Source organism: Paenibacillus sp. J23TS9 (assembly GCF_018403225.1).
In the GTDB taxonomy this organism is placed as follows: Bacteria; Bacillota; Bacilli; order Paenibacillales; family Paenibacillaceae; genus Paenibacillus_AQ.
The window spans coordinates 2,014,098-2,129,440 of record NZ_BOSG01000001.1 but is presented as its reverse complement, the minus strand read 5'-3'; the positions used below and the strand labels follow the sequence as shown (position 1 = coordinate 2,129,440).

General features: G+C 45.6%; 105 protein-coding genes (2 of these 105 cut by a window edge). 88 read left to right on the top strand and 17 right to left on the bottom strand.

Annotated elements, in window-relative coordinates; genetic code table 11:
• The 16 genes from KJS65_RS10020 to KJS65_RS09945 form a co-directional block, all read left to right on the top strand.
• Positions 1–898: the 3' portion of a Gfo/Idh/MocA family protein gene (locus KJS65_RS10020; protein ID WP_213649692.1), read on the top strand. The gene continues 104 nt to the left of window position 1, outside the view; only the last 898 of its 1,002 coding nucleotides appear in the window; its start codon lies off the left edge, out of view; its stop codon occupies positions 896–898.
• A 43-nt stretch (positions 899–941) separates the two neighbouring features.
• On the top strand, positions 942–1,889 hold the full coding sequence (locus tag KJS65_RS10015; RefSeq protein ID WP_213649691.1) for an AraC family transcriptional regulator: 948 nt from the start codon (positions 942–944) through the stop codon (positions 1,887–1,889).
• Between the two features lie 15 nt (positions 1,890–1,904).
• The gene (locus tag KJS65_RS10010) at positions 1,905–2,993 is read left to right on the top strand and encodes a Gfo/Idh/MocA family protein (RefSeq protein ID WP_213649690.1); all 1,089 of its coding nucleotides are present in this window, start codon (positions 1,905–1,907) and stop codon (positions 2,991–2,993) included.
• A 441-nt stretch (positions 2,994–3,434) separates the two neighbouring features.
• Complete coding sequence (locus KJS65_RS10005; RefSeq protein ID WP_136605108.1) at positions 3,435–4,700, top strand: MDR family MFS transporter; 1,266 nt, start codon at positions 3,435–3,437, stop codon at positions 4,698–4,700.
• Positions 4,701–4,808: 108 nt separating this feature from the next.
• Positions 4,809–5,348 carry a superoxide dismutase family protein gene (locus KJS65_RS10000; protein ID WP_136605109.1) on the top strand — a complete coding sequence of 180 codons (540 nt, stop codon included), beginning with the start codon at positions 4,809–4,811 and terminating at the stop codon, positions 5,346–5,348.
• Positions 5,349–5,721: 373 nt separating this feature from the next.
• Positions 5,722–7,545: an assimilatory sulfite reductase (NADPH) flavoprotein subunit gene (locus KJS65_RS09995; RefSeq protein WP_213649689.1), complete on the top strand. Its 1,824-nt coding sequence runs from the start codon at positions 5,722–5,724 to the stop codon at positions 7,543–7,545.
• 39 nt (positions 7,546–7,584) lie between these two features.
• Positions 7,585–9,309 (top strand): assimilatory sulfite reductase (NADPH) hemoprotein subunit, encoded by a 1,725-nt coding sequence (gene cysI / locus KJS65_RS09990; protein ID WP_213649688.1) that lies wholly within the window; start codon positions 7,585–7,587, stop codon positions 9,307–9,309.
• Between the two features lie 141 nt (positions 9,310–9,450).
• The gene (locus tag KJS65_RS09985) at positions 9,451–9,804 is read left to right on the top strand and encodes a hypothetical protein (protein ID WP_213649687.1); all 354 of its coding nucleotides are present in this window, start codon (positions 9,451–9,453) and stop codon (positions 9,802–9,804) included.
• A 168-nt stretch (positions 9,805–9,972) separates the two neighbouring features.
• On the top strand, positions 9,973–10,467 hold the full coding sequence (locus KJS65_RS09980) for a cation:proton antiporter regulatory subunit (RefSeq protein WP_213649686.1): 495 nt from the start codon (positions 9,973–9,975) through the stop codon (positions 10,465–10,467).
• Positions 10,468–10,471: 4 nt separating this feature from the next.
• A complete protein-coding gene (locus KJS65_RS09975; RefSeq protein WP_213649685.1) occupies positions 10,472–11,692 on the top strand; it encodes a cation:proton antiporter in 1,221 nt (406 codons plus the stop codon).
• A gap of 75 nt (positions 11,693–11,767) precedes the next feature.
• Positions 11,768–12,670 (top strand): YitT family protein, encoded by a 903-nt coding sequence (locus KJS65_RS09970; RefSeq protein ID WP_213649684.1) that lies wholly within the window; start codon positions 11,768–11,770, stop codon positions 12,668–12,670.
• Between the two features lie 289 nt (positions 12,671–12,959).
• The gene (gene fdhF, locus KJS65_RS09965; RefSeq protein WP_213649683.1) at positions 12,960–15,911 is read left to right on the top strand and encodes a formate dehydrogenase subunit alpha; all 2,952 of its coding nucleotides are present in this window, start codon (positions 12,960–12,962) and stop codon (positions 15,909–15,911) included.
• Positions 15,912–15,914: 3 nt separating this feature from the next.
• Positions 15,915–16,454, top strand: a complete 540-nt coding sequence (locus tag KJS65_RS09960) for a helical membrane plugin domain-containing protein (RefSeq protein ID WP_213649682.1) — start codon at positions 15,915–15,917, stop codon at positions 16,452–16,454.
• Between the two features lie 217 nt (positions 16,455–16,671).
• Positions 16,672–17,745, top strand: a complete 1,074-nt coding sequence (locus tag KJS65_RS09955; RefSeq protein ID WP_213650735.1) for a Gfo/Idh/MocA family protein — start codon at positions 16,672–16,674, stop codon at positions 17,743–17,745.
• Complete coding sequence (locus KJS65_RS09950) at positions 17,742–18,587, top strand: sugar phosphate isomerase/epimerase family protein (RefSeq protein ID WP_244864463.1); 846 nt, start codon at positions 17,742–17,744, stop codon at positions 18,585–18,587. The genes KJS65_RS09955 and KJS65_RS09950 overlap by 4 nt, the downstream gene beginning before the upstream one ends.
• A 107-nt stretch (positions 18,588–18,694) precedes the next feature.
• Positions 18,695–19,012 carry a metal-sensitive transcriptional regulator gene (locus tag KJS65_RS09945; protein WP_213650733.1) on the top strand — a complete coding sequence of 106 codons (318 nt, stop codon included), beginning with the start codon at positions 18,695–18,697 and terminating at the stop codon, positions 19,010–19,012.
• A 50-nt stretch (positions 19,013–19,062) separates the two neighbouring features.
• Here KJS65_RS09945 and KJS65_RS09940 read toward each other — a convergent pair whose 3' ends face one another.
• The gene (locus tag KJS65_RS09940) at positions 19,063–19,908 is read right to left on the bottom strand and encodes a class I SAM-dependent methyltransferase (RefSeq protein WP_213649681.1); all 846 of its coding nucleotides are present in this window, start codon (positions 19,906–19,908) and stop codon (positions 19,063–19,065) included.
• A gap of 281 nt (positions 19,909–20,189) precedes the next feature.
• Here KJS65_RS09940 and KJS65_RS09935 point away from each other — a divergent pair, with 281 nt between their 5' ends.
• The 16 genes from KJS65_RS09935 to KJS65_RS09860 all read left to right on the top strand — a co-directional run bounded on the left by KJS65_RS09935 (position 20,190) and on the right by KJS65_RS09860 (position 36,598).
• On the top strand, positions 20,190–22,625 hold the full coding sequence (locus tag KJS65_RS09935; RefSeq protein ID WP_280531311.1) for a heavy metal translocating P-type ATPase: 2,436 nt from the start codon (positions 20,190–20,192) through the stop codon (positions 22,623–22,625).
• A 58-nt stretch (positions 22,626–22,683) separates the two neighbouring features.
• Positions 22,684–23,328: a nitrite reductase gene (locus KJS65_RS09930; RefSeq protein WP_244864462.1), complete on the top strand. Its 645-nt coding sequence runs from the start codon at positions 22,684–22,686 to the stop codon at positions 23,326–23,328.
• A gap of 94 nt (positions 23,329–23,422) precedes the next feature.
• Complete coding sequence (locus KJS65_RS09925) at positions 23,423–24,469, top strand: acyl-CoA dehydrogenase family protein (protein ID WP_213649680.1); 1,047 nt, start codon at positions 23,423–23,425, stop codon at positions 24,467–24,469.
• Between the two features lie 161 nt (positions 24,470–24,630).
• Positions 24,631–25,470, top strand: coding sequence for a metallophosphoesterase family protein (locus KJS65_RS09920; protein WP_213649679.1), 840 nt, complete (start codon positions 24,631–24,633; stop codon positions 25,468–25,470).
• Positions 25,471–25,500: 30 nt separating this feature from the next.
• The gene (locus KJS65_RS09915; RefSeq protein ID WP_213649678.1) at positions 25,501–26,106 is read left to right on the top strand and encodes a glycerol-3-phosphate responsive antiterminator; all 606 of its coding nucleotides are present in this window, start codon (positions 25,501–25,503) and stop codon (positions 26,104–26,106) included.
• A gap of 191 nt (positions 26,107–26,297) precedes the next feature.
• The gene (locus tag KJS65_RS09910; protein WP_244864461.1) at positions 26,298–27,614 is read left to right on the top strand and encodes an ABC transporter substrate-binding protein; all 1,317 of its coding nucleotides are present in this window, start codon (positions 26,298–26,300) and stop codon (positions 27,612–27,614) included.
• A 14-nt stretch (positions 27,615–27,628) separates the two neighbouring features.
• Positions 27,629–28,525, top strand: coding sequence for an HAD family hydrolase (locus KJS65_RS09905; RefSeq protein WP_213649676.1), 897 nt, complete (start codon positions 27,629–27,631; stop codon positions 28,523–28,525).
• Entirely contained in the window at positions 28,485–29,558 is a 1,074-nt protein-coding gene (locus tag KJS65_RS09900; RefSeq protein ID WP_213649675.1) for an ABC transporter ATP-binding protein, read from the top strand. Before KJS65_RS09905 ends, KJS65_RS09900 begins: the two co-directional genes overlap by 41 nt.
• The gene (locus KJS65_RS09895; RefSeq protein WP_213649674.1) at positions 29,555–30,427 is read left to right on the top strand and encodes a carbohydrate ABC transporter permease; all 873 of its coding nucleotides are present in this window, start codon (positions 29,555–29,557) and stop codon (positions 30,425–30,427) included. Before KJS65_RS09900 ends, KJS65_RS09895 begins: the two co-directional genes overlap by 4 nt.
• Before the next feature lie 16 nt (positions 30,428–30,443).
• A complete protein-coding gene (locus KJS65_RS09890; RefSeq protein ID WP_244864460.1) occupies positions 30,444–31,364 on the top strand; it encodes a carbohydrate ABC transporter permease in 921 nt (306 codons plus the stop codon).
• A gap of 105 nt (positions 31,365–31,469) precedes the next feature.
• On the top strand, positions 31,470–32,360 hold the full coding sequence (locus KJS65_RS09885) for a DMT family transporter (protein WP_213649673.1): 891 nt from the start codon (positions 31,470–31,472) through the stop codon (positions 32,358–32,360).
• Positions 32,361–32,611: 251 nt separating this feature from the next.
• Entirely contained in the window at positions 32,612–33,286 is a 675-nt protein-coding gene (locus tag KJS65_RS09880; RefSeq protein WP_280531325.1) for a response regulator transcription factor, read from the top strand.
• Positions 33,283–34,695 (top strand): HAMP domain-containing sensor histidine kinase, encoded by a 1,413-nt coding sequence (locus KJS65_RS09875; RefSeq protein WP_213649671.1) that lies wholly within the window; start codon positions 33,283–33,285, stop codon positions 34,693–34,695. Before KJS65_RS09880 ends, KJS65_RS09875 begins: the two co-directional genes overlap by 4 nt.
• Positions 34,696–34,800: 105 nt before the next feature.
• The gene (locus KJS65_RS09870) at positions 34,801–35,427 is read left to right on the top strand and encodes an undecaprenyl-diphosphatase (RefSeq protein ID WP_213649670.1); all 627 of its coding nucleotides are present in this window, start codon (positions 34,801–34,803) and stop codon (positions 35,425–35,427) included.
• Positions 35,428–35,431: 4 nt separating this feature from the next.
• Positions 35,432–36,373: an alkaline phosphatase family protein gene (locus KJS65_RS09865; protein WP_244864459.1), complete on the top strand. Its 942-nt coding sequence runs from the start codon at positions 35,432–35,434 to the stop codon at positions 36,371–36,373.
• 48 nt (positions 36,374–36,421) lie between these two features.
• Positions 36,422–36,598: a hypothetical protein gene (locus tag KJS65_RS09860; protein ID WP_213649669.1), complete on the top strand. Its 177-nt coding sequence runs from the start codon at positions 36,422–36,424 to the stop codon at positions 36,596–36,598.
• Positions 36,599–36,649: 51 nt separating this feature from the next.
• Here KJS65_RS09860 and KJS65_RS09855 read toward each other — a convergent pair whose 3' ends face one another.
• From KJS65_RS09855 to KJS65_RS09845, 3 genes are read right to left on the bottom strand one after another with little or no spacing between them, the layout of a single operon-like run.
• The gene (locus KJS65_RS09855) at positions 36,650–37,774 is read right to left on the bottom strand and encodes a Ger(x)C family spore germination protein (protein ID WP_213649668.1); all 1,125 of its coding nucleotides are present in this window, start codon (positions 37,772–37,774) and stop codon (positions 36,650–36,652) included.
• Positions 37,764–38,861 carry a GerAB/ArcD/ProY family transporter gene (locus tag KJS65_RS09850; RefSeq protein ID WP_213649667.1) on the bottom strand — a complete coding sequence of 366 codons (1,098 nt, stop codon included), beginning with the start codon at positions 38,859–38,861 and terminating at the stop codon, positions 37,764–37,766. Before KJS65_RS09850 ends, KJS65_RS09855 begins: the two co-directional genes overlap by 11 nt.
• 11 nt (positions 38,862–38,872) lie before the next feature.
• Complete coding sequence (locus KJS65_RS09845) at positions 38,873–40,363, bottom strand: spore germination protein (RefSeq protein ID WP_213649666.1); 1,491 nt, start codon at positions 40,361–40,363, stop codon at positions 38,873–38,875.
• Between the two features lie 181 nt (positions 40,364–40,544).
• Here KJS65_RS09845 and KJS65_RS09840 point away from each other — a divergent pair, with 181 nt between their 5' ends.
• The 9 genes from KJS65_RS09840 (at position 40,545) to KJS65_RS09800 (ending at position 46,760) form a co-directional block, all read left to right on the top strand.
• Positions 40,545–41,087, top strand: coding sequence for a cysteine hydrolase family protein (locus tag KJS65_RS09840; protein WP_213649665.1), 543 nt, complete (start codon positions 40,545–40,547; stop codon positions 41,085–41,087).
• 75 nt (positions 41,088–41,162) lie between these two features.
• Positions 41,163–41,678, top strand: coding sequence for a DinB family protein (locus tag KJS65_RS09835; RefSeq protein ID WP_213649664.1), 516 nt, complete (start codon positions 41,163–41,165; stop codon positions 41,676–41,678).
• Between the two features lie 192 nt (positions 41,679–41,870).
• Entirely contained in the window at positions 41,871–42,437 is a 567-nt protein-coding gene (locus tag KJS65_RS09830) for a bifunctional transcriptional activator/DNA repair enzyme AdaA (protein WP_213649663.1), read from the top strand.
• Between the two features lie 34 nt (positions 42,438–42,471).
• On the top strand, positions 42,472–43,020 hold the full coding sequence (locus KJS65_RS09825; protein WP_213649662.1) for a methylated-DNA--[protein]-cysteine S-methyltransferase: 549 nt from the start codon (positions 42,472–42,474) through the stop codon (positions 43,018–43,020).
• The gene (locus tag KJS65_RS09820; protein ID WP_213649661.1) at positions 43,013–43,726 is read left to right on the top strand and encodes a 2OG-Fe(II) oxygenase; all 714 of its coding nucleotides are present in this window, start codon (positions 43,013–43,015) and stop codon (positions 43,724–43,726) included. The genes KJS65_RS09825 and KJS65_RS09820 overlap by 8 nt, the downstream gene beginning before the upstream one ends.
• Positions 43,727–43,758: 32 nt before the next feature.
• Entirely contained in the window at positions 43,759–44,577 is an 819-nt protein-coding gene (locus tag KJS65_RS09815; protein ID WP_213649660.1) for an SPL family radical SAM protein, read from the top strand.
• 40 nt (positions 44,578–44,617) lie between these two features.
• Positions 44,618–45,232 carry a DNA-3-methyladenine glycosylase family protein gene (locus KJS65_RS09810; protein WP_213649659.1) on the top strand — a complete coding sequence of 205 codons (615 nt, stop codon included), beginning with the start codon at positions 44,618–44,620 and terminating at the stop codon, positions 45,230–45,232.
• Positions 45,233–45,273: 41 nt separating this feature from the next.
• Complete coding sequence (locus KJS65_RS09805) at positions 45,274–45,957, top strand: DNA alkylation repair protein (protein WP_213649658.1); 684 nt, start codon at positions 45,274–45,276, stop codon at positions 45,955–45,957.
• Between the two features lie 128 nt (positions 45,958–46,085).
• Positions 46,086–46,760, top strand: a complete 675-nt coding sequence (locus KJS65_RS09800) for an S-layer homology domain-containing protein (protein WP_213649657.1) — start codon at positions 46,086–46,088, stop codon at positions 46,758–46,760.
• A gap of 579 nt (positions 46,761–47,339) precedes the next feature.
• Here KJS65_RS09800 and KJS65_RS09795 read toward each other — a convergent pair.
• Positions 47,340–49,103 (bottom strand): methyl-accepting chemotaxis protein, encoded by a 1,764-nt coding sequence (locus tag KJS65_RS09795; protein ID WP_213649656.1) that lies wholly within the window; start codon positions 49,101–49,103, stop codon positions 47,340–47,342.
• A gap of 199 nt (positions 49,104–49,302) precedes the next feature.
• On the opposite strand from KJS65_RS09795, the gene KJS65_RS09790 reads away from it, so the two are divergent.
• The gene (locus KJS65_RS09790; RefSeq protein WP_213649655.1) at positions 49,303–51,111 is read left to right on the top strand and encodes an LTA synthase family protein; all 1,809 of its coding nucleotides are present in this window, start codon (positions 49,303–49,305) and stop codon (positions 51,109–51,111) included.
• A gap of 120 nt (positions 51,112–51,231) precedes the next feature.
• On the opposite strand, the gene KJS65_RS09785 is transcribed toward KJS65_RS09790, so the two are convergent.
• On the bottom strand, positions 51,232–51,723 hold the full coding sequence (locus KJS65_RS09785; protein ID WP_244864458.1) for a DedA family protein: 492 nt from the start codon (positions 51,721–51,723) through the stop codon (positions 51,232–51,234).
• Positions 51,724–52,052: 329 nt separating this feature from the next.
• Here KJS65_RS09785 and KJS65_RS09780 point away from each other — a divergent pair, with 329 nt between their 5' ends.
• The 3 genes from KJS65_RS09780 (at position 52,053) to KJS65_RS09770 (ending at position 55,180) form a co-directional block, all read left to right on the top strand.
• On the top strand, positions 52,053–53,216 hold the full coding sequence (locus KJS65_RS09780) for an MGDG synthase family glycosyltransferase (protein WP_213649654.1): 1,164 nt from the start codon (positions 52,053–52,055) through the stop codon (positions 53,214–53,216).
• A gap of 104 nt (positions 53,217–53,320) precedes the next feature.
• Positions 53,321–53,869 carry a TVP38/TMEM64 family protein gene (locus KJS65_RS09775; RefSeq protein WP_213649653.1) on the top strand — a complete coding sequence of 183 codons (549 nt, stop codon included), beginning with the start codon at positions 53,321–53,323 and terminating at the stop codon, positions 53,867–53,869.
• Positions 53,870–54,208: 339 nt separating this feature from the next.
• Positions 54,209–55,180, top strand: a complete 972-nt coding sequence (locus KJS65_RS09770) for a ring-cleaving dioxygenase (protein WP_213649652.1) — start codon at positions 54,209–54,211, stop codon at positions 55,178–55,180.
• 129 nt (positions 55,181–55,309) lie between these two features.
• Here KJS65_RS09770 and KJS65_RS09765 read toward each other — a convergent pair whose 3' ends face one another.
• Positions 55,310–55,711, bottom strand: a complete 402-nt coding sequence (locus KJS65_RS09765; protein ID WP_213649651.1) for a DUF2500 domain-containing protein — start codon at positions 55,709–55,711, stop codon at positions 55,310–55,312.
• Positions 55,712–55,909: 198 nt separating this feature from the next.
• Here KJS65_RS09765 and KJS65_RS29820 point away from each other — a divergent pair, with 198 nt between their 5' ends.
• Positions 55,910–57,232: an alpha/beta fold hydrolase gene (locus tag KJS65_RS29820; protein WP_244864457.1), complete on the top strand. Its 1,323-nt coding sequence runs from the start codon at positions 55,910–55,912 to the stop codon at positions 57,230–57,232.
• Here KJS65_RS29820 and KJS65_RS09750 read toward each other — a convergent pair.
• Positions 57,193–57,900: a MerR family transcriptional regulator gene (locus tag KJS65_RS09750; protein WP_213649650.1), complete on the bottom strand. Its 708-nt coding sequence runs from the start codon at positions 57,898–57,900 to the stop codon at positions 57,193–57,195. The genes KJS65_RS29820 and KJS65_RS09750 overlap by 40 nt on opposite strands.
• Positions 57,901–58,108: 208 nt before the next feature.
• On the opposite strand from KJS65_RS09750, the gene KJS65_RS09745 reads away from it, so the two are divergent.
• Entirely contained in the window at positions 58,109–58,510 is a 402-nt protein-coding gene (locus KJS65_RS09745) for a GNAT family N-acetyltransferase (protein ID WP_213649649.1), read from the top strand.
• Positions 58,511–58,681: 171 nt separating this feature from the next.
• Positions 58,682–59,929 carry a stalk domain-containing protein gene (locus KJS65_RS09740; protein WP_213649648.1) on the top strand — a complete coding sequence of 416 codons (1,248 nt, stop codon included), beginning with the start codon at positions 58,682–58,684 and terminating at the stop codon, positions 59,927–59,929.
• 44 nt (positions 59,930–59,973) lie between these two features.
• On the opposite strand, the gene cls is transcribed toward KJS65_RS09740, so the two are convergent.
• Together cls and KJS65_RS09730 are read right to left on the bottom strand one after the other, a co-directional pair.
• Positions 59,974–61,422 (bottom strand): cardiolipin synthase, encoded by a 1,449-nt coding sequence (cls, locus tag KJS65_RS09735; RefSeq protein ID WP_213649647.1) that lies wholly within the window; start codon positions 61,420–61,422, stop codon positions 59,974–59,976.
• A 44-nt stretch (positions 61,423–61,466) separates the two neighbouring features.
• Positions 61,467–62,381, bottom strand: coding sequence for a LysR family transcriptional regulator (locus KJS65_RS09730; protein WP_213649646.1), 915 nt, complete (start codon positions 62,379–62,381; stop codon positions 61,467–61,469).
• A 203-nt stretch (positions 62,382–62,584) separates the two neighbouring features.
• On the opposite strand from KJS65_RS09730, the gene KJS65_RS09725 reads away from it, so the two are divergent.
• The 15 genes from KJS65_RS09725 (at position 62,585) to KJS65_RS09655 (ending at position 79,499) form a co-directional block, all read left to right on the top strand.
• Entirely contained in the window at positions 62,585–63,340 is a 756-nt protein-coding gene (locus KJS65_RS09725) for an SDR family NAD(P)-dependent oxidoreductase (protein ID WP_213649645.1), read from the top strand.
• Between the two features lie 62 nt (positions 63,341–63,402).
• A complete protein-coding gene (locus tag KJS65_RS09720; RefSeq protein WP_213649644.1) occupies positions 63,403–64,146 on the top strand; it encodes an SDR family NAD(P)-dependent oxidoreductase in 744 nt (247 codons plus the stop codon).
• A 764-nt stretch (positions 64,147–64,910) separates the two neighbouring features.
• Positions 64,911–65,378, top strand: coding sequence for a M57 family metalloprotease (locus KJS65_RS09715; protein WP_213649643.1), 468 nt, complete (start codon positions 64,911–64,913; stop codon positions 65,376–65,378).
• Between the two features lie 15 nt (positions 65,379–65,393).
• Positions 65,394–66,074 (top strand): hypothetical protein, encoded by a 681-nt coding sequence (locus KJS65_RS09710; protein ID WP_213649642.1) that lies wholly within the window; start codon positions 65,394–65,396, stop codon positions 66,072–66,074.
• 126 nt (positions 66,075–66,200) lie between these two features.
• Complete coding sequence (locus KJS65_RS09705) at positions 66,201–66,986, top strand: arylamine N-acetyltransferase family protein (RefSeq protein WP_213649641.1); 786 nt, start codon at positions 66,201–66,203, stop codon at positions 66,984–66,986.
• A gap of 40 nt (positions 66,987–67,026) precedes the next feature.
• Complete coding sequence (locus KJS65_RS09700; RefSeq protein ID WP_213649640.1) at positions 67,027–67,854, top strand: sugar phosphate isomerase/epimerase family protein; 828 nt, start codon at positions 67,027–67,029, stop codon at positions 67,852–67,854.
• A gap of 99 nt (positions 67,855–67,953) precedes the next feature.
• Entirely contained in the window at positions 67,954–68,997 is a 1,044-nt protein-coding gene (locus KJS65_RS09695; RefSeq protein WP_213649639.1) for a DUF3298 domain-containing protein, read from the top strand.
• Positions 68,998–69,235: 238 nt separating this feature from the next.
• Positions 69,236–71,119 carry an acyltransferase family protein gene (locus tag KJS65_RS09690; protein ID WP_306432970.1) on the top strand — a complete coding sequence of 628 codons (1,884 nt, stop codon included), beginning with the start codon at positions 69,236–69,238 and terminating at the stop codon, positions 71,117–71,119.
• Positions 71,120–71,211: 92 nt separating this feature from the next.
• Positions 71,212–71,718, top strand: a complete 507-nt coding sequence (locus KJS65_RS09685) for an RNA polymerase sigma factor SigV (protein WP_213649638.1) — start codon at positions 71,212–71,214, stop codon at positions 71,716–71,718.
• Between the two features lies 1 nt (position 71,719).
• Positions 71,720–72,607: an anti-sigma-V factor RsiV gene (gene rsiV / locus KJS65_RS09680; protein WP_213649637.1), complete on the top strand. Its 888-nt coding sequence runs from the start codon at positions 71,720–71,722 to the stop codon at positions 72,605–72,607.
• Between the two features lie 153 nt (positions 72,608–72,760).
• Positions 72,761–73,243, top strand: a complete 483-nt coding sequence (locus tag KJS65_RS09675) for an RrF2 family transcriptional regulator (protein WP_213649636.1) — start codon at positions 72,761–72,763, stop codon at positions 73,241–73,243.
• A 49-nt stretch (positions 73,244–73,292) separates the two neighbouring features.
• On the top strand, positions 73,293–73,529 hold the full coding sequence (locus KJS65_RS09670) for a DUF896 domain-containing protein (protein WP_136605163.1): 237 nt from the start codon (positions 73,293–73,295) through the stop codon (positions 73,527–73,529).
• A 17-nt stretch (positions 73,530–73,546) separates the two neighbouring features.
• Entirely contained in the window at positions 73,547–74,572 is a 1,026-nt protein-coding gene (locus KJS65_RS09665) for an LLM class flavin-dependent oxidoreductase (RefSeq protein WP_213649635.1), read from the top strand.
• Positions 74,573–74,764: 192 nt separating this feature from the next.
• Complete coding sequence (locus KJS65_RS09660) at positions 74,765–76,741, top strand: beta propeller repeat protein (protein ID WP_213649634.1); 1,977 nt, start codon at positions 74,765–74,767, stop codon at positions 76,739–76,741.
• A 172-nt stretch (positions 76,742–76,913) separates the two neighbouring features.
• Entirely contained in the window at positions 76,914–79,499 is a 2,586-nt protein-coding gene (locus tag KJS65_RS09655) for a glycoside hydrolase family 84 protein (protein ID WP_213649633.1), read from the top strand.
• A 245-nt stretch (positions 79,500–79,744) separates the two neighbouring features.
• On the opposite strand, the gene KJS65_RS09650 is transcribed toward KJS65_RS09655, so the two are convergent.
• The 3 genes from KJS65_RS09650 to KJS65_RS09640 all read right to left on the bottom strand — a co-directional run bounded on the left by KJS65_RS09650 (position 79,745) and on the right by KJS65_RS09640 (position 82,392).
• Positions 79,745–80,095 (bottom strand): VOC family protein, encoded by a 351-nt coding sequence (locus KJS65_RS09650; protein WP_213649632.1) that lies wholly within the window; start codon positions 80,093–80,095, stop codon positions 79,745–79,747.
• A 186-nt stretch (positions 80,096–80,281) separates the two neighbouring features.
• Positions 80,282–81,346: a right-handed parallel beta-helix repeat-containing protein gene (locus tag KJS65_RS09645; protein ID WP_213649631.1), complete on the bottom strand. Its 1,065-nt coding sequence runs from the start codon at positions 81,344–81,346 to the stop codon at positions 80,282–80,284.
• 173 nt (positions 81,347–81,519) lie between these two features.
• Positions 81,520–82,392 (bottom strand): helix-turn-helix domain-containing protein, encoded by an 873-nt coding sequence (locus KJS65_RS09640; RefSeq protein ID WP_213649630.1) that lies wholly within the window; start codon positions 82,390–82,392, stop codon positions 81,520–81,522.
• A 392-nt stretch (positions 82,393–82,784) separates the two neighbouring features.
• Here KJS65_RS09640 and KJS65_RS09635 point away from each other — a divergent pair, with 392 nt between their 5' ends.
• Positions 82,785–84,176, top strand: coding sequence for an MATE family efflux transporter (locus tag KJS65_RS09635; protein WP_213649629.1), 1,392 nt, complete (start codon positions 82,785–82,787; stop codon positions 84,174–84,176).
• A gap of 381 nt (positions 84,177–84,557) precedes the next feature.
• The gene (locus KJS65_RS09630) at positions 84,558–85,022 is read left to right on the top strand and encodes a GNAT family N-acetyltransferase (RefSeq protein ID WP_213649628.1); all 465 of its coding nucleotides are present in this window, start codon (positions 84,558–84,560) and stop codon (positions 85,020–85,022) included.
• Between the two features lie 19 nt (positions 85,023–85,041).
• Here KJS65_RS09630 and KJS65_RS09625 read toward each other — a convergent pair whose 3' ends face one another.
• Both KJS65_RS09625 and KJS65_RS09620 read right to left on the bottom strand, forming a co-directional pair.
• Positions 85,042–85,992 (bottom strand): metallophosphoesterase family protein, encoded by a 951-nt coding sequence (locus tag KJS65_RS09625; RefSeq protein ID WP_213649627.1) that lies wholly within the window; start codon positions 85,990–85,992, stop codon positions 85,042–85,044.
• Positions 85,993–85,999: 7 nt separating this feature from the next.
• A complete protein-coding gene (locus KJS65_RS09620; protein WP_244864456.1) occupies positions 86,000–86,842 on the bottom strand; it encodes an alkaline phosphatase family protein in 843 nt (280 codons plus the stop codon).
• A 256-nt stretch (positions 86,843–87,098) separates the two neighbouring features.
• Between KJS65_RS09620 and KJS65_RS09615 the strand changes: the two genes are divergently transcribed.
• The 5 genes from KJS65_RS09615 to KJS65_RS09595 all read left to right on the top strand — a co-directional run bounded on the left by KJS65_RS09615 (position 87,099) and on the right by KJS65_RS09595 (position 94,089).
• Positions 87,099–88,025, top strand: a complete 927-nt coding sequence (locus KJS65_RS09615; RefSeq protein ID WP_213649626.1) for an ABC transporter permease — start codon at positions 87,099–87,101, stop codon at positions 88,023–88,025.
• A gap of 17 nt (positions 88,026–88,042) precedes the next feature.
• Positions 88,043–88,945 carry a carbohydrate ABC transporter permease gene (locus tag KJS65_RS09610; protein ID WP_374706175.1) on the top strand — a complete coding sequence of 301 codons (903 nt, stop codon included), beginning with the start codon at positions 88,043–88,045 and terminating at the stop codon, positions 88,943–88,945.
• A gap of 98 nt (positions 88,946–89,043) precedes the next feature.
• Positions 89,044–90,561 (top strand): ABC transporter substrate-binding protein, encoded by a 1,518-nt coding sequence (locus KJS65_RS09605; RefSeq protein WP_213649624.1) that lies wholly within the window; start codon positions 89,044–89,046, stop codon positions 90,559–90,561.
• A 169-nt stretch (positions 90,562–90,730) separates the two neighbouring features.
• Positions 90,731–92,476: a sensor histidine kinase gene (locus KJS65_RS09600; protein ID WP_213649623.1), complete on the top strand. Its 1,746-nt coding sequence runs from the start codon at positions 90,731–90,733 to the stop codon at positions 92,474–92,476.
• Between the two features lie 23 nt (positions 92,477–92,499).
• Positions 92,500–94,089 carry a response regulator transcription factor gene (locus KJS65_RS09595; protein WP_213649622.1) on the top strand — a complete coding sequence of 530 codons (1,590 nt, stop codon included), beginning with the start codon at positions 92,500–92,502 and terminating at the stop codon, positions 94,087–94,089.
• A gap of 93 nt (positions 94,090–94,182) precedes the next feature.
• On the opposite strand, the gene KJS65_RS09590 is transcribed toward KJS65_RS09595, so the two are convergent.
• Entirely contained in the window at positions 94,183–94,890 is a 708-nt protein-coding gene (locus KJS65_RS09590) for a G1 family glutamic endopeptidase (protein ID WP_213649621.1), read from the bottom strand.
• A 381-nt stretch (positions 94,891–95,271) separates the two neighbouring features.
• Here KJS65_RS09590 and KJS65_RS09585 point away from each other — a divergent pair, with 381 nt between their 5' ends.
• The 9 genes from KJS65_RS09585 to KJS65_RS09545 all read left to right on the top strand — a co-directional run bounded on the left by KJS65_RS09585 (position 95,272) and on the right by KJS65_RS09545 (position 105,920).
• Positions 95,272–96,579 (top strand): amidase, encoded by a 1,308-nt coding sequence (locus tag KJS65_RS09585; protein ID WP_213649620.1) that lies wholly within the window; start codon positions 95,272–95,274, stop codon positions 96,577–96,579.
• A gap of 346 nt (positions 96,580–96,925) precedes the next feature.
• A complete protein-coding gene (locus KJS65_RS09580) occupies positions 96,926–98,791 on the top strand; it encodes a DUF2264 domain-containing protein (protein ID WP_213649619.1) in 1,866 nt (621 codons plus the stop codon).
• 235 nt (positions 98,792–99,026) lie between these two features.
• A complete protein-coding gene (locus tag KJS65_RS09575; protein ID WP_213649618.1) occupies positions 99,027–100,148 on the top strand; it encodes a glycoside hydrolase family 88 protein in 1,122 nt (373 codons plus the stop codon).
• Between the two features lie 174 nt (positions 100,149–100,322).
• Positions 100,323–100,736 (top strand): YciI family protein, encoded by a 414-nt coding sequence (locus tag KJS65_RS09570; RefSeq protein WP_213649617.1) that lies wholly within the window; start codon positions 100,323–100,325, stop codon positions 100,734–100,736.
• Positions 100,737–100,738: 2 nt separating this feature from the next.
• Positions 100,739–101,989: an RNA polymerase sigma factor gene (locus tag KJS65_RS09565; RefSeq protein ID WP_213650725.1), complete on the top strand. Its 1,251-nt coding sequence runs from the start codon at positions 100,739–100,741 to the stop codon at positions 101,987–101,989.
• Between the two features lie 130 nt (positions 101,990–102,119).
• Positions 102,120–102,515: a VOC family protein gene (locus KJS65_RS09560; RefSeq protein ID WP_213649616.1), complete on the top strand. Its 396-nt coding sequence runs from the start codon at positions 102,120–102,122 to the stop codon at positions 102,513–102,515.
• 47 nt (positions 102,516–102,562) lie between these two features.
• Positions 102,563–102,904, top strand: a complete 342-nt coding sequence (locus tag KJS65_RS09555; RefSeq protein WP_213649615.1) for a DUF1801 domain-containing protein — start codon at positions 102,563–102,565, stop codon at positions 102,902–102,904.
• A 486-nt stretch (positions 102,905–103,390) separates the two neighbouring features.
• Positions 103,391–105,304 (top strand): threonine--tRNA ligase, encoded by a 1,914-nt coding sequence (gene thrS / locus KJS65_RS09550; RefSeq protein ID WP_213649614.1) that lies wholly within the window; start codon positions 103,391–103,393, stop codon positions 105,302–105,304.
• Positions 105,305–105,455: 151 nt separating this feature from the next.
• Positions 105,456–105,920: a DUF1259 domain-containing protein gene (locus tag KJS65_RS09545; protein ID WP_213649613.1), complete on the top strand. Its 465-nt coding sequence runs from the start codon at positions 105,456–105,458 to the stop codon at positions 105,918–105,920.
• Positions 105,921–106,012: 92 nt separating this feature from the next.
• Here KJS65_RS09545 and KJS65_RS09540 read toward each other — a convergent pair whose 3' ends face one another.
• Positions 106,013–106,432 (bottom strand): SgcJ/EcaC family oxidoreductase, encoded by a 420-nt coding sequence (locus tag KJS65_RS09540; RefSeq protein WP_244864455.1) that lies wholly within the window; start codon positions 106,430–106,432, stop codon positions 106,013–106,015.
• A gap of 129 nt (positions 106,433–106,561) precedes the next feature.
• On the opposite strand from KJS65_RS09540, the gene KJS65_RS09535 reads away from it, so the two are divergent.
• The 9 genes from KJS65_RS09535 to KJS65_RS09495 form a co-directional block, all read left to right on the top strand.
• Positions 106,562–107,314 carry a LysR family transcriptional regulator gene (locus KJS65_RS09535; RefSeq protein WP_306432969.1) on the top strand — a complete coding sequence of 251 codons (753 nt, stop codon included), beginning with the start codon at positions 106,562–106,564 and terminating at the stop codon, positions 107,312–107,314.
• A gap of 330 nt (positions 107,315–107,644) precedes the next feature.
• Entirely contained in the window at positions 107,645–108,070 is a 426-nt protein-coding gene (locus tag KJS65_RS09530; protein ID WP_213649612.1) for a DMT family transporter, read from the top strand.
• Positions 108,071–108,121: 51 nt separating this feature from the next.
• Positions 108,122–108,820: a Crp/Fnr family transcriptional regulator gene (locus KJS65_RS09525; protein WP_213649611.1), complete on the top strand. Its 699-nt coding sequence runs from the start codon at positions 108,122–108,124 to the stop codon at positions 108,818–108,820.
• Between the two features lie 25 nt (positions 108,821–108,845).
• The gene (locus tag KJS65_RS09520; protein ID WP_213649610.1) at positions 108,846–109,319 is read left to right on the top strand and encodes a DMT family transporter; all 474 of its coding nucleotides are present in this window, start codon (positions 108,846–108,848) and stop codon (positions 109,317–109,319) included.
• A gap of 203 nt (positions 109,320–109,522) precedes the next feature.
• Complete coding sequence (locus KJS65_RS09515; RefSeq protein WP_213649609.1) at positions 109,523–111,226, top strand: alpha-keto acid decarboxylase family protein; 1,704 nt, start codon at positions 109,523–109,525, stop codon at positions 111,224–111,226.
• 198 nt (positions 111,227–111,424) lie between these two features.
• Positions 111,425–112,537 (top strand): DNA alkylation repair protein, encoded by a 1,113-nt coding sequence (locus KJS65_RS09510; protein WP_213649608.1) that lies wholly within the window; start codon positions 111,425–111,427, stop codon positions 112,535–112,537.
• Positions 112,538–112,721: 184 nt separating this feature from the next.
• Positions 112,722–113,804: a LacI family DNA-binding transcriptional regulator gene (locus KJS65_RS09505; RefSeq protein WP_374706146.1), complete on the top strand. Its 1,083-nt coding sequence runs from the start codon at positions 112,722–112,724 to the stop codon at positions 113,802–113,804.
• Positions 113,805–113,843: 39 nt separating this feature from the next.
• Entirely contained in the window at positions 113,844–115,004 is a 1,161-nt protein-coding gene (locus KJS65_RS09500) for a Gfo/Idh/MocA family protein (RefSeq protein ID WP_213649607.1), read from the top strand.
• 39 nt (positions 115,005–115,043) lie between these two features.
• On the top strand, positions 115,044–115,343 hold the start of the coding sequence (locus KJS65_RS09495; RefSeq protein ID WP_213649606.1) for a ThuA domain-containing protein. The gene runs 420 nt beyond the window's last position; 300 of the gene's 720 nt are visible here — the first part of the coding sequence; it begins with the start codon at positions 115,044–115,046; its stop codon lies off the right edge, out of view.

The following is a 115,343-nucleotide window of genomic DNA, read 5'->3' as shown; positions in this document are numbered from 1 at the left end:
AAATCCGGAACGGGGAAAAGAAGCAGCCGATAAACAAGGCGTAACGTTCTATGCATCACTGGATGAGATGCTGGCGCAGGATGATATTGATGCGGTTATTGTGGATGCGCCAACCCGGATGCACCGTGAAGTGATCCTGAAGGCAGCAGCGGCAGGCAAGCATATTTTTACAGAGAAGGTACTTGCGCCAACGCTGCAGGAAGTGAACGAAATTCTGCATGCGGTAAACGAAAATAAGGTAAAGCTGACCGTATCACTGCCAAGACTGAATGACGGCTATACTCTTGCGATCCGGGATATTCTGGATCAGGAGCTTCTTGGAAAGGTGACCCTGGTTCGTGTCCGTTTGTCTCATAACGGGGCAACTGCGGGCTGGCTGCCGGAGCATTTCTACAGTCTTGAGGATTGCCTGGGCGGAGCCCTTATTGACCTTGGCTGTCATCCAATGTATCTGACTAGGCTGTTCCTGCAGCAGGAGCCTGTAGAGGTGAACGCGGAATTCGGATATGTTACCGGCAAAGAGGTTGAGGATAATGCAGTAGCCACGCTCTCAACGCCATCCGGAGCCGTCGGAATCGTAGAAGCAGGCTTTGTTAACAACTTCTCCCCATTCTGCATTGAAGTTCATGGAACAGACGGCACCATTTTATACGGTACACCGAATGAGAAACTGCTGATCCGGACCACTCGCAAAGAAGAATTTAAGAACGATTGGGTTGAGCTTCCGGTTGCAGAAGCGCGGGAAAGCGCATTTCAGCAGTGGATTGGCCATATCCAAGAGGATACGAATGCCGACGAGAATTTGGCCTTTGCTGTAGAACTGACGAAACTGATGGAAGCAGCCAATCAATCGGCGCGTGAACATCGCGGAGTACGCCTATCTGATCTGCAGGCTTAAAGCCTGACATATACTTAAAATATGGAATCAAGGAATGTGCTGCATGATGAACAACTTTCCGTATGAAGTGATGATGGAGCGTCAAGACGCTTTGGAACGACTCGATTTGAAGGTATATTGGGGGAATTATGAGATTCGGGTGTTAAGGTTTCATTTGATAACGTTTCCTCCCGGAAAAATGGTTTCTTTTCATAAGCATGCCGAGTATGAATTTCATTTTATTCCACGAGGCAAAGGGATGGTCATTCTGGAAGACGATCCATTCTCTCTAAGAGAAGGCATGCTCTATTTGACCGGACCGGATGTGATGCATTATCAGGAAGCCGATGCACAGGAATCAATGGATGAGCTATGCCTGCATGTCGATATCGTTAATCTGGCAGACAAAGAGAATAAAGGCAGATCCCCCCGTCAGGGAGCAGATCCTTGGGAGCTGGCCGAAGCGCATGACTGTATGGAGAAGCTGACACGGCTTCCCCTAAAGCCGGTGATGGATATGCATCGGGCGATGCCTTTTTTTCTCGAAGCTTATCAAGCTTCGCAAATGAAATACGCGGGGCTGTACACAACGATCAAGCACAGTGTGATCCAGATATTGCTTCGCGCTGTCAGAGCCTACGAATCGGAGCCGATGGAGGCGCTACTGCCTTCCCGGGATATGAAAGCCTACCGTTATCAGCTCGCTTTGGAGTACATACAGGCAAACTCTGCTGGAGAAGTGATCCTCGATGATGTAGCGGATAAGCTGCATATCAGTACAAGACAGCTGCAGCGTATTATCAAAGAACTTGGCGACGGACGGTCTTTCAGTGAGATTCTAGAGGATATCCGATTGAAGGCGGTACGTCGCAGGCTGTTAGAAAGCAAAGAGTCGATTGATACGATTGCTAGTTTGGAAGGGTTCTCCAGCGGCAGTTACCTGCATACCGTGTTCCGGAAAAGAATAGGTATGACACCCACCGAATACCGGAGTATGAATGCAAACGTATAGGAGGATGGCAATCACGTGAGAAAGACATTGCGAATAGGAATTATTGGAAGTGGCGGAATTGCGGGCGAGCATGCCCGGGCTTATAAGAATATAGAGGATGTTGAAATTGTCGGTGTTGCCGATATTTTTCCGGGCCGGGCAGACCAATTTATTGAGCGGTGGGATTTGCAGCAGGCCAAAGGTTTTGACGACCACAACAAGCTGCTGGAAATGGAGCTGGATGGCGTAAGCATCTGTACGCCAAACGTAGCGCATCATCATACTACGATCGATTCTTTGCTTGCGGGTAAAAACGTAATGGTGGAAAAGCCGATGTCTGTTACACTGGAGCAGGCTGTTGATATGGTGCAAATTTCGAAGCAGACGGGTAAAATTCTCAATATTGGTTTTCAGCCGCGATATGACCCGAATATGGGCCTCATCAAGGATCTGGTTCAGAAAGGCCAGCTTGGAAAAGTGTATTACGTGGAAACAGGCGGAGGACGCCGCCGTGGCATGCCTGGAGGAACCTTTATCCGCCAGGATATCGCGGGTGCAGGTGCGATGGCCGACATTGGGTGCTACTCACTGGATTTGGCCTTGAATACGCTGGGCTATCCAAAGCCGCTGACCGTTTCGGCCTATACTTCTAATCACTTTGGTACCAATCCGAAATATCATCCGCAAGCGGATCAATTTGATGTGGAGGACTTCGGTGTTGCGATGATCCGTTTTGAAGGCGACCTGGTGCTTAACTTCAAAACCTCTTGGGCAATGCACATGGATACGCTTGGATCAACCATGTTCCTCGGAACGGATGCAGGCATGAAGGTTGTTCCGGCAGGGAAAGGCCCATGGAGCGGCGTATGGGACGGCAACGTCGGCTCCGTATCCATTTTTCATGACATTCAAGGACATCACACGGAAAGTATTATTCCTTTGATCGATCATAAGCTCAGCGTGTTTGAAGAGAAAATCAAGGATTTTGCCCGCGCGCTTCGCGAGGGAGGTCCTGCGCCGATTCCAGGTGAGCAGATACTCCGCAACCAGGCTATTCTGGACGGCATATTGCGTTCAGCCCAAACCAAGAAAGAAGTCGAAATTCACATTCCGGAAATCGGGTAATCCGTATGTGCAAAATACAGTCTGCAGCCTGATAATCGGGTTTTGCAGGCTGTTTTTTATGGATAAATGATCAGATGATGTGCGCCATGAAAAATCCGGGTGGAAGGTTATTTCGAATCAGCGCTGAATCAGCGCTGAAATGATCATAGATGAAATTACGTTTATCCGCTGTGATAAATGTTCCGGTTTGCGAAATCGGTGGGTTGCCTGGAGAAATTCTAAGCAAAACGCTGTAAGTCATTTTTGGGAAAATGCATGCCGAAGATATCGCAGCAGACCGGGCTCCATCCAAAGAGCCGGGTCTTTTTATTTGGGTAAACTTTCGCTAAATATTTCTTGTGAATTTGAAAATATATGGTATATTAGAAATCCTTCCTTTTTTCCCAACATCTCGCGCGTTGCAAAGATGGTTTGCAAATTTAATCAGGAGGACTATTTTTCATGTACTGGTTGAAATGGGATCTCAATCTCAAAATTAGGCTGATCGGGGATTCACTGTTCAACATGCTGTTCTGGATGTACTTTCCCTTTATGACACTGTATTTCAGCGGGGTATTCGGGAAATCCGTGGCCAGCATGCTCATGGCCGTTCCGCCTCTTGTCGGCATTTTCGCCAATCTGCTTGGAGGCTTTCTGTCCGACCGTTACGGCAGGCGCCCACCCATGCTCGCGGGCTACCTGATTCAATCCCTGATGTTCGGACTGTTCGCTATGTCTTCGAATCATTGGCTCGATTACTTCGCGTATATCGGAATCGGACTCGGCGGCTCTATCTTTTCTCCAGCAAGCTCGGCCATGGTAGCGGATGTGACGGCAGAGAAGGATCGCAGACTCGTATTCGCGACGTTTGTGACTGGCCGAAATATCGGCGCTGTTTTCGGACCGGCTCTGGGCTCCATTTTTTTCATTCACCACCGACCAGAGCTGCTGTGGACCTGCACGGTCGTCACGCTGCTGTATTTTCTGATCATTCTGTGGAAGATCCGGGAAACGCTTCCGCATCGTCCACAAGAGCTGAGCAAGCCGGGGACAATATCCCAACTTGTTAAAGAGCAATTTACCAACTATGGCGTCATTTTCAAGGACAAGGCTTTTGCCATATATATTGCTGCGGGGATTTTGGTTACGATTGCCTTTATGCAGCTGGACATGTATCTTGCCACCTATGTGAAGGAATACGTACCGGCACAATCCCTGCTGGCATTCGCGCACTGGACCTATTCGCTCAGCAGCACGGATATCTTTGGATGGATGCTTGGCATTAACGGTCTTTTGTTCGTCGTCGGCGTACTTCCGGTTACGAAGCTGTTCGAGCATACGAGCGACCGCAACGTGTTCATAATTTCCTCGGTATTGTTCGGTCTTGGGATGTTTTTGATCGGCTTGACGACCCATGTATGGCTGCTGTTCCTGTTCATCATCATCATGACGATCGGCGAGATTTCACGTTCTCCGGTCACGGAAAGCTTTGTCAGCAAATACGCTCCGGTGCATGCCAGAGGTCAGTACATGGGGGCATCCAACCTACAATATTCCTTGGGACGTTTTCTGGCTCCGATGACCGTGCTATTATCTTCCTGGCTTGCGCCGACTTTCGTATTCGGAATTATATTTTTATGCACGCTGCTCAGTGCGGCTTTGTACATATTGCTGTTTCGCATCCTTCCGCAGGAGCAAGTGAACAAGCAAGAGAACGCAAAGGCGTGAATCTGGTATAACAACATTTTTGCTGATGCTTAATGTTATCTTTTTCCGCAAATAGGGCAACCCTGTGTAGAGGAACCGAAAACATCTACAGGAGGAAGAATCAGCATAATGAAAAAACAAGCGATCTGCCTGAGCGTGCTCAGCACTTTGGTATTCGGGGCTGCACCAATGAGTCCATCCGTATGGGCGAAGTCAGAGGAACAGCAAGTAAAAACAACCATTATCGACTCTAAAGGAGTTGAGGTGGGCACTGCAGTATTGACGCAAAAGACCGACGCCGTCCAAATTCATATCGAAGCAAAGAACCTGCCTCCGGGTGAGCATGGCATTCACTTCCATGAAACCGGCAAATGTGATCCACCGGATTTCACGTCCGCAGGAGCTCATTTTAACCCGCAAGGCAAACAGCATGGATTCAAGAATCCGAAGGGTTATCATGCAGGTGATCTGCTCAACATTCATGTGAAAGCAGATGGAACGGTAATCGCAGATTTGGAGAGCAAATCAGTTACGCTTCAAAAGGATGCAGCCAATTCATTGCTGAAATCTGGCGGTACCTCGCTTATGATTCATGAAAAAGCCGACGACTACGTTACAGATCCATCCGGTAATTCAGGCGCCCGGATTGCCTGCTCGGTGATCCGATAAACGGATATTAATGAATATGGGATAGAAGCAGTCAAAACATGGGTTTTGGCTGCTTTTTTTGTTATGTTTATTTTTAATGAAGAAAAGCTTCAAAATGGTTGATGTCTCAGGATCCGGATAGCCGCCTGCGGTAAGTTTTTTAAAATGGAATCTAACGCATCACAGGAATAGCACTTTAATGTAATAAAACAACCGGTAACCCGCGCAGTAGCGCGGTTTTTTGTTATTCCATAGACCTGAATTTCTGGTAAAATGCTGAAAATTCTTCGTTGACCTCATACGCATGCTGTGATAGATTCAAGAAAGTATAATATTAAGTGGATAGTTTTAGTCGGAATTATAAAAAAAGCATGTCAACGTGAGGTGGATGGGGTTGGAGCTTCAAGTAACAAACAGTCCTTTTAATCAAGAGCAGGCAGAAGTGTTGAATCGTCTGCTGCCGACACTTACCGGAGTGCAAGCAAGCTGGCTCAGCGGATACTTGGCTGCTCTGCACAGTTCTGCAGGAACGGCAATACCGGTACAGGCAAACGCAGGGAATGCTGCTGTATCAGAAGCCACTGGATCCAGGGAAGTAACCATTCTTTTTGGTTCGCAGACAGGTAACTGCAGCGGGCTCGCCAAGAAGATATCCAAAAAACTGATGGATCAGGGAGCACAGGTTACGGTTTCCTCAATGAGTGATTTTAAGCCTAACAGCCTGAAAAAGGTTCAAAATCTTCTGATTCTTGTGAGTACGCATGGTGAAGGTGAACCACCTGATAATGCCATTTCCTTCTTTGAATTCCTGCATGGCAAACGCGCTCCCCAGCTGGAGGGGATGTCTTTCTCCGTATTGGCACTGGGTGACACATCTTATGAATTCTTCTGCCAAACAGGCAAAGATTTTGATAAGCGTCTGGAAGAGCTGGGTGGCAAAAGGCTCGTTCCGCGTATGGATTGCGATGTGGATTTTGATGAACCGGCTGCCGAGTGGATGAACAGCGTGCTGCAAGCACTTAATGAAGGGAATTCCGCGGGCAATTCCGGTTCCCAGGCTGCAGTCATTTCTCCAAGTGAAGGAGAATCCGATTATTCAAGAACCAATCCTTTTCAAGCGGAAATTTTGGAGAATTTGAATTTGAACGGACGCGGCTCCGATCGTGAAACCCGTCATGTTGAAATATCATTGGAAGGCTCAGGATTGCAATATGAACCGGGTGACAGCCTGGGGATCTATCCTGAGAACCACCCGAATTTGGTGGATGATCTGATCAGTGCGATGGATTGGAATCCGGATGAGTCCATTACGGTTAATAAGCATGGAGATATGTTGCTGCTCAGGGAAGCGCTTCTGAAGCATTATGAAATTTCCGTTCTGACCAAGCCGCTTCTCTTGAAGGCTGCCGAAATATCTTCTAACCCGCAGCTCAATGAGCTTCTCGAAGCCGGACATGAGCAGGAGCTCAGAGGATATATCGAAGAAAGAGATCTGCTCGATCTTGTGCAGGACTATTCGCTGAAAGGCATACCAGCACAAAGTTTTGCCGATATTCTGCGTAAGCTTCCAGCCCGGCTGTACTCCATCGCCAGCAGCTCGAAGGCTTTTCCGGATGAAGTCCATGTCACTGTTCGTTCAGTACGTTACGATGCCTATGGAAGAGACCGTTATGGCGTTTGCTCCGTACAGCTGGCAGAGAGACTGCAATCGGGTGACTCCCTGCCGGTGTACATACAGCATAATCCAAACTTCAAGCTTCCGGTTAACCCGGACACACCGATTATCATGATCGGACCAGGCACAGGTGTTGCACCGTTCAGAGCTTTTTTGGGTGATAGAGAAGAGAGCGGAGCCGAAGGGAAAACATGGCTTTTCTATGGTGACCAGCATTTCTCTACGGATTTCCTGTATCAGACCGAGTGGCAGCGCTGGCTTAAAGATGGGGTACTCTCCCGCATGGATGTCGCATTCTCCAGAGATACGGACAAAAAAGTATATGTGCAGCACCGGATGCTTGAACAGAGCCGTGAGCTCTATGAATGGCTTCAGGAAGGTGCTTGTGTCTACGTATGCGGCGATGAGAAGAAAATGGCCCATGACGTTCATGCCACACTTGCAGCCATTCTTGAGCAGGAGGGCGGCTTGAGTCCGGAAGCAGCGACGGAGTATTTACTTCAAATGCAGCAGGAGAAGCGTTATCAGCGGGATGTTTATTGAGCCTGCGGAATCCTTAGGTAGCGAGAGGAGAAGTACGAAATGTCTGAGAATAATCTGTTGTCGAAAAACAGTGCCCCGCATAGCGATGTTGAGGAGATAAAGATCCGAAGCAATTATTTGCGCGGAAGCCTGACGGATACATTAAAAGATCCAATAACCGGCTCGATTCCGGAAGATGATAACCGCCTGATGAAGCATCATGGCAGCTATATGCAGGATGACCGTGATCTGCGCAATGAGCGTCAAAAACAAAAGCTGGAGCCTGCTTACCAGTTTATGCTCAGAGTCCGTGCATCCGGAGGTGTGGTTACGCCGGAGCAATGGCTGATGATGGACCGTATAGCCCATCATTATGCCAATGGTACAATCCGATTGACGACACGGCAATCTTTCCAACTGCATGGTGTACTCAAATGGAATCTCAAAAATACGATCCGTGAAGTAAATGAAGCTTTGTTAACTACGCTCGCCGCCTGCGGAGACGTGAACCGTAATGTCATGTGTAATCCCAACCCGCATCAATCGGAAATTCATACCGAGGTGTATGATTGGGCTTGCCGTGTGAGTGAACATCTCGACCCCAAGACTACGGCTTATCATGAGATTTGGCTGGATGGGGAAAAGGTAGCATCAAGTGAAAATGACGGGGAAGAGCAGGAACCGATCTACGGTCGCGTCTACCTGCCCCGCAAATTTAAAATCGGTATTGCCGTTCCCCCCTCCAATGATGTTGATGTGTATTCCCAAGATCTCGGCTTCATCGCGATCGTGGAAAATGGACGTCTGGCAGGATTCAATGTTTCCGTCGGAGGCGGAATGGGGATGACACACGGAGATCCGAAAACCTATCCTCAGGTTTCAAAAGTAATCGGTTTTTGTACACCGGAGCAGATGATTGATGTTGCCGAGAAAACCGTTACGATTCAGCGTGATTACGGGGACCGTGCTGTCCGCAAGCATGCCCGCTTTAAATACACGATCGATGACCGTGGAATCGGCTGGTTCACCGATGAGCTTACCCTGCGTCTCGGGTGGAAACTTGAAGAACCCAGACCTTTCCAATTCCATGATAATGGTGACCGTTACGGCTGGGTGAAGGGCAGCAATGGAAAGTGGCATTTTACTTTGTTTATCCAAAGCGGCCGTGTGAAGGACGAAGAGGGATATGAGCTGATGACTGGGCTTCGTGAAATTGCGAAAGAACATACGGGTGACTTCCGCTTGACGCCTAACCAGAACCTGATCATCGCCAATATCAGCCCGCAGAAAAAGAAAAAGATCGAATCCCTGATTGAACAATATCATTTGACCGATGGAGCACATTATTCTTCCTTAAGACGTAATTCGATGGCGTGTGTGTCCCTTCCAACCTGCGGACTTGCCATGGCTGAGTCGGAACGTTATTTGCCTTCTCTGCTGGATAAAATCGAGCCGATGCTCGAAAAAGCAGGGCTGCAAGAGAAGGACATCGTCATCCGTATGACAGGCTGTCCGAACGGCTGCGCCCGTCCTATGCTGGCTGAGCTTGCGTTTATCGGTAAAGCGCCGGGCAAGTATAACATGTATTTGGGCGGGGGATTTGCAGGCAACCGGCTGAATAGACTGTTCAAAGAAAATATTGGTGAAGCCGAGATATTGGATTCTCTTGGGCCCATCATTGCACGATATGGTACTGAACGGGAGACGGGCGAGCATTTTGGTGATTTCGTCATCCGGGCAGGCTACGTGCAGGAGGTTCGGGACGGACAGGAATTCCACGCTTAAATTGAAGTGAAATCTCATAAATAAAAATAACCCTGAGATCAGGGTTGTTTTTATTTTCATATGCACTAAACAGTTTGAAACCGTTATGCTATTTATGTTAAAATCAATATATATGAAATTTTCACAAGAGGGAGGGATGGGATGACGACACTGACAAAAAGATTGCGTATGCTGCTTATTGTTGTGCTCGGATGTATCCAGATGTTATCCTTTCCCATTTCCTTTGAAGAGGAAGTAGCCTCTCCCTACAGCAGTGAAACCGAGACGGTGCACAGCCGGATGGACCCGCAAAGTAAACCGCTCGCTCGTAAAACCCCGTCTTTTCTGCAAAGACTGATCATGCTGGCTTCGGCGCTGCCGCTTCTCTTCGTGATGCCGCTACTGCTGTTGCTGCGCCTGCCTAAACCCCGGTTACCGTTTATTCCTATCATACTCATCCGTAAAAAATATCTGCTTCTTTTGCCGATCAAATTCACCTCGAGTTATTTAGTTTAATCCGCCCTTCAGAAAACGATTCCCATTGTAGGAATGGTTTATTTCTCATACCCAAAAATGCTTATTTAAATCCAAAAAAATAATCTCAACAGCATGATTACAACAACCCATCCATATGTGATTAAATTCACTAATATAAAAATTGAAACATTCAGGAGGCTATTTTTCATGAACATTCGTGAATCTATTTTACCTGGGATCGGTATGAAATATCAGATTGATGCAGCCAGTGGCGACCGGATTGTTATTGTCATACATGATGACGGTAGACGGGAGTTCTATCATTTTTCCCATGAAGATGATGAGCAAAGCATATCCATGGTGACATTGGAGGATCAGGAAGCAAGGCAGCTTGCAGCGCTTGTCGGGGGGATGGTCTATAAGCCGAAGCAGCTGGAAAGTGTGGAGATGGCTTTTGACGAACTTACGATTGAATGGTATAGGATTGATCCGCACTTCGCATGCATAGGAAAGTCCATCGGCGAGCTCAATATCCGCCAAAATTCAGGAGCATCGGTTATTGCGCTTATGGATAAAAAGAATGGAAAACAAGTAAACCCCGGCTCTGACTGCATTTTGAACGCGGAAGCGACGGTTGTGGCAGTGGGCGAGAGGGATCAGCAAAAACGTTTCAAACAAATTTTAATGAACGGAAGCGGGTGAAAGGATGGAGCATCTGGTATTTGAAATTGGATTGGCGCTTGGACTCATTGCACTGGGAGGACTGATCTCGGCGAAGCTTCGGTTCTCGGTGATACCATTTTATATATTAATCGGGATGGCTGTAGGGCCGCATGCGATGGAGCTATGGCATTTTGATTTCCGGTTTATCGACAGTGCCCCATTCATCGACTTTATGGGCAGAATTGGCGTCTTGTTCCTGCTGTTCTATCTGGGGCTGGAATTCTCAGTAGGAAGGCTGATCAAGTCAGGACGAAATATTGCAGTAGGCGGGTCGATCTATATAGGGATTAATTTTACGCTCGGTCTGCTGCTCGGATTTCTCAACGGCTTTCCGGTTGCGGAAGCATTGATCATTGCGGGCATTACAACCATTTCCTCAAGCGCAATTGTGGCAAAGGTTCTGGTGGATTTGAAACGGACGGCGAACCCAGAGACCGAAATGATACTCGGAATTATCATGTTCGAGGATGTCTTCCTCGCCGTTTATATATCCATTCTGTCCGGCTTTGTGCTGAGCGATTCTAGTTCGATCGGCGGTGTGCTGTTATCGGCGCTCGTGTCACTCGGATTCATGCTGGCAGTCATTATTATCGGACGGAAAGCTGTTCCTTTGCTGAACAAATGGCTGCGCATCAGATCCAATGAGCTGTTTGCACTAGTTATTTTCGGTTCATTATTTCTGATTGCCGGATTCTCTGAGACGATCCATGTCGCTGAAGCGATTGGCGCGCTGCTAGTCGGACTGGTGCTGGCGGAGACAGAGCATGCCAAACGGATCGAACATTTGATCATGCCGTTTCGTGATTTCTTTGGAGCCGTCTTTTTCTTCAGTTTCGGTTTATCCATTGATCCCATGTCACTTGGCGGCAGTGCAATTTGGCTGGCGTTGGCAGCGGTTATCGTAACCTTGATCGGAAATTTTAGCGCAGGTATGCTTGCCGGACGGACGGCATCTTTGTCTCCGAAAGCTTCTGCGAATATAGGACTTACGATTGTGTCGAGAGGGGAGTTTTCCATTATTATGGCCAATTTGGGGAAGGATGGTGGTTTGCTGGATATTCTCCAACCTTTCTCGGCGGTCTACGTGCTGATTTTGGCCATTCTCGGGCCGCTTCTGACAAAGCAATCCAAGTCGATATACACGCTGTTGAATAGGGTATTCAAATTTAAAGACGGGCGCGTACACAAAGAAGAGATGCTTTGATTATTTTACTCATGATACTTCCATTCAGAAATCAGAAGGAGGGAAGGTTATGAATCATATGAAAATATATACCGTATGCCAATGAAATGGCGTAATCCGAATCACAGCGTTAGAAAAATGACGGCTCTTCCGTCCATTATGGGAAGAATCGCGGCTTCCATTGGGTTGGAATTGTTTTTGCATCCACATGAGCTCATAGCAGGAGGCATAACGGGAATCTCGGCGATGGTGTCCTTTCATACTGAAAAGCATTTTGGGGTTCTCCTGTTTGTATTCAATCTTCCGCTACTGCTGCTCTATGCATTCCTTGGGCACAGACCTGTAGTTATGAAAGTGCTGCCTGGGCTGCTATCCTTCTCGGGATCAGCATTTCTGCTTGCCCCGCTGCCTGGAGTAAGTGGGGAACCTGTCATTGCGGCTTTGGGTGGCGGCCTATGCTTGGGAGTCGGAGCCGGATTGGCCGTTAAGTCAGGCGGACTTCTGGATTCACTTGGGTTGGAAAAGTATGATCATGTACGGCCGCCGGCCATCATGCTTTCCAGTCAGGCTGTTCCGATGGAATATCTGCTGCTGATATGTCATGGGGCGGTTCTGGTTTCTGCGGGTATCTTGATGGGATGGGAGAGAACCATGTACTCAGCGTTGGCTTGTTTGGCAGCATACGAAACATCGGCTTTGATGTTGTATGGATTGCGCAGAACGGTATGGATAACCGCTTCTAATCCCGAAGGAATCCGGTATGAAATAAAACGGAGAATATGTCTGGACGCCGGTAATACAACTGAGAGCAATGCGGATATGAATAGGTTGCAAAATGATTTGCAGTATAAGATTCATATCCTGGATATCCCGCGCTTTAAAGCAATCATCAAGCAGATTGATCCACAGGCGGAGGTCATATTTATCTATCGACCAATATCTGATCTGAGCAATCACAGGAACGGCGAAAATAAATACCTGAAGGACAAAGAACCCTGATTACTCAGGGTTCTTTCTTTGTTCGCGTGGATTAGGGCCACACGGGGTTCCACTGTGGATTTCAAGCTGCCTAAGCGTCTGTTTCCAAACTTCAGTATGCTAGGACTTGTCCGACTGGATCAAGTGGGTTCAAACGTAACGTTCAATCAAGAAAGCATTAGACAAGAGTCAACGATGTCGTTAAATTCCATTGATTCAAGCTAAATATTCACGTGTAACTATACTTAAGCTGACATATCTGATTCGGCTTCTATTCATTTCAGACTATTAAACAGAGGTGATTCCTTACATGAACGCAGAATCGTTTGTTTTCCGAATCAATGACAAAAACTACGAAGCCAAACCGGGTCAAACCATCCTGCAGGCATCCGGGGATACCTATATTCCAAACGTCTGCTATCACGAACAATTGGGACCTATTCAGACATGTGATACATGCCTGGTTGAGGTGAACGGGAAGCTTATCCGCGCTTGTGCCACGGAGGTGGAGCCGGGCATGCACGTCCGTACCGAATCCAAGCTGGTAAAGGAAGCCCAACAGGAAGCGATGTCCCGGATCCTCGAAAATCATGAGCTGTACTGCACCGTCTGTGACAATAACAACGGTAACTGCAAGGTACATAACACGACGGAGTTCCTGGAGCTGGATCATCAAAAATATGAATTTAAAGAGAAACCATATGAGAAGGACATGTCACATCCTATGTACCGCTATGATCCCGATCAATGCATCTTATGCGGACGCTGCGTGGAAGCCTGTCAGGATCTGCAGGTCAATGAAACGCTCAGTATCGATTGGAGCCGCGAGCATCCAAGAGTGATTTGGGATCAGGATGTTCCCATTGATGAATCCTCTTGCGTATCCTGCGGACACTGTGTGTCGGTATGTCCTTGCAACGCCCTGATGGAGAAATCGATGATCGGTGAAGCCGGATATCTGACAGGAACCTTTGCGGATGTGCTTGAACCGATGATTGACCTGACGAAGGAAGTAGAACCCGGTTACCGGGATATTTTCAAAATCTCTGAGATCGAAGCGTCGATGCGTGACTCGCGCATTAAACGCACCAAAACCGTATGCACATACTGTGGTGTAGGCTGCAGTTTCGAGGTTTGGACGAAAGGACGGCATATTCTCAAGGTAGAGCCTAATGAGGAGGCGCCGGTCAATGGCGTTTCAACCTGCGTCAAAGGGAAATGGGGCTGGGATTTTGTCAACAGCGAGGAACGGCTGACTAAGCCGCTGATCCGTCAAGGGGATGAATTCGTGGAAGCCAGCTGGGAAGAGGCGATGGATTATATTGCCCAAAAACTCGGCGGCGTTAAGGATCAATTTGGGCCGGATGCCATCGGATATATCGCATCCTCCAAATGCAGCAATGAAGAAAACTTCATTTTCCAGAAATTCGCCCGTGCCATTATGGGTACGAATAACGTCGATAACTGTGCCCGTTACTGTCAGACCCCTGCTTCCAAAGCGCTGCTTCGTACCGTTGGTTACGGCGGTGATTCCGGCACCATCCAAGATATTCAAAGTGCAGGGCTTGTGATCATTATCGGGGCCAATACAGCGGAATCGCATCCGGTTCTGGCGACAAGAATTAAACGGGCACATAAGCTCCATGGTCAAAAGCTGATTGTTTCGGATCTGCGGAAAAATGAGATGGCGGAACGTGCGGATATCCATCTTCATCCGAAGCATAGTACGGATCTGATCTGGCTGAATGCGGTTGCCAAATACATCATCGATCAAGGCTGGGAAGCACGTGAATTCATTAATCAACGAGTGAACGGTTACGGGGATTTCGTACAGTCGCTTCAGAAGTACACGCTTGACTATGCAGAAGAGTTAACCGGAATCAGCAAGGAAACCTTGATACAGGTTGCCACAATGATTCATGAATCGGACTCGACCTGCATCCTGTGGGCTATGGGTGTAACCCAGCATAAAGGCGGTACGGATACGAGTACGGCGATTTGCAACCTGCAGCTGGTTACCGGAAATTTTGGTAAACCGGGCACTGGTGCTTACCCGCTGCGCGGGCACAACAACGTGCAGGGCGCTTGCGATTTTGGGACCCAGCCGAATGTATTTCCAGGATATGAGTCTGTCGAGGACGATAAGGTTCGCGGTCGTTATGAACATGCTTGGGGCGTAGAACTGCCAAAGAATATAGGCTATAACAACCACGAAATGGTGGATGCCATTCAGGATGGCAAGATCAAGGCCATGTATTTGTTTGGTGAGGATATGGCTCTTGTTGATGCGAATGCAAACCTGGTTGATGAAGCCTTCAGTAAGCTGCAATTTTTCATCGTTCAGGATGTCTTCTTCTCACGGACAGCCAGATATGCGGATGTAATATTACCGGCAGCGCCAAGCTTGGAGAAGGAGGGGACCTTTACCAATACCGAAAGACGCATTCAGCGCTTTTATCCGGTCTTTGAACCGATGGGAGAATCCAAGCCGGACTGGGAGATTATCCAGATGGTAGCGAACGCCATGGGAGCAAACTGGAATTACACACATCCCTCTCAAATTATGGATGAAGCTTCAGTATTGGCTCCGCTGTTCGCGGGAGTCAGCTATGAACGCTTGGAAGGCTGGAAGAGTCTGGTTTGGCCGGTTCAGTTGGATGGAACGGATACACCGCTGCTTTATCAGGATGAGTTCCATTTCCCGGATGGTAAAGCGAAGCTGTTCCCCGTTGACTGGACACCGCCGCAAGTCTACGAGGAGAAATACGACCTTCATATCAATAACGGCCGTCTTCTGGAGCATTTTCATGAAGGAAATATGACTTATAAGTCTAAGAGCCTCACACATAAAGCGCCAAGTGCCTGGCTTGAAGTATCTCCTGAACTCGCGGCAGAACGGGGAATTAAAGATGGCGCGATGGTTCGTTTGACATCTCCGGAAGGAGCGGTCAAGCTTCGAGTTCTGGTGACTGACCGTGTCAAAGGAAATGAGCTGTATCTTCCGATGAACACGTCCAGCAGCAGCCAGGCTGTTAACTTTCTGACCAGCAGCGAACATGATGCAGTGACAGATACACCGAATTATAAAGAGACGGCAGTAGCGATGGAAATTCTATCCTATGACGGTGAGCCACCGCTCCCGAAATCTAACCACCGTGTGGACACACGCCGGAATCCACAAATGGGTGTCCGTGTTCAAGATAAATGGAATCGCCCGGATTTTGTACCGGTTGCAGAAGTCATCCGAAAGGAGGAGGTATAATCCATGGCAAATCCGATTACCCGAATCAACCGCCAGATTCCTACAGATGAGGAGATCAGGGAACAAGAAGTAGAACGCCTGGTTTCAGGTGCTGCGAAAAGCAACCCGGGTCTGCTCATGTTTATGGATATCATTCAGGAAATGTATGAGGCAGGATATCTGGAGGTTGTCCATGGTATGGTGAAAAACCGGGAGAAGGTGCTTCCACATGTTTTTGATTTTATCAAAATATCCGGAATGCCTGTCGTGATGAAAAATGCGGTAACCGGTATGCAATTTCTCAGTACCTTGGAGCCCCATAAAGTGCAGCGTACGATGAACGCGGTCGGCCATGGTCTGAATAAAGCACTGGATACGGACACAGATGAAGATCAGAAGGGATTCTTTGATCTGCTTAAAATGATGAAGGATCCTGATGTGAACCGTTCCATTACAATGATGCTTAATTTCCTCAAAAGCATGGGCGAGCAGCTCGGGAATACACCTCATGAAGTCAACCGTGAAATGAACAAGGATAAGCAAGAGACTACGAATGAAGTCTAGCGATATCTATATTCACCTCTCATAAATGTAAATTATGATAACATAAAAATAGAACATATGAACATGCAAAGGGGACCTTGTATAAGGTTCCCTTTTGCATACCCTGATACATAAGAAACTGCAGGGGTGTGAAACGCAGTGATTGACACTTCTTCATGTATCATGATAATTTATGGGCAAATGTTGTAGCCATCCATGAAAAAGGGGGGCAGATGTGATGAATAACGAGGGCAATCGACTGAGAGTAGGCGTGCTAGGCTGCGGTCCGATTTCGCAGTTTGCTCATTTTGAAGCTTGTAGAAGAGCAAAAAATGCCGATCTATACGCTTTTTGTGATGTAGCCGAAGATCTGCTTGAACGAATGTCTGCTATTCACCAGCCGACCAAGTCCTATAGCGACTATGATCTGATGCTGGGAGATCCGGATGTTGATGCGGTCATTATTGGAATTGCCGATCAGTTTCATGTGCAGGCTGCTATGAAGGCAATTGCAGCAGGTAAGCATGTGCTGGTCGAGAAGCCGCTTGGTATCACGGTTGAGGAATGTGAAGAACTTCGTGCGGTGGCGAGTCGAACGGGCTTAACGGTCCAGATCGGAAACATGAAAAGATTTGATCCGGGCATCGCCTATGCGAAGCGCTTCGTGACGGATGAGATGGGTGAAATGCTGGCACTGAAAGCATGGTATTGCGATTCGACTTACAGGTATACCGTCACTGATAATGTACAGCCGCTTGCGATTCTAAGTCCGAATGCCATGAGACCTGAAGGAAACCCGAAGCTCGATAAACAGCGATATTATATGCTGACTCACGGCAGTCATTTGGTGGATACGGCAAGATTTCTTGGCGGAGAAATAGTCAGTGTGAAGACATGGAATACTCAAAAGTTCGGTGCGTACTGCTGGTTTGTAACAGCGGAATTTGCCAGCGGTGCAATCGGGCATCTGGATCTGACCGTAGCGGTGCGGATGGACTGGCATGAGGGCTTTCAGATCTATGGGGAACATGGAAGCGTTGTTGCCAAAACCTTTAATCCATGGCTGTTTAAAGCCACGGATGTAGAAGTGTTTTCAACGCGGGATGGCTGTTATCACCGTCCATTGGGGGAGGATGCCCATTTTTATAAGCTGCAGGTAGAAGGCTTTGCGGATACGATTTTACATAAAGCACCCATGCAAGGGGCCGGGTTGGATGACGGAATTGCCGCAATGCGAACGATGGTGGCCATTGCCAGATCCGCAGAAAGCGGTGAAGCTGTAAGGATAGATGATGCGAGCGGAGGATTATGATTACACCGGGCATCTTTTGCAAAACCTTTGGTCGTCCTTCTCTTGAACAAACGCTGGATGCCGTGAAATCTTATGGACTGGATATTATCCAATTAAATCTTGTATGCGCGGGGCTTATCTCCATGCCGGAACAGATCGATTTGGAAGCGGCTTACCGAATCCGGTTGGCTTCACAGGAGCGGGGAATCAGCATCGCCGCCGTCTCTGGAACCTTTAATATGATTCATCCCGATGTTCGCGTCCGGCAGGAAGGTTTGAAGCGTCTGGGTTATCTTGCGGCCATGAGCCATGAGATGGGGGTATCTACGATCACGCTGTGTAGCGGCACCAGGAATCCGGAAGACATGTGGAAAGCCCATCCGGATAATGATTCTGATGAGGCATGGCAGGATTTGATCCGAGGTATGAAGGAAGCGCTAATCATAGCGGAAGCTTATGACATTGTGCTGGCTTTCGAACCGGAAAAATCCAATGTGATTGATTGTGCAGCAAAAGGAATGCGGCTTATCGATACCTTGGAGTCTTCTCGGCTGAAAGTTGTGATGGATGGAGCCAATTTATTCGGATCCGGAGAGTCGGACAGGATGAAGGAAATACTCGAGGAGGCCTTCGATCTGCTTGGGAAGCATATCGTGATTGCACATGCGAAGGATTTTGCGGAAGGGGAAGAAGTCGAATTTCTGGCAGCAGGAACGGGGAGTCTGAATTATGATATGTACCTTTCGTTACTGCGCAAGCATTCCTTTGATGGACCATTGATTCTTCACGGACTTCATGAAACCCAGGTGGCCCCAAGTTTGCAATTTATCCGAGAAAAAATAAAATGTGATGGATCTTATTGAAGTTCTTTAGGGAATGGTTTGTATACCCCCGGATGCCGAGTATAATAGTTATATAGGAAAAGGAGGCGAGTCGTATGAATACGGTACCGGATACGATGGATCAGAATATGGAACAGAACGCAGACACATGCGCTGGTGACCACTCGGAACGGAAGAGCCATCATTCAGATAAGGTTAAAAACAGCCTGATCAGCCGATTGAACCGCATTGAAGGACAAGTGCGCGGCATTAAGGGACTGATCGAGAAGGATACGTATTGTGATGATGTGCTAAACCAGATTGCCTCCGTACAATCCGCATTGAACGGTGTCGGAAAATTGCTGCTGGAGCATCATATGAAAAGCTGTGTGGTGCAACGGATCCAGGAAGGGGATCAGGAAGTGCTGACGGAACTCATGACCACGATGAACAAATTGATCAAGTAAAACAGAAAAGCCGCCATGGGCGGCTTTTTTCTTTGGGAACGGCATTTTCCTCAAATGGCGGTGAAGGCATAAACAGAAAGCGGCATAATTGGATGCATTTCAATGGATTGCTTCAGCATCATGATCTGAGATCGAATGAGATCTTTGCTTTTGATTGGCATATGCTGTAGTGCATTCAATTCCACTTCGGCATCAAGCAGAACCTTTTTCACTTCCCATTCGCCATCCTGAAGTTCTGCTGCCATCAGAGACTGCTCTTTGAGGGTTGTCCAGCCCGCTTGACTGACACCGTGCTGAATATCAGCTGATGTGAACAGCGTACGTACATTCGATTCACTGACTTTTTTAAAAGCTTCATACTGTGCCTGGATAAGTATCGACAATAAATGAGGATACTGTTCAATTCTCTCAATCCGCGTATCCCATTCTGCGAAGCATAATTGTCTGCCCCAGCTTTTCACTCTCTTAAGAATATCCATAAGCTCTTCGGATGAGCGAAGGTACCAGGAGCAGTGGGAGAAGACCACAAAATCAAAGGCATGCTCGGGAAAATCGATATCCGGCGATAATACATCCATCTCGAACTCCATTTGAATTCGTTTTCCTAATGGTGATTTCATTAAGTGCTTAGCGGAATCGCCGAGTGTGATCGGAGCACCGTAATCGGGAGGACCGATATCTATACCATGAACAAAGCCGGATTCACCCGCAAAATAGGCCAAGACAGCTGTTGTATCACCTTGACCACATCCGATTTCAAGTACTTTGGCACCTTCATGAATCCCCCAGAATTCCGCAAGCATGATCCGGTGAGCCGTTTGAATCTTTTGAATATCGGACATTTCCTTACCTGCAGCCATACAATCCACGATGGAATGAATGATCTCGTTCGTCATCGAATCCCTCCTAAGAGCGGTAACTTATTGATATGAATCTTATTATACATGGATTTGAAAAGTGTTTTATTGCAATTCATGGATTAGACGCCCAGATGGATACGAAGATAATTTGAGTGCTTTTCAGTTCATGGATATAGATTACCGGGGTATTATAAAATTATGTTGACTTAATATAGGGTAGGAGGGTATACTACAAACATGGAAAGCAAAGGAATAGATTGTAAAGCAGTGCTAATAAACGATTCCAAAAATTGAGGGATTCAAGGAGTGTATGAGCTGTGGAAACAACCATTGCCAAAGATAAAAAGCAAACGATATTGCAAATCACCGGTATGACCTGCGCAGCTTGCGCGAACCGGATTGAAAAGGGTTTGAATAAAATGGAAGGCGTGCATTCCGCCAACGTGAATTTCGCCTTGGAAAGAGCCAGTGTATCCTATGATACGAATAAGGTGAAGGATAGTGACCTCGAAGCCACAATTAAGAAGCTCGGCTATGATACCGCCAAGGAAGTAATGCACTTCAAGCTTGAAGGCATGACCTGCGCAGCCTGCGCTAACCGGATTGAAAAAGGCCTGAGCAAGCTGCAGGGCGTATCCAATGCTTCTGTCAATTTTGCAATGGAAACCGCGACAGTAGAATTTGCTCCAGGTGAGGTCTCGGTAGCGGATATGCAAAATAAAGTGAAGCAGCTTGGTTATAAAGCAGTCACCGCAGAGGAGAAAGAGGACCTGAAGGACAGCCGGGATCAGGGAATAAGAAGGCAGAAACGAAAGCTGCTCATTTCGGCCATTCTCTCCTTCCCATTATTGTGGGCTATGGTAGCACATTTCTCCTTTACTTCCTGGATTTATCTGCCTGATCTTTTTATGAATCCATGGTTTCAACTGATTCTGGCAACTCCGGTACAGTTCTATATCGGAAAGCCATTCTATGTGGGAGCTTATAAGGCACTTCGGAACGGCAGCGCGAATATGGATGTGCTGGTATCACTTGGAACTTCGGCCGCATACTTGTACAGCTTGTACCTCACAGTGGATTGGTTTGCTAAGGGAGGCGAAATGCATCACGGACCTTCCATGTACTATGAGACCAGCGCCATTCTGATTACACTAGTGATCATGGGGAAGCTGTTTGAGTCGCTCGCCAAAGGCCGGACATCGGAGGCCATTAAATCACTAATGGGACTTCAAGCGAAAACAGCACGTGTCATTCGTGATGGTCAGGAGCTGACATTACCCGTTGAAGAGGTAATCACCGGAGATATTGTGATGATCCGTCCCGGTGAAAAGGTACCCGTGGATGGCGATGTACTGGAGGGCGTATCGGCAATCGATGAATCTATGCTGACCGGTGAAAGCCTACCGGTGGAGAAGAAAGCCGGGGATACAGTCATCGGAGCTACCCTGAATAAAAACGGTGTCTTGCGAATTAAGGCAACCAAGGTTGGCAAAGAGACAGCACTTGCTCAGATTATAAAAATCGTAGAGGAAGCACAAGGCTCCAAAGCACCAATTCAGCGGGTAGCTGATGTAATCTCCGGTATCTTCGTTCCCATTGTTGTCGGTATTGCAGTAGCTGCTTTCCTTGTATGGTATTTCTTTGTCACACCAGGGGACTTTGCTGACGCATTGGAGAAGTCCATAGCTATCCTGGTCATCGCATGTCCTTGTGCGCTGGGTCTGGCTACACCTACATCAATCATGGCCGGATCCGGACGTGCAGCGGAGCTTGGCATCCTCTTCAAGGGCGGCGAGCATTTGGAGCAAACGCATAAAATTGATGCGATCATCCTTGATAAAACAGGCACAGTTACAAAAGGCAAACCGGAATTGACAGATATCATCACAGACGGCGATATACAAGAATTTCTCAAACTGGTTGGAGCCGCAGAGAAAAACTCGGAGCATCCACTTGCCGAGGCTATTGTGGAGGGGATTCTGGATCGCAATATCTCTCTGCCGGAAACCGAATTGTTCACAGCCATCCCGGGGTACGGCATAAAAGCGGTCGTAGAAGGCAAGGAACTGCTGGTTGGTACACGCAGATTAATGGAAAAACACGGCGTAAACGCTGCCCATGCATACGAAGTAATGACTAGCCTGGAGGAAGCTGGGAAGACTGCCATGTTGGCCGCAATCAACAATGAGTATGCCGGCATGGTAGCAGTTGCGGACACGATAAAAGAAACATCCAAGGAAGCGGTTGACCGGTTGAAAAACATGGGGATTCAGGTCATTATGATCACCGGTGATAATGAACGCACGGCAAAAGCTATTGCCGCACAAGTGGGTATTGATCATGTCCTTGCCGAGGTTCTTCCGGAAGGAAAGGCCGAGGAAGTGAAGAAACTTCAGGCATTAGGCAAAAAGGTGGCGATGGTCGGTGACGGCATCAATGATGCGCCTGCTCTTGCTACTGCCGATATCGGAATGGCCATCGGTACAGGTACGGATGTCGCGATGGAAGCCGCAGATGTTACGCTGATGCGCGGGGACCTTTCGAGCATTCCGGATGCGATTTATATGAGCCGTAAAACGATGGGGAATATCAAGCAGAATTTGTTCTGGGCTCTTGGATACAACACACTGGGTATTCCGATTGCGGCACTCGGGCTGCTCGCTCCATGGATCGCAGGTGCCGCGATGGCACTTAGCTCGGTTTCAGTTGTACTGAATGCCCTGCGGCTGCAGCGGGTTAAGATACGCCAATAACGGATGAAGAGTACCTTGGGTTGAAAGCAAAAAATTCGAGATTAAACAAGGGAGAATCATGATGACAGGAACAATCAAGTTTGCCGTATCATCACCCGTTCAAGTGGGCGGAAACATTCTTGCTTCTGAACAGCTTGCAATCATTGCCGCGGCTGCAGGCCCGGAAGGGAGCGTTGAAGTCACGCCGTTTCGACAGATTTATATAGAAGTGCCACTTGCTGAGCAAAAACATGTTGAGGAGCAATTGGTTAAAGGCGGATTGGAGGTCTATCCGGCAGGCGCGGTCATTAAAGGCTTGATCGCCTGCCAGTTTTGCAACGGGGCTGAGGCAGCCGGATTAGATACAGCGAGAGCCCTGAACCTTGCTGTCGCGGGCATAGAAACGCCGGCTCCTGTTAAAATCGGCTATGCCGGATGCGCCCTTGGGACAAGTGAACCGCTGCTTAAAGACATTAGTGTTGTGAAAATGAAAGATAAGTTCAGCATTTATGCCGGAGGAGAGCCGAAAGGAATCAAGACTGCTATTGCCGAGCTCCTGATTGCCGATCTGGAAGAAAGGCAAATCATCCCCATTATTTTACGAATCATTGATTTCTATAAATCGAACGCCAAAGGAAAAGAAAAGTTCAGCAAATTTATGCGCCGGATGACCGTTGACAGAATGCGTGATATTGCCGGTTCAACAGCATTGGGAAAATACTGAACTGTTTGTTTATGATTTGTAACTTTTGAAACCGCCTGCGATCCCGTTCATGTTAAAATAAAGAAAACATACTATTGAGGAAAGCGGTGGAAGCATGGGATTTACGCAGCAGGAGATCATCAGTATTCGTGAGCAGTCGGGACAGATGGAGCGTGAAGGTGTGATCACACCGGAAGCGCTCCAGTACATATATGATAAGAAGCTGTTTCATTTGTTTGTGGCGGATGATCTGGATGGGAATATGACACCGCTGCCTGAAGCAATCCGCATCTTTCAGGAATGTTCCCGTATTGACGGCAGCTTCGGCTGGCTCGTAACGATTGGTGCAGGAGGCGGATACTTTGCTCCTTTTATGACTATGGAGATCGGGCGTAAGGTTTTTTCGAGTTCGGATGCGGTTATCGCGGGCAGCGGAGCACCAACGGGGACGGCACGTAAAGTTGATGGGGGATATATGGTCAGCGGGCGCTGGAAGTACTGCAGCGGCTCGACCCACGCCACAACATTTACAGCGAACGCGGTGCTCGATCAGGAAGAAACCCGGCTGGATTCCGGAGAGACACCAGAGCTTGTGACTTTAATCATGCAGCCCGATCAGGTTCGCATCCAAAAGGATTGGAACACCTTCGGTCTTAAAGCTACAGCAAGTCACAGTATGGTGGTGACCGATGCTTTTATACCGGATGAAATGACCTTTTCATTCACTGAATTCCGTTCCCATGAAGATGAGCTGCTGTATAGATATCCGTTTTTACCGTTTGCACAGACCTCATTTGCCGGTGTAGCTATGGGGCTCGCGGATCATTTTCTCGAAGCGGCTGAAGAACAGCTTCGATCGCGGGGGAATGAGCGCGTGCTTGCCAAGCTGGATGAGCAGAAGAAGGAGTTCGCCCATCAACAGGATGCATTCTATATGGTATTGGACAAGTCTTGGGAAGAGCTGGGACACAAGGGAAGGCTATCACCAGAAATGGAGCAGCGTATCTCAAGTGAATGTGTCACAGCAGCTAAAGCTTCGCTTGATTGTGGTTTGCGGCTGTTTCCCATGCTGGGATTGTCAGCATGTATGGAAGACACGGATGTGAACCGGATTTGGAGAGATTTGCAAACTGCATGTCAGCACGCGCTTTTGCGTGGATAAAAGGGAAACGGCATGATGCCGTTTTCTTTTTTTTTAGGGCATGGGAGATTTGCTTATTCTTTTACAAAACACAACCGTGTAATTAACGGATAAATAATACTCGGTCTATATGATGAATGAAGGCAGGAAAATATTTCATATCAACGGGAGGAGAGAGATTGATGAAATTAGCATTATTAGGAGATTTGCATTATCACGAGATTGATACGACGATTCCAGGGCTGCCTGAGGCTAAGGCAGCATTCTATCAAAATGTGCTGGAGCAGTTTCTGAATCTGGATGCGGATATGTATATTTCACTCGGAGATCTCACCAACTATGGTCTAACATCAGAGCTTGAGGAAATTTATGAGCTGCTGCAGCGTCATGACAAGCAGTTCATCCACGTACTGGGCAACCATGATCTCTATGGACAGACAAGGCGCGAAGTTCTGGAGTTAACGGGACAACAGCGGTACCATGTGCTGGATACCGAGGAAGCAGTCTTGGTTTTTCTTGATACGGCCAAGGAAATGGATTTCAAGGATTGGGGAGGCTGGCTGGATTTTGAACAGCTGGAGTGGCTGGAACATAAGGTCATTGCATCCAAAGAGAAACCGCTGCTCGTTTTTGGACATCATCCGGTCTACCGCACAACAGCTGGTTCCGAGAGAGACAAAGGCTCCATTCATCCGAGTATTGATATGTGGAATATTTTGAACCAGAACAAGGGAATTGGCATCTATTTCAATGGTCATACGCACATGGACTCCATTGTTCAGCAGCAAGAGTGGTCGTTCGTACAGCTGTCTGCATGTCTTGATCAGCCAGGCTTCCGTTTGGTGGACATCGGGGAAGAATCCATCCGAATTTCGGCTGTAGATATCACAGATCCGATCGTTCTTGAGAGCGCACCGATTCTGCACAAACATATGAAGCATTTTTCACCTACGCTGAATGCCCGGGGAAAAGATGAAGACCGCGAACTGGTAGTGCAGTTGTTAAAAGCTCCGATATTTTAATATGGACTCAAGGAAACGGAGGGGAGGCAGATGAATGACATGATGACGACCGATGTGTTTTTCGCGGGTCTGGCCAGACATAAGCGAATTGCCTCCGTTAAGGATCCAAGGCATATCGAGCTGGCACTAAAGCACCGGGATCAGTTGAGCGGAGTCTTTTTGCTAATGGGTCATATTGGTGTGGTAAAAGAATATGTCAACGTGTTCAAGGAACATAATCTGCCCGTGTTTATGCATTTGGAGAAAATTGGGGGCTTGAGTACAGACCATTACGGTCTTGACTACTTGGCGAAAAGCATCAAGCCGTTTGGCGTGATATCAACCAAAACCAATGTGGTGAAGAACGCGAAGAAGATGGGGCTGCTTACGGTACAGCGTTTCTTCCTTGTCGACAGCGAGGGATTGGATAATATCGCCAAGAGCCTGTCACAAACAGAGCCGGACATCATTGAGCTTATGCCTGCCCGTATTCCGGATATGATTCGCAAGGTAAAGTCATTCACATCGGTTCCAATAATAACAGGAGGCTTATTGTACGAGCATTGCCATGCAGAGGAGTGTCTGAGTCATGGCGCATCCGCAATTTCTTCCTCAAGACCTGAATTATGGGGGAAAGCAGAACAAAAATTGATATAGTTTTAATATTGTACAGGATCAGAATTAACATTTGTCTATTATCATTTTAAATGACAAGTAAATAAATCGGTTGGAGCCTTGGAGAAACCTTATCTGCTGCGAACGCTTTTAGTTCCCGGTAGTTTAAGGTTTCTTTTTGCATGCTTCCTGCCGGGATGGGTTTACACAAAAGAGAGAGTGGAGGAATGGGTATGTTAAAGAAAAAGTTAACGGCTCTTACGCTTACAGCTATGATGGTGGGTGCTTTGGCAGGCTGTGGTTCAGGTGGGGGTACAGACAGCGCCAATAGCGAAGCGAAAGCTGAAGCGGCTGCGTCATCAAAAAAAATCGTTATTAAGTATTGGTACGCCTATGGAGACAAGATTGAGGAAGCCAAGCAGCATATGGTCAAGACATTCAACGAATCCCAGGACAAATATGAAGTCGTGGCCGAGCATCAGGGCAGTTATGATGATCTTCATGCCAAAGTCCAGGCTGCTTTTGCCGCTGGCAACGCTCCTGCAGTAACCGATCTGGAGATTGCCTCGACGGGGGTGTTCGCCCATTCCGGCATGCTGGAAGAACTGACGGCCTATGCAGAGAAAGACAAAGCGCAGCTGAAGCTGGATGATTTCATCCCTGGTCTGATGGGAAATGCTTATGTGGATAGCAAGCTGTACGGACTGCCCTTTATGCGCAGTACACCGATTATGTATAAAAATGTGACCATGCTTAAAAATGCCGGTCTTGATCCTGCCGGTCCAAAGACATGGGAGGAGCTGGAACAATATTCCCGCGTACTGAAGGATAAAGGCAAGGTTGGAATGACTGTTCCGGTAGACATCTGGTATTACGAAGCGTTGGTGGCTCAAAGCGGTGGCCAGATGCTGAGCGATGACGGCAAAAAGGCAGCTTTTAACGACGCGGCAGGTATGGCTCCGGTTGAGTTTTGGAAGAAGCTCTCCAGCGAAGGGCTGATTAAAATGCCTGTTGGCGATGAAGCAGGTGCTTCCGCGAACAAGGATTGGGCGAATCAAATATCCGCCTTCAAGTTCGGATCGACTGCGGGCGTATCAGAAAGCCTGGAAATTGCCAATGGCAACGGGTTTGAACTGCAAACCGCATTTATGCCTGCAAACAAGGATTACGGGGTTCCCACAGGCGGCTGTCAGCTCGTGATGACATCGAAAAGCACGGCTGAAGAGAAGGAAGCAGCTTGGGAGTTTATCAAATGGATGACCTCCAAAGAAAATACGATTTATCAGCATAAACATGTCGGCTACTTGCCAACGCGTACCTCAGCCGTTGAGAGCGAAGAGCTGCAGGAGCATTTTAAGCAATATCCGCAATATAAAGTCGCTGTGGATCAATTGGAATATGCAAGACCACGTCCCATGGAGAATGCTTATCCGGAGATTGCCAAAATTCTTTCCGATGCGATACAAAAGGCAATCATTGATCCGAAGACCACTCCGCAGGATGCTCTGAATCAAGCGGCGGAGAAAGCGAACAAGCTGCTGGGCAAATAGAAAGGATACGAGATATGAAAAACAACAACTGGCTCGCGGAGATTAAAATCATTATTTTCGATATGGACGGGACGTTGTACCAGGACGATACGTTCATGGAGCGGTATATCCGTTATTTGCTGGAAGGAACAGAGCATGAAGCAAATACGGCGTCAACAGTGAAGACGGGAAACGCCATTTTAACTGGAGAACATCCCTTTGGCTTCGGTCATTTCTATCATTCCAGGGATCACGTGATACTGAATCGGCTAGAGGACGGCTCTATTAAGGGCTATACATGGGAAGGGGATGCCATTCAAGATCCGGCGAAGAGATATGACTCCATCCCCGCTCCGGATTTGGTCCATATTGGTGACCCGTGGGGCATTGCAGCTGTAATCTCTCAGCACTATAAACTGCCGGATGATAAGCTGCAGCACGCTTTCAACAGGGTGCGCAATGAAATGCTAATTGCCCCGCATCAGCTCGCCACTCACAGAGGATTGTTTCAAGCCATAGAAGAGCTGGATCTGAGCAAAAAAGTGCTAATGACGAATACGCATCTGGAGTCAGGGATCGAATTTTTGAATTATTTGCAGATTCATCATATTTTTGAGGAAGTGATTTGCGGGGCGGAAAAGCCGGCGGGGATGGAGAATTATCTGTCCTCCCTGCTGGAGGAAGGGTATGGTGCCCATGAGATTCTGTCGATTGGAGACAATCCGTGGAATGATCTGTATCCGGTCAAGAGAATGGGCGGCCGAACCTGCTTCATATCCCCTTATGTGAGCCATGATACGGAATCCTGGGACATACGGCTGACAACTCTCGATGAATTAGAGCAGCTCATTCGGGCAGTCAATGATAGCAAACTAAGGAGGAGAACAACGGATGGCACAAATCCAACTGAAGCAGATCAGCAAGAAGTTTAAGGATGACATGATCATTGAAAACTTGAATCTGGATATCAAGGACGGTTCGTTCACTGTTCTGGTCGGGCCATCGGGCTGCGGAAAGTCAACCACATTGCGTATGGTGGCTGGTCTGGAGAAGCAAACAAGCGGTGAAATCTGGATTGATGATCGATGCGTCAATGACACACCTCCGGGGCTGCGAGACGTTGCCATGGTTTTTCAAAATTATGCCTTATATCCTACCATGACGGTACGTGGAAATATTGAATTTGGTCTTAAGAACAAGCGAGTTTCAAGAAATGAGCGTGAGAAGCTGGTAAAGGATATTTCGGAGATTGTTGGACTTGCTCCATACCTGGATAAGAAGCCGCAGAGCCTCTCTGGAGGGCAGCGCCAGCGTGTAGCGCTCGCAAGGGCGATGGTCAAGAAACCGAAGGTGTTTATTCTCGATGAACCGTTGTCCAATCTGGATGCCAAGCTGCGTAATCAGATGAGAACGGAGCTGATTCAGCTTCACAAAAGGCTGGGAACCACCTTTGTCTACGTTACACATGACCAGGTGGAAGCCATGTCGATGGGGGATGAAATCGTCGTGATGAACAAAGGGGTCATTCAGCAAGCAGATTCTCCCATGAGGCTATATCAAAATCCTCAGAATCTATTCACCGCCCAATTTATTGGAACTCCGGCCATGAATACGATGATGCTGCAGGATATGAAGGGACTGGATGTCCGCTCGGAAAGTCCCGTCGAATACATAGGCTTTCGCCCGGAGCAAGGACTCTTAAATCCTGACGATCAGGCAGAGGGCCTTGTTCTGCAAGGTGAGATTCTTATCCGCGAAAGCTTGGGAGCAGAGAATATTTATCAGATCCGGTCGCAGGCGGGCTTGTTTTTCGTCAAAACGTTCCTTAAGCCTCTGGAAGGAGCGAATCATGTGAAAGTTGTGGTTCCCTATGACCAGCTTTTCTATTTCAGTTCGGATGGCGACAGGGTATTTGATGCCGTGATACCCGGTAGGGAATTGGTCGCTGGAGGCGTTCTGGTATGACCGTGTGGCATAAGCTTCGTCCTTACAGTATGGTTGCCCCGGCCATCATTATCTTTTCAATGTTTTTCATTTACCCGATATTCTACATGATTTACTTGAGTATGTTCGATTGGAACTTTGTCAGCCCCACGAAAGCATTCGTAGGCATTCAAAACTTTGTGGAACTTTTAACCGAGCCGGAATTTCGGCAGGTGCTTACGAATACGACCTTATATACCATTTTGACAGTCACGTTAACAACGGGATTATCCCTGCTGCTGGCACTGTGGCTTAACAGAGGGAATTTCTTTTATGGAGTCGTACAGGGTGCGATATTTAGTCCGCATATTATTTCGCTCGTATCCATTTCGCTGCTCTGGAGCTGGCTGATGGATCCTGAATATGGCCTGCTGAACTGGGTCATCGGTCTGTTCGGTTTCGGTAAGCTGCAGTGGCTGTCTCATCCGAGCACGTCGCTGATCTCGCTGGTTATGGTTGCCGTATGGAAAGGCCTAGGGTATAACACGCTGGTTTTCATTGCCGGTTTGCAGAGCATTCCTGCAGATATCTATGAGGCAGCTTCCCTCGACCGCTCCAGACCCTGGACAACGTTTACCAAGCTGATTATGCCCATGCTGTCGCCAACGATCTTTTTTCTGGTCATTATTAACATGATCGGATCCTTTCAGGTATTTGAAACGATCGCGATCATGACCCAAGGCGGTCCGGTTAATTCGACCAATACACTGGTGTACTACATTTACGAGTACGGCTTCCGGTTTTTCAAAATTGGGTATGCATCCGCAGCGGGGGTTATCCTGCTATGCATTGTTGGGATTCTGACTATTATCTATTTTAAACTGCTATCGAACCGGGTTCATTACCGTTAGGAAGAGGTGAGGCGAATTGAAAGCAGCAAACCGTACAATGGAGGGTCACCCCATCGGATCTGCCGCAGGCAATCCTTTGATCGGGATCAGATCCAAACAAGCTTTTTTGCGAAAACTGGTGACTTTTATACTAAGGCTGCTTAATTCTGCAGGGCTTTTGCTTTTGATATTAATTTTTGCAATGCCCTTTGTCTGGATGCTCTCCACATCGCTGAAGACGCTGCCGGAGACGATGATTTTTCCACCGGTCTGGATACCGCAGCATCCCGTCTGGAGCAACTACATTGAAGCCTGGAATACGGGGCCGTTCCTGCATTATTTAACGAATAGCGTTATGATTTCCGTAAGTATATTGATCCTGCAGATGCTGACGATCATCCCGGCTTCTTATGCATTTGCAAGGTATAAGTTTAACGGTTCAGGTTTTTTATTCGGCGTTGTTATGGTCACACTCATGATACCCAATCAGCTTATCTTCCTGCCGGTCTATTTGGAGCTCAGTGCCTTCAAGCTGCTGAATACGCATCTGGGACTCATTTTGCCTTTTGCATCGAGCGCCTTCGGGATCTTTCTGCTGAGGCAGGCGTTCCGCCAGATTTCGGATGAACTGCTGGAAGCGGCCAGACTGGATCAGGCGGCAGAGTGGAAAATCATTGTCCGGATCATGGTTCCTATGGTGAAGCCCGTACTCGTTACTTTCGCATTGTTCAGTTTTATTGCGCATTGGAATGATTACTTCTGGCCGCTTGTCATGACTACCAATGAAGCTGCAAGGACATTGCCTATCGGTATTGCCAAGATACGCGAGGTAGAGGGCGTGGGAACCTGGAATATTTTAATGGCGGGTAACCTTATCCTTGTGGCACCGATTCTGGTCGCGTTTTTCCTGTCGCAGCGCCATATTATCAAGGCCTTTGTGTACAATGGAGTGAAGTAAAATGACTGTATGTAAATAACGCTTTCAGAAAAAACACATGACGCATCTGACATATGAGCGTATAATTTTCTCCATGTCTATGATCGTTACAGGGAGTGAAGTCAGATGCGTCAGCAAAATAAAACTATATTTCTTCTTGTGTTTCTTATTTTGGTATGGGGAATTAACTGGCCCTTGTCCAAGTTCGCGTTACAATATACACCGCCCGTGCTATTTGCTGGACTCCGCGCTTTAATCGGCGGTCTACTGCTTGTAATCGTAGCTCTTCCGAGATATAAAAAGCTGCAGTTCCGCCGGAACTGGCCAGTATATGTCTTGTCTGCATTACTTAGCATCGTGCTGTACTATGGCGTTCAAACCATCGGTCTTCAATATACGCCAGCCGGATTATTCTCGGCCATCGTCTTTTTGCAGCCGGTGCTGCTGGGGCTCTTCTCCTGGCTATGGCTGGGGGAGAGCATGACACGGCAGAAAATGCTTGGTCTGATGATTGGTTTTGTGGGGGTGGCTACGATGAGTGCAGGCGGTCTTACGGGCAAAATATCCCCGGTCGGCATTGTTCTAGCGATCATTACCGCAGTTACATGGGCACTTGGAACCGTTTATGTTAAGAAGATTGGACATAAAGTGGATTCGCTCTGGCTCACTGCGATGCAAATTACAATTGGCGGCATTATCCTGCTGGTTGCGGGTTCAGGGATGGAAGACTGGTCAGCCATAGTCTGGAATTCTTCTTTTATTGCGGACACGGTGTTTATCGCTATATTCGTCATTGCACTCGGGTGGTTCGTTTATTTCAAATTGATCCACGAAGGAGAAGCGAGCAAGGTTGGATCCTATACGTTTCTGATTCCACTGGTCTCCATTTTTACAAGTGTGTTGTTCCTGAATGAACATGTATCGCTGAACCTGCTGATTGGACTCACGCTGATTCTCGCCAGCATTCTTCTCGTGAATGTACGTTTCCGCAGATTGAAGGATACGGAGGCTGTCTAAACAGTGAGCCTGCTGATCCCAATGAAGACACACAGATATTAATATCCATTTTCCAAAGGCAATTCTCTTTTCTAAGGAGGGTTGCTTTTTTGTTTAGACAAAACTTGTTTGCCAAGACTAATATACAATGTGAGCGTCGTTTTGGGTTTTGAGCTATTGTGATCTCAAACGCAGCTCGAAAGATTTCTCATCGAGTTTTCATATTTTTCTTTTATAATGGGATCGTAGTACTGCTGCAAAGGAGAATTATGATGAAACGGATATTAATTATAGAAGATGAAAAGAGTCTGGCCCGCTTTATTCAATTAGAGCTGGAACATGAACATTTTTATGTAAAAGAAGCTTATGACGGTAACAGCGGACTGCAGCTGGCCTTGTCTGAAGAGTGGGATCTGATATTACTGGATATTATGCTTCCCGGGCTGAACGGGATTGAGGTGTGCCGCAGAATTCGCACCATGAAGAGAACACCGGTGATCATGCTCACGGCCAGAGACCGGCTGGAGGATCGGGTATCAGGTCTGGACAGTGGGGCAGATGATTATATAGCTAAACCCTTCGATATCGAGGAACTTCTGGCCCGTATGCGCGCGCTGTTCCGCCGTATCGAAATGGCGGACCGCCAAAGCCATTCGATACTCACGTTCCGGGAGGTTACGATCGATATGGATGCAAGAATAGTGACACGCAGCGGTGTACCCGTTGAGCTTACCAAACGTGAGTTTGATCTTCTGGCAGTATTCATTAAGCATCCGAACCTGGTGCAGACCAGAGATATGCTGCTGGATCTGGTTTGGGGTTACGACTCGATGGTGGAGACCAATGTGGTCGATGTCTACGTGAGATATTTGAGAAATAAGCTTGATGCGCCGGGAGAAGAGAGCATTATCCAGACGGTACGCGGCATGGGATATGTGATGCGATGATGAAAAAAATAATTCGAATGCTGAAGAGACTGCCTGTGATTTGGAAGCTGATGATAGGAGCGGCGCTGCTTATTTTTCTTGTGTTTGCAACGTATAATTTTGCTCAGTATCTGGTGCTGAAGCATTGGATGTTGAAACAGGAGCAGGATGCCGTTCATACCATGATGTCTCAGGTCCAGGAATATGTACAGGATAAAACAAACTCAGCGGAATCCTTTCAGCTGCCAGAAACGAAATCCTATATGCGAAATATGCTGGGAAAGAATCAGATGATACGCATTATAGACCTAGACGGTACGGAGCTGTTGTCAGTCACTAACCACTTTAAGCCCGAATGGATCAAACCGGAGCAAGTGATGGAGAAGCAGCTGCAGACAGTACGGCATGAAGAAGATCATATTCTGGTATACCGAAGTCCATTCAGCACTGCGTCTGAACAGGGTACCCTAGAAATTGCGAGTAATTTGGAGACCTTTGACCATTTTAACGATACGTTATTGTGGGTCATGGTCATTGGGGGGATTCTGGCCGTATGTGTTAGTGTGATTAGCGGATGGGCTATTGCCAAGCAGTTTTTACGTCCGGTCAAGGCACTTGCAGGAACAATCCAGAATGTAAAAGAAAATGGACTGCAGGAACGCGTCGTCAATATCGAAAACGGTGATGAGTTTTCCGAGCTTGCCCGTTTGTTTAATGAGCTGATGGATCAGCTGGAAATGTCGTTCCGCCAGCAAAAGCAATTCGTGGATGATGCCTCACATGAACTTCGCACTCCGCTTACGATCCTGGAAGGCCATTTGAATTTATTGAACCGCTGGGGAAAAGAAGATCCTGTCGTGCTTGATGAATCGCTTACTGCTTCCTTGCATGAAGTCCGCCGTTTGAAAAGCCTTGTGCAGGAGCTGCTAACTCTAACGAGAACCGAAACCCAATCATTACCGGATCATTTGGATTATATTCAGATCGAGCCGTTTCTGGTTCAATCCGTAAAGCGGATGGAGACCCTTCACCCCGAATTTCATTTTGTCATGACATTGAACCAGCGGGACTTTTGGGTGAAAATAAATCCGCTGCATTTGGAGCAAATCATGCTCATTCTGATTGAAAATGCCGTCAAATATTCAGACAATGACAAACATGTACACATCGACTCCCGCATGAACAATGGCAAGATGACCATATCGGTTCAGGATCATGGAATCGGCATACCATCGGAAGAGCTCCAGTATGTGTTTGACCGTTTCTATCGGGTTGACAAAGCCCGTAACCGGGAAATCGGGGGGACAGGCTTGGGTTTGTCGATCGCCAGAAACCTGGTGCAGCATTATCAAGGGGAGATCAACATGACGAGTGTAGAGGATGAAGGTACCCGGGTGACGTTGACGTTTCCGGCCATGGTAAAAGACTAAAGTGAAAAAAGTTAAAAGAAATTCTCATTATTTTTTCATTTTTCTGCTGTAAGGTGAGAGCAGCCGGTTTCAAGGCAGATGAGAACCTACAGAAGGAGAATGAATATGAGTATCGGTCAGATAGACTATCAGTTGTTTCATACCATCAATGAATGGGGGAAATCGGTTTCTTTTTTAAATCCGGTCATGCAATTTTTGGCCAAAGATGCTTTTTACCTGTTTTTCATTGGTTTATTGGTTTATTGGTTTATAAGAAATGAGAAAAACCGCAGAATGGTAGCGGAATCTGTTATAGCAGCATGCGCTGGTCTGGCAATCAGCTGGATAATCGGACATCTTTTTTACCGGGATCGTCCTTTCGTGACGCATACAGTTCTGCAGCTGATTGACCACGCGGCTAATGCGTCCTTTCCGAGTGACCACGCGCTGGGCGCTTTTGTTATAGCAGCAGCCATTGGCATGTACCGCAAGAAGGACGGCATCGTCTGGTTGATATTGGCGGCTCTTATCGCGTTCTCTAGAGTGTGGACGGGCGTGCATTATCCAACGGATGTTCTTGGCGGAGCGCTGATTGGCATTCTGGTTGCCTCAGGTGTACATCTCGTGATGAAACAAAATGGCTTTGTTTCCCGCTCATTAAATGCTTGTATCGTGTTTTATGAGAAATATGAAACGAAAATCTGGCCACGGCATACGAATAAGGATCAACAAACGGCCGCGCAAGGGAAGTGATGGTATGTTTCGAAAACCACCGCTGGTAATATTATTGCTTTTTTTACTTTGTTCTTGTACAAGCCTGCAGGGTGGGAGAGCAAACGATGAACAAAACGCAAGACAGAGCGAGCAGCCTTCAAAAGATTCTTCACAGCGAGAGGCTATAACATCCAAGTCCGACAGCCAATCTGTCCAAATGAAGAAACAGGGGGCAGCTTCTCCGGATCATGTGGTCATTGTAGTGGAAGAGAACCATTCCGAGCAAAAAATTATCGGTAATCCTTCCGCTCCATATATAAACGGATTGGTCAATCAAGGCGCATATTTCACGCAGTCGTACGCCACTGATCATCCAAGCCAGCCTAACTACCTTGTACTCTTTTCCGGTTCGAACCAGGGAATACGCAGCGACTCATGCGGTCATATATTGAAGACACCCAATTTGGCGAGTGAGCTGATTAAAGCCAAATATACTTTTGGCGGATTTTCAGAGGATTTGCCTTCCACCGGTTCAACCGTTTGTACTCATAAACAGTATGGTAGAAAGCACAGTCCGTGGGTGAACTTTACCAATGTTCCGACATCGGCCAATATGACAATGGCAAGCTTTCCATCGGATTACAACAAGCTTCCGACGGTTTCGTTTGTGATTCCTAATCTGGACCATGATATGCACGACGGCACGATCCAAGCTGCAGACGACTGGTTAAAAAAGAATCTTGCTCCTTATCTGGAATGGGCTAAAACACATAACAGCCTGTTTATCCTCACTTGGGATGAAGATGATTATGGGAGCAGAAATCATATTCCAACCATAATGGTGGGGGAACATGTCCGCCAAGCAAAACTCAACCAAAAGATTACGCATTTAAGTGTGCTCCGCATGCTGGAAGAATTATACCATTTACCGTATCTTGGCAAAAGTTCTACAGCAGAACCGATTACGAATGTTTGGAAAAATTAAAACGTTCTTTCATCAAATATATTTGCATATCGAAGGGAGATGAGCCGGATGAATGAACAGCTTCAAGATATGGATGTGTTTCTGCGTACGATGCATATACTGGAAAACCGGATCAACGAGTTGATCCGAAGCTCAGACCTTTCCGAACAGCAGAAGCAATTTATTCTGAACCACATTTTGGTGATCCCGGGCAAAGATGCACCCCTTGAATGGAAGCAGAAATAAGAAACAGAGAAGACCAGGGATGCTGAGCATCCCTGGTCTTTTTTAAATCATTTAATGCAATAACTTGCCGTAATCCTTGATTCTTACGTTGACTCGGACTGAAATGTCGGCATCAGAATAGATCTGCCTCCAGTCCATTTTATGCCATACGTCATGGGGAACTGCATTACGGACATATTGTCCGATTCCGAGTGGATCGGTTTGCTGCTCCTGCATCATATGAATCAAAGATTTACATTTAGCCTGGATGGCTTCCTGCATTTCTCTTTCCAGCTTGCGTTGGTCGGATTGCTTTTTCATATCCAAATCCCCGATATATTCCAGCAATGAGCCTTTGAGATGGATATGCAGCACTACCTTTAACCGCTTATTATTCAGCAGACCTTGTGAGGATATGACATCCACTTTACGGTGGCTGCTTAAAAACTGCAGTGCGGCCTGCTGGCCGTCCGTCTGATCTTCCTTCAGATCAATATATAAATCGCCTGCCCGTACATTATGATGGAGCAGCCCAAAATACATCCGTTCTTCCGGCTGAATCTTACCGACATATTGATCCCCTTTGAAAAGAGCGATGCCATTGATGATCAGGCTGGCCTTTTGTTCCTTGAGAATGTTGGCTACCGGATCGATACCTTCATCGTAAAAGTCTCTTGAAAAGGTATATAAATTCGTTTCGGGAACCTCGCCGGATTTAGCCTCAGTGCGTATAAGCGTGTCAATATATTCACCGGCTGTGGGACCTTGGGGGTAATCATTGCGTTGCAGCAGGTTTTGCGGATCAGCTTCAGCGACGATAACATGCAAGCGCGTACCGATAGATGGATCCCGAATCAGTGAGTCGAGATGTTTCCAAATCCCCTTTTTGGCCAGATCTTCACCGAACAATACCTGTCGCAGCTGTCCGTTGACGAGCTTACGGTTATTTTGTCGGTCGAAGAACATCTTTGCATTCTTATCCGATTTAGCTAAGGTTGAGTATACGATGGCATCCTGGTGATTGGCTTTTGGAATGCTGATCGTAACTCTGATTAGATTATCGCTATCTTTATCAGCTGTATCATAAGCTATGGTACGGATGAATCCGGCATTTTCCAAAATATGCTCATCCGTGCAAGAGGTCAACAACAGCAGCAGAGTCAGTGTCAGAGTCAGCCATCCCAGCTTAACCTTCATTTTTGGGTTTCTTTCCTTTCAGCTTGAGATATTGAAGCACCAAAATCAGCAGGATCGGAATCGAAATGGCCAAACCAATTTCGATAAATAGGACCTTTCGCAGCAGCAGCTCCGATTGGGCAAGATATTTGGGGAAGTAACCAATAATGAACACGAGTAAAACTATACCAAATTCAATCCGGTTAGGCTTCATCCGTGGAAATACTTGTCTGAGCGTGGAAAGGGCAGCAAAACAGAACATCACGGTCGTAATCAGATTCCCTAACATAAACATAACGAAAACCAGATTTTCAATCCGGTTGATGAAAGGTATTTCAATAAAATCAAGGAGATCAATGACAGGATAAAGTAGAGACTGTATTTGGTCAAAGCTGAAAAAACCGAAAGACGTAATAAGTACGATCAACAGAGCTAATGTGATCAACCAGTGCCCCAGAAAAACTCCTTTGAACAGCTTGCTCTTTTTATTCACATAGGGAAAGAGGAATATACAGAGTTCAAAGCCTACGAAGGTTGTATACACTTCCGTCCAGTTGTGGAATGAATGTCCCTGTGCCGCATCCTGAAACCAAAAGGTTGTAAAACGGACAATTTTCCAATCCCTGTAATGATAGAAGGACAGGAGCAGCGTCCATATCGTCATGATAAAGAACACCGTATTTGCTTTGCTGATATTGTAGATATTTTTGATGAGTAAACAAAATACCATCAAGCAGAACAGCAGGAATATAAACATCGGATTTGTCGTTTGAAACGAAAGCATCTGAAAGATCAGGAAATAATTTTTCCCGATAAAAGATGCAGTCACGATCCAAAAAAGTGACAACGCAAGATAGAATGGATACAAAGCGGCTTTAGGAATGGCAGTCTCCAAAATTTGAAAGAGAGATGCCCCATTGCCCATTTTGTAGACCATTCTGTATAAAAAAATATTGAATGTCGCTATAAGTGACAGAAATAAATACCCTGCCCAACCGTTGGTACCAATGTTTTCAGCTACAAGACGGGGGAGGTTAAATAAGGTGATATTCATTTCCGTCATGTAGATGAGTAATGTGATGTGGAATACATTTAATTTTTCTTTCAATGAACTCACCATTATTTCCGCATTTTATTCGTCGTCTTATTTTTGGTTTTGACGATCGATGGCCTTGTTTTTAAACCCCAGAATGGTCCTCTGATATAGGTATCCAGCATGTCTGTGAAATTCATTGGAGCCAGAGGTGTTAAATAGGAGGTTCCCAGATTGGTTACTCCTGCCAAGTGAATTACCACAAGCCCAATTCCCATAATGAGTCCCAGGTTTCCTAAAATACCTGCCATGATAATCAGCCCAAACCGGATTAACCGGATCGATGCACTCATGATGTAGCTTGGAATAACGAAAGATGCGATCGCTGAGGTCGCTACGGCGATAATCAGAATATTACTTGTAAATCCTGCCTGTACGGCCGCTTGTCCAATCACGATACCGCCTACGATGCCAATCGTTTGCCCTACCTTTGTCGGAAGTCTCGCACCTGCTTCACGCAGCAGCTCGATTGTGGTTTCCATAAGCAGTGCTTCCAGCAGAGGTGGGAAGGGAACCTTCGCACGGGATTCGGTTAAATTCAAAAGCATGGTATGCGGAATCATCTCATAATGATAGGTGGTCACCGAAACGTAGAAGGCGGTAAAGCCAATGGTGATCAAAAATCCGATGAACCGCAAAATTCTAAGGGATGTCCCAAGCAGCCAGCGTTGGTAGTAATCATCCGGAGATGAGAAGAAATCAAAGAAATTGGTAGGGCAGCTGAACGCCGACGGACTGCCATCCACAAATCCTACAATTCTTCCTCCGATAAGCTTTGACGCAATAGCGTCAGGCCGTTCGGTCGTCATAAACTGAGGGAAAATAGAGTTGGGATTCTCGTCGATCAGCTGGACAAGCATATTGGAGTCCATCACAGCGTCATATTCGATGTCTTCAATCCGCTTCTTCACCATCTCCACAAATTCCTGGTTGGCGATTTGATCAATATAGACTAAAACAACATCCGTTTTGGCAATTTCGCCGACTTGAATCTTGACGGTTTTCAAATGGGAGCTTTTGATTCTTTTACGGAGTACACCTAAGTTTTGGGAAATATTCTCCACGAAGCCATCATGCGGACCCGAGATGACCGTTTCCGTTTCGGATTGGGCAATAGTCCTGCCAACAGGGTTGGATATGTCTACAAGGAATGTTTTTTGCATAAAGAAAATGGCTGCTCTGCCTTCCAGGATCCCTTTGATGCAATCCTTTGCATCGTCCACTTCTACATACTGAGAACGCATCAAGATTTGTTTGGCTTCTTCCTCAGAAGCACTGGAGAAAGGACGTACAATTTCCTGTGTTAACTCGTCAATACCCGTCAGAAAGTTGAGGTAGACGATATTCATCTTGCATTCCGGGTAGGTGCGCTGCACCAAATCCATACATTCCTTAAACTCTTGTAGAGTATGATCTAATGAAGGCTCTCTTTTTTCTTCTTCTGGCTTAACTGTCGTTTTCTCTTCTTCGTGATCTTGCGTGAACATAAATTCTTTTATGTTTTGAATAAATCCCATGATCAACACCTCGAGGATATTCTTCCCAGAGCATATCTGAATATGCATCTTTTGGAAGAGAGGTGTGTTTCTATATTGAAATTGCAAGGAACACATGTTCCTGTTATAATTCAGATACAAGCGACATCAAATCAATCGGAAACAGCAAGTAATCTTACCTTTTATAGGAGATGAGTAGACCATGAATAATAATACTGCGTTTCTCGTTATTGACGTACAGGCGGGCATGTTTCCGGAAGCAGATCCGGTATATCAAGGCGAGCTTCTATTAGAGAAGATCCAATCTTTAATACATCAAGCACGAGCCTGCAATGTCCCGGTGCTTTATGTACAGCACAATGAAGGGCCTGGCGAACAACTGGAATCGGGTACGGCTGCTTGGGAGATTCATCCTGCGATAGCACCGGAAAGCGGTGAGACCATTATTCAGAAGTACAAGCCGGATTCCTTTCATGAAACGGATTTGCAGGAAGTATTGGGGCAAAGAGGGATCAAGAGCCTTATCATTGCAGGCATTCAAACGGATATGTGTGTAGAAGCCACCACCAAGCGTGCAAGCGAGTTAGGGTACGAGGTAACCGTTGTCCAGGATGCTCATAGCACCTGGAGTCAGGGCGGATTAAGCGCTGAGGACATCATTGAACAATATAATGAACAATTTCATTCATATGCCACACTTGCGGCTGCATCTGATATTATGTTCCGTCCAGTGTTGAATGATTAAGACACGAACAATTTACATACACACGGATAACCCAAAATGATATACTATGGAAAACTTATTGAGGGGAGTGATTCCATGTCATTCAGGCCTGCAAGCGATGAGTATAATACTTATTTTGAAAGATATATCAGTATGGTTCCAGAGGGAGACATTGCGGATATTCTGGATCAATCCCTTCATTATACAAGCGAACTCTTTTCAGAGATAACGGATGAACAGGGGAATTACCGCTATGCACCTGGGAAATGGAGCCTTAAGGAAGTGCTGGGTCATATTTCAGACAATGAACGGATTATGAGCTATCGTCTGCTTCGGATTGCCAGAGGGGACCAAACTCCATTGTCCGGTTATGATCAGGATGATCTGATGAATGGAGCGGCATTTGATGCTTGTCGTCTTTCGGATCTGCTGGAAGAGTACAAGCTTGTTCGCCGATCGACACTTGCCTTGCTTCGGGGACTGCCTACAGAAGCTTGGTCAAGAATGGGTATTGTTGACGGCCATGAGTCTTCCGCAAGAGCTTGGGCATATATCATCGCTGGACATGAGCTTCATCATTTGAGAGTGATTCGGGATAACTATCAGGTTTAACTCGGATTTGCCAAATAAAAGCCTGAGTGGGAATGATAGATCAGAAAAAACGGGATGCTCTTTTCGAGTGAATCCCGTTTTTATTTACGAGAAAATCGATGCTTCTGAATATCACAATCTTGCTTTCCTATTCCCAAAAACCTTCTTCCAAGCGGAAATCAGGGTATACTGTCCATGAAGAGGTGATCAGAAATGAAGGAGACTTATGGGGCTGAACATTTGACAGATGAGAAGTGGCAGGCGATAGCAGAAAATGATGAATCTTATGATTTCAAATTTTTTTACGCAGTCAAATCTACCGGGATATTTTGCAGACCATCCTGCAAATCTAAATTGCCAAATCGCGGGAATGTACGAATATTTCAAAACGCAGAGCAGGCGATAAGAGAGGAATTCCGACCGTGTAAACGTTGCAAACCAACCGGCGAACGGCTGCCGGATAGAGAGTGGGTTGCGATCATGACGGAATATATGGATAAAAACTTCGCTGAAGTACTAACACTTGAAGTTCTGGCTGATGTCTGTCACGGCAGTCCATATCATTTACACAGAACCTTCAAAAAGATCATGAGTATGACACCAACTGAATATTTACAGAACATTCGGATCGGTAAGGCCCAAGAGTATTTGTCGACTTCCAGCCTGTCTGTTGCAGAGATTGCCACGAGGGTTGGTTTTCCTCATACATCTTACTTTATCGCGCTATTTAAGAAGAAAACCGGCCTTACACCAGCAGAATACAGGAAGCAAGAAATTTGAGGAACAAAATTTAGAGTTTTTGGAGGTGTTATGGGTGAAAACCAATCAAAGCCGCACGATATATTGGTCATTGCTTCAGTATACTGACTGGAGTATGCATATTGCTGCTTCAGCAGAAGGCCTTTGTTATGTTGGCTCGGCCAATAAGCCTTATGAGGAAATGTCAGAGTGGATCCGAAAGCACTATCAGTCAAGTGCCCTTGAACGTAATGACGTAATCATGGAACCATATGCCGATGAGCTGAAAGCGTATATGGAAGGAGGACTTGTTCGTTTTTCCATTCCATTCGACTTGGTAGGCACTCCGTTCCAGCGATCAGTATGGGATGCGCTGTGTTTAATTCCATATGGTGAAACACGCTCATATTCAGAGATAGCCAATCACATTGGAAAACCGTCTTCTGTTCGAGCAGTGGGTACTGCGATCGGAGCAAATCCGGTATTGATCTCTGTCCCATGTCACCGGGTCATCGGGAAAAACGGGGCGCTCACCGGGTACAGGGGAGGGATGGAGATGAAGACACGTCTCCTCGCATTGGAAAAAAAGGCAGAAGGCGCCCATGAGGTAGTGCAACATGGATAAAGAATTATCTAAACGGATGGCTGCGCTGGATTGGACGCTGCTTCAGCGGAATTTGGATGAACAGGGATTCGCTACCTTTCCACCAATATTGGATCCGGATCAATGTTCCAATATCATGGCCTCGTATGGGGAAGAGTCTTTGTACCGAAAGACCATAGATATGAAGAGATACCGATTTGGTGCCGGTGAATACAAATATTTTCAGTCACCGCTTCCTGACATTCTTCAGCAGCTTCGTGAAGGTTTTTATCCCGAGCTGGCGTTGACAGCTAACCGCTGGCTCGGGCAGCTTGGCAAGGAAAGCCGTTACCCAGCCTCTCTGCAAGAGTTTCTACAGGAATGTCATGAAGCGGGACAAGAGCGATCAACTCCATTGATTCTTAAATATGAAGCCGGAGGGTATAACTGTCTCCATCAGGATTTGTATGGCGAAATTTTCTTCCCCTTTCAGGTATTGCTGACCTTAACCCAAGAGGAGATAGATTATGAGGGCGGAGAATTTTTGCTTGTGGAACAGCGTCCAAGAGCGCAAAGCAGGGGACATGTGATCCGACTTGAACGCGGTGCAGGTGTCATTTTTCCTACCCAGTTTCGCCCGGTACAGGGAACCAGAGGATATTACCGGGCAACATTACGTCATGGGGTGGGTACGGTTACCGCAGGCAAGAGGTACAGCTTGGGAATCATTTTTCATGATGCCACATAAACGTCATCCTGTTTTCAACGTGAGGAGGTTCTATGGTATACACGCTTGAGTACAAAAACCCCAAATCTATGCTGAATAAAGGCACGGGTTTCCTGTCCGGTTACAGTCATTCCTTGAATCCATATACAGGCTGCTCATTTGGCTGCTCTTATTGTTATGTACGGCAGATGCCGGTTTCTGTCTTTCGTCAGCAGTCCTGGGGAACGTGGGTAGATGTTAAACAGAATGCTGCTGATGTGTTTCGCAAAGAGCTCTATCGGGCAAAGAGCAAAGGACCAGTTACGATCTTTATGTCCTCAAGCACAGATCCATATCAGCCGGCTGAGGCAAATGAAGGCATTACACGTTCCTTGCTCGAAGTCATGACAAGCAACCCTCCAGATTTTTTGCTGGTACAGACGAGAAGTCCACTCGTCAAACGAGACATTGATCTGCTCCTTCAGCTGGGTGACCGGGTGCGGGTTAGTATGACGGTGGAGACGGATCTCGAAAATATACGCAAACATTTTACGCCGGGTACGCCTTCCATTGAAGCCAGGCTCAGAACGCTGAAGCTGTTGAGGGAGGCTGGTGTTCCTGTACAAGCGACCATCGCGCCTGTACTCCCAAGCAGTGAGGCATTTCCGTCCAAGCTGCTTCCAATCGTTGACCGTGTTTGCATTGATGATTATTTCATGGGCGATGGAAGTGGGGGGAAACGGACGCGAAGCTTGGGAATGATGCCGAAATATCAAGCGATCGGGTTAGAGGAGTGGTATCACCCGCAGGCCTATCAGAGAGTCTATGAGCGGATGATAAAGGTGTTTCCGGCTGAGCATGTTTGGATCAGTCAAAAGGGTTTTGAACCTTGATCACAAACCTTTACAGAGGGTATGGAAAGAGGGCTTCGATATGACAATTGAGAGTTCCTACTTTAAATATGGCGAAGCGGAAATGGATTACCTGAAACAAGCTGATGCGGTGCTTGGCGCTGCCATAACTCGAATGGGGAAGGTTGAACGGACCATCATGCCGGATCTGTTCACTGCATTAATCTATGCGGTTGTCGGACAGCTCATATCCGTAAAGTCCGCGCAATCGGCTTGGGACAAGATGCATGGACTTCTTGGCGGGATAACACCGCATGTAATATCAGTCCATACTCCGGAAAGTATTCAAACATGTGGACTCACGATGAAAAAGGCTGTATGCATTCATCAAATTGCATGCCGTATCGTAAATCATGAGGTGAATTTGGATGGAATGATCCATTTGACTGATGAAGAGGTTATCTCTGAATTGACAGCATTTGAAGGAATCGGCCGATGGACAGCCGAAATGCTGCTGATTCATGCACTGGAACGGCCGGATATCGTTAGTTGGGGTGATATTGCGATCCGGAGGGGGATGATGAAGCTGTACGGTCTTAACACGATTAATAAGAAGCAATTTGACCAGTATCGTCTTCGTTATACGCCTCATGGATCAATCGCGTCTTTTTATTTATGGAAGATTTCTTATGAGTAAACTTGTGTTTTCAAGAATGTGAACAGGTTAGGAGCATACCAGTGGAATTAATCGTACGGGAGAAATTATGGGAACTGGCAGATGCTGAGTATCAAAAGTTTTCGGCTGCATTAATTCCGAATATTTCTAATGTACTCGGTGTCAGGCTGCCAATACTGCGCAAGCTCGCCAAGCAAATGGTACAAGAAGACTGGCGGACCTATCTGAAGGAAGTAGATGGCGAATATTTTGAAGAGATCATGCTTCAGGGCATGTTAATTGAATATGCGAAAATAGATGTGGAAGAAAAGCTGCAACACACGGCCTTGTTTGTTCCGAAAATCGATAATTGGTCGGTATGCGACAGCTTTTGTACGGGTCTTAAATTCGCGAAAACCAATCAGGAGACCGTATGGGATTTTCTCCAGCCTTACTTGAAGTCAGAGATGGAGTACGAGATTCGATTCGGCATTGTGATGCTTCTGAATTATTTTATTGATGAGATCTACATCGACCGGGTATTTCAAGTATTGGACACAATACGTCATGATGGATATTATGTCAAAATGGCTGTGGCCTGGGCATTATCCATATGTTATGTGAAGCTGCCGACGCCAACAATGGCGTACTTAAAGCGCTGTTCCATTGATCATTTCACTTATAACAAGTCACTGCAAAAAATCACAGAGTCACTCCGGGTCGATCCGGAAACCAAAAATCTGATTCGGAGCATGAAGCGGAAGTAGGATATCGATTCCTGGCTGCGGCCTATTTACGATATATCAATTTTAGATTGGGTTATGATTATGCAACCTTTTTTATGCTGGACCCGTCAGAAAAATATATGAAAAATCATCCAACTGGAGGCGGGTTCATGAAAAAGAGAGCAGGAATTGCAGTATTAGGAGCAATGTTGACAATGACGCTGCTGCAGCCGCAGCACATATTTGCAGCTGATACATTCAAGGATACGGATCAAACAAATTATAAGGTACAGATTGAAGCTCTGAAGGAAAAGGGATTTTTGCATGGAGTGAGCGATCAGGAATTCAAACCTCAAGCGGAGTTGACTAATGCACAGGGAATCAAGCTTATTGTGGATTCCATGCAGCTTAGCCTCGCGAGTATAGATTTTAACAAAGCTCCCGAAGCAGAGGGCCTGTTCAGCAAGATCAGCAATGAGGCCTGGTATGCGCAAGCATTTATCAACGGGCATTATAACGGACTGGATATCCCGGCGGATATCGATCCGCAGCAACCGATGACCAAAGAGCAATTTACGTATTATTTGGTTCAGGCTATTGAAAAAACCGGTGAATATCCACTGATTAAAATATTCATACAAATCCATGATGAGCAGGATATCACGCCACCGTACCAAGGTACCATACAACGATCCCTGATTTACAAGCTTACGTCTTTGGATGATCAGCAGAATTTTAACCCTAAACAGGTGATGAAAAGGGATCAAGCAGCTGGAATGGTATATGAAGCTGTCAAATTTGTTGAGAATCACCAGGATCCGGATGTCAAAACTTTAAATAATTAACAATAAATATCTATGATCAATAAAATGAAGAAATGGTGTTGCAGGAGATTGTTTCTGTAACGTCATTTCTTTATTTTGTTTATTTTTGAAATCTCAATAATTAACTCGTATCCACACCGGAGAGCAGTTCAGATTCTGTATCCTTGACCAGCTATATCCCATTATCCGAGGTGCTGCGGCACAGAGAGAGTGGCGTTATCATGAACCAAGCTTGTGAATATATCAAGACCCATTAGACAAATGGAATTGAGAGGCAAATGCATGTTATATGAATCTGTGTAATTTGGATGAATAACCGAGTATATTTAACCAAACATCTTGTTGAACGCTCTCATAGAATAACTTGAAATCGTTGATAGGAGGTGCATGGCGATGTCTGAGGTAGGTGGAGCTTTTCATAATCCTGGCGGGATTTTGGTGCTTTTTATTTTGCTGGTTATCATTCTTGCTGCCGGATGCTTTGGTCGAGGAGTATACTAGTCTAGTAATGCTACATGCAGGTTGAAATCCGGATTGCAGTACAAAAAGGCTGATTCTTCGATTTCGAAGATCAGCCTTTTTTGTAAGTTTCCCAAAGAGTTATATTCTGATTTGTTTAATGGATGCTCGTAATCGGTGAGTCATCTCACTCAGTTCCCCCGCGGAATCCGTGAAATACCGAACAATATCAAGCTGTTTGCCGGTTAGATGGCCAATATGGGATATTTGCTCGGAAGTGCTGCTTGCTATTCCAGCCATCTCAATGACAGTAGCAGAGACTTCCTCAGATCTCGCAGTCATTTGCTCAGTGGAAACCGAGATATCGTGAATTTGTTCGTTCACAACGCTAAACAAGTGAACTACATCAGAAAATGAAGCATTTGCTTCTTCTGATAAACCTGTACCTGTGATGACTTCAAGTGAACCCCTCTCCATCGCCTCACTAATCAACACCGTTTCATTCTGGATATTTCGCAGGAGGGATGCAATTTCTTGCGTTGAATATGCAGCTTCTTCCGCCAGTTTTCTGACTTCGCTTGCAACTACAGCAAAACCTGTGCCGTGTTCACCGGCATGTGCGGCTTCAATCGAAGCATTAAGCGCAAGGAGCTTTGTTTGGTTGGCGACACCCGAGATTGCGGTAAGGGCTCCTTCGATCTGCAAGGAATACTTCTGCAGTATAGCTACTCTTCTGACCGTTTCTTTGGTCGCAGATGATATGGACATGATCTGACGGTTCATAAGTCCAATTTTGTCTCTGCCGAGATCTGCATTCTCAAGTGCTCTGACGGATGCATTCGATACGCTTACGGAAGCTTCAGAAATACGCTGAAGCGTATCTGAAATCTCTTCCATTGAACGTGCTCCTTCTTCGGAATTGATGCGTTGTGTTCTCGCACCGCCGGCCACATGATGTGCTGTCTCACTTACACGGGTATTCATATCAAGCAGCTCTTTTGCTTCATAGGCAAAACGATCGGACGAAGCGACAAGCTGTTCGGACATACCGGCAATGTCCGAGACAATTCCGCCGACGATGGCATTCAAACTACTGGACATGGTTACCATGGCACGGTACATTGATCCAACCTCATCCTTGGATTTGACGGGATGCGATAAAAGAAGGCTGTTTGCAGCAGCGAACTCACCAGTTGCAACATTTTCAGCGCCTGCAGCAATCCACTTCAGCGGACGGATCGCGCGGATTAGCAGCCAAAAAATAAGTGTAATCGCAGCTAAAGTGAAGATGATCATCAGGATGTAAAAAGGAATGCTCTTCTGTATCATGCTTGCTGAGATGCTGTCCGTTACATCGGCCTGTGTATCAATGCCCAACACGCCAATGATGGAGCCATCGGTTCGTTTTATTGGAGCATAGGAGGATATGTATTTACCATACTGTGGATTATCAATAAGCTTAGAGCTTGCTGATTGCCCATTCATCAGATCCTGAATAGCTTCAGCAGGAATATCTGTTACTTCATTGATGGGTGAAGCCATGTCAGAATCCTTGGGCTGTCCATCGATCATAATCAGAGGTTGCTGTTTGTCGTCAATCCTTACAATGTATACATAAAGGGCTCCAATACCTGTACGGAACTGGTTCAATTCTTCCCGGATCGCCCAATAATGATCATTTTCTTTCGGTTGACTTAAAAATTGTTCCAGCGTGGCTGTATTCAGAAGTTTGGTATAACTTTCGGCAATCCGGATGCCATAGCTTGTAATCGCATCATTCGCCGCAGTTTTTGTATTTCTGATTTGCAGCTGGATGTAGCCTGCTGACAATAAAAGTATGATTACCATAACCACGATAGCAATCCGTAATGCCAGTTTTGTTTGAATTCGCATTAACCACTTCATTTGTAGAATCGAGCTCCTTTTGCCAATATATAGCTATCAATATGTAAGAACATATTTTTCGACAATATTCACATAATTCCTTCTTTTCATGATTTAAAGGTTCAAAACTTGCTGGTTAAGTGAAAGAATTATTGTATTTTTAATTTGTTTTTAAGATAATTGTCGTATACTATTCGCCTAGAAGAGATGGGGGAGGATAATGGTGCGTCAGTTTTTTTTGCCTTCAAAGCGGATGGGAGCCGTGCTGCTCTTGCTGCTGCTGGGCGGATTTACTCTTAATTTCATCATGCAAGCCGCTTCGTTGAGGAACATGGGGAGTGCGCTTAACTGGATTTCGCAATATTACTGGCTTTATATATCAGGCAGTCTTTTTTTCTTTTTCGTTTTGCTTGTTTTTAGTGTAATTCTTCCCAATGTTTATTCGGGTGCATTGATTGCATTCGTGGTCTGTTTTATTATTGCTGTTGCCAATTATAAGAAATTGGGAACGACCGGAGAGCCCCTTTTTCCATGGGACTTGAATCAGATCAAAAATGCCCAGGAGATGAGCAAAATTACGAAAGGAATGATCCCGCCGTATGCGGTAATCGCGGCTATTGTTCTGATAGCTCTATTCGTGTATCTGATTTTTAAGCTGCCCAAAGTCAAAATTCAACTGCCGCTAAGATTCGTGATCGTGGTGATTTCCGTTGCCGCCATTACAGGGTTTCTCCAAATGATTGGAAGTCAAACGGCATTGGCCACATCGATGAAATATCAGAATATTCCTTGGAATCAGAAGGTGAATTATGCGCAAAATGGCTTTGTCTATGCGTTTGCGGGCAACCTGAAGCAGAAGCTGATGGAGAAGCCGGAAGGCTACAGCCAAGAGGCCATTGCTGCAATAGCTAAAAAGTACAGCGCGCTGCCGGATCGTACGTCCGTGAATGGATCTGCTGAACAACCTAATATTATGTATATGATGGACGAGGCCTTCTTTGATCCGACACGCCTGCCGACGTATACCTTTAGTGAAGATCCGTTGAAATTTATTCATCAGGAGCAGAATTCAACGCCAAGCGGATTTCTTCTTTCTCCTGAATTTGGCGGGAATACAGCGAACATAGAGTTTGAAGCTTTAACCGGTTTATCGATGTATTTTCTGCAGGATGGTTCCATCCCTTATCAGCAAAGAATTGTTAAGATGTCATCTTTGCCTTCCATTGTCAGCATTCTTAAAGAGAGAGGATATAAAACGGAAGCTCTTCATCCCTTTGACGATACGTTCTATAATCGCAACCGGGTATATCCGATCCTTGGCTTCGATCAGTTTACGAGCGAAAAAGATCTCTCTAATGCACAGCGAATTACTCCTAATGGCTATATATCAGATAAGTTCGCCGTACAGGAGGCTGTCCGTGAGCTTAAGAGTTCGGATAAGCCTACATTCCTTCATTTAGTGACCATGCAGAACCATTTTCCGTTCACTAAAGGTTTGAATGGTCCAAACAGCATAACTGTCGATGGAGTGCAGCCGGAATATAAGGATGAACTCGAAACCTATGTGCATGATACGAAGCTGACGGATGAAGCACTTGCCTATTTGAAAGAACAATTAAAGACGATCAAACGTCCGACCATCGTTGTTTTCTGGGGAGATCATCTCCCAGCTTTGTCAGCAGGGATTTATACACAGGCCGGCTGGGACACCAATCCACGACTGAAGCATGAAACCAAGCTTATGTATATGGCGAACTTTGATATTGGCAAGCAATCCGTAGGAACGCATAGCCCAGCTTTTATTGGACCTACGGTATTCCAGTTGAGTGGTCAAAAGATGCCTCCTTATTACAGACTTCTGGAGAAAGTGAAATCTGAGATTCCAGGGCTAAGTAAAAGTGTGCGTGTTGGCTCTTCCGGAGTGATATCTCAAATAACTCCAGAGCAAAAAGCTCTGCTGGATGATTATAGATTAGTGGAGTATGACATGCTTGAGGGAGAGAATTACTCCAAAGACCTGCTTTTCTAAAAAAGATTAAGTCTGAACAGACCCGCCATCATGGCGGGTTTTTTGATGTGGAAAAAGAAAAACGACTACTCCTTTTTTTGAAAGAGGGAGCAGTCGCTAAAATATAAGCTGTAATTTTAACTATTGATCGAGCTTTTGGTTATTACCTGTGGATCTTTTCTTAAATGCTTTCCATACATAAACCATGACCAACACGAGTATGATGGCGATAATTGCATAAGTAACAGGATGAATGAAATTCTCAACCTTTTTCCAATTTGCACCCAATTGGTATCCAGCAAAGGTCAGACCTAAGTTCCAAGCGAGGCATCCGATCGCCGTGTAGATGATGAACTTGTAGAAATTCATACCGGAAATACCTGCGGGCAATGATATGAATGTACGAACAAAAGGCATAACTCTGGATATCAATGCTGTCCGCTCTCCGTATTTCCGAAACCAGTTTTCCGATTGTTCCAAATGCTTATGGTTAATCAGCAAATATTTACCGTATTTCTCCAGGAGTATCCGCGCACCGCTGGCGCCTACCCAGAAGATGATCATGGATCCAATGATATTGCCGATAGTTCCGGCAGCGACAACTTCCCAAAATGGGAATTTACCTTGATGCACAAGAAACCCGCCTGTCAGCATAATGACCTCGCTGGGAAGGGGAATACAAGCACTTTCTATCACCATTCCGATAATATGCCCGTGATCCCAAGCTTATCAACCAGTGACAGGGCTATAGATGAGATGAACTCCATAATTTGATGCAGCATAACGGTCCCTCTTTCGCATTAATTCCATTTCTCTATTTCAATCATAACGCGAACGGAAACGTGTAACATTAGAAAACGATTAGAATTGTCTATTCTAATAGAATTCTCATCAATACATTCTATACTGGGTTCATGCTCAAGAGCGTTATTTTCACAGTTAAGATTTTAGGAGGGATCATTGTGTACATCCGTCATCCACGGATTCTGATTTTGACAGCCGGTTATGGAGAAGGGCACTTGCAGGTATCCCGGGCTTTGGAACACAGTTTTCGAGCGAGTCATGTTAAGGATGTTGAAATTATTGATTTGATAAAGGAAGCTCATCCGATCATAAATTCAGTATCCTCAAAACTATATCAAATGAGTACTTTCTCATCCCAATTCGGGTTTGACTATTACGGATGGAGTTATTATGCAACTCGTGATAACAATCCGCTGGGGTCGGTGAATCGGTATTTGAACGCACTGGGAAAACGGAAAATACAGGAGATGATTGAGGACTCCAGGCCAGACGCGATCATCAACACTTTCCCTTTTGGAGCGGTCACCGAGATGGGAAGAAATTTTTCGATACCTACTTCCACGGTCATCACGGATTACACTCTTCATTCACGTTGGATTCATCCGGATACTGATAAATATTACGTTGCCACCGAGGATCTTAAAGATCAGTTAATCAAAGATCAGGGCGCAGCACCTGAGAGCGTCTCTGTTACTGGAATTCCTGTTCGATCCACTTTTTATGAAGGTTCAACCGCATCATTTCCCATTCAGAAGGATAGCAGAGCGATAAAAAACCGTGTTCTGATTATGGCGGGTTCATTCGCGATTTTTCATCACATTGTAGAGCTGGTTCAGATTTTGCTGGAGAAGGGGAACTGTGAGATCGCGCTCGTGTGCGGACGTCATGAAAAAATGATCCTTAAACTGAATTCGTTATTCAAGGGTCACCCTGATGTTCAAATCTTTGGATATGTCGAGCACATGCCTGAGCTGATGGCGGGATCGAGCTGTATTGTGACAAAAGCAGGCGGGATTACGTTGACCGAAGCTGTAGTGACGGGGCTTCCGGTATTTATATATAAGCCATTCGGAGGGCAGGAGCGGGAAAATGCCTTATACTTTACAAACAAAGGGTTAGCAGAAATAGCACATGAAGCCAGAGAGTTAGGGGAGCAGATTTGCAAATTTCTAAAGGAACCTGCTGCTTCAGACCAGATTCGGAACAGAATGGCAACACTTTGCAAGGGAGAGGCGGCCGAGCTTATTGTAAAAGACATTTTAACAACGCTCCAGGAGCAACGCAGTCTTAACAAAACAACTGAGTTCGCCGCACACAAGTGATGATAAAGATGAGAATCGCGATAAGCATCTTGGCTTTGCTGGGTATAGCAGGGATTATTATATATTGCATCCATCTACTTCGTACCGGAGATGCGCAGCGAATAATGGAATCTATCCGTCATCTAGGTATATTGGGCATCATAGCAGCTTTATTATTTCAAACCCTCTTGAATATGCTGCCTATTCCTGGTGAATTTACCGCAGTTATAATCATGGAAATCTATGGCCCAATCATGGGTGGCGTATATTTATGGATTAGTGGTCTGCTGGGGGCAATTGCCGGTTATTATCTCACATGGTGGATCGCCAAGCCCATATTAAACAAGCGCATTGAACCGTATTTAAACAAAATGGAGGGGTGGCTACAGCAGCATGAAATCAAAGGATTGCTACTGGTGCGTTTTGTGCCGCTCATTCCCTATCATTTCGTCAATTACGCAGCTGGAATGCTGAAGGCCAAATTACGAAAATTTGTGTGGACAACAGGTCTTGGCATATTGCCGCATACGGTTGCCATGAGCATTCTCTATGCTGGCTTTAAGAAGGGGTCAATGATATGGGGATTGATTGGCTGCGCGATCTTTCTTTTGCTTGCAGGGCTTGCATGGCTTGTTAAAAAACGTGTTTCCAAGTCTGCATTGAAGACAAACTGAACGATAATGTGAACGATTAAAAGCGGGAAGTCAAAGGTTACGGTCAGCTATTACTTCTTAGATCTCATATTAAAGATAATTTTATGTTTACAGCAGATATCCGTTTGATCCAGTTCCTGTTTTTGCTTTCCTTAAAAGAAATCATGTTTTTCGATTTTATGTTTCCCGAGCATGGTATTATCATCATAGGGAATTTCGATTTGTCACTCCCGGTCTATTTCAATGATGAGGACAACCTTAATCAACTCGTTTTTCTGGCAGAGAAATATGGCCTGTTTATTCGGGATATTGAAGGGTTCTGACATAAGATGGCCTTATATTTGAAGGAGGGTTCTGATCTTGGAGATCAAAGGAATACACCATGTTTCGGCATTAACGACGGATGCGCCCAAGAATTTTGAGTTTTATACGAAGGTACTGGGCTTGCGCCTGGTCAAAAAGACAGTAAATCAAGATGAACCATCTATGTATCACCTGTTTTATGCGGATGAGAAAGGGAATCCCGGTACGGACCTGACCTTTTTTGAAATTCCCATGCTGGCCCGTAACTATGAAGGCTCGAATAGCATTTCCGCCGTTTCGCTCCGGGTTCCGAATGACGAAGCCTTAGCCTATTGGAAGCAGCGCTTTGAGGAACTGGATATTGAGCATGAACCAATTACCCAACGTGCCGGCAGAGCAACCTTGGCCTTCAGGGATTTCGAACAGCAGCGATTGGTTCTGGTATCCGATGAGGATAACTCGGGTGTTGCGGGAGGGGTACCTTGGGATCAGAGTCCAGTACCTGCAGAACATGGCATTTATGCATTGGGTCCTGTGAAGATCACCGTAAGAGAGGCCGCTTCATCAGTAGAAGTATTAGTAAATGTGATGGGATTCCGTCCCAAGGGCAACTATCCATCCCAAACTCCAGGCCAGTCGGATATTCTGGTGTTCGAGACAGGCGAAGGCGGGACCGGAGCAGAGATTCATGTGGAAGAGAGAGCAGATCTTCCCGTTGAGCGTCCGGGCCGTGGCAGTGTGCATCATGTCGCTTTCCGAGTTGAAACCGAAGAGGAGTTACGAGAATGGATCGACCGGATCAACGAAGCGGGGTTCCAAAACTCTGGATATGTTGACCGATTTTATTTCCGTTCGCTGTACTTTAGAGAGCCGAATGGAATTTTATATGAGCTGGCCACAGATGGCCCCGGCTTTGACGCGGATGAAGATCTCAGAACGCTGGGTGAGTCGCTGGCTTTACCTCCATTTCTGGAATCCCACCGGGATCAGATTGAAAAGCTGTTAAAACCACTCCATACGAAGAACTAAACTGGATAATAGGTATACAAAAATACAAAAGCTGCTCTCAGAGCAGCTTTTTGCTTATATGATTAAGGTGCTGGACAAGGCAGCAGGCATCTCATGATTTGCTGCCATATCGTATTGGAGACTCAATAATTATACCCCCCGCTCAAAAGCAACGATCCAGTCGCCCTGGATCGCGGCATATCCCGTATCTCCCTCGGCAACAAGACCGTACAATTTTTTTACATCCAGATATTCTTTTCTTTCACCGTTGTCAAATTCCAGCGTGATATAGTAATACGTTCTGGATGAACCGCCAGAATGCATGATTCCGTTATCGTCATGATGGTGACTCGAGTGATGATGTAATTCCGTCCGCTTGGAGACTATCCGGGCATACGTGGATGAACGCGGTGACCTGGCATTTTTGACATACCGGGCACCGTTCAAAACGAAGACTATAATGATAAATATAAAACCAATGACGATCAAAATAGGGACAAGCGTAAACATGAAATTAAAGCCTCCATTAAAAGATGGCCCTGGATCTATCATATGCATTCCTCCTGTCAAATCTGTTGCTTTTCCAAATCATACGCCGGAACTATGGGAGTTGGTTCAAAATATGAAAGACATATTCATATTAAAAACGTTCTGTTTCATCAAAAGTTGATAAAACATTACAAAAAAATTTAACCATATCGTACCATTTTTGTGATATATAATAAACATATATTGCTAAGGGGGATGGCCATGCCGAGTCTTATATTCAATGGAGTACATATCTATTATGAGGAAAAAGGAAGCGGTGAACCGCTTATCTTTCTTCATGGTCTAGGGATGAATATGCTTGCCCATCGGCATGAAATTGAGGGATTGGCTGCAGCGTTCCATGTGATTGCCATGGACTTGCGTGGACATGGAAGATCGGATAAACCATTGAGTTATACTCTTCAGGACCACATTGATGATGTAATCGCATTCATGGATTACCTGCAGATTAAAAAAGCAAATCTGCTTGGTTGTTCGATGGGAAGCTATATTGCGCAAGGGGTTGCGATTGCTGTACCTGAGCGGATTGAGAAATTGATACTGGTCGCAGCCAAGTCCAACGGGAAGACCTCATCCACGGCAAGGCTTTTGGCAGAGCATGCAGATGAAACAGCGGGTCTTGATTTACAGGGGAAAATTCAGTTTCTTTCCAAGTACATGTTCCATCAACTGGATAGGGTTGGAGTGTGGATGAATGATTTTCATCAAGCCGCTCCATCATTGACGGAAGAGCAGCAGGCAGCAGCCAATATTGCACTGGAAGGCTTTGACTTCCGATCTGAATTAAATCGGATCACAGCCAGGACACTGGTTATCGGGGGGAGTTATGATGGTTTGAATCCACCGGAAGAAGGTAAAATCATTGCCTCGCTCATTCCAAGTGCTGTATTTGTAGCGTTTAACCAATCAGGCCATGCGCCGAATATTGAGGAGCCGGAGCGGTTCATCGAAACCGTCAATACCTTCTTGAATACCTCTTCACCCATGGATGTGGTGAAATTAATTGATATTTATCGTGAGCGGTTAACTCATTGTTCACCCGAGCAGCTCAGCTATCGTTCCGGCAATAAAGCTTGGTCACTTGGCCAAATGTACGATCACGTCATTGAAGTATCCAAGGAATACCTTGTGAATGCGGAAGCTTGTATGAACAGCGGAACCATGCAGCCGCAGGGGAAGACGGAAGCTGGCGAAATCTTGTTCAGTTTAGGAGGATTTCCTCCTGTTAAAATCAAGCTGCCTGATGAATTTGATTCACCCGCGATGTTGAGAAAGGAAGATTTGATTGATGGCCTGAACCGGATCAAGGAATTAGTGATAGAGTGGCAGGGGAAAGTTGAAGCAGCTGATCCTTGTTCCAAAGTGAAACATGACGGTTTCGGGTGGTTGAACGCGAAGGAATGGCTGGAACTCGTTGAAATGCATTTCCGCCACCACTTACGTCAGCAAGCTGATCTGGAACGGCAAGCGGGAATAACTCCGGCTCACATCAGTTCAAGTTCATTGCATAGCTCAATCAATTGATGAACGCCAAGAAGTTGCTGGCGGATACGCTCATGGATGGTGCTGATCGCATCTTCCGTGAGCTTTTTGGCTTGCTCAATATTTTGATGATCCAAAGCCTGTACAATTCCCTTCATGCTTTTCAGAAAATAGATGGTACTGCGTAGCGTACGGATGAGTAAAATCTTGCGTAGATCGGAAGTACTGAATAATCGATAGCCATTTTCCGGGTCCCGTTCGGAATGTAACAAGTCTTCTTTTTCCCAATGACGGATAGCGGAGGCCGTTACACCTGCGAAGGCAGCTGCTTCGCCAATGGTCATGCGTCTTTTGAGCTTTTGGTGGGGAAGAGAAGGAACCTCCAGATTTTGCAGCAGCTCCAGCGTTTGGTCCGCAGCCTTTTTTTCCTGATGAAGCTCAGCTTGAAGCCGATTCACCAACCAGAACGCGGTGTCTATATCAGCTAGCTGAATGCTTCGCAGAACGTCACAGGTCACCTCGACGCCAAAACCTGGGAACATCGCGCGCAGACAGCGAAAATATGCCAAATGAACATGCGTATACAGACGATAGCCGTTTGGAGCACGATCGGGAACGGGAATGACACCCCAAGATTCATAGTGGCGGAGTGCGCTGGTACTGATGTTCAGTTCTCTTGCAATTTCACTTGGCTTGTAACACCGCTCCATATTTACCCGCTCCCTGAAAATGATTCGAAGATCACTATATCAAATGCCGGGCAGCCAGGCAAATCTTATCGAAAAAGCTTAAAGCTGGATGAGAAGGTAGTTAGTCGACAATAAAGAAATATTCAATTACACTCGACCGAAACCTTACCACTTGCATGAATGTTGTAAAGTAAAGATATAACGGGTTCGAACATGGGAGGAAAAGAGAATGAAGATGGTATACGAGGTTCCCGGTCTCAAGGAATATGTTGATTTAAGACTCGCTGCTGGTATGGAATCGGCTGATGAAGCAGCATTGAAAAACGGGCTAATGCATTCCTTATGTACAGTATCGGCACGGGGAGATCAGGATGAGCTCTTGGGGATGGGACGAATTATAGGAGACGGAGGTGTTTATTATCAAATTGTTGATTTGATTGTAACCCCAGCTCAGGACGAACAAGACTTGCAAGAAGCTATTCTGTATCAACTGCTGGGTTATCTGGATACACATGCCTCAAAGGATGCTCAACTTATGGTCGTATCGGATGTGGCAGGTATCAAATTATATCAAAAGCATGGATTTAAACTTGTTTATCCCGATTTCTACGGGTTGACTAGGAGCATATAGTTCATATTTAGCAGATTATCCTTTTTTAACATTCTCCGATAAACAATTCATGATGGCGAAAAACGCGCAGTTACCTATAAAAGGTAGAAATGGTATCCGTAATAGTGATATAGTGAATCTAGTATTCTATGAAATACGAATCTATCACTAGATAACAGGAGAACAATAATTATGAAGGTACTAGGCAAGTTACTTTTAAGTTCTGTAATTCTCGCCGGATCTTTGTCAGTAATACCGTTGCCTGCAACGCAAGCAGCCGCCGGAAAGGTAAGCATCTTGCTGGATGGATATGCCCTGCCTTTTCCTGTGCAGCCAACAGTGATGAAGGGGACAACAATGGTGCCGTTCCGTGCCATATCTGAAGCTCTGGGCATTCAGGTTACCTGGAATCAGAAAGAGCAAAAAATCATTGCAACCAAGCAAAGTGATGGAGCTGCCAAGCAGGTGGTTCTTACGATCGGAAGCAAAAACGCTTTAGTAGACGGGCAGGCAGCACCGCTTTCCATCGCACCGCAAACCATACAAAACAGTACAATGATTCCACTGAGCTTCTTCAGCCAACAGTTCGGGGCAGCAGTCGCATGGGATCAGACAACACAGACGGTATCCATTACTTCTCCGAAGAAGGATATGTACACCATGGGCTTCTATGCTCTATCTTCATTCGATGAACGAGCATATATTCCGTCCTTTGATTCATTATCTTTTGGCTGGAGCCGGATCGATACGAATGGTCAGTTCACAGTTCAAGGTAAAGAGTATAAATGGCCGCAGGCAGCAGGTGACGTTACACCGGAATCGATTATCCAGGATGCTGCGCAGCAGGGAACGTCTCCTTATTTGATGGTTTATTCCGTAGATTCCAGTCTCGAATTGACCAAGAATTTGGAAGACACGGCGCTGCAGGAAAGTACGACTTCACAAATCGTCGCCACAGCATCCGAGAAGGGCTTCAAAGGCATTGCGCTTGATCTGGAGGGACTGGGACTCACCGGAGACAAGAATAAAGTGAAAACCGAGTATAATGCATTCATTAAAAATCTATCCACCAAAGCTCGTCAGGCAGGTTTGAAGCTGACTTTGGTCCTGCACCCGCTCAACAGTTCATATTCTGGCTATGATTACAAAACCTTATCAAGTCTTGCGGATGATTTGGTCATTATGGCGTATGCGTTTGAGCAAGAGAAGGGGCCTGAACCGCTGAATAAAGTGGATGAGGCGATCCGCCTTGCACTCAAGGAAACGAATAAAGATAAGCTGATCCTGGGTATTTCCCTCGGCAGCGAGAACGCTGCATCCGTTAACTCCAAAATCGGTCTGGCAAAGCGATATGATCTTAAAGGTGTCGCCTTCTGGCGTTTGGGCTTGATCGGTCAGCCCGCTTGGGCTGAGATTAACCAGTCTATCGAGATGAAATAGGATTACAACATAAAGGCTGTCCCATGCGGGACAGCCTTTATGTTTTAAAGAATGGGGGACAGCAATCTTGAAACGGACTCCTTGATGCGAATCCATCTGGGCCGCTGCAAATATTCTTCCATGGTAAGCTGCCTGGAAACCCGCAGATCTTCATCAAATACTTCAGTTAATTTTTTCGAGATGCGGTCATCATATAAGAATGCATTGACTTCAAAATTAAGTCTAAAGCTTCGGTAATCAATGTTTGCCGTACCTACGGATGAAATCTCCTCATCAATGACGATCGTTTTCGCATGAATAAATCCATTGTTGTACAAATAAACTGTCGCTCCGGTCCTTAATAATTCGCCAATATATGAATACGTAGCCCAATAAACGAAGATATGATCCGGTTTATCGGGAATCATGATTTTCACTTCAACGCCGGACAGGGCAGCGATCCGTAGAGCATCAAGTAAGCTCGCATCCGGAATGAAATAAGGGGTCTGGATATAAATCGATTTTTTCGCGGAAGATATCATTTTGATATAACCATTCTTGATATGCTCAAACTCACTATCCGGTCCGCTGGTAACAATCTGCATGCCAATCTTTCCTGCCAAATCCACACGCGGGAATAAATTCGGCGAGTATGTAATTGAATGATGATGCGTTGCCTGATTCCAGTCCAGGATGAATCGAATCTGCATGGCGTACACGGCAGATCCGGTAATCCGAAGATGGGTGTCCCGCCAGTAGCCAAATTTTGAGTTGAGGCCCAGGTATTCATCGCCGACATTAAACCCGCCGACAAATCCAATCTCACCGTCAATGATGACTAACTTGCGATGATTGCGGTAATTCAGCCGTAAATTGATAAGCCTGAGTTTTGAAGGAAAAAAAGCTTCTGCCAGACCTCCGGCTGCTCGGAAATCATGAAAAAACCGTCTTGTTAGTTTTTTAGAACCAAGCTGATCGTATAATACCCTTACTTTGACGCCTTCTCTAGCTTTTTGGGTGAGGATGTTCATTAATTTTTTGCCGAGGTTGTCATTCTGAATAATGTAATACTGGATGTGAATATAATCTTTGGCTGCGTCAATATCCTTGAAGAGCTTGTCGAATTTCTCCTGCCCGTCCGTAATGATGTCAACCGCATTTTCCTCCGTGAAAATCGAGTGGTTATTATTAAGATGCATATAGATGAGATCGCGATTCTTGCTGGCCGATTGATTGCGAAACTGATATTTGCCTGTTTGAATTTGGTCCAGCTGCTCCAATATAATCTCTTCAACGCCTATTTTCTTCAAGTCTCCCCAATGAAAAAGACGTACATGCCTGAAGTTCTGAGCGAACAGAAGATACAGCATAAAGCCGGCAATCGGAATAAAAGAAAGCACGAGGAGCCAGGCCCAGGTAGCTCCGGCATCGCGACGTTCTTTAAATACGACGACCAGGGCAAATATAAAATTCAAAAAAATAATTAATCCTAGTATGATCGAAGAAAAATTCATTGCTACGAAATCCTCCTACAGCTTCATGCATTTCTAACTCAAGCTTACAACATTTGTTGCAATTCGGATATATCATGCTTTAAACGATCCAGAAAATGACGGGAGATTGGGGAAGGAGTATGATCCTTCTGTTGAATGACTCCCAGATACACAGGGCTTTGCTGGGGAAGATCGAAATCAAGAATCACCGTGTCATCTTCGGTAAAGAGGGGCTCGGTAATAAATGAATAATTCAGACCCACGGTGACTGCCAGATGATTCATGCAAGCTCTGCTGATTAATGCCCGGTTATTGGTTGTATAAGCGATATCTACATCTCCGAATTTCTTCTGGAAGTCGTCCATAAACCATTTCACGTAATCATCATTATACAGGACAACCGATTGCTGTTTAAGTTCCTCCGGCGTAATGACTTTTTGAAATGCCAAAGGGGAGTGAATGCTCGTTGCCGCAACCATTTTTACCTTAAGCAATCTTTCAAAGTCGAGACCCATATGCTCAACCAGCCGGTTCTTGAAAAGAATAATAAACCCCAAATCACTCTTGTCGTTCAAAATATTATCAATGATATCCTGTGAACCCTGTTCGACGATCTCGATTTTGACTTGCGGATATTGTTTCTTGAAATCGAGTACGGCTTGTTCGAGCAAAAATATGGGTCCAGGGATCGTGGCTAATCTCAGACGGCCTTGCACTGTACTGGAATAACCTTGTGCGGCTTCCTTTAGCTCTCCGTACTTTTGGAGCAGCTCAATGGCCTTCTTAATAATCACAGCTCCTTCGGCAGTGGGAACGGCGCCTGTTCTTGAGCGTTTAAGAATCGTTATACCCCATTCTTCTTCCAGACTAGAGATGGATTGGCTGACAGCAGAGATGGTCACATGCAGATTTAGTGCAGCTTTAGAGATTGAACCTGTCTTCGCAACTTCCACAAGATACTCGAGTTTTTCAATTTGCATATCTTAGCCCGGTCCTTTGCTTTAAGAAATACTTAAATTAAATTAAAAATGTTTAAATTTTGTTTAATCAATAACGATGATAACATAGAAGTAAAGCCTGAGGTACCCTTGATTTGCAGCTGCAGTAACATTTTCAGGCGTAATGATATCCATTGCAGGAAAAGCTATAGAACAACAAACCTAAGCAGAAAGGGAGTCATCATATGAGATTGGAAGGTAAGGTTGCGTTAATCACTGGAGCAGGTGCAGGTATCGGAAAAACGACAGCTTTGCGTTTTGCTCAAGAAGGTGCCAAGGTCATCGTTACAGATATTAATCTGGACAGCGTTAACAATACCCTTTCAGAGATTCAGCAAGCCGGAGGTTCGGGCACGGCATTCAAACATGATGTCAGTAATGAAGACAACTGGAAGAGCATCGTTGAAGAGTCTGTACAACAATTTGGTGCTATAGATATTTTGTTCAACAATGCAGGCATTTATTTTATTAAGCCGATTGCCGACATTGGGCTTGATGAATGGAATCGTATGCTTTCCATTAATGTGACCGGTGTCTTCCTGGGCATGAAGCATGTGCTGCCGGTTATGGCCAAACATAACGGAGGTTCGGTGATTAACGCTTCCTCAATTGCCGGATTGACAGGAGCTTCTGGCCACGTAGCTTACGGTGCTACCAAAGGTGCGGTAAGAATTATGACCAAGGATGCAGCAATTGAGTATGCTTCAGCCAATGTACGTGTAAACTCGATTCATCCGGCTTACATCAACACGGCGATGGGAGATTATGCGACACAGGTGAATAAGATGTCAGCAGCAGAGCTTGGCAAACGCATGGCACCAATGGGACGCTTCGGTACGGTGGAGGAAGTCTCCAATCTGGTCGTATTCCTGGCTTCAGATGAATCTTCATATTCAACAGGTTCCGAATTTATTATTGATGGCGGTGCCACAGCGATTTAATGATAAGTGAAAGCTGTTTTTTCAGAACAATTAAAAGCATATCTTGAAGGGAGAGAACATCAATGAAATTTGAAAATAAAGTAGCAATTGTCACCGGCGGAGCCAGCGGAATCGGGGAATCCTCCGTTAGACTTTTTGCAGCTGAAGGCGCAAAAGTGGTCATTGCCGACTTTTCGGATCGTGGACAAGCGGTATCCGATGAACTGAATAAAGAAGGTTTTGAAACACTCTTTGTAAAAACAGACGTGACGAAGGAACAGGATGTTATCAGCATGGTTGAGCAAACCGTAGCGAAATACGGCAAGCTGGATATTTTGTTTGCCAACGCGGGTATCGCTCAGGACGGACCGGCCGATCAGTTGGCATTCGACAGCTGGCAGCGGACGATTGACATTAATCTAACGGGTGTGTTCCTTTGCGATAAATATGCGATCAAGCAAATGCTTGCACAGGGTAATGGCGGCGCGATCGTTAACTGCGGTTCCATTCACAGCCATGTCGGCAAAGCAGGCGTGACCGCATATGCATCTGCCAAAGGCGGCGTCAAGCTGCTCACCCAAACATTAGGGACGGATTACGCGGCAAAGGGTATCCGTATTAATGCGGTCTGCCCTGGATATATCGACACGCCGCTGATTAAAGGCAGAACCGAAGCCATTACGCAGCACTTGGTTGGACTTCATCCGATGGGACGTCTGGGTAAACCTGAAGAAGTAGCCAAGGCCGTCTTGTTCCTGGCGAGCGATGACGCTTCATTCGTTACAGGTACCAGCCTGCTGGTGGATGGCGGATATACCGCGGTATAAATTTACTTGAGAATCTCATTTTTTCACGATACAGAGACAGCCGCCGGCTTAACCAGCGCGGCTGTTTTTTGCTATTTAAGAGCTCAAACCATCCGGAAACCGGGAGTTTGGGCTCTTGCTATTTAACCTGTGCTCTCGTTTTAAATTGTTGATGATGAGAGATTTGAAGCGCGGGGGCGGGGCTTGTTTATCTTTTTTAACTGCACGTCATCTAATTGTATAATGTCCTGGAATGTAACATCGCCAGATTTAAGCGGAATAATTGCTGGATTCTGATTCATCATTATGAGGGCCTCTTTTGTTTTGGACTTTATCTATTTTTCTTCTAACACCAAGGAGTCTTTCATTGACCCCTTGTTGACTGATTTCTGTACCACTTTCCCTTAATCTTCCTGCGATTTTCTCTTATATGTATCCCTCAAGTTCAAGTGTGAAAAATTCCATTTGTTTTGTAGTGAAGCTTGAAGTGGCTTTAAATAAATCAAAATCGTCAACAAACGCTTGGGGTTCTCTTAAAGACCATTCCAGTGTGATAAGGTCAAAGCTTCCAATGCAACCAAGTTTCCTAATGCTAGAAGGGTTCAAGTATCAGTCAGCTGACTGATACGCGCTTTGTCGTTAAAGCAACAAATGTATGTTTCAAAGGTGTTTGTCTTCTAAATGACTAAATCCAAAATATTCAAAAAAATATAAAACCTTTCATATCCTATAGTCGTTTATATTAATAAGAAATACAGAATCATAGTGTAAAGGAGCGTTTTTACTTGAAGCCTTATCACTGGAACAAGGCTTCAGGGAGTACACTTACTGTAGCGGTGAAGTATAATACATCAATCACAACTTACCAATCAACATTTGATACAGCCGTCTCGGATTGGAATTCTCGGCAAAGCAAGATTAAATATAACCTATCATCTGTTAATGTCGGTTCTTTGAATTGGGTAGGGACTGAAAGCATCGCGGATCAATCACTTTATGGTGATACGGATGTTTACAACTCAAATGGTATTATTACTTCCTTTCAAGCCAAAATTAATATTGGAAATTCAGAAGTTGTAAATAAGTCCAATACGAGAAGGAGTGCAGCTGTACACGAATTAGGACATTCATTTGGACTTGATCATACTTATCCTCCTGTTCTTAGTGTTATGAATTCCTCAAGAGACAGGGAAACAATCTATACACCTCAAACAGATGACATAAATGGTATTAATGCAAGCTACCCATTTTAAGAAAAGAGGGATAAAATGACTTTTAAGGTAAGACCCACAAAAACAATAATCTCCATGGTTGCCATTCTGCTAATCGCTTCGTCCATAATTTTCGGAAGAAATTTTGCTGAAAGTAAGGAGTCTAAAACAATTCAAGTGATCAATCATCCAGATTACGCTGTTAGCGGTGATGTAAATGGCCTTGTAAAATTAGCGGATTATGTTGTTACAGGTCATTATGAAAAATTCCTAGAAAACTGGGATATGGGGGAAAATTATTATAGTGATGTTTATCAATTCGTTATTGATAAAGTGAATTATGGAGACCTGAGCGGAAATATTAATGTTGCGATACCTCATTATCAACAAAGAAGTACCGTCGTGGATAACCAGCAGTATGAAGCTAACATTGATTTACCGAATTATACTCAACCTGAAATGGGACAGCAATATGTACTATTTTTGAAAAAGTATGAACCAAAAAATATTTTCACACCGGCTTCTGTTCCTTTTCAAGTTGAAATTGATAAGTCCAGTGGTGTAAGCAAATTAATATTCAACAATAATATAACCAAGCAAGAGGTGAAAACTAAGAATAATGATACAATTGTTTTTTCGACTGAATCCATTGATATAGGTTCGATTGATAAAGTTTCTGGATTGAACAATGAAGAATTAGAACAACAAATTACAAAAGCAATATTATTGAAAAACTAACTTTACAAAGAAAATATCCGCCCTTTAGGGCGGATATTTTCGTCGTTCCGGGAGGAGATGGACGTATTCATATGGAAAGAAAACGTGTGTGCTGTAATTATAAAAAAAGTGGAGGTTCATTACGATATGAACAATCAGATATCCGAAGTCCCGACACGGACGGCCGCTTACCTTCAACGGATCGGGTACGATGGAAAGGTTGAACCGACAGCGTCCGTACTCGCAAGCCTTCAGGAGCATCATATTCACCATGTACCCTATGAAAATCTGGACATTTTAAATGGTGTACCGCTGTCGCTGGCGATTGAAGACTTGTATGATAAAATCGTTGTGCGACAGCGCGGTGGCTACTGCTTCGAGTTGAATGCACTATTCGGCTGGCTGCTCCAAGAGCTCGGTTTTGAGGTTACCCACTATTTCGCAAGATTTTGGCGCGATGAGCCGAACCCGCCGCCGATGCGTAGGCATCATATTTTACGGGTAGAAGCGGATGGAAATTCTTATCTCTGTGATGTTGGAGTAGGAGGGATTGTTCCTGTTCAACCTCTTCAGCTGACAGCGGGAATAGATCAGCAGCTTGGCGAAGAGTGCTATCGCCTGGAAACTGACCCGATTTTTGGGTGGATGCTTAATGAGCCCAAACATGGTGCTTGGAGCCGGATCTATTCTTTTACCGAGGAACCTCAGCTGCTCCAGGATTATGAGATGGCTTCTTATTGGTGCGAGTATGCGCCGGAATCGATATTTAAGAAGTCAGCCATGATGTTCATCCGCACTCCTGAAGGAAGGAATACCTTGGCGGGAGACGAATTCAGAATTTTCACTTCCACCGGAGTAGATACCTTTGTTCCGAAGAACCCTGAGGAATATCAGCAGGCGCTGCATACATATTTTGGGATTCCCGTTGCCTAATGATCTTGAAAATATGGATTATATATAGGAGGAATATGATATGCCATTATTATCATTAACAACCTGGAGCTTGCACCGGAATTTGGGTCCGCTTCGCTGGACCTTTTGGGATGAAGAGAAGCGAGTACATGGCACGCATATTGATGATCAACCGGAGACGATATCCTTGCTCGAGTTGCCCAGTATATTGCATGACAACGGATTTCAAGCCATGGAGATATGCCATTTTCATTTTCCGGATACCAGCGGTGAGTATTTAGCAAGACTGAAAAGTAACATTGAACGTTCGGGAATGCGATTTTATACATTGTTGGCCGATTACGGTGATATTACGAACCCGGATGAACAACGCAGAGAAGCGGATATGAATTGGCTGAAAAAATGGATCGACATCGCATCCACAGCAGGAGCGGAACGTATTCGGATTATCGCTGGAGACGCTGAAGCAACAGATGAGGAAGCTGTTCGTTTGGCAGCAGCACAATTACAGCGGCTGATCGATTATGCATCGGATAAGAAGGTAAGAATCATTACCGAAAACTTTCATGATCTGACTTCAACGTCTGCAAACTGCACTTCATTGTTGGATGCATGCGGCACGGAGCTCGGACTAACGACAGACTTTGGTAATTTTTCCGGCCCAGAGAAGCTTTCCGAGTTGGATGCCACAATCCCCCGCAGCGAATCTATTCATGCCAAAGCGATAACGGATGAACAGGGCTCTCTGGATGCAGAAGAATTCCGGAGCTGCATGGAACGGGTCAGAAACAGCGGTTATGAAGGTCCTATTACATTAGTTTATGATGGACCGGGCGACATGTGGGAAGGCATTAGCCGGGTGAGAGCTTTAGTTGAGCCTTATTTATAATTTTTTTACGGAAATCTAAACTTTCTGAAGGTTCCCTTGCGTCTAGCCAATGAGTGTAACGGAAAGACACTTATATAGAGAGACGGAGGAATAACAGATATGAAAAAGAAAACGGTAAATCTGATTAAAATGAGTGCGGTGGGATGTGCAGCAATGATGGGCGTGAGCGCTGCCAGCTTGCCAGTGAATGCGATGGCTTCTATACAAGCACCGGCGGTTGTAGCAGCGAGTGTGCAAGCTTCGGCTCCAACGGCTGCAGCGGTTAAAGTTATCGAAAAGGTACTAACTACAACAAGCACAAATTTAATCACACACATCCAGGTGCCTCAACTGACCGGCATGATGGATACACATTATCAGGCAGAGCTGAATGACATTATCCTCTCACATGCTGAGAAGGACCTCGCTGCGTGGGAGAAAGAGGCTGGGGAGGCCGCGTTAAAAGCCAAGGCCGAGCATCTGGAATTCCATCCGTACGATCTCTACATTACCTACAATCTGAAGTCAGACGGAACAGGCAATCCGGCTGGCGTTGTTTCCTTAGAGGTTATTACTGAGGGTTCAAGAGGTGGAACCAGTATGCCAAGGATCGATACTTACAATGTGGAAAATAAAGTGACCGCAGAGCGCGTAACACTCTCTGGTATACTGGGAGAGAATTATAAGGAAAAGCTCGATGCTGACATTCTTGCGCAGATCAAAAAAGATCCCGATAAATACTTCATTGAAGATTATAAGGGAACCTCTGTGGAGCAGACCTTCTACCTTGAAAAAGGCGAGTTGATCATAGTTTTTCCTAAATACAGCATCGCTCCGGGTTACGTAGGTTCGCCGGAATTCCATTTCGGCCTGAAGGATCATTCGACAGCGGTAACTAGACCCGCAGAAACGAAGCTTGAAGCGGCTGTAAAACTTGATTTGAAGAAAGTAGCCAATTACAAGAACAAGCATGGAGTTACGATGGTATCTTTACGCGATGTGGCTCATCAATTAGGTTATGAATTGAAGTGGAACCCAAACGCCAAATCAGCGGAGGTCAAAAAAGAGGCGCAGTGGACGAGTGTGTCCATTGGGGAAGGATTTGTATTTCTTTACGAAAATGACTCCGAAAGCTTTGGGGGCTGCACCATCCCTTCAAGATAACAAGCTGTATGTGCCTGTGTCATTTGTTTCTGAAATTCTGAAGGTTCAAGTACTGCAATAGAGGGAATCCTCTTCTTAATGTTCCATTAGTGCTCAATTAACGGCATCCCGCCATGTCAATTCATGGGATGCTGTTTTTTTGTGTTTAAATAATTTACCAGTATTTTATAAGAACTTTTTGCTTAACTTCCTGCGTCCTGCCAATGAACAACAAATCAAGGGTAGGGACTGAATCACAATGAAAGACAACATGAAGCTGATAGGAAATCAAACCATGCTGCGCCGGTCGCCGGTACAAATGATAGGTGGCAAACGTTACATGCCAGGTCTTGATGGCTTAAGAGCTATATCGGTACTCGCCGTTATCGCTTATCATCTGAATTTGAAATGGGCACAGGGAGGGCTGCTGGGCGTTGGGATCTTTTTTGTTATCTCCGGCTATCTCATTACAGATCAAATCATTCATGAATGGAAGACATATCAGAGGCTGAGTCTTTTGAACTTCTGGATCCGAAGAGCCCGCAGGCTGCTGCCGGCGATGTTATGCATGCTGCTGTTTGTGGCTGTATGGCTCTTCCTTGTGGATCCGTCAAGATTGCCCGCGTTGAAGGGGGCATTTCTGTCATCCCTGTTCTATGTCAATAACTGGTGGCTGATTTTCCATAAGGTATCGTACTTTGAGAGCTTTGGACCCGCTTCCCCGATCGGTCATCTCTGGTCGCTATCGATTGAGGAGCAATTTTACGTCATATGGCCGCTGATTCTGGTATTTGGGATAAAAATCACACATCGGCGCGGTAAACTTTTTTTTCTGATTCTTGTATGTGCTGCTGCTTCGGCCTTAGCCATGGCTATGATTTACGTACCGGGAACGGATCCGAGCAGAGTATATTACGGAACCGATACACGTGCTTTTGCGCTCTTGGTCGGTGCAGCATTAGCTGTAGTATGGCCGAGTCAGAAGCTGAGCGGGAGCATCTCCAGTGGAGCTCGCAGTGTACTGGACATCGTCGGCGGCCTGGGAATGGTCGTTCTCGTGGTATTGATCTATCAGACCAACGAATACGATGATTCGCTCTACCCTGGTGGGTTACTGTTAATTTCATTCATCACTGTGGTAGTGATTGCCGTACTTGCACATCCGGCCAGTCTGCTAGGAAGACTTATGGGCTTGAGGCCTTTACGCTGGCTGGGAGTTCGGTCTTACAGCTTATACATTTGGCATTACCCCGTCATTATTCTAACAAATCCGGGTGTGAATACAGAGGGACCGGATGTGCTCCTGATCATTTTTCAGCTGGCGCTCAGCCTTGTTCTCGCCGCTTTGTCCTATAGATTTGTAGAGGAACCAATGCGAAGAGGGGGATATAGGGTGAAATGGAGTCATCGAGATTCTTCACACCGCGGCATCCGGCCCGTTATCTTGACAGCTGTTTTGCCCGCAATCCTGATTACGATCGTTTGCAGCATCTACTTCGCAAAGACTGAACCTGCTGCCCAAGTGGCCAAAGCGGCCGGCTTACAGCATGTACAGAACGATCACAAAGAGATAAAGCCCGGCGATGATGCAGTCTCACCTATACCACCTTTAGATGACGAGTTAACTCGTTCAGGACATAATAAACCCTTGTCCATGGAGATCCAATCAGGAAAGGGCATAACAGCGATTGGTGATTCCGTCATTTTGGATGCAGCACCTTTTCTGGAAAAGATGCTTCCGGGTATTGTTGTTGATGGCAAGGTCGGCCGTCAGATGCTGCAGGCGCAGGATGTTATCGATCGGCTTAAAACCCAAGATAGACTAGGTGATCGGATTATAATTGAGCTGGGAACCAATGGAGCTTTTAATACCAAGCAATTACGGAATATGCTGCAATCCCTTCACGATGCCCAACAGATCATTTTGGTCAATACACGCGTTCCGAGGAAATGGCAGGATACCGTTAACAAGGATATTACAGAAGTTTCTAATGATTTCGGCAATACGACGGTAGTAGACTGGTATTCAGCTAGTGAAGGGAAGGACGACTATTTCTACCGCGATGGCGTACATTTGAAACGTGAAGGTGCCGAGTATTACGCCTCGATTCTCGCGAAGGCTGTGAAGGGGAAGAAGCAGTAAAAAATTTTGAAATCCCAAAACTTTATGCGCCCCTTCATACGTCTTACTCCTGTTACAACACCAGTTATCATACAGAGAAGGGTAATACGACCATGTTGAATAGGAAAACCGAAAAATTGCTGACACGCTGCATCACCGAGCATAAAGAAAATGTCTACCGGCTCGCATTCAGCTACGTGAAAAATAAAGAGGACGCACTGGACATCGTGCAGGAATCGATTTATAAAGCCATGACGAATATTGAAGTGTTGAAGAATCCCGATGCCGTCAAGAGCTGGTTTTACCGGATCGTCGTAAATACGGCACTGGATTTTCTCCGCAGGAACAAGAAGGTTCACACGATGGACCATGAAATGATTGAAACCTATACACCTGGCGCAGAGGATGTGTACACGGACATTGATTTAAAAAAAACGCTTGATGATCTACCGGAGAAATACCGGAGTGTGATTATTCTCAGGTATTTTGAAGACCTGAAAATCGATGAAGTGGCAGCTGTACTGGGAGAGAACGTGAATACGATAAAAACAAGGCTGTATCAGGCGCTTCAGCTATTGCGAGTGAAAATGAACGATGAGCCCTTAAAGGAGATCAAGTAAGATGAATAATAAATTGGAACAGCTTCGAAAAGATTATGATGAAGTGCCCATTCCGGAAGAGCTGGATATGATCGTCAGCAGGTCCATAAACCAATCCCTTAGGGCAAGAAGAAATAAGGGCCCAAAATATAAATGGTTTGCCGGTGCAGGTGCGGCGGCTCTCATATTCCTCATTACTATTAATGCAAGTACGACAGTCGCCAATGCATTGGCCAGCATCCCAGGTGTAGACAAGATTATCAAAGTCCTTACGCTAAAAGAATATGTGGTGGATGAATCCAACTATAACGCAAATATTAAGGTGCCTTCCATCGCCCACTTGGATAATAAGGAATTAGAGTCAGGGCTGAATGAGAAGTACATGAAGGAAAACAAAGCATTATTTGACAAGTTCCAGGCCGAGATCAAGGAATTGAAGAAAAATGGCGATGGTCATTTAGGAGTGGATGCAGGGTATGAAATGAAAACGGATAATGACAGCATCTTTTCTATTGAACGTTATGTCGTAGAAAGCGCAGGCTCATCTTCCGAAGAGCTTCAGTTCGATACCATTGATAAAAAGAATCAAATACTCATTACGCTTCCGATGCTCTTTAAGGATAACCATTATATCCAAGTGATCAGCGAGAATATCAAACATCAAATGAGGGAGCAAATGAAAGCAGACCCCGATAAAGTCTACTGGGTATCTGGTGCAGTTGATGTGTTGCCGACGGATGAATTCAAATCCATTACTAACGATCAAAGCTTCTATATCAACAATGAAGGCAAGCTCGTCATGGTATTCAACAAGTACGATGTGGCTCCGGGTTATATGGGGTCAGTGGAATTTGTCATCCCGACCGATGCCATTTCGGGAGATCTTGTCAGCCATAAATACATTCAATAGATTGAAAAGACCGGTTAACGGGTGGAAACCCGTACCGGTTTTTTTTATAGGTATGGTGAATACATGGCTTGCATTATTGAAACAATCGACTATAATGTATAAAGCGGACAATGAATATCCAGGTTATATCCTATGAGACAAGGTGAAAAATTTATGCACATGAAAACGGGCGTCGAGCAATCCGCATATGCCATTCTATTACTGAACATGCTACCGGAAAAGGCCGTGCTGCCAGGTGAAGCGATTAGTCAGCAATTAGGCGTGTCAGCAACCTATTTTCAAAAATTATTAAGAAAACTGGTCAGTGCTGATCTGATTACTTCCGTACCTGGTATCAAAGGCGGTTTCAAACTAAAAAAGCGGATAGAGGATATTCGGATCTATGATGTATATCTTGCCATTGAAGGACAGCAGACGCTTTACTCTTCCAGCGGGATTTTGAATGACATGCTCGAGTTATGCGAGGAAGACCGCTGCTGCTTGTTATCCGAATTGATGCAAGAGGCGGAAGAAGCTTGGAAATCCGTCCTGAAACGGGAAACGGTCGCATATTTGGCTGAGGAAATGAAGGCGGATCGTTTTACACATAAATTAGAAACATTGCAAGCATGGGTACAAGATAAAATGGTCGTTTAACGATAGCAATCGATTAGAAAATACATCCCACAAGAAAAGAGGTATCAGGATGATTCCAAGCTTGGCACGAATTAATGAATTGGCTAAAAAAGAGCGTGAAACAGGTTTGAGCAATGCAGAACGCGTGGAACAGCAGGTCCTGCGGGAGGACTATTTGCGTGAAATCCGCGGGCAGGTGCTGAGTTCCTTCTCCGGACTTAAGGTGGTTGATCCAATGGGAAATGACGTGACACCTGAAAAAATCCGTATCAAACAGAATGAAGAAGCTCGAAAGCTCCTTCACTAAAAAGAGAGGTGTAGGAAATGGCAAATGTAAATACGCGTAAACAGCTGAATGATATCAAGTACTCGGTCCTGGATCTAGCTCCCATTACGGTGGGAAGCACGCCAGGACAAGCCTTTAAACATACACTTGATCTGGCACAACATGTTGAGAAGTGGGGTTATCACCGCTTCTGGCTTGCGGAACATCATAATATGCCGGGGATCGGGAGCTCTGCCACATCGGTCGTGATCGGATATGTTGCAGGCGGAACAAGCAAGATACGGGTTGGATCCGGCGGCATCATGCTGCCTAACCATGCACCGCTAGTCATCGCTGAACAGTTCGGCACGCTTGAAGCGATGTATCCGGGCCGGATCGACCTCGGTCTCGGCCGGGCACCCGGAAGCGATCAATTGACAGCCATGGCTATGCGTCGTGATGTTCGGGCCAATGGTCAAGAGTTCCCCGAACAACTGGAACAGCTGAGATCCTATCTGGATCCAGACTCGAAGTTTAACCGCGTTCGCGCTATACCGGGTGAAGGGCAAGAGATTCCCATCTGGCTGCTAGGATCAAGCGGCTTCAGTTCTGCACTTGCAGCGAAATTAGGACTCCCATTCTCCTTTGCGAGTCATTTTTCGCCTGAATATACGGTTCCTGCATTGACACAATACCGCGATAGCTTCCAGCCGTCTAGCGTATTGGATAAGCCGCATGCCATGGTTGGCGTCAATGTGTTTGCCGCGGATACGACAGAAGAGGCAGAGTATCTTGCTACCTCCCATCAACAGCAGTTTCTAAGCTTGATCCGGAATACGCCGGGACAACTGCCCGCACCTGTCAAGACGATGGAAGGTTTATGGTCTGAACAGGAAAAAATGATCATTATGAAGCAACTAAAAACATCGATTATCGGTAATCCGGATGAGGTTAAACGTCAACTGCAAGCCTTCCTGGATGAAACCCAAACGGATGAAATGATAATTAACTCTTCGATTTATGATCATGAAGCCCGACTGCGTTCTTATGAGATCGTAGCGGAGATTACAGGAATGAACCTTTAAATAATGAAAGTAAAAGACCGGTCTGCGGGAGTCATCTCCAGGCCGGTCTTTTATTTAATATTTATAAAAAGCCCCTGTTTAAGGAAGTTGATCAATTGTATAATTCTAATATTGTCGTCAATATATGACAATTTCATTATCGCACCAAGATATAATTACTTGCTTTATAACTAGAAGAAGGAGCTGGATGAAGTGAAAGTTTGGCCAAGAAATAAAATACATAAAACAACGATGATCGTCATGTTGTCCATTTTACTAACCGGATTGATCTATGGTTCGGAGCCTGCGGCTGCTGCAGCCGGATGGAAATGGACGGAGCAATCCGGAAAAGAAAGCACGCCATTGAATGATGTTGTCGGGCTATCTAATGGGGTGATTTTTGCTATTGGTAACGATTCGACGATACAGCGCCGTGTTTCCGAAGGTGAGTGGAGAATCCAATCCTTCCCGCAAAAAGCAAATTTGAAGGCGGCAGCAGATAATGGAACAACAGCGATCATTGCTGGAGATCATGGTGTACTTGCAAGAACCAAGGACGGAGTGAATTGGGAGTCGGGTAAAATTCAAGGTAACTGGCTATTGTATCAATTTAATGATTATTATAAGAACAAGCCTGAGGGTAAGACCAAATTAAACCCTATAAATACAGACTGGCATGATGTGATCTGGGATGGCGAACAGTACGTCGCGTCCGGGGAAGTCACCTTTAAATTTGATACGTACAACTCCGCATTTCCTGCAGTAGCAACCTCTAAGCAAGGAGTGTCTTGGGATCTAGTACCGCTGATTACCAAAGAACATATTGCCACCTGGGATCCTTATAAACTTGTGAAGTTTCAGAATAAATGGATTGTAAAGGTTGATAAAGGCGTATTCGTATCTCAAAACTTAAAGTCATGGACATATCATAGCGATAAGAAATTTTACGGGAGCATCGATGAGTTTGCAACGAACGGCAAGCTAATCGTCGCGGTTGGTTGGGATGGAAGCTCGGGGTCGGGCCAGGCCATAGGAGGTGTAGTATATACTTCCACGGATGGGATCAATTATAAAGCAGGTAAGCGAATCAGTAACGTAGCATTAAACAGTATATCTTGGGATGGCGAGCAATTCATCGTCGGCGGTCGTAGTGGATATATAATGCAATCCTATGACGGGATCACATGGAAAGAAAAAACGCAGGAAAGGGGGAGTACACCAGCCTTTTTCTCCGTACATACTATCGGGCTGGAAGGGAATATCAATGGTTTGAAGAAGTTAGGCAGTCATTATATAGGTGTAGGAGACGGGGGAGTCATTCGCACCGCCAAAGGGCTTGACGAGAAGTGGAGCCTGGAGGCAGCGGGGAAATATAATGATTTGTACGGAATCGCCTATTCCCAAAATGCATATATGATAGCAGGCGTAGGGAGCATCCTGACATCAACCGATGGAAGCAGCTGGTCTGCAGCGGATTCTGCAATCATTCCCGAAACTTCGTTTTATTCGTTAACTAGTGGCAACGGGATGTTTGTTCCTTATGGCATAAGCAGCACCCCTTCTCAGGAAAGCTTTCTTTACATGAACGGACAATTGCAGACTCTTAATGGGGTCGCCAAAGAGCATATAGACAACATATCCATCGTAAATGGTCAGATCCGAATAATCACAGCAACAGAAATGAAGTCCAGCACAGACGGGAAAAACTGGTCATCCACTCCAGGGCTGCAGCCGGTTCCTGTCGCTGCGAACGGGAAAATATGGATCGGGTATCAAGAAAGTAAATATTCCTACTATAAATCGACGGACGGAGTGAACTGGAAACAAACCGATATCAATCTAGACGGAAAGAAGCTCGAAACATGGAATGGTTCCATCCAAAAGAGCATTTGGACAGGCTCCCAATTTATAGGTATTAATCGCGACAGCATCCTGGAGTCCGCGAACGGAACAAGCTGGAAGACGGTACTTTCTCTCAAAAATGCAGGATTCAAGGATCTTGCGGTAAGCGGGGATGGAACGGTAACAGTCGTTGGATTAAACGGAGTGATCTACATGGCTGATCGCGTAGCGAAATGGAAGGCGGTGTATTCTCCAACTCTAAAAGATTTGAAGTCCATCACTTGGGATGGCAAGCAGTTTTTAGCTGTTGGCTCAAACGGTGTTATTCTAAGGGGAATAAAAGAATAAAATACGAAAGAGTGTGCTCTCCATATGGAGGCACACTCTTTTTATAGGGCTGCTTCTCCCAAAACAAAGAATGCCCGGGTGAAATTGTAACATTCAATAGGTAGCCATCAAAAAGACTTAATTGATATAATAGATATTATGAATATGATGGACAAGAGGGGAGCACATTACTATGCAAAATACGAACCAAGACCCACACAACCTGTATGAACTTTATCCGGTTCCTCAAAAGGTAACTCCACTAAGCGGAGAGTCAAAACTTTCGGATACCATCCACATTGTTGTCAAGTCCGAACTGAAAGCAGCTACACTACCTAAGCTGCAAAAAGAGCTGAATGATCTTGGGCTTAGCAGCACCGTTTCGAGTCAATTCAAGGAGGGACAGTCCAACATTGTTCTAGCTTTGAGCGGACAAGCCGACAGCCTTTCCGATTCAGATGCCGATGTGGACTCACTTTGTAATCATAAAGAAGGATACAACTTGCAAGTCCGTGGAAATACCTCAGGAGCTCAGGTTGTAATTATCGGTTATGACAGCGACGGTATCCATTATGGAGCAGTCACGTTGTCCCAGATGCTGAAGCAATCCCCAAACGGGATCCTGAAGTCCTGTATGATTGAGGACTATCCGGAAATTTTGTACCGCGGCTATGTCGAAGGTTTTTACGGCTATCCATGGAGTCATGCGGACCGGATGGATCTGATGGCGTTTGGCGGCGAGCAGAAGCTGAATACATATATCTACGCTCCGAAAGATGATCCTTATCACCGCAAGCATTGGAGAGATCTGTATCCGGAAGACAAAGCGAAGGATATTGCGGAACTGGCTGCTGCAGGCCATGCCAACAATTTGAATTTCGTCTGGACGATTCATCCGGGAGATTCCATTGATCTGTCCATTGAAGAAGATTTTGTATCCGTGTTAAATAAACTGGAGCAGTTGTATGGACTTGGTGTGCGCCAATTCGGCGTATTATTCGATGATTTGGTCGGCGTTCCAAATGGCGGGCAGCAGGCAGCGTTCATTAACCGTATCGATAGCGAATTCGTGAAGGCAAAAGGGGATATCCGCCCTCTGATTACCGTAGGCACGAGGTATTGCGAAGCATGGGGTCCATCCATGACGGATTATTTCAAACCATTTGTCGAAACGCTGCATGAGGACGTTGAAATCATGTGGACCGGCGCGGCGACGATGTCCAACATTTCCAAGGAGCAATACGATTCTCCCATACGACAAATCGGCTCTGACCGCAATCTCTCTGTATGGTGGAACTACCCGGTCAATGACTACTGCGATTCCAAAATTTTGATGGGCAAAATCGAGAATCTAAGCTCCGATCTGGATAATGTCAATGGTTTCTTCTCAAACCCGATGAACCAGGCTCAAGCTTCCAAACAGGCGCTTTTCTGCATTGCCGATCATAATTGGAACACCGACGCTTTTGATACAAATACCAGCTTTTCTGCTTCCTTCAAAGCGATCACGCCCGAGGTTGCGGAAGATTTGGAGATTTTCGCATCCAATAGCTCTTACCTGAAAGACGATGGCGGTGTCAGCGGAGATTTCCTTTTTGATGAATCGTGGTATTTGAAAGAGGATGTAAAAGAATTTATTGCGGCGATCGAAGCGGGTCAGGATGCTTCAGCTCCTGCAGCCGGTTTGCGAGCTCATTTTGAACGCATGGAGCTGGCAGCAAATCGGATTGAAGAGCAGTGCATAAACCGCAATCTGGTGGAGGAACTGAAGCCGTTCCTGGCTGCTTTCAAGCTGATGGCTCAATCTGGACAAAACGTTATCCAGGCATGGAACGCATTACGGACCGGAAACCTGATGGATATGGAAAAACATAACGAGGAAGCTCAGAAACAGCTCGCGGCTATGGAAAATTGCAAAGTAAACCGCTTGAAGGAAGAGATTCCGTTTGATTTTACCGTAGATGTCGGAACGCATGTCATCAAGCCGTTGATCGCTGAATTGATCGTTAAGATTGCTGTAAACGCCGGAACGGAAGGTGAGGCACCTCAACTGAACTATGACCGGAAAAATATTGCCTTATCCTCGCTTGGCGTGACAGCAGAAGCTTCAAGCAGTGTGAATGATAACGAAAATGCAGCTAAAACGATCGACGGCAGCATCAGCAGCGGCAAATGGTGCGCTACCGAGCATCGACCGTATCTGACGGTGGACCTGAAGGAACTGAAGACCATCAAACAGTATAGAATCATAAACTGCGGCCATCCGGAGGCTAGGGAATCGAAGTACTGGAATACGATGCATGCGCAAATTCTAGCTAGCCAGGACGGTGAACAGTTCGCGATCATTGATGAAATCGTCGATAATCGGGAGGACGTGATCAACCGTATTCTTGCGGAGGGAGTGACGGCTCGCTATATTCGGCTCCAAATCATTGAACCGGCACAAACGAGCGTAGATGGCAGCGGGCATACGCGCATCTATGGATTTGAGCTGTTCGATGAACTTTACCCCGAGTTGTCCGAAAAAGTGCTGACATCCGATATGGAATATGACCCTTCCGGGACGCTTAAGATTCACCATGTGCGCAAAGGGGACTGCATCTCATTGTATGAATCTCTGGATGCCGAAACGCCGTTTGCTGTTTCCGGGTCTGCGGATGAGGGTCAAGACATTGTATTTAATGACATATCAATGTATAATATTGGAAATCGAGTTTTTGTAGAGCGGAAGAGTGGTTCTCTCTTACCAAGCGTCAGAACTTCGAAAGGTATCGCATAATACAGGAAACCGCCATTTGAGGGTTGTAATAAGCACTCCCGTTATCCGTGAAGATAGGGGAGTGCTTTTTTATAATCGAATAGAGGAGGAAAATCACTTTGAGCAATGAAATCGCCTTTTATATTATCAATTTTCTTATCTACACATCCGTATTATACAAAATGAATCGAAGAATTTCGAAGCTGGAAGACGAGCTTAATTCGAAGCTATCTAATAACCGCCATCTTTAGCCTAATCATAGCATGTTACATATGAGTCAAGATGTTCACCAATCTTTCAAAAGGATCCCGCACATAGAATCTGCGGACGCCCCAAGGCTCTTCCACCGGACCATATTCTATATGGAATCCGGCTTTTTGCATGCGCTCATATGCTTCTTCCACGTCATCGACTTCAATCGATAGATCCGGCGTTGGCGTACCCGAGCCTCCCTCAGCGGCAAAGCTGAGCTGGATCTGCATTGTCTCCTCTGACCCGTATGTGGCGATCCAACCATGATCCATGAGCAGCTCCAGACCAAGGATATCCTGATAAAAGCGTTTTGCTTCTGCAATCTCATGCGTATGTATATTGGTTACGATGCGCTTTACTTTCATTCGTGTATCGCTCCTTATCTAATACAATAGTGTGTTGCGGATTTCAGTTTATTAGAAACGAAAATAGAATATATTTATAATAATACCTTATTTTTACTTGAATCTGAAATGAATCTGGCGCTGCTTCCTCTGTAACGCAAAAGACCCAAGGCAGAATGCCTTGGGCTATTTTAATATTAAACATGGTCACAGTACCGGATCTCCGCCTTCACCGCTCCACGTCATCTCGACGAAAGTAGAGGGTGCAACAGATGTGGCTGTGCCGGAGCCTGAAGCGTACAGACCTCCTGAAACGCCGGACATCGTATAATCGGTATACAGTTTGTTTGAGGCATAATTCGTATGAATCATGGCACCTGCAATATTGGAAACCGTTACTCCTTTGAGCTCTAGGTTGCTTCCGTAAGATACGCCGTCTGAAGCGGTGGTTTTGTTCGTTCTAAATGCTTGACCCGTAGATGCATTATTTTTGACGGTTGTATTGATGATTTGAACGTTATTGGCTCGCATGAATATCCCGTTGTTGCCCACGGTTGATTCGGGTACCGTATTCTGAAAATCGATATTAGCGCCTACGACTTTAATATGATGCGTGCCTTCCTTGAAGTCGAAACCGTCGTTTACCGTTTTGATGGCATTACAATTTAAAAACGTGATATATCCGCTTTGGTCGGGGTTGGGGCTCGTTGTCCAATTTTGATCGGCATCACCAACATAGAAGCCTTCACCGTATTTGCCGCCTGTTCCTGTACCCTGCGCCGTACTGTTCGAGACAAGCCAATATTGGCTGTTCTTCCGGATTTTGAAGCCTTCTGCCTTCGTAGTTTTAACTGTAACATTGGTTACATAACCATGCGAAGCTTCAATTAAAAGTCCCTTGTTGGATTGGGAATTGGAGTTGATAGTCACATTTTCCAGCTTGTAATAATTGTTCTTGATATGAAATGCAGCATTGCCTGCAGACCCTGTAAATTGAAATGTGGCACCGTTTCCCGTACCGCGGATTGTGATGTAGTTGCCAGCCGATCCGCTAATGGATGTCGCAATGGTCCCATCCGATACGGAATAGCTCCCCGATACCTCAATAATATCACCGGGACTCGCGCTGGATAAGTAGCTGCGCAGCGCCGCAACATCACCCGCCGGAACCGATTTGGTAGCTGCATTTACTGTGCGGCTCGGGTACAAAGCGAATACAAGAATGAAGCAAAATAGAGATATCATACTTAGTTTGAACGATTGTTTCATCATCTTCAAACCTCCCCATATTGTTGATACTCCGAAATCAGCCAGCCTTTTACCGTTTGCGTTAATCCTCGTCGTACATGTAAAAAGGCATCACCCCGTTCAATTGAAGATGAAAGTCCGTATTAAAGCGCTTTAATTATAATTCACATCAAATACCACATTGTTGTATGAAAATATCAATATTCCATCGACATTCGATACCGGTGAGGGGTCATGCCGTACTTTTTTTTGAACATGGCAATAAAATACGACGGGTAATTAAACCCAGTTTCCTTGCTAATTTCCTCAACCGTAAGAGATTGTAAGGCAAGAAGTGTCTTTGCTTCCTCCAGACGTTTCCCATTCGTGTATTCGATGATTGTCATGTCCATCTGTTCCTTGAACATCTTCGACAGGTAATTGGGTGAGAAATGAAGTTCCTCAGCCAAGTCGTTAATCGTAAAAGACAGGCTATAGTGCTTGTTTATCCATTTTACGATCATGGCAATAAGCTCTGACGAGCCTGTATTTACTGAATGCCTGGATACACCACTTTGAACCTGCGAATAAATATGGCTATTAAAATAAGTGAAAAAATGAAATGAAAATAAGGTTACAACCTCCTTTCGAAGCTTTGGCGGAACAAGGGCCAGCGTCTCATTCAAATGTAAAAATTGACTCTCAAGATATGCAGCATCCTTGGGGGACAAGGTAAAAAGCTGATAGGACATTTCATGTTCCATAAACTGTGAAAGTGTAGATGTAAGCTGCGGTAATACACTCAGGAAAGAGTCGATGACGGAGGCTTTGATTTTCAATAAGGTGCGAATATAATCGGGCGGGACGATCACTTTAATTTGATGAATCTGAAATGGTTTTACAAGAATCAAGGTGCGTGGCTGCAAAGGATACATTTGATTGTTGATGATGTAATGTCCCGTTCCTTCATGGATATATAAAATCTCCAATCCTTCATGGGCGTGAAAATACTCCACAGGCTCTGTAAGTATGTTTCGATAATTAAACAAATATAAGTTATCTCTCCATCGAATCGCGTTGTGAATTTTCATTTCATACCTCCAGTGTGGATGGCTAGTTTGCGCCGATGAATATGCACATTGATGGGCTTAAACTCAAATGTACAACACACTCAAGTTGGTAGCAACCGGAGTTGTGTTATGCTGCTGCGTTTCGGTTCCCTGCCGAGTCCTCGAAAGCATGTCAGCTATGAAAACATAAAGAACCGATCGTGGAGCTCATCCATATCAGGTTCTTTTTGTGTTTCTATTATCTATTCTTTTATGTGCTTTCCTCCGAAATTTTTTGTGATCTTGACCGCAATTTTGCAGTCACCGGTACGCCGTCAATATGGTATGCTTTTAAAAGCTAACAACGAATATACATATAGGGTAGGAAGCAAGCAAACGGCATGAGTCAAACTAAAGAGAGAAGAAGGAATGCTATGAGCTTATGGGTTAGGGAGACCTCATTTTACAAGAATTTTTTCAGGCTGACCCTGCTAATCGCCCTGCAAAACATCATCACCTTGGGCGTCAACTTGTCAGACAATCTGATGCTGGGCGGCTACAGTGAGTCGGCTCTATCAGGTGTTGCGCTGGCAAATCAGATTCAGTTTATTTTGCACATGCTCGTGATGGGGGCTGCGGAAGGATTAGTCATCTTGTCCTCGAGAAGCTGGGGCGCTAAAAACATGGACTCTGTGAAGAAGGCTGCCAGCATTGGCATGAGAATCGCGCTTCTGGTCAGCGTCGTGATGTGGATTATCGTGTTTATCTTTCCGGAGGGCTGTATGTCACTGTTCACGAATGAGCAGAGGGTCATTGCGGAAGGTGCACAGTATTTAAGAATTATTTGTTTTTCATATGTTTTTTTCGCCGTTACAAATGTGCTGCTCGCCTCGCTGCGGAGCGTCGAGGTTGTGCGGATTGGTTTTCTCGTATCCTTATCCACGCTAGTCATCAACATTTGTTTGAACTATATGCTGATCTACGGACATTTCGGATTACCACGGATGGGGGTCAGCGGCTCGGCGACTGCAACACTTACAGCCAGAATCATCGAAACCGTTATAGTCATCATCTTTATTAAACGTTTTGACCGCAGGCTTATGCTGAAACTGAAGGATTTCTTTCAAATTGACAAGGAGCTGTTCAGACAATATCTGCAGATTGGTTCGCCTATTCTGATGGCCAACGCACTTTGGGCATGTGCCATGGGTGCACAGTCTGCTATTTTGGGACATATGGGTGAATCGGCGATTGCAGCGAATAGTGTAGCCACAACAATCTTTCAGCTGGTTACGGTCATAACCTACGCCTCTGCCAGTGCAACGGCCGTTGTGATCGGGAAGACCATTGGGGAAGGGCATGTTTCGAAGATCATAACCTACAGTAAAACGATGCAGATGCTCTATCTCTGTATTGGAGTTATGACAGGACTAGTGCTCTTTATAACCAAGGATTATGTGACCGGGCTGTACACGATCTCTGATGATGCAAAGGCACTTGCGGTTCAATTCATGACGGTGCTGTCGATTACGGTGGTCGGAACCGCATATCAAATGCCAGCATTGACCGGGATTGTACGCAGCGGGGGAGATACGAAGTTCGTGCTTTACAATGATTTTATTTTCATGTGGCTGGTGGTTTTGCCCGCTTCATTTATCTGCGCGTTTGTGTTTGACCTGTCGCCATTAATCACATTCATATGTTTGAAATGCGACCAGATTCTCAAATGCTTCGTCGCTCTTGTCAAAGTAAACCGGTTCAAATGGATCCGGACCTTTAACACGGATGTTAAACCAGTCGATTCTTCAGAGAATGTAGCCACTTAATCACTTCATATACTAAAATGACAAGCCCGGATTCCGGGCTTGTTTTGCGTGGTAGCAAATGACTGTAATTGGTTGCCTTTCTGCTGAAGAAGCTGATTGATAATGGCTTGGTAAAGGTGGAACGTATGGAGCATAATACCATTATCACTGTAATTCCAATAACATCTGCGGGCGAGAGATGGTCGATGAGGTATAGAAACATGGGGTACGATCAAATACAATGGAAACAACAGGAGAATGATTATATCTATTGTAATGTCGTCGCTATATGCCCAATGAAAACTGGCATCTGTGAGTGAATGAATAATAGCCATGGACCATGCCGGCGGCAAAGGTTCCATGGCTATTTGAATCAAACATAATACAGAAATGAGAGAGAATATGAGCTTACACATTCGTGAGATCACACAAGAAAACTGGCGTGCTGCCGCGGCATTAACGGTATCGGAGCAGCAGCAGCATTTTATAGAGAGCAATGCGTTTTCAATGGCAGAATGCTTATACGAAAAGAATGCCGTATCCGTCGGAATGTACGAAAATGATACACTCATTGGATTTGCCATGTATGGCTGGCCGGACATCCAGGATCAAAGCGCTTGGCTTGACCGTTTCATGATTGACCACCATTTTCAAGGAAAAGGGTATGCCAAACGTTTTCTGCTATTGGTTATTCGTTATATCGAACAGCAATATGACTGTAAGAAAATTTACTTAAGCATCCATCCCGAAAACACGCATGCCCGAACATTATATGAATCGATGGGGTTTCAGTTGAATGGAAAAATCGATGATGAAGGCGCCGTCCAGGGCTTGGTGATGGAACTCCATTTAGACTCCTTTACATGAGAAGAATGGGAGGACTCCATCAATTTTGTACATGCCGTCCCTCCGGTTTGTGCTCCGGCTGATCTTGAATAATCGAACCATCTTCAAGATGAAGCCATGTGTCAAAGCTGCGCTGTCCTTCCGTTAATTGAATGACTCGCGCGCCGGTTTGGAACGGTTGATTCAAATAGGCATTGCGGGTCGTACGGCCGTAGCAAAGACGAATACCATGCAGAGTACCCCAGAAGTCATTCCCGTGATCATGTCCTACGAAGGTTCCCATGATATCGCCCATTTCCAGCATGGCCGCGAAGAATCCGGTGTTAATCCATGGTGCGCAGCATTTATCCAGCTTCTGGCCGTAGCAAACTGAGAAATCCCATATATCATTGTATTCCGGAAGCGGAATATGGAAAAAACCAAGGGAAGGCAGCGGAGATCCGCCATTCCTTGCAGTTAAGCGATAGGACGTTTCCGTATACCAATGGATTTGACTCCGGCGAATCCAGTCATAAAAGCCGACCCGCAGATGCTCGAGCGGTGAATAACTTCCTGAATCCAGAAAATAAAGCGCAGCTGCAGGCTGATGCTGTTTATCCAATATTTCAAGCATGTAATTACCGGCACCATGCACATTCGGCGGATCGGGCTGCGCATAACAGTACTTGTGGGATAATTGGAGATTATGCAGCTGCTCACGCGTCATATCCGCAGCCTCGGAATCATGATTCCCGAATACGGCGGTCCAAGGAATTTGCATCTCCTCCGGCACCGAGACCGCGTTTTTAAAAGCCTGGATGGGATTCGGGCTCTTATTACTCGCTATAACATCTCCAGTGTAGACGACCAGATCCGGGTTTTCCGTCTCCAGAATTCTCCTCATCAGAGCCTTCATATGAGTCTCTTCTTCATTTGGCTCGCAAAATTCAGTGTCCGTAAACTGGACAATTTTAAACTTCTCATTATCCCTAAAATGCAGCGATTTCCTCATAGCTTAGTTACACTCCTAATTTACTAAACAGTGAAACGGGCACTTTGGCGTCCCAGCTATCCGGCTGCTTAAGACCCAGCGCATAGGCTGCAACTGCAGCCGTATCCACGATGAACAGCTCAGGAAGAGCCGCCCCGGCTTCAATACCAGGTCCAACACATCCCCAGAACACGTTCTTATCCATTGGGTGATCACTTCCGTGGCTGTACTTATGATCCCCGCCACCGCCATGATCGGTAAGCAGAATCACAAGGCTATCCTCAAGCAATCCCCGTTTTTCAATAGATTCCAGCACGAGTCCGAATAATTCGTCATTTTTAGATATAGCCTTCAGATACTCCGGTGAATCCGGACCATAGCCGTATTTATGTCCGGCACCATCCGGCTCATCGAGCTGCATATACAGCAGCTTTACGTCGTTATTTTGCTCAAGATAGGACTGAATCGCGCCCACCAGTTCAGCATCAGGCAAAGATTCCTTATGTATGCCAAGGTCCTCTTCAATAATACCGCTGTTAATCGGTGTCCAGCTTGAGAACGCAGCGAGCTTCGCTTCAGGCCAAGCTTCCCGGGCCAACCGGAATACGGACGGATACGGAGAATCAGAAGGATAGACTTGCGTAGCTGCGATATCATTATTTAATTGATGTTTTTCCGGAATGACGCCATGAAGGATAGAACCCCAGCACTCGGCACTAATGGTAGGCGATTGTGCTTGTGCGTTGTAGGTAACAGCCCCCTTTTGCAAAAATGCATCGATATTCGGTGTCTCCGTGTTTTGAATGAAATTCCCTGCGCCATCCATCCCAAGGATGAAGACCCGTTGAATTGGCTTTGACATGCTCATCATCTAAAATAAACCTCCTTTAAGTACATGCGGAATATAATGATTTGCCTCTTCTTGCTTCAAAGAAACTATGAAAGCGTTTATTATGCCCCCTAGCATAAAGAGTCTGGTCGAAGGTGTCAATAACCTTTGGAAATGGATTAGGAAGAAGTCATCATCGTGGTATCAGAAAGTCATGATGATAGTGGTCGACAGGATTCGCTGCATTATAGAATTGAAATGTAAAGGTTTACACGACTTGATATGAAGGGGCTGGAACATGAGGGAGAAGTCGCATTTAAGGAAAAGTCTGAAAAAGTATAAATGGCTGCTGCTTATGACGCTACCAGGAATCGTATATTTGTTCATCAACAACTATATCCCGATGTACGGCGTGATTCTTGCATTTAAAAACTATAATTATGTCGATGGTATATGGGGAAGCGCCTGGGCCGGACTTGATAACTTCAAATTCCTGTTCAACTCACAGGATGCGTATATCATTACCCGGAACACCTTCCTGTACAATGTGGTCTTTATTGTGCTGAATTTGGTTCTGTCCGTTCTTGTAGCGCTGCTGATCAATGAGATCAAGGATAAAGTGATCAGTCGATTTTACCAGAGTACCTTCTTACTTCCGCATATCATCTCCATGGTTGTCGTCGCTTATCTGGTATACAGCTTTCTGAATGTCGACAGCGGGCTTGTGAACAGGCTATTAATCAAATGGTTTGGTTCAGAAGCGGTTTCATGGTATGCAGAATCCAAGTATTGGCCATACATACTGGTCATTGTGAACGCATGGAAAAACGTAGGCTATTTATCTATTATTTATTTTGCTTCAATTATCGGAATAGACAAGGAGTATTATGAAGCGGCAACCATCGATGGTGCGAGTAAATGGAAACAGATGACCCGAATTACGATTCCTTTAATTCTGCCTGTCATCACCACGATGACGCTGCTTGCCGTCAGTGGTATACTCCGCTCGGATTTCGGATTGTTCTATCAGGTGCCAATGAATACTGGCGCACTTATACCCACAACGAACACGATTGACACCTTTGTCTACCGTGCCATGATCCAATCGGGCGATATTGGGATGTCGACAGCTGCAGGATTCTATCAATCCGTGGTCTGCTTCGTACTCATATTGGTAGCCAATACGGCTGTTAGAAAAATCAACAAACGGGACGCATTATTCTAAACAGGGAGGAGGGAGAAATCGTGAGAGAATTGAACTTGAAGAAATGGATTGGCCCATCCTTGATACACTTGTTTTTCTGGGCGTTTACGATCGCATCTCTAATTCCTTTCATTCTGGTGTTTATGGTTTCGATATCCAGTGAGGATTCCATCCTGCAAAACGGATATTCACTGTTTCCAAGCCATATCAGCTTTGCAGCCTATCAATTTTTATTCAATGACTTCTCCGAAATTGCAAAAGCATACGGTGTGACCATTTTATCAACGATTATCGGTACGGTTGTAAGCCTGCTTATCACAGCACTTTTTGCTTACCCGTTATCCAGGCCCGATCTGCCCTTCCGAAGCACGCTATCCTTTTACATCTTTTTCACGATGCTCTTTGGCGGAGGCATGGTGCCCTGGTACATTACCTATGTCAACATGTTTGACTTGAAAAACACAATTTTCGCAATGATCATTCCCAATCTGCTGTTAAGTGCGTTTAACGTGCTGCTCATGCGAAGCTTTTTCGCCTCGACGATTCCGGAATCCGTGGTTGAATCGGCAACGATTGACGGTGCAGGGGAACTGAGGATTTTCTTTAAAATCGTCCTTCCGCTTTCTTTGCCCATCATGGCTACTATTGGACTTTTTAACACATTAGCCTATTGGAATGATTGGTATAATTGTATGCTGTTTATCGACAAGCCTGAGCTGTATAACATTCAATATCTGATGACGAAGACACTCACTAATATCCAGTATTTGCTGATGAAATCCAACAGTTCAGCCCAGGTCGGGGATTTGCTGGCCAAAATGCCGCGGGAAACCGTGCGGATGGCACTTGCGATCGTCGGGATTGCTCCTTTATTGTTCGCTTATCCGTTCTTTCAGAAATACTACATCAGCGGGATTACAAGCGGGGCAGTAAAAGGTTGAATATAACCACCCGTTATACTGGAAGGAGGTGGGGCAGTCAGAGTGATTGATAGCATGCTTTTTATAAAAGGTGAAAATGGAGAGGGGATCAACGGGATATGAAAAAAGCCCATCAATTGGTATTTCTAATCATGCTTTGCGGTATGTTGGCATTAACAGGATGCGCCAAAGGGGATTCAGGCAAAACGGCAGACTCCAAAAACTCAGCGACAGGAGAAAAGGGGAAGGATTCAGATTCCTCGCTCAGTCCTTACAAAATTACTCTAGTTTACCCGGCAACCGCTCCTAAAGACCTGCAGCTTGTACAGGATGAAATGAGCAAATATTTGACGGAAAAGATCAATGCCACCATTGAGCTCAAACCTATTGAGTGGGCTTCCTGGGATGATAAAACCAACTTGATGAAAATTTCCAACGAACCCTTTGATCTGATGTTCACGGCGAGCTGGTTCTCCTATCCGAAGGATGCCGCCAAAGGTCAATATCTCGAGCTTGATGATTTAATGGCCCAATATGGCAAGGATATCCCCGGCGTTCTCGGCGACGATTTTATTAAGGGATCGAGAATCGGCGGCAAGCTCTACGCTCTTCCAACCAAAAAGGAATTCGGCCAGGGCTTTGGTTTTCTCCTGGATAAGAAGTTAGTTGATAAATACAAGTTTGATACGAGCGGCGTGAAGTCGTTAGAAGATATGGAAGCTATGTTCAAAACAATTAAAGAAAACGAGCCGGGTATCACCCCAATCGTTTCGAGCAAATTTACGAACATATGGGAAGCGTCAAACTATGACGGCATCGTGGCCAATCTGGCAATTCCGCGGGATAGCAAAGAGTTAAAAGCCGTGGATACGCTCGAAGATCCAAAATTCATCGAATTCTACAAACGCATGCATCAGTGGAATCAGAACGGCTGGTTTGACAAGGATGTTCTGACCTCAGACGCAGACCAAGGCATGAATATGATTAAAGCAGGCAAAGCCTTTGCCGTAGCCCAATCTCTGAAGCCTGGAAAAGACAAGGAAATGAGTTTAAGCTCAGGCGTCGATGTGATTCAGGTAGAGACGGCTGAACCGTTCACGACAACCGGTGACGCGCAGGGCGCTATGCTTGGTATTTCCCGGACATCCAAGGATCCTGCCAGAGCAATGATGTTCCTTAACATGCTATACAGTGATCCCAAGCTGCTAAATATGCTGGATTGGGGAATCGAAGGCAAGCACTATGTGAAAAAATCCGAAAACATGATCGATTTTCCGGAAGGCGTGAATGCAGATACCCAAACTTACCCGAATCCGGGAGGCTGGATGTTCGGTAACCAGTTTAATTCCTATCTCTGGGCAAATGAGGATCCTAATAAATGGGAAGAGTTTCAGAAGTTCAATGACAGAGCTGAGCGTTCCATTGCTCTTGGATTTGCCTTCAATCAGGAACCTGTCAAGTCGGAAATGGCATCCATCGCGAATGTGGAAAAAGAATTTGGAGCCAGCTTAAGATCAGGTGCCGTAGACCCGGAGAAGATTCTCGCAAAATGGATAGAGAAGCGTAAGGCAGCCGGATTTGATAAAGTCAAAGCTGAAGTAGATAAGCAGTTGGCCGAGTGGGCTCAAACGAAATAGAAACGTAAGAAATATGAGGGGATTCTGAACCGGGACTATCGTTGTGAGTCCTATGTAAGGGATTCCCTTTTTTCTTGTATGTAACTATACTCAGAGAGTAGATGAACTTATGAAATGCTTAACGTTCATTGTATATATTCTCTTTATAGAGCCGGGGTAGCTGATGAATATGTTGAATATTAAACACTCGCTTCGTTTTAAGCTGATCATTGGTTTTTTTACCATTGCCGTGCCTCTGGTCGTTCTGCTGCTCTATAATAACCACTATGCTTCGAACACGATTAGGGAGCAGGTAGCCGATTCGAATAAAAACTCGATGATCCTCTATTCGCACCAGATTGAGGCGGCACTAAACAAAGAAACGAACTTTTTGTACAATATCGCGGTAGAAGACCCGAACATTGCTGCCCTTTCGCAGCTGCAAAATGATCCTGACGAATACTATTTGGCCAAAGCCAGAATCCTCAACACCTTGACACGGTATCACCGGTTCGACAACAGTGTTGATCTTCAATTCATCTACTCCGTCCAAAAACAGGATCTGTTCAATACGCCAATTAAAACGCAATCCTATGAGGAATTATTATCGATCAAATCTACCATCGAAAAGCTGGTCAAGGAAGTTCGGCAAGACAGTGATTTTTTTCGAGAATGGAAGGCTATTGAATACAGCGATCATAAATATGCTCTAATACGGTTGGTCGATACAGGGGATGACTTTTATCTGGGAGCCTTCGTGGAGATGGAAAACCTGATGATCCCACTGGACCTAATCCATTTGGAAGATGGCTTTGCCAGTTTCGTCAGTGATCGGGGAGAGTTGATTACGAACACGACAGCAATCGGTTTACAGCGCCTGAATACCTCGTTTGCTTCCGAATCCAATGAAGTATACCAGGTTGTGAAAAAAGATGACCGTAAATATATTGTGGTTATGAATCAGATCCAGGGTACGGATGTGATTCTGAGTGCTTTTGTCCCGGAATCCCAAATGCTGAAGAATCTATATCACTTCCGAAGGGGCATTATTATTATTTCAATGGTAGCGCTGATCATTTTGATCATTTATTTGGTCTATCTGAACGATATTATTCTAAAACCTATGAATGATCTTGTCCGGGGGATGAGAAGGATTAAGCATGGGGACTGGGATACCCGTCTCTATTCCTCCAAAGCAAAGGAGTTCAGTATTATTAATGAAACGTTTAACAGCATGGCCTCCGAGATTCATGAACTGAAAATCAGCGTATATGAAGAACAGATCAGAGCACATAAGGCTGAACTCAAGCATCTGCAGCTTCAGATAAACCCTCATTTTCTGTTGAACTCGATCAACATTGTTTATAATTTGGCGGAGATAAAAAATTACAGCGTAATCCAGCTGATGTGTATGAATCTGGTGAAGTACTTCCGCTTTACGACCAAAACCAACCAAGTTGCCGTGACGGTCGCAGAAGAAATGGAGCATATGGAGAGCTACATCAAAATTCAGCAAGTACGCTTCCCTGAGCGGGTCACCTATCATATTCAACTTGCTGATGCAGCAGCTAAGGCGGCCATACCGCCGCTGTTAATCCAGCCTTTTATCGAAAATGCGATTAAATACGGATTTGATTTCATGGACCATCCTTTTCATATTTCCATTCATATCCGTCTTCTTGGGACAGATCAACTGGAGATTGTGATTGTAGATAACGGGAACGGTTTCCCGGATGATGTTCTGCAGCAATTGCAATCGGGATGCTTTCCGGATAATCAAAACGGAGAGCATTTGGGCATTTCTAATGTGCAGTATCGGCTGAAGCATATTTTCGGGCAGAACACATGCCTTGAGTTTGATAATGCCCCGGGCGCAGGGGCAAGGATCAGAATCGTACTTCCTTTCCGAACGGTTGAGCAGTTTACTTCATATTGATGATCTGATGGAGGTATTCACACATGTATAAGGCACTGATTGTAGATGATGAAATTTATGCGGTGATGGGAATCAAAAGCGGCGTGAATTGGCAGGATTTGCAGGTGTCCGAAGTGTATGAGGCTTATAATATGCGCGACGCATTGCAGATTTTTGAACGTACGCCGATTGATATTATGGTGTGTGATATTGAAATGCCTAAAGGGACGGGAATTGAGCTGCTGGAGAGGGTTAACGAGATATCTCCCGGCACGGAGACCATTTTTCTAACCGCCCACTCTGCCTTTGATTTCATGAAAAGGGCCATCCAGCTGGATGGATTCGATTATTTGTTAAAACCCATTGAATTCGATGTCCTTCAGGAGACGATTGCCAAAGCGTTAAAGTCTATTAAGCAGGAACGTGAATTACATCATCTGCGGGAGCAGTATAAACCTTATTACGAAACATGGCGCAAGAAAAAATCCCTCATCACCGATAAATTCTGGAATGATCTGTTTTCGGGAAGAATCGTATGCTCTCCGGACAGCATTGGAGGGATTCTCGAGGAGCATGAGCTTGCAGGACTTCAGGATGCCGTATTCCTGCCTGTGCTGGTAAGCGTAGAGTCATGGCTGCGTGAGTATAGCACGAAGGATGAAGAAATGATGGAGTATGCCATACGCAAAGCTGCTTCTGAGATGCTGCTGCCCTCCGGAAAAGGTGAGGTCATTCAGACCAAGCAGGGGGTGAATGTCGTTATCATCGCTGGTGCGGAAGGAGATGGAGATTCCATTCTCGAGCTGCACACACGCTGTGAGAAATACATCCAGGGCTGTCATAAATATTTTGGATGCAACCTTTCCTGCTATATTGGCGAAAGCTCCACATTATATAACATCGCGGATACGTACAAGCAGCTGTTGGAGATTGAATATAACAATTTGAATAAATCCAATCAAGTCTATACGCTGGCATCACTCGGTACGCCTTCGATCAAAACCATGATTCCGCGGATATCGACCTGGACTATTTTACTGGAGCAGGGGAAGCTGGAAGAGCTGCAGAAGGAGATTCGCAGCCGCATTGCAGAACTGGGGAAGATTCCGAGGCTTTCACTCAGCGAACTCGACGGGTTCCGCCATGAATTTATGCAGATGATGCATTATATTCTTCATAAAAACGGCCTCTCAGCCTTCGAGCTGTTTCAGGATCAGGAGGGCATCCTGCTGAGTGCCCAGCCCCGCAATCTGGAGCAGTTGGAAGCCACGGCTCTTCGATTGGTTCAGATCATTTATGATCAGCTGCATCAGAATCACTCCGTCATTCAGCGTATCCAATACTATATTACAGAGCACTTAAACGAACCGATCACGAGAGAGCAGCTTGCGAACTACGTGCATCTCAATCCTGCTTATCTGTCCCGTTTATTCAAACGCGAAGTGGGAGAATCGATTACAGATTACATACTGCATGTCCGGATGTCGCTGGCAAAGGACCTCATCACCACCTCGTCCATTCCCATATCGGATGTTGCGAAAAGCTTTGGTTATCATAACTTTTCGCATTTCTCCAAAATGTTCAAAAAGGTGCATCATGCTTCACCACAGCAATTTAGGCAGCAATCGGTTTGAATATGAGCCAGCTTACGGAAACGTAAGCCGGCTTTTTTAAATCCGCTAATGATGGTAGGGAAGTTGCTATTACTGCAAGTTATTAGTAGATATCTATTTTTTTGTTGAACGTGCTTTGCTTGCCGATTGCCCTTTTACACTATTTACAACGAAGGCATCTCCCGTACGGTTGGGATCCCCGGGAATGGAGGTCACCGTGCTGCCTTGGATCATGATACCGCGCTGTGCGGAGGTCAGATTTGGGCTCCTGCCGTTTAATCGGCAGCATGTAAAAGAAACTGCTGAGATGTGGGCCATTTTGGATATAAAAGCTCCAACTTGAGGTGCCTCCACGATCCATTCTGCTGATGCTTGAGGACCGGTATAACGTTTTGTCGTCCTAAATGTCCAATTTTGGGTTGTATTGCGCATATAAATAAGCCAGGTAGAGCCTTTTGATTTTGAAATAACCGCATGGATTCGATCACCGGGATGAACCGGTTTTGGAATGAGAGTCATCACATTAGGAAGGATCTCCCACCATGCGTAGTAATGCGCTTTTCCATTTACAAAATCATGCCCGGTTCCCGTTTGAATCAGGCTGGCATTCCCAAAGCCATCGATTCCAACCCATGCTGAAGAGTAGGATGGTGAGGTACTTGGCCGCACGAAGGGAACGGTCCACTTTCCGGAAATACGACGGAATGATTTAGCTCGCCCAGAGATGGCATAGCCGCTCCAATTGGAAGATATCCAACCCAAGCTGTTAAGCTGTGGTTTGCCGGGCCTTTCCAATAAGCATACTCTATGAGATTTGATCATATTTTCCACCACCTATGAAGTTCGATAATCTATCATATGCGGTGATAGAAGGTGCGAGTGGGGATATGGAGGTTAGTAAAAGCTTGTTTTTGATTAGAATTGGCGGCTGTAAAGTAACTTTATAGGTTGTTAGATTGTTTATTTAGTATGCAGCGAGATCCTAAATGATAAATGTTTCGAGAGGTGGGTCAACAAAATGTCCATAAATTGGTCGAGTATAATCATATTGTTGTTATTCATCGTTTTTGTGATCGTATCGATTACTGGTTTATTGAGGTTTATTTTTAGAAACCGATAATTGTCTACAGGAGTTTCAAATAGCGGGGCGTAATATAACAGGGATCATGTATCAAGCTTCTCATCATGAAAGGTGGGGATTTCATGTATGCAAAGAAAAATACTCTTGAAATGTTTCGTCATATTTCGGGGACTTCAGATTCTGCATTGCAACACTACCAGAAACAATGTTTAGAACATTATGCACGGGCAGAACCACATATCCATGCCTTTATTCATGAGAATAACAAGGAAGAAAGAATTATGAACGAGATAGATGATCTATCCATGAAATATTCGGGTCATGATAAACCGCCTCTATTTGGAATACCGGTAGCAATTAAAGATTTAATTCACATCAACGGCTTACCTACATACGCAGGATCAAATCTCCCTGCAGCTGCTCTTGCCGGACAGGAAGGAAGCTTCGTAAAACGATTGCGTGAAATGGGCGTATGGGTCGCGGGGAAGACAGTTACAGAAGAGTTCGCTTACGCCGGTCCAATTCCAACCCGAAACCCTCACAACTGTAACCACACCGCTGGAGGCTCCAGTGCGGGGTCCGCTGCAGCTGTAGCTGCCGGTATTTGCCCTGTTGCGATAGGAACGCAAACATTGCGTTCCGTTACCGCGCCAGCCTCCTTTTGCGGCGTTGCTGGTTTTAAACCCAGTTATGCTCGCATCCCGATGGACGGCATAATATTGCTAGCGCCATCTTTTGATACGATGGGTTTATTCACACAGGATATAGCGAGTATGGAATACATCTCAACACATCTCATTCCGGGGTGGAGACCATTCCGATCTGATCGTAAACCGGTATTGGCTATCCCGAACGGTGTATATATGACTTTAATGTTCGACGAAACTCGAAACGCCTTTCAGGACCAGATCAGGAAGCTGGAGGGGGAAGGCTTCACAATAAAGACGGTTGATATGCCGTGGAGTGATGAGCTTATATATGGCGATGATTTATTGAGGTTCGTTCAGGGGGAGATGGCTCGCGAGCATGAAACATTATTTGATCAGTACAAAGACTGTTATGGACCGGCTGTGCGTGATGCGATCTTGGCAGGCCAGATGATTGAGGAGATAGAGCTGGATGGCTATCGTAAGGGTCAAATATCCTTAAGGAATGATCTCATGGAAATTCAACAGAGGGAGGGAATGGATCTTTGGGTATCTCCGGCACAAGGAGGAACCGCACCACTGTCGGGAGGACGCACAGGGTGGGCCGGCATGACAGCCATTTGGACATATGCGGGACTTCCAACGATAAGCATACCTTCTGCGACAGTAAATGATATGCCTATGGGATTTCAGTGTATTGGGAGCTATGGGAGAGATGAAGAATTGATATACTGGTCGAAACAGTTGTCCGAGGTTTTGAACACTCGAATTACGAGCCTATGATACCGCTGACTCTGCCGATCAGATGATGAATTTTAAAGAAGTGAAAATATTAAAAGCCTATGTAAATGATTTGTAATTGTTTGACGATTCGATCAGGTCTACAATTTGAACAAACAGAGGCGTTGTATTTATCAATGGATTCAATTTCTGGCGGTTACCTTTGATCAACCAGATTTGGGATAGATCTTGCGTTAAGAAGCCTGCGGAGTAATCTTACTCGGCAGGTTTCTTTGTTTCACGACAAAAAAACGAATATTAATTTAAAGTTTTTAGCGGGAAATCGGTATGGGACCGGTGAATATATGTTTTAGGACTTCATTCTGGGCAGAGGAAAGGAAGAGGGACCATGGGGCAGAAAGTTAAGTCTTCCCATCATTTTCAGTTTCGGACGAAGGCTGATATACAGCAGGCTGTGCTTGATACATTGGAGCCTTTGAAAAATCACTTCACCTCCGGAAACTCGGGTCTGCAGCTTGGATCCACCGCCGCGATGCACAATGAAGCACTAGCGCTTATGGAGGCTTTTTCAAGGCCACTATGGGGGCTTATTCCCCATGCCGGTGGGGGCGGCGAATCCGATTTATGGCCTATATATCTTAAAGGAATAATCAATGGGACCAACCCTGAGCACGAGGAATATTGGGGTGAATTCGTAACACAGGACCAACGGATGGTAGAGCAGGCCGTATTCGGACTCGGATTAGCACTCGCTCCGCATAAGCTATGGGATCCCCTCAGCGAACTCGAGAAGCAGCAGCTATTCCGGTGGCTTAATCAGATCAACTTGGTGGATCATTCCAATCCCAACAATTGGTTGATGTTCACCGTGCTTGTGAATGTCGGCTTCAAAAAGGTGGGAATGCCTTATAATCAGGCGATCATGGATGAATACCTGGAGGCAATCGACACTTATTATTTAGGTGACGGATGGTATTCGGACGGGAAGACGGATCAGCGTGATTACTATGTTCCGTTCGGGATGCATTACTATACTTTGATATACGCCAAGCTGATGGAGCATGATGATCCGGAACGTGCCAAGGTCTACCGTGAGCGTGCTAAGACATTTGCCGAGCAGTTCATATATTGGTTCGCCGAAGATGGAAGCTGTCTACCTTTTGGACGGAGTCAGACGTATCGCTTTGCCCAAGTCTCCTTCTGGTGTGCGCTTGTATTTGCTGGCGTTGAGCCATTTTCTCTTGGCGTCATGAAAGGAATCATTATGCGGCATTTCCGCTGGTGGTTTGCTAAGCCTATTTTTACTTCAGATGGATTGTTAAGCATTGGTTATGCGTATCCCAATCTGATTATGGGGGAGAGCTATAATGCTCCGGGATCTCCTTATTGGGGATATAAAGCATTTATCCTTTTGGATTTGCCGGATGATCATCCATTCTGGACTGCGGAAGAAGAACCGCTGCCTCCTTTAAGACCTCTTTCTGCGCAGCCTCATGCAAGAATGATCCTCTGTCGACCCGATGATGAAGGTCATGTTGTTGCTCTGGCATCCGGCCAAATGGCTAATTTTGAGCTGGCGCATAATGCAGCCAAATATTCGAAGTTTGCCTACTCCACACGATTTGGGTTTAGTGTTCCCAAAGGTTATTATGGATTGGCTCAAGGGGCATACGACTCAACGCTTGCCCTGTGCGAGAACGATGAGCACTATCGTGTAAGGCGGTATTGCGAGGAATACGTTATTGATGAACAATATGTCTATTCGAGATGGCTCCCCTGGCGTGATGTAGAAGTACGGACATGGCTTATTCCGGCGGGAATGTGGCATGTGCGGATTCATCGTATTCTCTCTAGCCGCTATCTGACTGCTGCTGAAGGCGGATTTGCGGTAGGAAGGATGACGGATTATACCTTGCGGGAAGCAGATGCGGTCGAAGCAGCACCGGGTCGAATTGCAGCCATGATGCCTAGCGGCATTAGCGGCGTGGTGAATGTGCAGGGGTATACGAATGCAGTCATGATATATCCCGAAGCCAATACGAATCTGCTTAAACCTAGAACGATGATTCCTACCTTGACGGTCCAGATGCAGCCGGGTGAACATCTGCTGATATCTTCTATATTTGGAGCATCGAATAACGAAGAGAATCAAAGGCATTATGGCCTCCCACCGGTCGTGGAAAAGACGCCAGAGGGTCGGATTATCGTTTCGGATGCCGAGACTAAGACGGTATATTTCAGTTTGGAGAATTAGCGGGATGAATAAAGATACTCCTTATTACGAAACGGAGAGGACAGAGCAATTTTGGAGAAGCGAAGCGTTCGCCTTTGCCCCCGGATTCCTTCAGTAGCATCATTAATTCAAGGGGTATCTGGGGGCAGCAGCGATCGGAAAAATGCTCTGTACACGAAGTGTTGATCTAAGGAAAAATAAAAGTAGAAGTAAAGTATCTTTGTTATTCAAATTCATTTATGAGGAGATGAAGAACATGTGGAGCAATGCTATAGAGGATGCACTCCTGAAAATCAAACAAAATATCCTGAAACATCCGGGTCAATTGCCTCATATTACCGAAGGGGAGAAGTACGAGTGGGGAGACAATAATGACTGGATCGAAGGATTTTATGTCGGTATGATGTGGCTTGCTTATGAATACGAACAGGATCCGTTCTATAAAGAAGCGGCTGAGTCCTATCTCGCCAATTTTAAAGACAGGCTGGATCGGCATGTGGCCTTAGACCACCATGATATTGGTTTCTTGTATTCTTTGTCTGCGGTAGCGGAATGGCGTGTTACCGGGAGTACGGCTGCTCGTGATGCTGCTCTCCAGGCAGCGGACAAGCTGTTGCAGCGGTGGCGGCCGCGGATCGGAATTATTCAGGCATGGGGGAAGGAAGACGATCCGGACAACGGGGGAAGGATAATTATCGATTGCCTGCTAAATCTTCCGCTTCTGTTCTGGGCGCATGAGCAGACGGGTGAGGCCAAGTATTATGATATCGCCATGCAGCATGCCCTGCAAAGCCAGAAGTTTCTGGTTCGCGGAGATGGTTCTTCCTATCATACTTTTTATTTTCATACGGAGAATGGGAATGCGCACCGGGGCGGTACCCATCAAGGTTATCAGGATGGGTCGACCTGGACACGAGGTCAAGCGTGGGGAATTTACGGCTTCGCTCTAGCCTACAGATATACAAAGCACGAAGCCTTTCTGGATACTTCGAAACGCTTGGCCAGATATTTTATCGAGCATTTGCCTGAAGATGCTGTCGTATATTGGGATTTTGATGTTATGGTTGAAGAAGGTACTCCACGCGACAGCTCGGCATCTGCCATTGCAGCCTGCGGCCTGCTTGAACTGCTGGATCTCACGGGAGGCAGCGATCCAGACCGAACTGTGTTCGAAGACGCTCTCAATCGCAGCATGAAATCACTGGTGGAGCATTATGCTACGACAGGTCAAGCAGATGCCGAAGGACTGCTGAAGCATGGCTCCTATCATGTGAGGGGAGACCGGGCACCGGATGATTATATGATCTGGGGAGATTATTTCTATCTGGAAGCACTGGTTCGGCTTGAAAAAGGCAATAAGGGATACTGGTATGTATAAAATCACTTGATTGTAATGCATGGCAGCTAAACCTCTGACAGCATCATTCTCAGAGGTTTTTTGGTTATCTGGTTCCTTTATTGTTCATGAAATGAAGGGGATTAATCGGTATTAGACGAAATAAATTAAGTACTTGCAAAGAGTCTCATAAAGAAACCAGGAGGATACAAATCTATGCGGTTTATGATGATTGTCAAAGCAACGTCAGATTCTGAAGCGGGTGTATTGCCCAGTCCAGAATTACTGGAAGCTATGCTGAGATACAACGAGGAGCTGGCCAGGGCTGGGATATTGCTGGCTGCAGATGGCTTACAGTCCAGTTCAAGCGGTATCCGGATTTCGTACCCTGAACCAGGCGGGAAACCAAAAGTCATCGACGGTCCGTTCACTGAAGCAAAAGAAATGATCGCCGGATATACGCTGATTGAAGTGCAATCCAGGGAAGAAGCAATAGAGTGGGCGATGCGCATGCCGGATCCACATGGCTATGGCCAAGGTGAAATTGAGCTTAGACAGGTGTTCGAGCCGGAGGAGTTATCCCCTCATGTGGAAACACAAGAACAGATCAGGATGCAGTTTAAGCTGTGAATATGTCAAAAGCAGAACGTACCATTGACGCAATTTGGCGGATCGAATCGGCCAAATTGATCGCGGGTCTAACGCGCATGGTCCGTGATGTCGGGCTCGCCGAAGACCTTGCTCAGGATGCCCTGGTGATCGCACTCGAACGATGGCCGGAATCCGGTATCCCTGACAATCCGGGGGCCTGGCTAATGACTACAGCCAAACGACGTGCGATTGATCTTTTGCGCCGAAATAAACTGCGTGATCAGAAGTATGAAGAGCTTGCCTATTATACGGATTTGTACACGGAGGAAGATCTGGACAGCAGGCTTGACGGAGAGATCGGCGATGATCTCCTGCGGCTGATCTTCATGACATGCCACCCGGTTCTATCCCGGGAAGCGAGAGTCGCATTGACGCTGCGCTTGTTATGCGGACTCACAACAGATGAAATTGCCCATGCCTTTCTTGCTGCTGAATCTACGATAGCTCAGCGGATTGTTCGTGCAAAACGGACACTTAACTCCGCGAAAGTACCTTTTGAGGTTCCCGACGCTGAAGAGCTGAAGGATCGGATGTCGGCGGTGCTCGAAGTCATCTATTTGATGTTCAATGAAGGATACTCAGCAACTGTCGGTGAAAATTGGTTTCGTCCCCTTCTTTGCCAGGAGGCGTTAAGAATTGGACGTGTGCTTGCGGAGATAGCGCCGGCAGAGCCGGAGGTTCATGGACTGGTTGCCTTGATGGAGATTCAATCTTCACGTTTTAAGACTCGTGTCACCCGTACAGGAGAGCCTGTTCTCCTAATGGACCAAAACCGTGCATTATGGGATCAGTTGCTAATCCACCGTGGTTTGGCTGCACTCGAACGAAGTCAGAAACTCGGTCAACCGTACGGCCCATACGCTCTGCAAGCTGCTATCTCAGCCTGTCACGCTAAGGCCCGTGAAGCTTCTGAGACCGACTGGCCGCGCATTGCCGCTTTATACGAAGCGTTGTCACGCGTGCAGCCTTCTCCCATCGTAGAGCTAAACCGTGCAGTAGCCATTGCAATGGCATTTGGTCCGGCTTTTGGACTTCAGATTGTTGATGAACTCAATGCGGAGCCGTCGCTGAAAGGATACCATCTTCTTCCGAGTGTCCGGGGTGATCTTTTGTACAAATTAAACCGGTTTAAAGAAGCTCAGGAAGAGTTCAAACATGCGGCTTCACTGACTCGGAATGAACGTGAACGCGAACTTCTGTTGAAGCGGGCTGCAGAGTGTGCGGTAAACTAAAAAATATAAAAAAAGTTTTTTTAAAGGCTGTCGATTTCTTTCCATATCATTCGTCGTATGTATAGAGAACGGGTTAATAAGTAATATATTTGTTCTCGAATATAAAATCTATTGAGAAAGGTTGTTGAATATGGGAGCACAATTAAATCCTTATGTAATGTCGGAGGATGCAAGAAAACAAGCAGAGTTTTACAAGCAAGCCCTTGGAGGTGAGATTCACTCTATCAAGACATTGGGTGAAGTACCGGGTACACCGGAAGAGGCCAAGGACAGAGTTATGCATCTGGTTTTGACAGTTGCAGGGACTAACACATTATTCATGTCTGATTCTTTCCAACCAGTGTCCGGCAGCCGGAATATCAGCCTGTCCTTATCCTATGACAGTGAGTTTGAGGCGCGCACGGCATATGACAATCTCGGTGATGGCGGCGTACTCCAGTATCCTTTCGAACTTCAGCCATGGGGGTCCTATTATGGGGAAGTCGTGGATCAGTTCGGAGTTACTTGGCAAATCGTCAAACATTAAAGATTTAAGAATATAAGAATCTAACTCATGAAAAAGGAGAAATTGATATGAACCCGGAAGTAACAGATTTCATTGGGGCGATTAAGGAGCCTTGGCAGGGAGAACTCGCAAGCAGCCTTCGAGAGGTTGTCTATCAAGCGATTCCCGAAGTACAGGAGCGCATCCAGTACAAGAAACCCCATTTTTTGAAAAATGGGAAATATGCAGCCGTCATTTCCACTTCGAAAGATGCGGTTAGTTTTACGATCTTTAATACAAGTGAACTCACGCTTCCCGAAGGATTATTTGACGGTCCACCGGAGAGAAAAACGATGAAGCTTCGTCAAGGACAGTCTTTAGATTCCGAACAGCTGGTGGGATGGGTAAGTCTTGCATCCGCAGCACTTTAACATCTTTTTCAAGGCGGTTACAACATTACATATATATGACATACACCTAGCATCGCAACTTCAATTGCGATGTTTTTCTTTTTTTTGAAAATTAATTTACTTGACTTTGACATATAACTATGGATTATAATAACGTTAATTCAAAACTTGGCTTTGATCAAAGACATGATTTCTTATACGAGCTGCCCAGAGAGAGAAGTACCAGCTGAAATCTTCTCCAGTAACCGATCAGAAATTACCCCTTTGTAGCTGTGGCGTTGAACCTGCTTATCCATGGATAGCGGCAGTAAGCGTCACCGACTTGTCCCCGTTACCGGATACCAATAAGAACCTGCATATCCTTCTTTGTCCCATGGGACCAGGCTGAAATGTTTGCAGGTTGAATTAGGGTGGAACCACGAGCTGAACGCACTCGTCCCTTTGTGGAGAGATGCGTTTTTTTGCGTTCATAAATCAAACAAATACCAAGAAATGGAGGTAAAAGTCATGGAGATCAATATTACGCTGCCAGATGGAACAATTAGGAGGTATCCGCAAGGCACCACTATCGAAGAAGTTGCGGAGTCCATCAGTATCGGTCTAAAGAAAAATGCAGTTGCTGGCAAATTGGACGGCAAGATTGTTGATCTGAGTCAGCCGATTGAAGCGGATAGCCATATCGAGATTGTAACGCTGGACAGTCAGGACGGTCTGGAAATTTACAGACATAGTACTGCACATCTGATGGCTCAGGCTATTAAACGGATCTACGGAGAGACATGCGTTAAACTCGGCATTGGACCGATTATTGAAGACGGATTTTATTATGATATTGATATCGAGAAGCCGCTATCTACGGAGGATCTCGAAGCGATCGAGCGGGAAATGGCCAAGATTACGCAAGAGAACCTGCCCATTGTCCGCCGGGTTGTCCGCAGGGAAGAAGCTATTCAGGTCTTTGAAAAATCGGAAGAACCGCTGAAACTAGAGCTCATCCGCGATTTGCCGAACGATGCGGAAATATCCATCTACGATCAAGGTGAATTTTTTGACTTATGCCGTGGGCCTCATCTTCCTTCAACAGGCCGCATCAAGGCGTTCAAACTGCTGAACGTATCTGGTGCTTATTGGCGAGGGGATTCGAGCAACAAAATGCTGCAGCGTATTTACGGAACTGCATTTCCTAAAAAAGCGCAGCTCGATGAGCATCTTCATTTCCTTGAAGAGGCCAAGAAACGCGATCACCGCAAGCTTGGCAAGCAGCTTGAGTTGTTTATGTTTTCGGAGGAAGCACCAGGCATGCCTTTCTATTTGCCAAAAGGAATGACCATCCGTACCGAGCTTGAGAACTTCGCACGAGAGCAGCAGAGACAAAGAGACTACGATGAAGTTCGGACTCCACTCATGATGAACAACCGCGTCTGGGAACAATCCGGGCATTGGGATCATTATAAAGACAATATGTACTTCACGAACGTAGACGAAACGAAGTTTGCACTTAAACCGATGAACTGTCCGGGACATATGCTTATTTTCAAAAATAAGCTTCACTCCTACCGTGAGCTGCCGATCCGCATATCGGAGTTTGGCCAAGTGCACCGGCATGAGTATTCGGGGGCGCTGAACGGGATGATGCGGGTACGGACGTTTTGCCAGGATGATGCGCATCTCTTCGTCCTGCCGGAGCAAATTGAAGCAGAAATCGGACGGATCATTGAGCTGATCGATCATATGTATCAAGTGTTTGGGTTTGAATATAAGATTGAGCTGTCTACACGGCCAGAGGATTCGATGGGATCTGATGAGTTATGGGCTGAAGCGGAGACATCTCTGCAAAATGTATTGGATAACCGCGGGATTGATTACCGCGTGAATGAAGGCGATGGGGCATTTTACGGACCTAAAATCGACTTTCATATTCTGGATGCACTCAAAAGAAGCTGGCAATGCGGCACGATCCAGCTGGACTTTCAAATGCCTGAGAAATTCGATCTCACTTATGTCGGCGAAGATGGTCAGAAATATCGGCCGGTCGTTATCCATCGTGCAGTTTATGGTTCCATAGACCGATTCATGGGGATGCTGACTGAACATTACGCTGGGGCTTTTCCATTGTGGCTTGCACCCGTTCATGCGAAGCTGCTGCCCGTTTCCGAGAACTATGTCGACTATGCTTTTCAAGTGAAGCAGTCATTAGAAGAAGCTGGAATTCGGGTCGAAATCGATATTCGTAACGAAAAGCTTGGATATAAAATCCGTGAAGCTCAGCTGGAAAAGGTGCCTTATATGCTGGTGCTGGGCGAGAATGAGAAAAACTCTGGCAGCGTCTCTGCAAGAAAACGCGGAGAAGGGGATCTTGGCTCAATGACGATCCAGAGTATTATGGAACAAATAAACGGAGAAATTGCATCTAAACAGTAAGGTGACCTAAATAAACCCATTGCTTAAGTGGATTCATTTCCCTGGCAATGGGTTTTTTCGATGATCTTTTCGTTCATTAATAATGCTGCATACCTCCTGAAAACTGTGAAACACTAAAACAATTCAATGCATCATTTGAGGAGGGAATATAATGAAGAAGATCCTTTTATCTATGATCGTGGTTCTATCGCTAATCATCCCCACAGGCACAATTATGGGGGCGGAGAGTCAAGATTGTCATGTGCTTGAGCAGGAGTTTAGCACAAAAGTGAAGCAGGAGAACGGCGTATGCAAGCTGGAAATCATGCGCAAAAACATTCCTGTGTCGAACTTGGGTGTAAAGCTTTCCCCTGAAGCGATTGAACTTGGATTTGGTGCAAACTTTGAAAAAGCAGGTAATAATACGGCAGTTATTGGTGAGTTTGCACTCCTCAGTGAGGAAGTGAATCCCGTAATTGATGCGCTTCGCAAAGGAAACGTGGAAATATCTGCTGTGCATAACCATCTCATCGGCGAGCAGCCTCAAATCATTTATCTGCATTTTCAGGGACTCGGGAATGTTGAATCCTTAGCCAAGACAGTTAAAGAAGCTATCGCTTCTACAGATAAGAAGTAAATGAGATAAACAAATGTTAAATTCTAATGTTGATTTTGACGATAAGAAAACCGCCTTGATAAAAGGCGGTTAGTTCAACTTATAATATTTTGTTAGTAAGATTTAAGAAGGGTGTTTTGTCCTGCTGCTAGCCTCCAGGTATTCATTTCCTTGACCATTACGTAGATAGCGATGCTTTCTTGCCCTCCGTCGATTCGGTTGCCATCGGAGGTTGTTGAACATTGACGGACATGAACAATAGCCACAGTGGAATGAATGAACGCAATGCTGTCAACAGTATATTTGCTATAAGAATTACTTAAGGGGCCAGTCAACACGATTTTGTGTACTTTGTTTATTTCATTCCAACCTGACAACTTTTCGCCGATTACATTCACCCAAGTGGCATTTTGTGTGAAATGGCTATCTAGCGCATCTGCATCGTGCCGATTAAACGCCGACTCCATTTGACTAACTACATGTTTGATAAGCTCGCGATCCTGCTCTATCGATCCCTCTTCTTTGTGTAACACGGGAATTCCCTCCCTTTATATTGCTTGCTTACTTCATTCTTAAATCTGATATTATAGCAATATATCATTAATGTATAATACATCATTCTCATGAGTATCATGCCATTTTATATATAAGCGGAGGAAATAATGGATACATTGCATTTACATTACTTTCGTACAGTCGCCAAGATTCAGCATATGACCAAAGCAGCCGAAGAGCTACATATTGCTCAACCTGCACTAAGCAAAACAATTACTCGTCTGGAGGAAGATTTGGGTATCCCTCTCTTTGACCGACAAGGAAGAAACATAAGGTTAAACACTTTTGGTAAAGCGTTTCTTCTAAAGGTGGAAACCGCATTAAACGCATTGGGAGATGGAAGGAAAGAGCTAGAAGAACTTTCAGGATTACAGTCAGGCAGCGTTAACTTAGCGGTTACGAGCATCGAGCTCCTGTCGAAGCCGCTTGCTGACTTTCTATCCCAATTCCCGGAAGCTAATTTCCGAATAAGGCAAACTTCAATAAAGGAAATGGAGGGTCTTCTGCTGGGTGGAGAAGTGGACATTTGTCTCACTGCGTTACCTACACAAAGTGCTGGAGTATGCTCCTCCCATGTCCTAGAGGAAGAAGTATACCTTGCTGTCCCTCCTAATCATCGATACTCAGACCGTGAGAGCATTTCTATTGCTGAAGCTGCAAATGAACCTTTCATTGGTTACAATGAGGGTCAGTTTTATCAACCACTGAACGATATTTATTTTGGAGAGGCTGGAATTAATCCTAAATATATATGTAGGGTAAGTGAGCCTTCTGCTATAGCGAGTCTTGTACGGGCCGGCGTAGGTGTAGCTCTTGTAGGTGAGTGCGGACGAAACTCTGACTCCCCCTCCATTTATTAAAGATACATGGCCACAGTACGAAACGTATTTACAAGTTCATTTGGCTTGAATCACGGTATTTATCTGCAGCAGCTAGAAAATTCATGGAGTCCGTAACGGAATTTTTCAGCGAGTCTAGAGGAACAACAAGGACAGACTAGTCTTTTTCCGTAAATCGAACAAGAAAAAGCAGAAAGCCGAAGTCAGCAAGCAATTTCATTTCCTTTCAATCCATAGATAAATCATCATTTTATAAAGCATCAGTGAGGTTGAGGACATATGTCCTTTCTTTTAAATCCGGATTTATTATTTAATTATTATTAAATAAGAATGGATGAGGAGATAAGTCAGATGAGGGGAATATTGTTTGCCTTTTTAGGAGGAGCGTTTATTACACTGCAGGGAGTGGCCAATGCCAGAATCAGTCAAGGTATCGGCACGTGGCAGGCAGCCGCGTTAACCCAGTTCACAGGCTTTATCGCAGCATTGATAGTCATGCTTATCATGCGTGATTTTAAAAGGCAGGGCTTCAAAAAGGTTAAACCTTTATACCTGAGTGCAGGGGCCTACGCGGCGGTTATTATTTTCAGCAATGTGACAGCCATTCAACATATTGGCGTAACGCTGACCGTGGCGTTAGTTATCATTGCCCAGCTGGCTTTGACCTTCCTGATGGATCATTACGGATGGTTCGGGCTGCAAAAGAAACGAATGGGACTCCCCCAATTTTTCGGTATCGCTATGATGATTGCGGGTGTGGTGATCCTGAAATTTTAGACGTATAATTGACCCGGAAGATGAACATGGAAGCCTGGGGGACACAACGTTATGAAAGAAATAAAAGATCGCTCGCAGTTGGCAGAATATATGCACATTCATCAATTGAAAGACATTTTTAATGAACCATTGATCCCGCATATGTGCTTATACAGCTTTGAACAAGGGGAACTCATATGCTCTCAAGGCGAGCCGGCACAATATTTATATGTTCTCGTTAAAGGGAAAATTAAAGTATACAATACCTCTACGGAAGGTAAAACGCTGATCATTTCTTTTAAAACAGCACTCGAAGTAATCGGTGATGTTGAATTCGTTCAAGAAGCGGATTTTATCAACACGGTTGAAGCGGTATCTCCTGTATATATGATCGGGATTCACCATCAGTGGTTGAACATGTATGGCAAGGATCATATGCCACTGCTGCAATTTTTACTGAAAATTATTACGGGAAAGTTCTATATGAAATCGAATGCGCTTAGCTTTAATCTCATGTATCCGGTGGAGGTTAGGCTCGCCAGTTATATCCTGTCGGTATCCTTTGATCCAACGGATGTTTTGTTCAGAGGTCATCTAAGTACATCCGAGTTACGGGATGCGGCGAACCTGATCGGAACGAGCTACAGACATCTCAACCGGGTCATTTTACAGCTTTGTAATGAAGGGATTCTTGAACGCGGCAAAGGCTTCATTCAAATTAAGGACAGAGAGCGGTTAATCACAATCGCGGGTCACAGTATCTACGAATAAATGATTGGGTAGGGGAGATAAAATAATGATTACGGGACTTTTACTAGCCTTGTTGGCCGGTTCACTCGTTAGTTTGCAAAATATATTTAACAATAAAGTGAATGTTCATGTGGGATCATGGACCACAACAACTTTGGTGCTGGGTCTGGGCTTTGCAGCTTCCTTTACGCTCGGCCTGGTGTTTGAAGGTTCTGCAATGTTTGCTCTGCATCATTTGAAACTCTGGTTTTGCTTCAGCGGACTGATCGGTGTTGGCGTCGTAACCTGTATGGTGCAGGGGATCAATCGTCTCGGGCCTACGTTTGCCGTTTCGATCAGCATGTGCGCGCAGCTTGGTTTTGCTTTGTTATTTGATTCGATGGGCTGGCTCGGACTGGAGAAAGTCGATTTTACTTTCAAACAGCTGATCGGGGTATTGGTCGTTGTTGGAGGTATCATTGTATTTAAGGTTGGTGGACGTGAGAAAAGAACGGCGAATGAACAAGGGTTGGTCGGATAAAAAAACGATAGATTTAGTAGATAAAATTCACAAATAATTTCAGGGAAATGATAGAGCGGCGGCAACAAGCCAGCACTATCATTTTTTTTGTGCCGGGCGGAACCGTTAGCTCAAGACGTATTTGGGCCAATCGAATAATCTTTCCAAGAAAGGGTAATGTTATACAGAACATGACTTGCGAACCGGATAAGGAGGCTTTCAACATGAAAAATACAACAAATGAGAATCTAGCAGGGTCAACGATACAGAAGACGGTAGGGGATTTCCTTTTCGATTGTCTGAAGCAGGAGGGAATCACGGAGATTTTTGGCGTGCCCGGCGATTATAATTTCACATTGCTTGATACGCTTGAGAGATATGCAGGCATACGTTTTATCAATGGCCGGAATGAACTGAATTCGGGATATGCTGCCGATGCGTATGCTAGAATAAAAGGAATATCGGCATTGATTACGACGTTTGGCGTCGGAGAAATGAGTGCTTGTAATGCGATTGCTGGGGCAAATAGTGAACATGTACCCATTATTCACATTGTGGGCTCACCGCCGGATATGGCTCAGAAAGAACGTAAGCTAATGCATCATACGTTAATGGATGGGAATTATGATGTATTCCGCAAAGTGTATGAACCGATCACGGCCTATACAGCGGTAATTACACCAGAGAATGCGGCGATCGAAATTCCAAATGCCTTCCGAATCGCAAGGCAGAAGAAGAAACCGGTCTATCTTGTTGTTGCGGACGATTTGGTTTCGAAGCAGGTCATGGCTCATCATGAAGCTGCTATGCCAAAAGCAAAAACATATCCGGGTACGCAGCAGGCTGCTCTGGATCATATTAAACAAATGTTAAACTCGGCTCAAAAAACGGTGATACTGGCAGATGTCAAAACGCAGCGTTTCCATCTGGAGGAATATGTACGAAAGCTTGCTGAATCGATGAATGTGCCGGTAGCATCCACCATGTTCGGAAAAGGGGCGTTTGATGAAAGCCATCCGTTATTTATAGGAATGTACGGCGGTGCTTTCGGCAGCCCTGAGGTACGTGAAACGGTAGAAAAAGCGGATTGTGTCATTGCTGTAGGATTAGTATGGGCAGATACTAATACAGCTAACTTTACGGCGAAGCTGAATCCGCTTCGGATGATTAATATTCAGCCGGACAAGGTTAAGGTCGGGGAAGCAGAGTACCCGAATGTGCTTGCGGAAGATATACTGCTGGCGTTGCAGAATACTGGATATAAGCAGCAAGATACCGTTGTGAAGGCTCAGTATCCATACGACATGATGACAGGTAATCCTGAGGAGCCACTCTCAGCCGTATCCTATTATCCGCGTTTCCAGCGGATGCTGAAAGAAGGGGATGTCGTCGTGGCGGAGACAGGTACCTTTTTTTACGGAATGGCACAGGTTAAACTTCCGCATGCTGTAACCTATATTGCCGAAGGTGGTTGGCAGTCCATCGGCTATGCGACACCATCGGCATATGGTGCCTGTATTGCGGCTCCAGCGCGAAGGGTGCTGCTTTTTACTGGGGATGGTTCCCTGCAGCTTACAGCCCAGGAGATTAGCTCCATGCTGTATTATGGCTGTAAACCGGTCATTTTTGTTCTGAATAATGATGGGTATACGATCGAGAAATATTTAAATGTGAAAACCGAAAACCAGACGTATAATAAGGTTCCGAAATGGTCTTATACCAAGCTGGCAGAGGCATTCGGGGGGGATGCTTATACGGTCACCGTGCGCACCAATAAGGAACTGGATGAGGCGATCACCCGTGCTGAGACCGAATGCAGCAGCAGGTTATGTATCATCGAAATGATAGCAAGCGATCCCATGGATGCTCCGGATTATATGCATAAGATGCGTGATTATATGGAGCAGCAGGAGAAGCAGCGAAGCTAATGTGTAATACATGTTCTGGATTAGATAAATAACTTCATGCCTATCAGGCAAATCAAGAATTCCCCGTTGTTCGGTATTGTATTTCACCGGGCAACGGGGTTATTCTATGAGGAAATAATCTTGCAGATGATGATGCATTTCTATTATATTTAGACAACGGCGTTCTTTTTCCGGACAATGTAGATATGGGGGAGTCTTATGGCTGACGCATTAAAATTGATGTATAACCGGGATTTTTTTCAGGATTTCGGGGAAAAGGTTAAAGAAGCATACTCCGATTTTGATATCGAAGGATTTATAACAATAATCATGGATGATACTTGGGAAGAGCTTGCGTTAAAAGCAAGAACCCGCCGGATCAGCGAAACACTGGGCAATTTTTTGCCGTCAGCTTATGAAGATGCCATAGGTGTTCTGTTTCGGATTGACGAGAAATGCGTCGGATTTCCATACTTATTTTTTCCGGATTTCGTAGAGGTTTATGGACTGACGGAAGAACATTGGAGTCTTTCCATGGCGGCTCTGGAAAGATTCACGCAAAGGTCATCTGCTGAATTTGCAGTAAGATCGTTCATTATCCATGATCCGGAACGAATGATGCGGCAAATGCTGGACTGGTCGCAGCATCCGAGTGAACATGTCAGACGTCTGGCGAGCGAAGGATGCAGGCCTCGTCTCCCATGGGGGCAAGCGCTGACGATGTTCAAGAAGGATCCCGCACCTGTTCTTCTGATTTTGGAGCAGTTGAAAGAGGATACCTCGCTGTATGTCCGCAAAAGCGTGGCCAACAATCTGAATGACATAGCTAAAGATCATCCTGCTGTAGTGATTAGTCTTGCCAAGCGGTGGTTAGGCAGCAATCCCCATACGAACTGGATTGTCAGACATGCCTGCCGAACCTTGATCCGCATGGCTGATCCTGAAATCCTGGAGCTTTTTGGCTATACGAATTCGGAAGAAGGGGCTCCTCTTGCTGCGACCGCAAGCTTGTCTATTGAACCTGGAATGCTCTCGATTGGCAGCGGCAGCGTGCTGCAATACGAGCTCCGTATCCGGGAAGGGGCAACTGCCCGTGTTCGGATTGAATATGGGATATATTTTGTGAAAGCGAACGGACAGACCTCCCGCAAATTATTTTTACTGTCTGATAAAACCGTCCCCGGAGGGTCTGGCTTGACTGGAGAACGCAAGCACAGCTGGGCAGATTTGACGACGCGGCGCCATTATCCGGGAGAGCACCGGATCGTGTTATTGGTGAATGGACAGGAAGTCGCGGAAACGATGCTCATCCTTGAAAGGGGTTCCCAATAAAGGGTTCAACGACATTCGTAAACGGAAATTGATATATTTAAAAGGCACGGGGGCACCATCCTTGTGCTTTTTCTTTTACTTTAAACTATTGACATTCAGATCAGATATGAGTGATAATGTACGCGCGTACATAAAATTGATAACAGATATTTAAATTGAATCACTACAGTTTTTTTCAAAGGGTGTGAGCCATATCGTTACACGAAAAGCGGTTGCCGAGATGGCTGGAGTCTCTGAAGCCACAGTCTCCCGCGTACTGAACAATGTAGGGCCGATGAGGGAAGAGACGAAGCAAAAGGTGCTTGAGGCCGCAGAGATTCTTGGCTATTATCCCAATGCGATTGCTCAGAGCTTTGCCCGCCGCCGGAGTGGCAATTTGGGAGTGATTCTCCCTTATGTGCCGAAAGTGCATATTTTTTCAACCTATTATTTCTCGGAGATTTTAAATGGCATCGGAGAACAGGTACGAGAGCTTGGGTATGACATGCTTCTGATTTTTCGAAAACCCGGGCATGAGAACGGTTACATCGATCTGTTCCGCTCGCAAAAGGTGGATGCTTGTATTCTGCTGGGTACGATGGATACGCCTGAGGAACGGAAGGCATTGAAAGCACTGGAAGAAGCGGGTCATCCATTTTGCCTCGTGAACCAGCATTTTGAGGGCGAGCATTTCCTTGAAGTGGATGCGGATCATGAACAAGGTGCTTATGAAGCGGTGAAGCATTTGCTGGATGAGGGCTACCGCAAGATTGCTTTTCTGAATGGTCCGCCGGCATACTCCAATAGTTTGGATCGTTTGAAGGGATATGTGCGGGCGATGACTGAAGCAGGACTGTTTAGCCCTGATAAAAGCATAACTGAAGCCGTTCCTCCAGAATGGCTGAACACGGGGAATTACAGCAGAACAAGCGGATATGAGGCTGCTTCACGGTTCTTTTGCAATAAAGATCATATAGAAGCGGTCTTTGCTGCGAATGACCGCATGGCGATCGGACTGATGCAGGGTTTTCGGGATTTGGGCGTGCTTCCGGGCAAGGATATTGCCATTGCGGGATACGATGATTCGGATGGGGCGAGGATTACGGATCCTCCGTTGACGAGTGTCGCGGTACCTTTTTACCAGATGGGCATGATGGCTGCCAAGCTGCTGCTATCGGATTCTGGAGCAGAAGATTCTGAGATGGGCGGTGCATCTGATCTTCCGCAGCAGATTCAATTGGGGACAAAGCTGATTGTTCGTTCATCAAGCAAGGGTAACCAGGCATAGGATTCATAGAGTTGTAAATGAAAAGGAGGACGGAATTCAATGAAGCAGATTCATGTGGGAATGGTAGGATACAAATTTATGGGGAAAGCACATAGTCATGCGTACCGGGATATTCCGATGTTTTTTCCAAATACAATTCAGCCAGTGATGCAGGCCGTTTGCGGGCGTGATGCAGATGGCGTATCCAAGGCTGCCAAGCAGTTCGGGTGGAATGAATATGTGACCGACTGGAAAGAGCTCGTGCAACGTGAAGACATTGATCTTATTGATATCAATGCACCTAGTGATATGCATAAAGAGATTACGCTGGCAGCTGCGAAAGCAGGGAAGCACCTGTTTTGTGAGAAGCCGCTCGCGCTGTCTTTAAAGGATTCGCGCGAAATGCTGGAAGCTGCAGAAGCGGCGGGCGTGAAGCATATGGTTGGATTCAATTACCGATTCGCTCCTGCCGTACAGCTCGCCCGGAAACTGATCCAGGAAGGCCGTCTTGGACAGATCTATCATTTTCGCGGCTGGTTTTTGCAGGACTGGATTTTGGATCCGGATTTTCCGCTTGTATGGCGCTTGCAGAAGGATGTAGCCGGATCAGGTTCACATGGTGACTTGGGTGCACATACCATCGATTTGGCTCATTATCTCATCGGTGATATCGAAGAAGTGATAGGAATGAGTGAGACCTTTATTAAAGAACGGCCGCTTCCGGGTTCGATGAGCGGACTCAGTGCCAAAGGAAGCCAAAGTAATGAAAAAGGTGAAGTTACCGTGGACGATGCAACGATGTTCCTCGCCCGCTTTGAGAATGGAGCCTTGGGCAGCTTCGAGGCAACACGCTTCGCGGCAGGTCATCGCTGTACGAATTCCTTTGAGATCAATGGAAGTAAGGGCAGTGTGAAATTTGATTTCGAGCGAATGAACGAGCTGCAGGTATATTTTACGGATGATGCTGAAGATGTTCAGGGTTTTCGCCGTATTCTCGCTACGGATCCCGCGCATGCTTACGCCGAAGCCTGGTGGCCTCCAGGTCATACGATTGGTTTTGAACATACGTTCATCCATGAAACGGTTGAGCTGCTGCAGGCCATTGAAGAAGATCGTCAGCCTGTCCCTAACTTCGCCGATGGCGTGAAATGCCAGCAGGTGCTTGAAGCCGTGGAATTATCGATAGCCGAAAGACGCTGGGTACAAACGAAAGAGCTGTAAGGTACAACAATATTTGAATGTGAAGGAGATGTCCATCCTATGAAGAAGGCATTGATCGTCTGGGGAGGCTGGCTCGGGCACCAACCCGAGGAAGTCTCAGCGATATTCCGCGGGATATTGGAAAATGAGGGTTATTCAGTGGAGGTGGCAGATAACCTCGCGGCTTTTGATGATGCGGAAAAGCTGAAATCTCTTGACTTGATTGTTCCGATCTGGACCATGGATGAAATCAGTCAGGACCGGGTTAATAATGTGTCGGCAGCCGTACAAAGCGGCGTTGGCTTGGCTGGTTGTCATGGCGGTATGTGCGATGCTTTCCGCAATAATGTCGATTGGCAG

What these genes read in the sequence shown, in the direction of transcription:
- KJS65_RS09705 (WP_213649641.1), top strand. Translation starts at nt 66,201, where the DNA reads ATGAACAATCAGATATCCGAAGTCCCGACACGGACGGCCGCTTACCTT.
- KJS65_RS09580 (WP_213649619.1), top strand. Translation starts at nt 96,926, where the DNA reads ATGGGGCAGAAAGTTAAGTCTTCCCATCATTTTCAGTTTCGGACGAAG.
- KJS65_RS29820 (WP_244864457.1), top strand. Translation starts at nt 55,910, where the DNA reads ATGCCGAGTCTTATATTCAATGGAGTACATATCTATTATGAGGAAAAA.
- KJS65_RS09535 (WP_306432969.1), top strand. Translation starts at nt 106,562, where the DNA reads ATGGATACATTGCATTTACATTACTTTCGTACAGTCGCCAAGATTCAG.
- KJS65_RS09555 (WP_213649615.1), top strand. Translation starts at nt 102,563, where the DNA reads ATGAACCCGGAAGTAACAGATTTCATTGGGGCGATTAAGGAGCCTTGG.
- KJS65_RS09710 (WP_213649642.1), top strand. Translation starts at nt 65,394, where the DNA reads ATGACTTTTAAGGTAAGACCCACAAAAACAATAATCTCCATGGTTGCC.
- rsiV (WP_213649637.1), top strand. Translation starts at nt 71,720, where the DNA reads ATGAATAATAAATTGGAACAGCTTCGAAAAGATTATGATGAAGTGCCC.
- KJS65_RS09750 (WP_213649650.1), bottom strand. Translation starts at nt 57,900, where the DNA reads ATGGAGCGGTGTTACAAGCCAAGTGAAATTGCAAGAGAACTGAACATC.
- thrS (WP_213649614.1), top strand. Translation starts at nt 103,391, where the DNA reads ATGGAGATCAATATTACGCTGCCAGATGGAACAATTAGGAGGTATCCG.
- KJS65_RS09985 (WP_213649687.1), top strand. Translation starts at nt 9,451, where the DNA reads ATGACGACACTGACAAAAAGATTGCGTATGCTGCTTATTGTTGTGCTC.
- KJS65_RS09910 (WP_244864461.1), top strand. Translation starts at nt 26,298, where the DNA reads ATGTTAAAGAAAAAGTTAACGGCTCTTACGCTTACAGCTATGATGGTG.
- KJS65_RS09600 (WP_213649623.1), top strand. Translation starts at nt 90,731, where the DNA reads ATGTTGAATATTAAACACTCGCTTCGTTTTAAGCTGATCATTGGTTTT.
- KJS65_RS09900 (WP_213649675.1), top strand. Translation starts at nt 28,485, where the DNA reads ATGGCACAAATCCAACTGAAGCAGATCAGCAAGAAGTTTAAGGATGAC.
- KJS65_RS09640 (WP_213649630.1), bottom strand. Translation starts at nt 82,392, where the DNA reads ATGAAAATTCACAACGCGATTCGATGGAGAGATAACTTATATTTGTTT.
- KJS65_RS10000 (WP_136605109.1), top strand. Translation starts at nt 4,809, where the DNA reads ATGAAAAAACAAGCGATCTGCCTGAGCGTGCTCAGCACTTTGGTATTC.
- KJS65_RS09875 (WP_213649671.1), top strand. Translation starts at nt 33,283, where the DNA reads ATGATGAAAAAAATAATTCGAATGCTGAAGAGACTGCCTGTGATTTGG.
- KJS65_RS09830 (WP_213649663.1), top strand. Translation starts at nt 41,871, where the DNA reads ATGAAGGAGACTTATGGGGCTGAACATTTGACAGATGAGAAGTGGCAG.
- KJS65_RS09595 (WP_213649622.1), top strand. Translation starts at nt 92,500, where the DNA reads ATGTATAAGGCACTGATTGTAGATGATGAAATTTATGCGGTGATGGGA.
- cysI (WP_213649688.1), top strand. Translation starts at nt 7,585, where the DNA reads ATGTCTGAGAATAATCTGTTGTCGAAAAACAGTGCCCCGCATAGCGAT.
- KJS65_RS09840 (WP_213649665.1), top strand. Translation starts at nt 40,545, where the DNA reads ATGAATAATAATACTGCGTTTCTCGTTATTGACGTACAGGCGGGCATG.
- KJS65_RS09915 (WP_213649678.1), top strand. Translation starts at nt 25,501, where the DNA reads ATGAATGACATGATGACGACCGATGTGTTTTTCGCGGGTCTGGCCAGA.
- KJS65_RS09575 (WP_213649618.1), top strand. Translation starts at nt 99,027, where the DNA reads ATGTGGAGCAATGCTATAGAGGATGCACTCCTGAAAATCAAACAAAAT.
- KJS65_RS09730 (WP_213649646.1), bottom strand. Translation starts at nt 62,381, where the DNA reads ATGCAAATTGAAAAACTCGAGTATCTTGTGGAAGTTGCGAAGACAGGT.
- KJS65_RS09795 (WP_213649656.1), bottom strand. Translation starts at nt 49,103, where the DNA reads ATGAAGTGGTTAATGCGAATTCAAACAAAACTGGCATTACGGATTGCT.
- fdhF (WP_213649683.1), top strand. Translation starts at nt 12,960, where the DNA reads ATGAACGCAGAATCGTTTGTTTTCCGAATCAATGACAAAAACTACGAA.
- KJS65_RS09685 (WP_213649638.1), top strand. Translation starts at nt 71,212, where the DNA reads ATGTTGAATAGGAAAACCGAAAAATTGCTGACACGCTGCATCACCGAG.
- KJS65_RS09525 (WP_213649611.1), top strand. Translation starts at nt 108,122, where the DNA reads ATGAAAGAAATAAAAGATCGCTCGCAGTTGGCAGAATATATGCACATT.
- KJS65_RS10015 (WP_213649691.1), top strand. Translation starts at nt 942, where the DNA reads ATGATGAACAACTTTCCGTATGAAGTGATGATGGAGCGTCAAGACGCT.
- KJS65_RS09980 (WP_213649686.1), top strand. Translation starts at nt 9,973, where the DNA reads ATGAACATTCGTGAATCTATTTTACCTGGGATCGGTATGAAATATCAG.
- KJS65_RS09950 (WP_244864463.1), top strand. Translation starts at nt 17,742, where the DNA reads ATGATTACACCGGGCATCTTTTGCAAAACCTTTGGTCGTCCTTCTCTT.
- KJS65_RS09570 (WP_213649617.1), top strand. Translation starts at nt 100,323, where the DNA reads ATGCGGTTTATGATGATTGTCAAAGCAACGTCAGATTCTGAAGCGGGT.
- KJS65_RS09665 (WP_213649635.1), top strand. Translation starts at nt 73,547, where the DNA reads ATGGCAAATGTAAATACGCGTAAACAGCTGAATGATATCAAGTACTCG.
- KJS65_RS09515 (WP_213649609.1), top strand. Translation starts at nt 109,523, where the DNA reads ATGAAAAATACAACAAATGAGAATCTAGCAGGGTCAACGATACAGAAG.
- KJS65_RS09625 (WP_213649627.1), bottom strand. Translation starts at nt 85,992, where the DNA reads ATGAGGAAATCGCTGCATTTTAGGGATAATGAGAAGTTTAAAATTGTC.
- KJS65_RS09810 (WP_213649659.1), top strand. Translation starts at nt 44,618, where the DNA reads ATGACAATTGAGAGTTCCTACTTTAAATATGGCGAAGCGGAAATGGAT.
- KJS65_RS09925 (WP_213649680.1), top strand. Translation starts at nt 23,423, where the DNA reads ATGGGATTTACGCAGCAGGAGATCATCAGTATTCGTGAGCAGTCGGGA.
- KJS65_RS09855 (WP_213649668.1), bottom strand. Translation starts at nt 37,774, where the DNA reads ATGAAGGTTAAGCTGGGATGGCTGACTCTGACACTGACTCTGCTGCTG.
- KJS65_RS09945 (WP_213650733.1), top strand. Translation starts at nt 18,695, where the DNA reads ATGGAACAGAACGCAGACACATGCGCTGGTGACCACTCGGAACGGAAG.
- KJS65_RS09530 (WP_213649612.1), top strand. Translation starts at nt 107,645, where the DNA reads ATGAGGGGAATATTGTTTGCCTTTTTAGGAGGAGCGTTTATTACACTG.
- KJS65_RS09620 (WP_244864456.1), bottom strand. Translation starts at nt 86,842, where the DNA reads ATGATGAGCATGTCAAAGCCAATTCAACGGGTCTTCATCCTTGGGATG.
- KJS65_RS09590 (WP_213649621.1), bottom strand. Translation starts at nt 94,890, where the DNA reads ATGATCAAATCTCATAGAGTATGCTTATTGGAAAGGCCCGGCAAACCA.
- KJS65_RS09565 (WP_213650725.1), top strand. Translation starts at nt 100,739, where the DNA reads ATGTCAAAAGCAGAACGTACCATTGACGCAATTTGGCGGATCGAATCG.
- KJS65_RS09725 (WP_213649645.1), top strand. Translation starts at nt 62,585, where the DNA reads ATGAGATTGGAAGGTAAGGTTGCGTTAATCACTGGAGCAGGTGCAGGT.
- KJS65_RS09930 (WP_244864462.1), top strand. Translation starts at nt 22,684, where the DNA reads ATGATGACAGGAACAATCAAGTTTGCCGTATCATCACCCGTTCAAGTG.
- KJS65_RS09510 (WP_213649608.1), top strand. Translation starts at nt 111,425, where the DNA reads ATGGCTGACGCATTAAAATTGATGTATAACCGGGATTTTTTTCAGGAT.
- KJS65_RS09865 (WP_244864459.1), top strand. Translation starts at nt 35,432, where the DNA reads ATGTTTCGAAAACCACCGCTGGTAATATTATTGCTTTTTTTACTTTGT.
- KJS65_RS09845 (WP_213649666.1), bottom strand. Translation starts at nt 40,363, where the DNA reads ATGGGATTTATTCAAAACATAAAAGAATTTATGTTCACGCAAGATCAC.
- cls (WP_213649647.1), bottom strand. Translation starts at nt 61,422, where the DNA reads ATGAATTTTTCTTCGATCATACTAGGATTAATTATTTTTTTGAATTTT.
- KJS65_RS09700 (WP_213649640.1), top strand. Translation starts at nt 67,027, where the DNA reads ATGCCATTATTATCATTAACAACCTGGAGCTTGCACCGGAATTTGGGT.
- KJS65_RS10005 (WP_136605108.1), top strand. Translation starts at nt 3,435, where the DNA reads ATGTACTGGTTGAAATGGGATCTCAATCTCAAAATTAGGCTGATCGGG.
- KJS65_RS09645 (WP_213649631.1), bottom strand. Translation starts at nt 81,346, where the DNA reads ATGATGAAACAATCGTTCAAACTAAGTATGATATCTCTATTTTGCTTC.
- KJS65_RS09585 (WP_213649620.1), top strand. Translation starts at nt 95,272, where the DNA reads ATGTATGCAAAGAAAAATACTCTTGAAATGTTTCGTCATATTTCGGGG.
- KJS65_RS09940 (WP_213649681.1), bottom strand. Translation starts at nt 19,908, where the DNA reads ATGACGAACGAGATCATTCATTCCATCGTGGATTGTATGGCTGCAGGT.
- KJS65_RS09835 (WP_213649664.1), top strand. Translation starts at nt 41,163, where the DNA reads ATGTCATTCAGGCCTGCAAGCGATGAGTATAATACTTATTTTGAAAGA.
- KJS65_RS09630 (WP_213649628.1), top strand. Translation starts at nt 84,558, where the DNA reads ATGAGCTTACACATTCGTGAGATCACACAAGAAAACTGGCGTGCTGCC.
- KJS65_RS09790 (WP_213649655.1), top strand. Translation starts at nt 49,303, where the DNA reads ATGGTGCGTCAGTTTTTTTTGCCTTCAAAGCGGATGGGAGCCGTGCTG.
- KJS65_RS09690 (WP_306432970.1), top strand. Translation starts at nt 69,236, where the DNA reads ATGAAAGACAACATGAAGCTGATAGGAAATCAAACCATGCTGCGCCGG.
- KJS65_RS09655 (WP_213649633.1), top strand. Translation starts at nt 76,914, where the DNA reads ATGCAAAATACGAACCAAGACCCACACAACCTGTATGAACTTTATCCG.
- KJS65_RS09635 (WP_213649629.1), top strand. Translation starts at nt 82,785, where the DNA reads ATGAGCTTATGGGTTAGGGAGACCTCATTTTACAAGAATTTTTTCAGG.
- KJS65_RS09820 (WP_213649661.1), top strand. Translation starts at nt 43,013, where the DNA reads ATGGATAAAGAATTATCTAAACGGATGGCTGCGCTGGATTGGACGCTG.
- KJS65_RS09860 (WP_213649669.1), top strand. Translation starts at nt 36,422, where the DNA reads ATGAATGAACAGCTTCAAGATATGGATGTGTTTCTGCGTACGATGCAT.
- KJS65_RS09500 (WP_213649607.1), top strand. Translation starts at nt 113,844, where the DNA reads ATGAAGCAGATTCATGTGGGAATGGTAGGATACAAATTTATGGGGAAA.
- KJS65_RS09975 (WP_213649685.1), top strand. Translation starts at nt 10,472, where the DNA reads ATGGAGCATCTGGTATTTGAAATTGGATTGGCGCTTGGACTCATTGCA.
- KJS65_RS09880 (WP_280531325.1), top strand. Translation starts at nt 32,612, where the DNA reads ATGAAACGGATATTAATTATAGAAGATGAAAAGAGTCTGGCCCGCTTT.
- KJS65_RS09765 (WP_213649651.1), bottom strand. Translation starts at nt 55,711, where the DNA reads ATGATAGATCCAGGGCCATCTTTTAATGGAGGCTTTAATTTCATGTTT.
- KJS65_RS09775 (WP_213649653.1), top strand. Translation starts at nt 53,321, where the DNA reads ATGGAATCTATCCGTCATCTAGGTATATTGGGCATCATAGCAGCTTTA.
- KJS65_RS09870 (WP_213649670.1), top strand. Translation starts at nt 34,801, where the DNA reads ATGAGTATCGGTCAGATAGACTATCAGTTGTTTCATACCATCAATGAA.
- KJS65_RS09720 (WP_213649644.1), top strand. Translation starts at nt 63,403, where the DNA reads ATGAAATTTGAAAATAAAGTAGCAATTGTCACCGGCGGAGCCAGCGGA.
- KJS65_RS09960 (WP_213649682.1), top strand. Translation starts at nt 15,915, where the DNA reads ATGGCAAATCCGATTACCCGAATCAACCGCCAGATTCCTACAGATGAG.
- KJS65_RS09520 (WP_213649610.1), top strand. Translation starts at nt 108,846, where the DNA reads ATGATTACGGGACTTTTACTAGCCTTGTTGGCCGGTTCACTCGTTAGT.
- KJS65_RS09800 (WP_213649657.1), top strand. Translation starts at nt 46,086, where the DNA reads ATGAAAAAGAGAGCAGGAATTGCAGTATTAGGAGCAATGTTGACAATG.
- KJS65_RS09815 (WP_213649660.1), top strand. Translation starts at nt 43,759, where the DNA reads ATGGTATACACGCTTGAGTACAAAAACCCCAAATCTATGCTGAATAAA.
- KJS65_RS09970 (WP_213649684.1), top strand. Translation starts at nt 11,768, where the DNA reads ATGCCAATGAAATGGCGTAATCCGAATCACAGCGTTAGAAAAATGACG.
- KJS65_RS09675 (WP_213649636.1), top strand. Translation starts at nt 72,761, where the DNA reads ATGCACATGAAAACGGGCGTCGAGCAATCCGCATATGCCATTCTATTA.
- KJS65_RS09670 (WP_136605163.1), top strand. Translation starts at nt 73,293, where the DNA reads ATGATTCCAAGCTTGGCACGAATTAATGAATTGGCTAAAAAAGAGCGT.
- KJS65_RS09615 (WP_213649626.1), top strand. Translation starts at nt 87,099, where the DNA reads ATGAGGGAGAAGTCGCATTTAAGGAAAAGTCTGAAAAAGTATAAATGG.
- KJS65_RS09545 (WP_213649613.1), top strand. Translation starts at nt 105,456, where the DNA reads ATGAAGAAGATCCTTTTATCTATGATCGTGGTTCTATCGCTAATCATC.
- KJS65_RS09895 (WP_213649674.1), top strand. Translation starts at nt 29,555, where the DNA reads ATGACCGTGTGGCATAAGCTTCGTCCTTACAGTATGGTTGCCCCGGCC.
- KJS65_RS09650 (WP_213649632.1), bottom strand. Translation starts at nt 80,095, where the DNA reads ATGAAAGTAAAGCGCATCGTAACCAATATACATACGCATGAGATTGCA.
- KJS65_RS09955 (WP_213650735.1), top strand. Translation starts at nt 16,672, where the DNA reads ATGAATAACGAGGGCAATCGACTGAGAGTAGGCGTGCTAGGCTGCGGT.
- KJS65_RS09920 (WP_213649679.1), top strand. Translation starts at nt 24,631, where the DNA reads ATGAAATTAGCATTATTAGGAGATTTGCATTATCACGAGATTGATACG.
- KJS65_RS09745 (WP_213649649.1), top strand. Translation starts at nt 58,109, where the DNA reads ATGAAGATGGTATACGAGGTTCCCGGTCTCAAGGAATATGTTGATTTA.
- KJS65_RS09740 (WP_213649648.1), top strand. Translation starts at nt 58,682, where the DNA reads ATGAAGGTACTAGGCAAGTTACTTTTAAGTTCTGTAATTCTCGCCGGA.
- KJS65_RS09695 (WP_213649639.1), top strand. Translation starts at nt 67,954, where the DNA reads ATGAAAAAGAAAACGGTAAATCTGATTAAAATGAGTGCGGTGGGATGT.
- KJS65_RS09560 (WP_213649616.1), top strand. Translation starts at nt 102,120, where the DNA reads ATGGGAGCACAATTAAATCCTTATGTAATGTCGGAGGATGCAAGAAAA.
- KJS65_RS09905 (WP_213649676.1), top strand. Translation starts at nt 27,629, where the DNA reads ATGAAAAACAACAACTGGCTCGCGGAGATTAAAATCATTATTTTCGAT.
- KJS65_RS09605 (WP_213649624.1), top strand. Translation starts at nt 89,044, where the DNA reads ATGAAAAAAGCCCATCAATTGGTATTTCTAATCATGCTTTGCGGTATG.
- KJS65_RS09885 (WP_213649673.1), top strand. Translation starts at nt 31,470, where the DNA reads ATGCGTCAGCAAAATAAAACTATATTTCTTCTTGTGTTTCTTATTTTG.